This is a genomic window from Paenibacillus xylanexedens (assembly GCF_007680605.1).
Classification (GTDB): Bacteria; Bacillota; Bacilli; order Paenibacillales; family Paenibacillaceae; genus Paenibacillus; species Paenibacillus xylanexedens_B.
Window position 1 is genome coordinate 2,619,332 of record NZ_VEIO01000001.1, and the last position, 115,343, is coordinate 2,734,674.

The 115,343-nt window shown below is 45.8% G+C and carries 108 protein-coding genes, 4 tRNA genes and 2 pseudogenes (2 of these 114 running past the window's edge); 22 read left to right on the plus strand and 92 right to left on the minus strand.

The features are described 5' to 3' along the window. Together dapF and FS818_RS11635 are read right to left on the minus strand one after the other, a co-directional pair. A protein-coding gene (gene dapF / locus FS818_RS11630) for a diaminopimelate epimerase (RefSeq protein ID WP_145331921.1) crosses the window boundary here: on the minus strand, positions 1-509 show its 5' portion. Its footprint begins 325 nt before the window's first position; 509 of the gene's 834 nt are visible here — the first part of the coding sequence; its start codon is at positions 507-509; its stop codon lies beyond the left edge, outside the window. A 176-nt stretch (positions 510-685) separates the two neighbouring features. Further along, entirely contained in the window at positions 686-3,544 is a 2,859-nt protein-coding gene (locus tag FS818_RS11635) for a calcium-translocating P-type ATPase, SERCA-type (RefSeq protein ID WP_145331922.1), read from the minus strand. Between the two features lie 348 nt (positions 3,545-3,892). Between FS818_RS11635 and FS818_RS11640 the strand changes: the two genes are divergently transcribed. After that, complete coding sequence (locus FS818_RS11640; protein WP_145332863.1) at positions 3,893-5,698, plus strand: Rqc2 family fibronectin-binding protein; 1,806 nt, start codon at positions 3,893-3,895, stop codon at positions 5,696-5,698. Between the two features lie 141 nt (positions 5,699-5,839). Here the strand turns inward: FS818_RS11640 and FS818_RS11645 are convergent, their stop codons facing one another. The 8 genes from FS818_RS11645 to FS818_RS11680 all read right to left on the minus strand — a co-directional run bounded on the left by FS818_RS11645 (position 5,840) and on the right by FS818_RS11680 (position 14,155). Continuing rightward, complete coding sequence (locus tag FS818_RS11645; protein WP_145331923.1) at positions 5,840-6,703, minus strand: PHP domain-containing protein; 864 nt, start codon at positions 6,701-6,703, stop codon at positions 5,840-5,842. A 45-nt stretch (positions 6,704-6,748) separates the two neighbouring features. Further along, positions 6,749-7,660, minus strand: coding sequence for a selenium metabolism-associated LysR family transcriptional regulator (locus FS818_RS11650; RefSeq protein ID WP_145331924.1), 912 nt, complete (start codon positions 7,658-7,660; stop codon positions 6,749-6,751). Positions 7,661-7,814: 154 nt separating this feature from the next. After that, a complete protein-coding gene (locus FS818_RS11655; protein ID WP_090923653.1) occupies positions 7,815-8,252 on the minus strand; it encodes a hypothetical protein in 438 nt (145 codons plus the stop codon). A gap of 164 nt (positions 8,253-8,416) precedes the next feature. Further along, a complete protein-coding gene (locus tag FS818_RS11660; protein ID WP_090923781.1) occupies positions 8,417-8,680 on the minus strand; it encodes a YlbG family protein in 264 nt (87 codons plus the stop codon). A 93-nt stretch (positions 8,681-8,773) separates the two neighbouring features. Continuing rightward, on the minus strand, positions 8,774-9,211 hold the full coding sequence (locus FS818_RS11665) for a YlbF/YmcA family competence regulator (protein ID WP_090923654.1): 438 nt from the start codon (positions 9,209-9,211) through the stop codon (positions 8,774-8,776). 96 nt (positions 9,212-9,307) lie between these two features. Continuing rightward, the gene (locus tag FS818_RS11670) at positions 9,308-11,134 is read right to left on the minus strand and encodes a helicase-associated domain-containing protein (protein ID WP_145413895.1); all 1,827 of its coding nucleotides are present in this window, start codon (positions 11,132-11,134) and stop codon (positions 9,308-9,310) included. Further along, complete coding sequence (locus tag FS818_RS11675; protein ID WP_397351739.1) at positions 11,112-12,839, minus strand: DNA repair helicase XPB; 1,728 nt, start codon at positions 12,837-12,839, stop codon at positions 11,112-11,114. Before FS818_RS11675 ends, FS818_RS11670 begins: the two co-directional genes overlap by 23 nt. Positions 12,840-12,982: 143 nt before the next feature. Next, a complete protein-coding gene (locus tag FS818_RS11680; protein WP_145331926.1) occupies positions 12,983-14,155 on the minus strand; it encodes a M20 metallopeptidase family protein in 1,173 nt (390 codons plus the stop codon). A gap of 210 nt (positions 14,156-14,365) precedes the next feature. On the opposite strand from FS818_RS11680, the gene FS818_RS11685 reads away from it, so the two are divergent. Further along, positions 14,366-14,713 (plus strand): YugN family protein, encoded by a 348-nt coding sequence (locus FS818_RS11685; RefSeq protein ID WP_090923657.1) that lies wholly within the window; start codon positions 14,366-14,368, stop codon positions 14,711-14,713. A 12-nt stretch (positions 14,714-14,725) separates the two neighbouring features. Next, positions 14,726-16,012 carry a putative lipid II flippase FtsW gene (gene ftsW / locus FS818_RS11690; protein WP_145331927.1) on the plus strand — a complete coding sequence of 429 codons (1,287 nt, stop codon included), beginning with the start codon at positions 14,726-14,728 and terminating at the stop codon, positions 16,010-16,012. Between the two features lie 115 nt (positions 16,013-16,127). Here the strand turns inward: ftsW and FS818_RS11695 are convergent, their stop codons facing one another. Next, on the minus strand, positions 16,128-16,490 hold the full coding sequence (locus tag FS818_RS11695; RefSeq protein WP_090923659.1) for an Asp23/Gls24 family envelope stress response protein: 363 nt from the start codon (positions 16,488-16,490) through the stop codon (positions 16,128-16,130). Between the two features lie 182 nt (positions 16,491-16,672). Between FS818_RS11695 and cax the strand changes: the two genes are divergently transcribed. Then, positions 16,673-17,743, plus strand: coding sequence for a calcium/proton exchanger (cax, locus tag FS818_RS11700; RefSeq protein ID WP_145331928.1), 1,071 nt, complete (start codon positions 16,673-16,675; stop codon positions 17,741-17,743). A gap of 178 nt (positions 17,744-17,921) precedes the next feature. Here cax and FS818_RS11705 read toward each other — a convergent pair whose 3' ends face one another. The 5 genes from FS818_RS11705 to FS818_RS11725 form a co-directional block, all read right to left on the minus strand. Next, a complete protein-coding gene (locus tag FS818_RS11705; protein WP_090923661.1) occupies positions 17,922-18,215 on the minus strand; it encodes an Fpa/YlaN family protein in 294 nt (97 codons plus the stop codon). A 220-nt stretch (positions 18,216-18,435) separates the two neighbouring features. Beyond that, the gene (locus FS818_RS11710) at positions 18,436-18,681 is read right to left on the minus strand and encodes an HPr family phosphocarrier protein (protein WP_090923662.1); all 246 of its coding nucleotides are present in this window, start codon (positions 18,679-18,681) and stop codon (positions 18,436-18,438) included. A 96-nt stretch (positions 18,682-18,777) separates the two neighbouring features. Then, positions 18,778-19,893, minus strand: a complete 1,116-nt coding sequence (locus FS818_RS11715) for an aminopeptidase (protein WP_145331929.1) — start codon at positions 19,891-19,893, stop codon at positions 18,778-18,780. Between the two features lie 109 nt (positions 19,894-20,002). Beyond that, entirely contained in the window at positions 20,003-20,860 is an 858-nt protein-coding gene (locus FS818_RS11720; RefSeq protein ID WP_145331930.1) for a hypothetical protein, read from the minus strand. A gap of 155 nt (positions 20,861-21,015) precedes the next feature. After that, entirely contained in the window at positions 21,016-23,007 is a 1,992-nt protein-coding gene (locus FS818_RS11725) for a sensor domain-containing diguanylate cyclase (protein ID WP_145331931.1), read from the minus strand. 463 nt (positions 23,008-23,470) lie between these two features. On the opposite strand from FS818_RS11725, the gene rpsD reads away from it, so the two are divergent. From rpsD to FS818_RS11740, 3 genes are all read left to right on the plus strand, one after another. Next, positions 23,471-24,070, plus strand: coding sequence for a 30S ribosomal protein S4 (gene rpsD, locus FS818_RS11730; RefSeq protein WP_145331932.1), 600 nt, complete (start codon positions 23,471-23,473; stop codon positions 24,068-24,070). A gap of 199 nt (positions 24,071-24,269) precedes the next feature. After that, a complete protein-coding gene (locus FS818_RS11735) occupies positions 24,270-26,375 on the plus strand; it encodes a methyl-accepting chemotaxis protein (RefSeq protein ID WP_145331933.1) in 2,106 nt (701 codons plus the stop codon). 247 nt (positions 26,376-26,622) lie between these two features. After that, positions 26,623-29,727: a transglycosylase domain-containing protein gene (locus tag FS818_RS11740; RefSeq protein ID WP_145331934.1), complete on the plus strand. Its 3,105-nt coding sequence runs from the start codon at positions 26,623-26,625 to the stop codon at positions 29,725-29,727. 122 nt (positions 29,728-29,849) lie between these two features. Here FS818_RS11740 and acsA read toward each other — a convergent pair whose 3' ends face one another. Beyond that, complete coding sequence (gene acsA / locus FS818_RS11745) at positions 29,850-31,574, minus strand: acetate--CoA ligase (protein WP_145331935.1); 1,725 nt, start codon at positions 31,572-31,574, stop codon at positions 29,850-29,852. 269 nt (positions 31,575-31,843) lie between these two features. Between acsA and FS818_RS11750 the strand changes: the two genes are divergently transcribed. Next, positions 31,844-32,476, plus strand: a complete 633-nt coding sequence (locus FS818_RS11750; protein ID WP_145331936.1) for a GNAT family N-acetyltransferase — start codon at positions 31,844-31,846, stop codon at positions 32,474-32,476. A gap of 152 nt (positions 32,477-32,628) precedes the next feature. Here FS818_RS11750 and FS818_RS11755 read toward each other — a convergent pair whose 3' ends face one another. The 4 genes from FS818_RS11755 to FS818_RS11770 form a co-directional block, all read right to left on the minus strand. Further along, positions 32,629-33,324, minus strand: coding sequence for a 5'-methylthioadenosine/adenosylhomocysteine nucleosidase (locus FS818_RS11755; protein WP_145331937.1), 696 nt, complete (start codon positions 33,322-33,324; stop codon positions 32,629-32,631). 158 nt (positions 33,325-33,482) lie between these two features. Then, positions 33,483-34,490, minus strand: coding sequence for a catabolite control protein A (gene ccpA / locus FS818_RS11760; RefSeq protein ID WP_090923671.1), 1,008 nt, complete (start codon positions 34,488-34,490; stop codon positions 33,483-33,485). 92 nt (positions 34,491-34,582) lie between these two features. Continuing rightward, complete coding sequence (gene ytxJ / locus FS818_RS11765; RefSeq protein ID WP_145331938.1) at positions 34,583-34,930, minus strand: bacillithiol system redox-active protein YtxJ; 348 nt, start codon at positions 34,928-34,930, stop codon at positions 34,583-34,585. A 122-nt stretch (positions 34,931-35,052) separates the two neighbouring features. Next, a complete protein-coding gene (locus tag FS818_RS11770) occupies positions 35,053-35,466 on the minus strand; it encodes a hypothetical protein (protein WP_145331939.1) in 414 nt (137 codons plus the stop codon). 294 nt (positions 35,467-35,760) lie between these two features. Between FS818_RS11770 and FS818_RS11775 the strand changes: the two genes are divergently transcribed. After that, complete coding sequence (locus tag FS818_RS11775; RefSeq protein WP_145331940.1) at positions 35,761-36,294, plus strand: type 1 glutamine amidotransferase domain-containing protein; 534 nt, start codon at positions 35,761-35,763, stop codon at positions 36,292-36,294. A 141-nt stretch (positions 36,295-36,435) separates the two neighbouring features. On the opposite strand, the gene ptsP is transcribed toward FS818_RS11775, so the two are convergent. The 5 genes from ptsP to aroA all read right to left on the minus strand — a co-directional run bounded on the left by ptsP (position 36,436) and on the right by aroA (position 43,376). Next, entirely contained in the window at positions 36,436-38,196 is a 1,761-nt protein-coding gene (ptsP, locus tag FS818_RS11780) for a phosphoenolpyruvate--protein phosphotransferase (protein ID WP_145331941.1), read from the minus strand. Continuing rightward, positions 38,193-40,073: a glucose PTS transporter subunit IIA gene (locus FS818_RS11785; RefSeq protein ID WP_145331942.1), complete on the minus strand. Its 1,881-nt coding sequence runs from the start codon at positions 40,071-40,073 to the stop codon at positions 38,193-38,195. Before FS818_RS11785 ends, ptsP begins: the two co-directional genes overlap by 4 nt. A gap of 109 nt (positions 40,074-40,182) precedes the next feature. Next, the gene (locus tag FS818_RS11790; RefSeq protein ID WP_145331943.1) at positions 40,183-41,460 is read right to left on the minus strand and encodes a hypothetical protein; all 1,278 of its coding nucleotides are present in this window, start codon (positions 41,458-41,460) and stop codon (positions 40,183-40,185) included. Between the two features lie 149 nt (positions 41,461-41,609). Next, a complete protein-coding gene (locus FS818_RS11795; protein WP_090923677.1) occupies positions 41,610-42,044 on the minus strand; it encodes a CoA-binding protein in 435 nt (144 codons plus the stop codon). 36 nt (positions 42,045-42,080) lie between these two features. After that, positions 42,081-43,376 (minus strand): 3-phosphoshikimate 1-carboxyvinyltransferase, encoded by a 1,296-nt coding sequence (gene aroA / locus FS818_RS11800; protein ID WP_145331944.1) that lies wholly within the window; start codon positions 43,374-43,376, stop codon positions 42,081-42,083. Positions 43,377-43,527: 151 nt separating this feature from the next. Between aroA and FS818_RS11805 the strand changes: the two genes are divergently transcribed. Then, positions 43,528-43,833, plus strand: coding sequence for a rhodanese-like domain-containing protein (locus tag FS818_RS11805; RefSeq protein WP_090923679.1), 306 nt, complete (start codon positions 43,528-43,530; stop codon positions 43,831-43,833). 143 nt (positions 43,834-43,976) lie between these two features. Here FS818_RS11805 and FS818_RS11810 read toward each other — a convergent pair whose 3' ends face one another. Then, positions 43,977-44,486 carry a shikimate kinase gene (locus FS818_RS11810; protein WP_260984666.1) on the minus strand — a complete coding sequence of 170 codons (510 nt, stop codon included), beginning with the start codon at positions 44,484-44,486 and terminating at the stop codon, positions 43,977-43,979. 266 nt (positions 44,487-44,752) lie between these two features. Further along, positions 44,753-46,162: an NADP-dependent phosphogluconate dehydrogenase gene (gene gndA, locus FS818_RS11815; protein WP_145331945.1), complete on the minus strand. Its 1,410-nt coding sequence runs from the start codon at positions 46,160-46,162 to the stop codon at positions 44,753-44,755. A gap of 212 nt (positions 46,163-46,374) precedes the next feature. Between gndA and FS818_RS11820 the strand changes: the two genes are divergently transcribed. Next, positions 46,375-46,980 carry a suppressor of fused domain protein gene (locus FS818_RS11820; protein WP_145331946.1) on the plus strand — a complete coding sequence of 202 codons (606 nt, stop codon included), beginning with the start codon at positions 46,375-46,377 and terminating at the stop codon, positions 46,978-46,980. Between the two features lie 139 nt (positions 46,981-47,119). On the opposite strand, the gene FS818_RS11825 is transcribed toward FS818_RS11820, so the two are convergent. Both FS818_RS11825 and FS818_RS11830 read right to left on the minus strand, forming a co-directional pair. Continuing rightward, positions 47,120-47,719, minus strand: a complete 600-nt coding sequence (locus FS818_RS11825) for a hypothetical protein (RefSeq protein WP_145331947.1) — start codon at positions 47,717-47,719, stop codon at positions 47,120-47,122. A gap of 371 nt (positions 47,720-48,090) precedes the next feature. After that, positions 48,091-49,401 (minus strand): MFS transporter, encoded by a 1,311-nt coding sequence (locus FS818_RS11830; RefSeq protein ID WP_145331948.1) that lies wholly within the window; start codon positions 49,399-49,401, stop codon positions 48,091-48,093. A gap of 177 nt (positions 49,402-49,578) precedes the next feature. Here FS818_RS11830 and FS818_RS11835 point away from each other — a divergent pair, with 177 nt between their 5' ends. After that, complete coding sequence (locus tag FS818_RS11835) at positions 49,579-51,054, plus strand: aminotransferase class I/II-fold pyridoxal phosphate-dependent enzyme (protein ID WP_145332866.1); 1,476 nt, start codon at positions 49,579-49,581, stop codon at positions 51,052-51,054. A 217-nt stretch (positions 51,055-51,271) separates the two neighbouring features. Here the strand turns inward: FS818_RS11835 and FS818_RS11840 are convergent, their stop codons facing one another. The 8 genes from FS818_RS11840 to FS818_RS11875 form a co-directional block, all read right to left on the minus strand. Then, positions 51,272-51,592: a DUF1292 domain-containing protein gene (locus FS818_RS11840; protein ID WP_145331949.1), complete on the minus strand. Its 321-nt coding sequence runs from the start codon at positions 51,590-51,592 to the stop codon at positions 51,272-51,274. A gap of 98 nt (positions 51,593-51,690) precedes the next feature. Next, positions 51,691-52,245: a copper amine oxidase gene (locus FS818_RS11845; RefSeq protein ID WP_145331950.1), complete on the minus strand. Its 555-nt coding sequence runs from the start codon at positions 52,243-52,245 to the stop codon at positions 51,691-51,693. A 201-nt stretch (positions 52,246-52,446) separates the two neighbouring features. Then, positions 52,447-52,647, minus strand: a complete 201-nt coding sequence (locus FS818_RS11850) for a hypothetical protein (RefSeq protein WP_090923786.1) — start codon at positions 52,645-52,647, stop codon at positions 52,447-52,449. A 244-nt stretch (positions 52,648-52,891) separates the two neighbouring features. After that, a complete protein-coding gene (locus FS818_RS11855; protein ID WP_090923686.1) occupies positions 52,892-53,311 on the minus strand; it encodes an organic hydroperoxide resistance protein in 420 nt (139 codons plus the stop codon). Between the two features lie 241 nt (positions 53,312-53,552). Beyond that, complete coding sequence (locus FS818_RS11860; RefSeq protein ID WP_145331951.1) at positions 53,553-55,262, minus strand: CotH kinase family protein; 1,710 nt, start codon at positions 55,260-55,262, stop codon at positions 53,553-53,555. 155 nt (positions 55,263-55,417) lie between these two features. Then, a complete protein-coding gene (locus FS818_RS11865) occupies positions 55,418-57,649 on the minus strand; it encodes a M1 family metallopeptidase (RefSeq protein ID WP_260989832.1) in 2,232 nt (743 codons plus the stop codon). A 159-nt stretch (positions 57,650-57,808) separates the two neighbouring features. Further along, complete coding sequence (locus tag FS818_RS11870) at positions 57,809-59,434, minus strand: recombinase family protein (protein WP_145331952.1); 1,626 nt, start codon at positions 59,432-59,434, stop codon at positions 57,809-57,811. Between the two features lie 250 nt (positions 59,435-59,684). After that, positions 59,685-59,756: transfer RNA gene (locus tag FS818_RS11875), tRNA-Val, on the minus strand. A gap of 196 nt (positions 59,757-59,952) precedes the next feature. Here FS818_RS11875 and FS818_RS11880 point away from each other — a divergent pair. From FS818_RS11880 to FS818_RS11890, 3 genes are all read left to right on the plus strand, one after another. After that, entirely contained in the window at positions 59,953-60,234 is a 282-nt protein-coding gene (locus FS818_RS11880; protein WP_145331953.1) for a hypothetical protein, read from the plus strand. A 350-nt stretch (positions 60,235-60,584) separates the two neighbouring features. Next, on the plus strand, positions 60,585-61,028 hold the full coding sequence (locus FS818_RS11885) for a GNAT family N-acetyltransferase (RefSeq protein WP_145331954.1): 444 nt from the start codon (positions 60,585-60,587) through the stop codon (positions 61,026-61,028). A gap of 152 nt (positions 61,029-61,180) precedes the next feature. Then, positions 61,181-61,417 (plus strand): DUF3892 domain-containing protein, encoded by a 237-nt coding sequence (locus FS818_RS11890; RefSeq protein WP_123062846.1) that lies wholly within the window; start codon positions 61,181-61,183, stop codon positions 61,415-61,417. Between the two features lie 105 nt (positions 61,418-61,522). Here FS818_RS11890 and FS818_RS11895 read toward each other — a convergent pair whose 3' ends face one another. From FS818_RS11895 to FS818_RS11910, 4 genes are all read right to left on the minus strand, one after another. After that, entirely contained in the window at positions 61,523-61,804 is a 282-nt protein-coding gene (locus FS818_RS11895; RefSeq protein WP_145331955.1) for a LexA family transcriptional regulator, read from the minus strand. Then, positions 61,788-62,015: a hypothetical protein gene (locus tag FS818_RS11900; RefSeq protein ID WP_090923691.1), complete on the minus strand. Its 228-nt coding sequence runs from the start codon at positions 62,013-62,015 to the stop codon at positions 61,788-61,790. Before FS818_RS11900 ends, FS818_RS11895 begins: the two co-directional genes overlap by 17 nt. Positions 62,016-62,169: 154 nt before the next feature. Further along, positions 62,170-62,499 (minus strand): DUF3889 domain-containing protein, encoded by a 330-nt coding sequence (locus FS818_RS11905; protein WP_090923692.1) that lies wholly within the window; start codon positions 62,497-62,499, stop codon positions 62,170-62,172. Between the two features lie 57 nt (positions 62,500-62,556). Then, positions 62,557-62,871 (minus strand): hypothetical protein, encoded by a 315-nt coding sequence (locus FS818_RS11910; protein ID WP_145331956.1) that lies wholly within the window; start codon positions 62,869-62,871, stop codon positions 62,557-62,559. A 291-nt stretch (positions 62,872-63,162) separates the two neighbouring features. Here FS818_RS11910 and FS818_RS11915 point away from each other — a divergent pair, with 291 nt between their 5' ends. Then, the gene (locus tag FS818_RS11915; RefSeq protein ID WP_145331957.1) at positions 63,163-64,065 is read left to right on the plus strand and encodes a manganese catalase family protein; all 903 of its coding nucleotides are present in this window, start codon (positions 63,163-63,165) and stop codon (positions 64,063-64,065) included. A 180-nt stretch (positions 64,066-64,245) separates the two neighbouring features. Here FS818_RS11915 and FS818_RS11920 read toward each other — a convergent pair whose 3' ends face one another. The 25 genes and pseudogenes from FS818_RS11920 to FS818_RS12040 form a co-directional block, all read right to left on the minus strand. Beyond that, positions 64,246-64,539, minus strand: coding sequence for a DUF6809 family protein (locus tag FS818_RS11920; protein ID WP_145331958.1), 294 nt, complete (start codon positions 64,537-64,539; stop codon positions 64,246-64,248). Between the two features lie 140 nt (positions 64,540-64,679). Further along, positions 64,680-64,859, minus strand: coding sequence for a ribbon-helix-helix protein, CopG family (locus tag FS818_RS11925; protein ID WP_145331959.1), 180 nt, complete (start codon positions 64,857-64,859; stop codon positions 64,680-64,682). A gap of 346 nt (positions 64,860-65,205) precedes the next feature. Continuing rightward, positions 65,206-65,591: pseudogene (locus FS818_RS29565) on the minus strand (DUF5071 domain-containing protein). A 13-nt stretch (positions 65,592-65,604) separates the two neighbouring features. Next, positions 65,605-65,727 (minus strand): Imm53 family immunity protein, encoded by a 123-nt coding sequence (locus FS818_RS11940; protein ID WP_145331962.1) that lies wholly within the window; start codon positions 65,725-65,727, stop codon positions 65,605-65,607. 124 nt (positions 65,728-65,851) lie between these two features. Further along, complete coding sequence (locus tag FS818_RS11945) at positions 65,852-66,202, minus strand: hypothetical protein (protein WP_145331963.1); 351 nt, start codon at positions 66,200-66,202, stop codon at positions 65,852-65,854. Positions 66,203-66,264: 62 nt separating this feature from the next. Further along, entirely contained in the window at positions 66,265-66,732 is a 468-nt protein-coding gene (locus FS818_RS11950; RefSeq protein WP_222128815.1) for a barstar family protein, read from the minus strand. Positions 66,733-66,750: 18 nt separating this feature from the next. Beyond that, complete coding sequence (locus FS818_RS11955; protein ID WP_145331964.1) at positions 66,751-67,020, minus strand: hypothetical protein; 270 nt, start codon at positions 67,018-67,020, stop codon at positions 66,751-66,753. Then, positions 67,021-67,614 (minus strand): hypothetical protein, encoded by a 594-nt coding sequence (locus FS818_RS11960; protein ID WP_145331965.1) that lies wholly within the window; start codon positions 67,612-67,614, stop codon positions 67,021-67,023. 31 nt (positions 67,615-67,645) lie between these two features. Beyond that, positions 67,646-68,224 (minus strand): hypothetical protein, encoded by a 579-nt coding sequence (locus tag FS818_RS11965; RefSeq protein WP_145331966.1) that lies wholly within the window; start codon positions 68,222-68,224, stop codon positions 67,646-67,648. Between the two features lie 33 nt (positions 68,225-68,257). Further along, on the minus strand, positions 68,258-68,719 hold the full coding sequence (locus FS818_RS11970; protein WP_145331967.1) for a hypothetical protein: 462 nt from the start codon (positions 68,717-68,719) through the stop codon (positions 68,258-68,260). A gap of 295 nt (positions 68,720-69,014) precedes the next feature. Further along, entirely contained in the window at positions 69,015-69,419 is a 405-nt protein-coding gene (locus tag FS818_RS11975) for a hypothetical protein (protein WP_186375469.1), read from the minus strand. Positions 69,420-69,437: 18 nt separating this feature from the next. Then, the gene (locus FS818_RS29265) at positions 69,438-69,926 is read right to left on the minus strand and encodes an HINT domain-containing protein (RefSeq protein ID WP_260989833.1); all 489 of its coding nucleotides are present in this window, start codon (positions 69,924-69,926) and stop codon (positions 69,438-69,440) included. 146 nt (positions 69,927-70,072) lie between these two features. Next, the gene (locus FS818_RS11985; protein ID WP_145331969.1) at positions 70,073-70,276 is read right to left on the minus strand and encodes a hypothetical protein; all 204 of its coding nucleotides are present in this window, start codon (positions 70,274-70,276) and stop codon (positions 70,073-70,075) included. A 367-nt stretch (positions 70,277-70,643) separates the two neighbouring features. Then, positions 70,644-70,985: a hypothetical protein gene (locus FS818_RS11990; RefSeq protein ID WP_145331970.1), complete on the minus strand. Its 342-nt coding sequence runs from the start codon at positions 70,983-70,985 to the stop codon at positions 70,644-70,646. Further along, positions 70,967-71,245, minus strand: a complete 279-nt coding sequence (locus tag FS818_RS11995; RefSeq protein WP_145331971.1) for a hypothetical protein — start codon at positions 71,243-71,245, stop codon at positions 70,967-70,969. The genes FS818_RS11990 and FS818_RS11995 overlap by 19 nt, the downstream gene beginning before the upstream one ends. A 270-nt stretch (positions 71,246-71,515) precedes the next feature. Further along, complete coding sequence (locus FS818_RS12000; RefSeq protein ID WP_260989834.1) at positions 71,516-71,836, minus strand: hypothetical protein; 321 nt, start codon at positions 71,834-71,836, stop codon at positions 71,516-71,518. Between the two features lie 431 nt (positions 71,837-72,267). Then, positions 72,268-73,983, minus strand: coding sequence for an ABC transporter ATP-binding protein (locus FS818_RS12005; protein WP_145331972.1), 1,716 nt, complete (start codon positions 73,981-73,983; stop codon positions 72,268-72,270). Positions 73,984-74,033: 50 nt separating this feature from the next. Next, complete coding sequence (locus tag FS818_RS12010; RefSeq protein WP_145331973.1) at positions 74,034-75,065, minus strand: FecCD family ABC transporter permease; 1,032 nt, start codon at positions 75,063-75,065, stop codon at positions 74,034-74,036. 1 nt (position 75,066) lies between these two features. Then, positions 75,067-76,122 carry a FecCD family ABC transporter permease gene (locus FS818_RS12015; protein WP_145331974.1) on the minus strand — a complete coding sequence of 352 codons (1,056 nt, stop codon included), beginning with the start codon at positions 76,120-76,122 and terminating at the stop codon, positions 75,067-75,069. A 286-nt stretch (positions 76,123-76,408) separates the two neighbouring features. Further along, positions 76,409-76,594 (minus strand): annotated as a pseudogene (locus tag FS818_RS12020) (glycerophosphodiester phosphodiesterase family protein); the annotation flags it as partial. 752 nt (positions 76,595-77,346) lie between these two features. Further along, positions 77,347-77,475 (minus strand): hypothetical protein, encoded by a 129-nt coding sequence (locus tag FS818_RS29270; protein ID WP_260510917.1) that lies wholly within the window; start codon positions 77,473-77,475, stop codon positions 77,347-77,349. Positions 77,476-77,598: 123 nt separating this feature from the next. Further along, complete coding sequence (locus tag FS818_RS12025; RefSeq protein ID WP_145331975.1) at positions 77,599-78,183, minus strand: LOG family protein; 585 nt, start codon at positions 78,181-78,183, stop codon at positions 77,599-77,601. Between the two features lie 260 nt (positions 78,184-78,443). Further along, complete coding sequence (locus FS818_RS12030) at positions 78,444-78,863, minus strand: hypothetical protein (RefSeq protein WP_090923709.1); 420 nt, start codon at positions 78,861-78,863, stop codon at positions 78,444-78,446. A 20-nt stretch (positions 78,864-78,883) separates the two neighbouring features. Then, entirely contained in the window at positions 78,884-79,585 is a 702-nt protein-coding gene (gene ung, locus FS818_RS12035; protein ID WP_260984663.1) for a uracil-DNA glycosylase, read from the minus strand. Positions 79,586-80,158: 573 nt separating this feature from the next. After that, entirely contained in the window at positions 80,159-81,421 is a 1,263-nt protein-coding gene (locus FS818_RS12040) for a MalY/PatB family protein (protein WP_313960465.1), read from the minus strand. Between the two features lie 286 nt (positions 81,422-81,707). On the opposite strand from FS818_RS12040, the gene FS818_RS12045 reads away from it, so the two are divergent. Beyond that, entirely contained in the window at positions 81,708-82,415 is a 708-nt protein-coding gene (locus FS818_RS12045; protein WP_090923711.1) for a helix-turn-helix domain-containing protein, read from the plus strand. Positions 82,416-82,566: 151 nt separating this feature from the next. Here the strand turns inward: FS818_RS12045 and FS818_RS12050 are convergent, their stop codons facing one another. Next, on the minus strand, positions 82,567-85,488 hold the full coding sequence (locus FS818_RS12050; RefSeq protein WP_145331977.1) for an insulinase family protein: 2,922 nt from the start codon (positions 85,486-85,488) through the stop codon (positions 82,567-82,569). 336 nt (positions 85,489-85,824) lie between these two features. Here FS818_RS12050 and FS818_RS12055 point away from each other — a divergent pair, with 336 nt between their 5' ends. Beyond that, the gene (locus FS818_RS12055; protein WP_145331978.1) at positions 85,825-86,292 is read left to right on the plus strand and encodes a hypothetical protein; all 468 of its coding nucleotides are present in this window, start codon (positions 85,825-85,827) and stop codon (positions 86,290-86,292) included. 177 nt (positions 86,293-86,469) lie between these two features. Here FS818_RS12055 and FS818_RS12060 read toward each other — a convergent pair. Together FS818_RS12060 and FS818_RS12065 are read right to left on the minus strand one after the other, a co-directional pair. Next, positions 86,470-86,555, minus strand: a tRNA-Leu gene (locus FS818_RS12060). Between the two features lie 227 nt (positions 86,556-86,782). Continuing rightward, on the minus strand, positions 86,783-87,232 hold the full coding sequence (locus FS818_RS12065) for a general stress protein (protein WP_145331979.1): 450 nt from the start codon (positions 87,230-87,232) through the stop codon (positions 86,783-86,785). A gap of 214 nt (positions 87,233-87,446) precedes the next feature. Here FS818_RS12065 and FS818_RS12070 point away from each other — a divergent pair, with 214 nt between their 5' ends. Continuing rightward, positions 87,447-87,671 carry a hypothetical protein gene (locus FS818_RS12070; RefSeq protein WP_145331980.1) on the plus strand — a complete coding sequence of 75 codons (225 nt, stop codon included), beginning with the start codon at positions 87,447-87,449 and terminating at the stop codon, positions 87,669-87,671. Positions 87,672-87,908: 237 nt separating this feature from the next. Here FS818_RS12070 and FS818_RS12075 read toward each other — a convergent pair whose 3' ends face one another. Together FS818_RS12075 and FS818_RS12080 are read right to left on the minus strand one after the other, a co-directional pair. Next, positions 87,909-88,391 (minus strand): NucA/NucB deoxyribonuclease domain-containing protein, encoded by a 483-nt coding sequence (locus FS818_RS12075; protein WP_145331981.1) that lies wholly within the window; start codon positions 88,389-88,391, stop codon positions 87,909-87,911. A gap of 131 nt (positions 88,392-88,522) precedes the next feature. Beyond that, positions 88,523-89,671: a sensor histidine kinase gene (locus FS818_RS12080; protein WP_145331983.1), complete on the minus strand. Its 1,149-nt coding sequence runs from the start codon at positions 89,669-89,671 to the stop codon at positions 88,523-88,525. A gap of 279 nt (positions 89,672-89,950) precedes the next feature. Here FS818_RS12080 and FS818_RS12085 point away from each other — a divergent pair, with 279 nt between their 5' ends. Then, positions 89,951-90,139 carry a DUF6199 family natural product biosynthesis protein gene (locus FS818_RS12085; protein ID WP_145331986.1) on the plus strand — a complete coding sequence of 63 codons (189 nt, stop codon included), beginning with the start codon at positions 89,951-89,953 and terminating at the stop codon, positions 90,137-90,139. A 156-nt stretch (positions 90,140-90,295) separates the two neighbouring features. Continuing rightward, positions 90,296-90,910 carry a hypothetical protein gene (locus FS818_RS12090; RefSeq protein WP_145331988.1) on the plus strand — a complete coding sequence of 205 codons (615 nt, stop codon included), beginning with the start codon at positions 90,296-90,298 and terminating at the stop codon, positions 90,908-90,910. 120 nt (positions 90,911-91,030) lie between these two features. Here the strand turns inward: FS818_RS12090 and FS818_RS12095 are convergent, their stop codons facing one another. From FS818_RS12095 to pyrR, 20 genes are all read right to left on the minus strand, one after another. Next, positions 91,031-91,360 (minus strand): DUF1904 family protein, encoded by a 330-nt coding sequence (locus FS818_RS12095; protein WP_145331990.1) that lies wholly within the window; start codon positions 91,358-91,360, stop codon positions 91,031-91,033. 155 nt (positions 91,361-91,515) lie between these two features. Continuing rightward, positions 91,516-91,638, minus strand: a complete 123-nt coding sequence (locus FS818_RS12100; protein ID WP_090923721.1) for a sporulation protein YjcZ — start codon at positions 91,636-91,638, stop codon at positions 91,516-91,518. Positions 91,639-91,861: 223 nt separating this feature from the next. Beyond that, positions 91,862-92,047 (minus strand): hypothetical protein, encoded by a 186-nt coding sequence (locus tag FS818_RS12105; protein ID WP_145331992.1) that lies wholly within the window; start codon positions 92,045-92,047, stop codon positions 91,862-91,864. 128 nt (positions 92,048-92,175) lie between these two features. Further along, positions 92,176-93,747 carry an SAM-dependent methyltransferase gene (locus FS818_RS12110; protein ID WP_145331994.1) on the minus strand — a complete coding sequence of 524 codons (1,572 nt, stop codon included), beginning with the start codon at positions 93,745-93,747 and terminating at the stop codon, positions 92,176-92,178. A gap of 272 nt (positions 93,748-94,019) precedes the next feature. Beyond that, positions 94,020-94,445: a hypothetical protein gene (locus FS818_RS12115; protein WP_145331996.1), complete on the minus strand. Its 426-nt coding sequence runs from the start codon at positions 94,443-94,445 to the stop codon at positions 94,020-94,022. A gap of 273 nt (positions 94,446-94,718) precedes the next feature. Next, positions 94,719-94,792: transfer RNA gene (locus tag FS818_RS12120), tRNA-Ile, on the minus strand. Between the two features lie 58 nt (positions 94,793-94,850). Then, positions 94,851-94,924: transfer RNA gene (locus tag FS818_RS12125), tRNA-Met, on the minus strand. A 69-nt stretch (positions 94,925-94,993) separates the two neighbouring features. Continuing rightward, entirely contained in the window at positions 94,994-95,158 is a 165-nt protein-coding gene (locus tag FS818_RS28780) for a hypothetical protein (protein ID WP_186331731.1), read from the minus strand. A gap of 190 nt (positions 95,159-95,348) precedes the next feature. Beyond that, positions 95,349-96,797: an ABC transporter substrate-binding protein gene (locus FS818_RS12130; protein ID WP_145331998.1), complete on the minus strand. Its 1,449-nt coding sequence runs from the start codon at positions 96,795-96,797 to the stop codon at positions 95,349-95,351. Positions 96,798-96,818: 21 nt separating this feature from the next. Beyond that, positions 96,819-97,682, minus strand: a complete 864-nt coding sequence (locus FS818_RS12135; RefSeq protein ID WP_090923725.1) for an ABC transporter ATP-binding protein — start codon at positions 97,680-97,682, stop codon at positions 96,819-96,821. Between the two features lie 2 nt (positions 97,683-97,684). Next, positions 97,685-100,603, minus strand: a complete 2,919-nt coding sequence (locus FS818_RS12140) for an ABC transporter permease (RefSeq protein ID WP_145332000.1) — start codon at positions 100,601-100,603, stop codon at positions 97,685-97,687. After that, positions 100,603-101,718, minus strand: coding sequence for an efflux RND transporter periplasmic adaptor subunit (locus FS818_RS12145; protein ID WP_145332001.1), 1,116 nt, complete (start codon positions 101,716-101,718; stop codon positions 100,603-100,605). The genes FS818_RS12140 and FS818_RS12145 overlap by 1 nt, the downstream gene beginning before the upstream one ends. Beyond that, positions 101,681-102,610, minus strand: coding sequence for an ABC transporter ATP-binding protein (locus FS818_RS12150; protein WP_260989835.1), 930 nt, complete (start codon positions 102,608-102,610; stop codon positions 101,681-101,683). The genes FS818_RS12145 and FS818_RS12150 overlap by 38 nt, the downstream gene beginning before the upstream one ends. Positions 102,611-102,926: 316 nt before the next feature. Beyond that, entirely contained in the window at positions 102,927-103,568 is a 642-nt protein-coding gene (gene pyrE, locus FS818_RS12155) for an orotate phosphoribosyltransferase (RefSeq protein ID WP_145332003.1), read from the minus strand. Further along, positions 103,565-104,305, minus strand: a complete 741-nt coding sequence (gene pyrF, locus FS818_RS12160) for an orotidine-5'-phosphate decarboxylase (protein WP_145332006.1) — start codon at positions 104,303-104,305, stop codon at positions 103,565-103,567. Before pyrF ends, pyrE begins: the two co-directional genes overlap by 4 nt. Positions 104,306-104,411: 106 nt before the next feature. Beyond that, positions 104,412-107,627, minus strand: coding sequence for a carbamoyl-phosphate synthase large subunit (gene carB, locus FS818_RS12165; RefSeq protein WP_145332008.1), 3,216 nt, complete (start codon positions 107,625-107,627; stop codon positions 104,412-104,414). A 1-nt stretch (position 107,628) separates the two neighbouring features. Next, entirely contained in the window at positions 107,629-108,771 is a 1,143-nt protein-coding gene (gene carA / locus FS818_RS12170; protein ID WP_145332010.1) for a glutamine-hydrolyzing carbamoyl-phosphate synthase small subunit, read from the minus strand. 395 nt (positions 108,772-109,166) lie between these two features. After that, entirely contained in the window at positions 109,167-110,471 is a 1,305-nt protein-coding gene (locus FS818_RS12175; RefSeq protein ID WP_145332011.1) for a dihydroorotase, read from the minus strand. Positions 110,472-110,596: 125 nt separating this feature from the next. Further along, on the minus strand, positions 110,597-111,508 hold the full coding sequence (locus tag FS818_RS12180; protein WP_397351740.1) for an aspartate carbamoyltransferase catalytic subunit: 912 nt from the start codon (positions 111,506-111,508) through the stop codon (positions 110,597-110,599). Further along, positions 111,508-112,071 carry a bifunctional pyr operon transcriptional regulator/uracil phosphoribosyltransferase PyrR gene (gene pyrR, locus FS818_RS12185; RefSeq protein ID WP_145332015.1) on the minus strand — a complete coding sequence of 188 codons (564 nt, stop codon included), beginning with the start codon at positions 112,069-112,071 and terminating at the stop codon, positions 111,508-111,510. The genes FS818_RS12180 and pyrR overlap by 1 nt, the downstream gene beginning before the upstream one ends. 688 nt (positions 112,072-112,759) lie before the next feature. Between pyrR and FS818_RS12190 the strand changes: the two genes are divergently transcribed. After that, on the plus strand, positions 112,760-115,343 hold the 5' portion of the coding sequence (locus FS818_RS12190; protein WP_145332017.1) for a YhgE/Pip domain-containing protein. Its footprint extends 92 nt past the window's final position; the window shows 2,584 of its 2,676 coding nt (coding positions 1-2,584); its start codon is at positions 112,760-112,762; its stop codon lies off the right edge, out of view.

Sequence of the window (115,343 nt, forward strand, 5' to 3'; positions counted from 1 at the left end):
TCATCAACGTAAATGACCGCATGAGGGTTGCCCATAGACACCGCTGTGAATTTGAATGCATGTCCATTCGCTTCGATGTTATGATTGACTACCGGATTCGCGTCTACTGTTGTAGGCACTTGAAGACCATCCAGAATCGGCTCGCCCATGTCTACGCGAACGGTCTCCACTTTGCCGTCCCGGATGTTAAGCGTTACAGGCTGAACGCCCGCCCCAATCGTTTCAATCGTAATCTGCTCGCGGTCAACATGCCCATGATCATACACATACTTGGATACACAACGGATGGCATTGCCACATTGCTCTGCTTCCGAACCGTCCGAGTTCATGATACGCATCTGAAAATCCGCCTTCTCCGAAGGCAGTATATAAACCAGACCGTCTGCTCCGATACCGAAGAATCGATTGCACCATTTTACCGCAAGTTCAGCAGCATCTGCTGGAAGTTCCTTTTCACCAAATACAACGATAAAATCGTTGCCTAGTCCGTGCATTTTCGTAAATTCCATATCTTGCCCACTCCTTTTGGCAGTCTGCAGCCAAAGCTTTATAGTTTATTTATAGCTAGTCTTCATGTCATGCGCGCAAAGCATACAAAAAAAGCTATCCTGCAAAATATCAAAGCCTTTGCTTTGAATCATTTTGAGGATAGCATATCGAAACGAGATATTAAAAGGTATTGATTTTATGCTGAAAACTTTGTACTTTTCGGTACGAAGCGCCCAGGACCGCCCATGCGGCGACGATTCCGGCGACCACCCCAGACACTGCCAACCCCCATAAGGAATGTTGGAATGCCTGCGGCTACGATACAAATGGCCCATTCACGCAGACCGAGAGGTACTGTTTTGAAGATGGGTTGCAACGGCTCCACATACATGACCACCAGCATCAGCACAACCGATGAGATAACAGCCAGAACGAGATATTTATTCTGCAACGGATTGCGGTGGAAGATCGAACGCGAACTACGGCAGTCAAACACATGAATCAACTGGGCAAGCACCAATGTAGCAAAAGCGACGGACTGGGCCTTGAGCAGCTGACCAGGATGATCCGGCGCGGCCTGAAGTGTCAACCAGAAGGCACCGAGCGTGCATAGTCCGATCAACACACCGCGGCTAATGATTTTCCAGCCCAGCCTGCGGGCAAAAATATTTTCCTTTGCTCCGCGAGGTTTGTGCTCCATCAAATCTTTTTCCGCCTGATCAACTCCGAGCGCCATCGCTGGCAAACCATCGGTCACCAGGTTTACCCATAGAATCTGGATGGGCACGAGTGGCAACGGCAAACCCATCATCATCGCAAAGAACATCGTTAAAATCTCGCCGACATTCGAAGCCAGCAAATACCGGATGAACTTGCGAATGTTCTCATAGATGTTACGACCTTCTTCAATAGCCGCCACAATAGTGGAGAAATTATCATCACTCAAAATGAGAGATGAAGCTTCCTTCGTCACATCGGTTCCCGTGATGCCCATGGCAATCCCGATATCCGCAGCCTTGATAGCAGGTGCATCGTTAACGCCGTCCCCAGTCATCGCGACAACGTGCCCTTTGCGCTGCAACGATTTGACGATACGCAATTTGTGCTCAGGCGAGACTCTGGAGAACACATAGATATCATTGACTGTTTTATCCAGTTGTTCGTCCGTCATGCCAGCAAGTTGCTGTCCGCTTAACGATGCTCCGCCGCGCGGGAGAATACCCAGCTGATGAGCGATCGCTTCCGCTGTTGTTCCATGATCTCCCGTGATCATCACGGTCCGGATACCCGCTTTGCGGCATGTCGCAATGGCCTCACGAACTTCACGGCGAGGTGGATCGATCATACCAGCAAGCCCTACAAATACAAGCTGGCTTTCAGCTGCATGCTCGTCAGCAACATGTTCCTTCGGCTTGACTTCACGATAGGCCATACCAAGAACTCGCAGGGCATTACCAGCCATACTTTCGTTGGCAGCCATCACTTTCTGGCGCAATGTGCCGGTGAACGGAACCACCTTGCCTTCCCACAAAATGTAACTGCAATGCTCAATCAGTACATCAGGCGCCCCTTTGGTATACACCATACGTCCACCTTGATGTTTGATCATAACAGACATCCGTTTTCTCTCGGAGTCGAACGGGAATTCCTGCTCTCGATCATATAATTCCTTGAGTCCTGCAGGAGTAAGACCCATTTTAGAAGCCATGGCTACCAGTGCACCCTCTGTCGGGTCCCCTTTTAACTCCCAGAGCACTTGGTTAGCACTAACTTGCTCCTCCTCCTGCTGGCCGTTCTTCCGGTCTTTTTTGCTCTCTTTTTTGGACTCTTTACTCTTTTTCTTGCTAGCTGGATCGTTTAAAATCGTCTCGACAATACTGGCATTGTTACAAAGTGTACTGATCTGTAGCATTCTTCGTAAGGACTGGTCATTTTTCAGCTCGATTATGCGATCATTTTCCAACATGTGACCTTCCGGTGCATAACCGTCTCCGGTCACCTTAATGCTACGCCCTTCAAGCCACACGTTCGTTACCGTCATTTTGTTCTGAGTCAGTGTACCTGTCTTATCCGAGCAGATCACCGACGCGCAACCTAACGTCTCTACGGATGGCAGTTTACGTACGATGGCCTTCCGTTTGATCATCCGCTGTACACCTAGCGCCAGCGCAATCGTAACGATAGCCGGTAACCCCTCCGGTATGGCTGCCACGGCGAGACTGACACCTGCCAGGAACATGCCTACTGCGGGTTGTCCATGCAGGATACCTGCGACTACGACCATTACTGTCAATCCCAGTGCAACAAAAATCAGAATTTTGCCTAACTGCTCCAGCCTGTGCTGTAGGGGGGTCTCCTGCTCCTCCGTATTTTGGATCAGATCAGCGATTTTGCCCATTTCGGTGTCCATACCTGTCCGAATGACAACTCCCTTGGCTGTACCGCGTGTGACCATAGTGCCCATAAAACCGATGTTTTTCTGATCCCCTAAAGGAACATCGTCACTAGCTATAGGTCTGCAATGTTTGCTGACAGGCACGGATTCTCCGGTGAGTGCCGACTCCTCGACATCGAGGCTGTTGGTTTCCAGCCAGCGCACATCCGCAGGAATGCGGTCACCACTTTCCACCATGATAACATCTCCCGGTACCAATTGTTTGGCCGCAAGATGTACTTCCTGTCCTGACCTGATTACTTTGGCGGCAGGAGCCGACAACTGCTTCAGTGCCCGAAGAGAACGTTCCGCCCGGAACTCCTGTACAAATCCTAAAATAGCATTTAGAACAATAATAGCTACGATCGTTACCGCATCCAGATACTCTCCAAGCAAACCGGATACCAGCGTTGCTCCCATGAGTACCAGCACCATGAAGTCCTTAAACTGATTCAGTAACAGGGTGATCGGGGATATCCGCTGTCCTTCACTCAGTTCATTAGGACCAGCAATTTTCCGCTTCTCTGCTGCCGCTTCGTCCGTCAACCCTTCCTGCGGGCTCACGCCGAGAGTTTCACGAAGCTCTTCGTCGTTTAATTGATGCCACTTGGTATGTTCCATGCTCCAAAATTCCCTCCCAGTCCTATTTCATCTGCAATGCAAGCTCACATGTTTCACCGGCATGCTGCAAGGGCAGGCTGTACACTGTGCCGGACAAACTACCTGCTCTATATGTATTCGGACAGGTCCGTGAATAGCACCCGGAAGCTGAATCCTTTCCCTCATGGGCAGAATAAGCTAAAATAAAGGTCTGCGAAGATTACTGCGCAACTACGTATTTGGAAAAATGCAGTCAGTCATTCGTTATAACCAATGTTATTACATATGCTGCGGTTGCCCCGTGAACCGTTATAGATGAAGCATGCTGCATGAATCATGCAGATGCTCGATAGAGAGGAAGTGGACAATATGGCACTTGACGGTATTGTAACCCGAGCCATCGTACATGAGTTGCAAGGCTGTATCGGAGGACGTATTAGCAAAATTCATCAGCCTAACGGCCATGATGTGGTGTTTACCCTGCGCGCTCAGCGCGACAACAGCAAACTGCTTGTCTCGGCAAGTCCGACGTATCCGCGTGTACATTTTACAGAGAAAACATTTTTGAATCCCACAGAAGCTCCAATGTTCTGTATGCTCATGCGCAAGCACTGCGAAGGAGCTATCATTGAAAATATCCGTCAGATCGGGATGGAACGGATTATTCATATCGATGTGCGTCAGCGGGATGAGCTTGGCGATGTTTCAGCCAAACGTATCATCATTGAACTGATGGGACGTCACAGTAATATCATTTTGATTGACCCTGCGACAGATACTATTTTGGACGGGATTCACCATGTCACACCATCCATCAGTAGTTATCGCGTAGTTATGCCCGGTTTTTCCTATACTGCACCGCCAGAGCAACATAAAAGCAATCCGTTAGAGGTAACCCAAAACGAGTTTGAGCAGAAGATTGCTACTGCAGCAAATGTAGATGCAGACGAAAATGAAGCCGGATCACAAACCGACACAGCTAAAACGGCTATAGAAACAAAAGCAGACGCCTCGCGCTGGCTCGTCAATGCTTTTAGTGGGATGAGCCCGCTGATTGCAGGCGAGATTACAACTCGAACTGTTACCGATTCAGATCATATGGAGGCAGGAGCACTTTGGACTGCTTTTGAGTCAGTCATCAAAACTGTCAAAGAACATCAATACACCCCTGTAACAGGACTGAACGCCAAAGGCAAAATGATCTTTTCCGCTATTCGGCTAGAGAGCATTCAGGATCAGGAAAAAACGTATGATACGATGAGCAAATGTATGGAGGATTACTACGGGGATAAGGCCGAGCGGGATACCGTTAAACAAAGAGTGAGCGATCTGCTCCGGTTCCTGCAGAACGAGCGTAGCAAAAACATTAAAAAGCTCGATAACCTGAGCAAAGACTTGCTTGAAGCCGACGACGCGGACAAATACAGACTATGGGGCGAGCTGTTATTTGCCTCCCTGCACTTGGTCAACAAGGGTGATAAAAATGTAGAGCTGACTAACTTCTACGATGAGGATCAGAGCAACATTACGATTCAACTTGATCCATTGCTTACACCATCGGATAATGCACAGCGTTACTTCAAGCGTTATAACAAATATAAAAACAGTCTGGCTGTCATTCACGAGCAACTTGGTAAAACGAAGGATGAAATCGCCTATCTGGATAATCTGCTTCAGCAATTGTCCATCGCCTCCATGAACGATATCGAAGAAATTCGAGACGAACTTGTACAGCAAGGTTATCTGCGTTATCGGAACAAAAAAGGCAAGAAAAAGAAGAAAAATGATCGTCCAACTGTGCATCAGTTCACTTCATCAGAGGGAATTGACATTCTGGTCGGCAAAAACAATCTACAGAACGAGTATGTGACCAATCGTCTGGCATCGGCTAATGATACTTGGTTGCATACGAAGGACATCCCGGGTTCCCATGTCGTTATTCGCAGCACTGATTTTGGTGAAGCTACGCTGGAGGAAGCCGCTCAAATCGCCGCTTATTTCAGCCAAGCGAAGGAATCTAGCAGCGTGCCTGTGGATTACACGTATATTCGTCACGTTCGCAAACCAAGTGGTGCAAAACCCGGATTTGTTATATACGACCATCAGAAAACTCTGTTTGTAACACCAAACGATGAATTAATAAAAAGTTTACCATCCACGATAAAAAATGGATAATCTACCACTTATCTTATAGGATAAGATGTAACGACAACCTAAAAAATCCCCTGCCAGCAAAGGCCGAGGGGATTTTTTAGGTTGTCGTATATGTTTAGAAAAGTAACACATGTCACTCCAGTTATTAATTCCCAGAGGATGTCATCTCCTGCTGTGTGCAGCCGCCTGCAGTCTTTCGAGCACATCAAAAGGTACCGTCTTGCTACCCAGATCTCCATGAAAAACAACGCCTTGTCGTTCGCCATGGTAATCTGAACCACCTGTTACAATAAGATCATATTCCCTGGCCATTTCAGCATATCTACGTTCCTCTTCCGGACCATGGTCTGAATGAAATACCTCAATACCATCTGGAAGGGTTTCTACGATAATCCGGCGTACTAATTCATCATCGTTATAGAGACCCGGATGCGCAATTACAGCAGCACCTCCCGCTACTCTGATCCACTCGCAGGCATCCTTAGGCGTAACCCGCGGTACAGATACGAAGCCAGGCTTGCCTTCGGCAAGATACTTATTAAATGCATCTCGCATGTCGGTAGCGTATCCCTTCTTCACCAACACATCAGCCATATGAGGTCTACCAATGCTCTCATCAGGCTCTAGCGGCCGTCCCAGTCCATCCAACACTTCCTGCCAGCTTATATCCAATCCTAGTTGCTGGAGCTTGCCAATAATCAGATGATTCCGTTCTTCCCGCGCTTCTCTCAATCCGCGCAACCGTTGCAGAAATAACTCATCCTCCGTATTCACGTAATAACCGAGCACATGAATATCTTTACCACCAGCCCGCGTGCTGATTTCAACTCCAGCTATAACATCAATATCGTACTCTTTTCCCGCTCGCTTGGCTTCGGCTACGCCAGCTACCGTATCATGATCCGTTAAGGCTACTGCAGCCAGTCCTCTCTGTTTTGCAAGCTTCACGTTATCAGCCGGTGGTTGCATACCATCTGAAGCCTGACTATGCGTATGAAGATCACAGCGTCCTTGATGCTGGTCCATTGGCTCCCATTCCTCTCTGATTGAAATTTTACAGTGCATGCACCCTTAAGCCCGTTCTCCCTGCTCGTGCTCGTGTTGACGCAAATACCCCAAAAAGGCAACAGCGGACAAAGGCAACAAAGACGACTTAAGGTGAATGGCATAAAACTGCCGTTTGAATTCAAGCCCGCGAATATCCACAATATGTACAAGCCCCAGAGCCAGCTCATGTTGCACGGACGAAGGAGACAACATCGTAATACCCACCCCAGCCTCTACAGCCGATTTGACCGCACCTGTACTCCCAAGCTCCATGACCACATTCATGTCACTCGGATCTATTTTTTTCTTTTGCAGTTGACCTTCCATCACTTGGCGAGTACCTGAACCTTCCTCACGTAGCACAAAAGGGTAATTCATTACTTCTTCCAAGTTTACTTTTCCTCGTCCTGCCAGATCATGCCCTGCTGGTACAATTAGCTTCAGTTCATCCTGCATCACAGGTTCGACGATCATATCCGGGTGATTTACCGGTGCTTCGATTAATCCAAAATTCAACTGGTGCTTCAAAATCTCATCCATGATCTGGGTGGTGTTCATCACTTTCATCACAATCGAGATGTCGGGATACTGTTTGGCAAAAGGCCCCAGCATTCGTGGCAACACATATTCACCAATGGTCAGACTTGCTCCAAGTTGTAATCTTCCCTGCAATTTCTGCGTAAAAGCAGACATCGCTTCATCTGTCTGACGGACAAGTTCTACACTTCGCTTGGCGTGAGGCAGTAACGTTCTTCCTGCCTCCGACAATTCTATTTTTTTGGTGGAACGATGCAGCAGTTTAGTTCCGAAATAGTCCTCGAGCGATTGGATCTGCATCGTCACAGCCGGTTGAGTCATATGTAACGCCTGCGCAGCTGCGGAAAAACTCCCCTTTTCCGCTACCGTATAAAAAATGTGCAACTGATGAAAATTCATATCTTCGCCCCTCTTCTATTACACTTACTATATTGTATCCGATTTCCAGCCTGGCAACAAAAAAAAAGCATGCAGCTTGTCTGCATGCGTTGGTACAAATTATTTTTCACATCTCATACATAAATTTTATGATTGCAATCTCAAATCTGTTTCATCATCTATGCTTCCGGCTATTTTTGACCAGTGTCATTCTTCTGGAATGCCTCAGCCAAGAATAATATGACTTCAGATCTCTCAGTTCAATCGTCTCCGACATACGTCCCAAAAACGTCACTACAATCATTTTGTGTAGTGGATTGCCCGTAATGTCATATTCTCCTTCAAGCTCGGAAAACTCGGCAACCACCACCAGATCATCGTCAATCAGATAAACATCCTGCTCATTGCGGTAATATGGCGTTACCCTGTCCTGCTTCAGACACTCCCATAACCAAGCCGCAATATGGTCATCATCACTACGTGCAGGCTCAATACGGTCTGCATACCGCATCTTTGCATGATGGGTAATGACGATGTCAGCCACTTTCTTGTCTCCGAGAGCCACAAAAAACGGCTCGTAGGTGCTCCAACGTTGCATCACCTTATCACGCATGGGAATCACTCTCCACCAGATAGGACTTTCTATCTATTTATTACCCAATATATTACAACATTAGTCCCGTAACAACAAGGCGTAAGTTTAACTTTTTTTCGCAAAAGTCTATTTAAGCTTATTTTAGAAAAGAGCGCCCCAGTGGGCCCCTCCTATGTTTCCTGCTATACTCCGTAAAAACTTGTTTTGTCCGCGGTTTTGCTAGCATACTCGGTTTTGATTTCATTTCGATAGGAGCGCTCGATTTTGCGCACATAGGAAAGCCGCTTTACGTTTTTCATCGTATCGTCAGCCCGTTCTGCATTAACATACATGACAACATAATGCATCCGGCGGGAGATATAATGCACGGTACCATATTTTTCGAGATTGCGGGCCGCTTTCAAATCACTGACCCAAATAATAAATCCTGTTCTTTCCGCAAACACCATCGTTCCCCGCCCTTCTATAAATGGAGACCGGCCCTCGAAAGGCCCGGTCTGTTCAAAGTCTAAAAAACTATAATGTAACTGTCTTCGGGATTAACTGCATCCACATTTGCCGCCGCTACCGCAACCGCCTTTAGGATTAGGATCGTTGCTTGGCACCTTAATCGTGCTCGATACAGCAAAAGCAATGGTTTCGGACATCTGAAACAGCATCTCATCCAATGCTTGCTCAGCCTGTTTGAAACGAGCTACAGCTTCAAAGGATTCCAGTTCCTTCTCGATCGCTTTCACCTGATCCTTCGCTGCGTGAAAGTCGGGATGAAAATGGCCAAAACGCTGTGTTTCTTCAAAAAGCTCTTTCTTGGCATTTAATCTGCGAATGCCCTCTTGAATCTCAGAACTTGTTTCGACTTGCTGCTTCCAATATAAATAATCCGATACTTCGGCAGATTGGTTAATCATGTCGCCCAGTTCATATGCGCCCGTTAACACTTGGGCCATATCGACCGTGTTTATTTCCGCTACGCTCATGAATTATTCATCCTATCTATATATAAAGTTCTACTTAACGTAGACTTCTTCATCATAGCATATCCATGAAAGGTTAAGAAGAGTTTTTCCTCTAAACTAGACATCATCCGGTAGAATAAGACGCATGGTATCCCAGTCTTCCGGGATAAATGTTCGCCATTCCGTTCGCGATGCTGTTTCGTTCGGATCCAGAATACACCAGCCTTCCAGTATCCATTGTTCTTGCTCTTCCACCTGATGCGGAATTAGAACAAACGTATCCGTCCCCTTTTGAATTCCTAATTTCACTTGCCATTCGATGGCTTGCATTGCAATTTGGCGCTCTGTCGACAGGTGATACTTCCTCCATTCCCTGTGCCAATTTTCAGGTATATCAGCCTTTCTCTCGTTCCATGCCGATTTTTCAATCATAAAATAGTCAGACTTATCCTCATCGCAGTCCACGGCTATACCAGATATAGACGGTAATTGCATTAATCCTTGAGTCTCACCGTTGTAAAAGAAAGGGGATTTCTGCGTCGATCTTCTGTTTCTCTCCCTTTTCCACTGCTCAGGGTAATCCGGATTCGTAGTAGCAAACACCAGAATATCTTGCTTATCTTGAACATTCTCCCCGACTGTTGCCCAGTCCTTCAGCGTAACAAATACTTGGTCAGGCAACTCCCCTTGTCCATGTCTCTGTATAAAATCAGCGATGTCTTCCCACTTCACTCCACTCGCAGCAGCGATTTCCATTCGGTCTTTGGTTAAACGATAGATCGACATCTGGTCGCGTGTGATCCGTTCACAGTATTGCTCGAGTCTCCAGCAGACTTCAGGTGGCACATCCGGCGGCACCATGACTTCAAAGTCGGGTTGCACATAAAATTTGCCGTATTGCATCTCTTCCTGCTCGTGTAGCCTATCTACATGATATACACCACAGTCCGCTCCCCTGCTCAAGAATTCCACTGGATGGATCAACCAGCGAAATGCCAACTCTCCATCCTCATTCTCACCGATCTCACCAAACCCCCAGCCAGCTAAAGCATGCAACCAACTATGAAACCCTGAATTACCTCCTCCGCATAGTACACGGCACCATCGATTCACTCCAGGCGCAAGCACCGCGAGCTGATAGCGAAACTGTTGCATCTCTGATCCAGCCCCCCCATATCGCTCCATGCATACTCTAAATACTTCACCATGCATCTCGAACCAGGACAACTTGATCCACTGTTGCAATTTATCTTGCCTGATTTCGAAGCCTCGATCTGTTTGTTGCACCAAGTTTAAGCAAAGCAGTAAATCCAGCAAAATGACTACATGCACCGGGTATAATGCCTTATGATCATACGTAATCTCCATCTGTTGGAAATCCTCTTGAGACATGATCGTTAATGTGCTTAACTTTTGTACCGTTCTCTTATGTATTGTACCTTTGCCAGTGACAGGTAGACCTTCTTTATTAATCCAAGCAAGAAGATGAAGTAATTCCCCTGCGATATGAGGTTTTCCTTCCTTAATGACATACCTGACAGAACCGACCATCGGTTCAACACTGCGTTCAAGACGATCTGTATACGCTAAGGTCAACATCGCCAGATGGCATTCAGGGATATAAAAAGAGCATTCTCCCCAGCTTTTATGTACGGATTTAACCCATTGTTTACGGCGCAGCATGGCAAAAGCAAGCTTCGCTTCTGCTCCACTTAATCCCTCCTTAGCCCAAACCTCCGAAGGCAGAAGAGAAGAGAACGTTTGACCCGCATATTTGCGAAAAAGAGCACCAAGCACCCGTTGCTCCGCTGACGTAAGTTCAGACCACAGTGTCAGATCAGCCAACTTTCTCGATTTCATCGATTTCTCCACTTCAAACTCTAGACCAGACATCAGCATTTCCCTTCCCTTCTGCAACATGTTAATGAACCTTGTCCTGCTCATGCACTATCGCATATTCGTAACCTTGCTCTACCAAAAACATCTGACGATTTAACGCAAAATCCTGTTCTTTGCTATTTTCGGAAACCAGTGCATAGAAATAAGCTTTGTTCTCACCTGCTTTGGGGCGTAAAATCCTTCCAAGCCGCTGGGCTTCTTCTTGCCTTGAACCAAAACTACCAGAAATTTCGAGGGCTACCGCGGCATCCGGCAAGTCAACCGCAAAATTGGCAACTTTGGATACAACAATCGTACGAATTTCGCCCTTTTTAAAAGCAGAAAACCAGCGAATACGCTCCTGTTGAGACATCGATCCAGAGATTAGAGGTGCATCAATTTCCCGGGCAATCATCTCAAGCTGATCGAGATATTGTCCAATGACAAGTGTCGGTAGGTTTTGATGTCGTTCCAGTAAACGCTTTACAACCTTTAATTTCGCCGGATTTTCAGCTGCCAGGCGGAATTGATGTTTTCCCTCCGCCTGCACATAAGTTGATCTTAATTCAGGAGACAAGGGCACCCTCACTTCCTGACACTTTACTTCTGCAATCCAGCCTTGCTGCTCCAGCTCTTTCCATGGCATATCATATAATTTGGGGCCGATCAGTGAGAACACATCCTGTTCGCATCCATCTTCACGAACAAGTGTGGCGGTCAAGCCCAAACGACGAGTGGCCTGAATGTCCGCAGTAGCCCGAAACACCGGAGCAGGCAACAAATGTACTTCATCATAGATGATCAACCCCCACTTTCTCTCATGTAAAAGATGAATGTGTGTGAAATCCGAGGCTTTAGATTTTCGATGAGTCAAAATTTGATATGTTGCCACCGTTACCGGTTTCACCTGCTTTTTCTGCCCCGAATACTCTCCGATCTGTTCCGCATTTAGCGTTGTTTTATCCTGAATTTCCTGTATCCATTGCCGGACAGAGGTTGTATTGGACGTTAAAATAAGGCATTCACATTGCAACCGTTCCAGCACAGCCATGCCAATAATCGTTTTGCCTGCTCCGCAGGGCAGTACCAGAAGTCCGCTACCGCCCACGCCTTCACCGTCTTGAAAAGCATCTACTGCTTTCTGCTGATAAGGGCGCAATGTAAATATAGCTTGTTCTCCCTCTTCGCATCCGCTAGACATACTAGCCGTTAAATCATTAATATTAGGCCTCCAGCCAAATGAAAGTTCGCTCCCTTTCCGATAACCGGCATAATCCAATACAGGGTAACCAAGACGTGTCAGTTCCCTCTTCAACAAACCACGCTTTTCCCCCGAAAACACAAGCTCATGTACGCTCGTTCGTTCCATACGGAAAGCTGATATCGATTTGATGTCGCTCAAATCATCCAGCAATTGCTCGTCTTCGCTAGTTAGGCGCATCGTGGAATGGTCTGGCTCGGCATGCAGCTTTAATTTGCCGTATTGCTCCATTATTCTGCACACATCCTGCGTGAGAGCCGCAGACACATTCCAGCGTGACACTTCCTCAAGACTCTTCATCACCCGTTCTGAATTCCAGCCTAGTGCGGCCGCATTCCACAGCGACAACGGGGTGATCCGGTAGGTATGAAACGTCGCAGGTGTCTTTACCAGTTCGGCGTACATACTGAGCTCCGCTCTGGCTGTTTCAAACCCCGGATGCCCCACTTCAAGCAATACCGTGAAATCACGCTGTACAATGCAAGCTCCCTGCGGATTGAACATCTCCATCTTTCCCACATCCATTCCTAATCTATATCATTCGAACAAAGATTCTGACTCGTATACTCCGACCCGCAAACTTCATTTGATACACGACAAAAAAAGCACCCTGTCCATACCCTTGGTATGTTCAGGATGCCCAACTATAGTTCTCAGCATTCGGTTGCGTAGCCTTTCGCCAATGCCACAAACAGTTTCACGCCCGTCTGCATGGCGTCCTCGTCAAAATCAAACATCGGATGGTGATGAGGATATACCGCATTTTTCTCCGGATTACCCGCACCGACAAATATGAAGCAACCCGGCACCTTTTGCAAATAATACGCAAAGTCCTCTGCAGGCATCAGCATCGGAGAGTTCTGCACCCGGTCAGGGCCAAATAACGCCGTTGCTTCATTAAAAAAACGTTCAGTCTCCTGCGCATCATTAACCACCGGCGGATACCCCATGATGTATTTCACCTGTGTTTCCGCACCATAAGCAGCCCCCGTTTGCGCCACCATGGCTAACACACGCTCTTTCATATTCGTCCGTGTCTCTTCATCAAACGTTCGTACCGTGCCGCTGAGCTTGCACTGCTCTGCAATCACATTCTGCGCAGAACCCGCCTGCATCGTGCCAATCGTTAGTACTGCCGGGCGCAACGGATCAACGGACCGGCTAACGATAGTCTGAAGCTGCATCACAAGCGCGGAGCCCGCAACGACACTATCAACGGTAGCTTGCGGCATGCCGCCGTGACCGCCTTTTCCTTTGATATCAATGTAAAAGTCATCCGCCGCCGCCATCATTGGTCCTGACGTGCTTGCAACGATGCCAACGGGAAGCGGTGTCCATAGATGAATGCCGTAGATCACGTCTACACCTTCCAAAGCTCCGTCTGCAATGACCTGGACAGCACCGCCCGGTAGCAACTCTTCGGCTGGCTGGAACAGAAACCGGATCTCGCCCTGTACTTCCTGCTTATGACGACTGAAATAAAGCGCGGTTCCCAGCAACATCGAGATATGACCATCGTGGCCGCAAGCATGCATCGCCCCGGGTTGCTGTGAAGCGTACTCCACATCCTTCTCGTCCTGCATCGGCAATGCATCCATATCAGCGCGAAGCATGACTACAGGCCCTGATTTGTCCCCGCGAAGTGTTCCAATCACCCCATGGCCACCTATATGACGTTTCACCTCAATGCCAAAGCTCTCCAGCATATCTGCCACAAAAGAGGATGTTTTCTCCTCATGAAAGGAAACTTCAGGATTGCGATGAAGGTGACGCCGCCATTCCACCATATGGATTTGCAGATCTTCCCACCAAATTTGATTTGTCATGTAACCCCATCCTTTCGATCATCAGCAGGGCTTGTTCACAGCCCCAAACCTTCCTCTTCAAACCTATTGCAGTATATTGTAGCAGAATTGAAAGAAAACCGATACGAAAGGCCTTTGGAAAGCTTGCACGGGAAGGGGAAACATACTATCATGAACTAGAGAAACACACGAGAATTATACTCGGAAGCTTATGAGGAGGATCAAACGCTTATGATTTTTGAGAATACAGGCTTGGATGGCTTGAAAAGCGACTTGGCATACCTGGATGAGAGCGCCGAGAAAGTCGGATTTGTCCGGTGGCAATGGGAATATTACCGTGCTACATATGACTACAAAATCGAAGATGAACAAACCAACTCAGAATACTTTGTACGCATTAATACGCGCGCGGTAGAAGGCAAACTGGAGAAACCCGATACGGTTCTGGCCGTTGAAGCCGTTTATCTGGGCAAAGCTACTTTCCCGCATGGACTTGATTACGACTCTTCCGTTCCGCAGCCAGTCGTGAAGCTGGCCACCCAAAAATTGCAGCAGCTCAAAGAACTGCTCGAAGCTTAGGCGGGCCAGATTATGAAACAACAAACGGCCCAGACGAGAACGAAGAGAGGCACGCCGGATTTTCAACTGCTAATCCTCACTTTATTGTTGGTGGGCTTTGGACTGGTGATGGTATTCAGCTCCAGTTCCAGCATCGCAATCGCAAGCGAAAGTTTTAAAAACGATGCCCTTTACTTCACGAAAAAACAACTTATGTGGGCGATTATCGGTCTGGTTGGCATGTTTTTTGCCATGAATATCCGCTTTAATAAGTACAAAAAGCTCTATGCACCCTTTTTCCTGTTTACCACAGCACTGCTCTTACTTGTATTAGTAACGGGTAAAGTGCTAAACGGTGCCAAAAGCTGGATTCATCTCTTTGGATTCAGTCTGCAACCTGCAGAGTTCGCCAAAATTGCAATTATTTTATATCTGTCTGCACTCATCACCAAAAAAGGCGAACGTTTCCGTGACTTCAAGACCGGATATTTCCCTGTTCTGTTCATCGTCGGATTTATTGCAGGATTGATCATGCTGCAGCCAGACTTCGGTACCTGTTTCATTCTGGTATCTACCTGCGGTCTTGTCATTTATGCTGGTGGAGCTAACATGAAGCACATTCTGGGTTCTATTTTATTGGTTGTGCTTGGTGGCGCACTTGCCTTTGGAGCTAGCGCCCTCTTTTCCTCCATGTCTCCGGACACTCCTGCGCTGAACAGCACAACAACGGTGACAGCGGAGCAGAACTACAAAATCGGACGTATTCAAGCCTTCCTTAATCCAGAGTCTGATATCAATGGCGGAAGTCTCAACCTCTACCGTTCTCTGGTTGCCATCGGTGACGGCGGCATTACAGGTTCGGGAATTGGACAAGGCACCATGAAGTTGCATTATTTGCCGAATGCCTATAATGACTTTATTTTTTCCGTCATCGGAGAAGAGCTCGGTTTCATCGGGAGTGCATTGTTCCTGCTCGTTTATCTGTACTTTATCTGGAGAGGCATTATCGTCTCGCTCCGTTGCCCTGATCCTTTTGGAACGCTGGTGGGCATAGGTATCATGGGGCTTATTGCGATCCAGGCCTTCATCAACATTGGTGGGGTAACTCAAACGATACCTGTAACGGGGGTTACACTTCCGTTTATCAGTTATGGGGGGACTTCGCTCTTTGTCATGATGGTGGCGATGGGTATTGTGCTAAGTATTTCACGGACCAATAACCTGGAAGCGATCAAGGAACAAAAAACGAAATCGGTAACGGTGCAGACACGCACCTCCCCGGCACTTCGTTCAAGGGACTCGATTCGCCGAGTTCGTTAATCGAATGAAAAAAGACTTTGCATCTGATGGATGCAAAGTCTTTTTTGTGGTTATTTTGTATAAAGATAAGGAACAAAACATAGATTTGTTCATTCCTTACGTGGAGTCTAAAGATCTACAGATCGTCGCCTTTGAAAGAGACACCTTCAACCTTCACATTCACTTCGACTACACGCAGTCCGGTCATCGTTTCTACCGCTTCTCGTACATTCTGCTGAAGCATACGGGAAACTTCATGAATCGGAGTTTCGTACAGGACGATGATGCGCAGATCAATGGCTGCTTCCAGCTGGCCGACCTCTACGCCTACGCCCTTCTGTACGTTTTTACCGCTGAGACGCTTCGCCCAGCCCTCTGACAAACCTCCAGACATTGCGGCGATTCCAGGTGTTTCCATTGCAGCCATTCCGGCAATTTTCGCAACCACGTCATCGGCAATCCGGATGTTTCCGCTCTCCATTTGAAGTTGTTCTGCCATGCCACATCCTCCTTCACTTCGTTACTCGTATTTTAAATCCTTTCCACCCTAAAAAGCAAATTTAACTGTAAAAGATGCGTTTACAACCTGTCCACCTTTGGTTATATTGAAATATGAAATTAATCGCATAGGTACATAACGTGATTTCAAAACAAAATATGTAAATAACCGAGGTGTTTTTTGTGAAAAACCGGATTTCATCCTTTTTGCTGATTGCTTTTTTTGCGCTCAGTGCCATCGCCCACTTCTTGAAATGGGATTCGATTCTGCAGTTCGTGATATCTGCCATTTCGGTTATTTTTGTGGCCGGTTTTTTAGGTAAAGCGACCGAAAGCGTGGCTCACTACGCCGGTCAACGACTAGGAGGATTCCTAAATGCCACCTTTGGCAATGCAGCCGAACTCATTATTGCGATTTTTCTCGTAAAAGAGGGCTTGTTCGACATGGTCAAAGCCAGTCTGACCGGATCCATTATCGGTAACCTGCTACTCGTGCTGGGACTCAGCATTTTTGCCGGCGGACTAAAGTATAAAACGCAGAATTACAATGTTTCGCTTGCGGGACTGAATGGCTCCCTGATGATCGTTGCCATTATTGCCCTGTTCGTCCCGGCCGTATTCCTGAACACCCACTCTATCACACAGCGGGATACGAATACACTCAGTCTCATTGTGGCTGGTTTGCTTATCCTGGCTTATATTGCTTGGCTTATCTTCTCTATGGTCACGCATAAAAGCTATCTTGCCGATGTAACGGATGACCAGGACGAAGAATTGCCTCATGAACACGCTCCGGCGTGGTCAAAGAAAAAGTCGATCCTCTATCTCGTAATTGCTACAGTTATGGTCGCCTTTGTCAGTGAATGGCTGGTTGGCACACTTGAAGTATTCACTTCAGAGTTTGGATTAAGTGAGCTGTTCGTTGGTGCGTTCCTCGTGGCCATTATCGGTAATGCAGCCGAACACAGTGCAGCCATCATGCTTTCGATGAAAAATAAAATTGGCGCCGCTGTTGAAATTGCCGTAGGTAGCAGTTTACAGATCGCACTATTTGTAGCTCCAGTGCTGATCTTTGTAAGCTATTTTACGGGTCGTACGATGGATATCGTGTTTACCACCATTGAACTGGTCGCCATCGGCGTGTCTGTTTTTATTGCCAAATCGATCACACAGGATGGCTCCACCAACTGGTATGAAGGTCTGCTTCTGCTGGTTGTTTATGTCATTCTAGGTGTCTCATTCTTCCTGGTATAACCAAACTGTTAACTGACGTCATACCAATGCTTCATACATCAAGAGACAGCCGAGGGATTGCTTTCCTGCGACTGTCTTTTTTTACTCCTACTTCACCATCAGACAGTGCATCTTCGAATACAAAAAAAGCATGCAACGGAATGTGCATGCCTTCTATTCTGACCCGCGCGATTGCAGGCTATTGCTCATTCTTTTTGTTCAAAGCTTCATATAAAATCGCCAAGTTCCGCTCAAGCGCGCTAACCATCTGCTTACCTGTACCTTCTGGAAGGAGTCCCGCACGGACAGCAAAATCAACTTCCTTGGAGAACCCATACATCTGTGTATCCAATACTTCCTCATAGAGAGGGCAGTAGCGGGTAGCCAGATTCTCCATCTGTACTTCAATAAGCTTCTGTATTTTATCTGCATCTTCTTGTAGAAGATTGATTGCTTTCAGGTTCAGCTGGTCCTGCAGATCAGATGAAGTCATGCATCATTTCCCCCCTATGTCCCAAAATCGCGTAAAGACGTTCTACCTCTAATATTAGACGAAATGAAGAGCTAATACAAGAACCTGACCAAAATAACCGCACGAGTTGTGAGCTCTGTTACAGCCTTTTCTCCCTTTCTCTAATTCGCTCTAACGGACATTGCGTTCTGCTATGATTAAAAACACCCCTGCCCGAAGACAGAGGTGTTCTTAAATGATGTTATTCAGATGCGATGTTTACATTCAGGCCATGCTTTGCAAATACTTCTGACATCGCTGCCTTCGCTTCATCTGCATCCGGGCCATGAACATGCAGTTCATAACTGTGCGTGCTGATCAGCGTTGTAAACAACCCAAGAATACTTTTTACGTCGATATACTTGTTCTCTGAATGAAGCACGATTGAAGAAGTAAACTTGCCTGCTGTTTGAGCAATTTCCACTACAGCCGCGTTATTACTCGACATAGGAATCCCTCCGTCTTTTCACTTTTGGTATCATCTATTAATTACCACTACATGATACCGTGAATCCGCTTTCCTAGCAACTGCAAAATACAGTTCCTATTTCAACTGGTCCGGATTCAAACATTCCAGCTCAGGAATGACAAAGATGCCGTCTTTACGAATCAGCACATCATCGAAATAGATTTCGCCGCCGCCGTAGTCTGGACGCTGAATCAATACGAGATCCCAGTGAATGGATGAACGGTTTCCGTTATCTGTTTCTTCATATGCCTGACCTGGCGTAAAGTGCAGGCTACCTGCAATTTTTTCATCAAACAAAATATCTTTCATCGGATGCAGAATGTGCGGGTTGAAACCAATCGCAAACTCACCGATATGACGCGCACCTTCATCCGAGTCCAGAATTTCATTCAGGCGTTTCGTATCATTGCTGGATGCTTCTACGATTTTACCGTCTTTGAATGTAAACTTGATATTCTCAAACGTAATTCCGTTATACAGCGTCGGTGTATTATAACTAATTGTTCCATTAACGGAATTGCGTACGGGTGCGCTGTATACTTCACCATCCGGAATATTTTTTTGCCCGGAACACTTCTCTGCACCGATATCTTTGATGGAGAAGCTCAGATCCGTACCTGGTCCCGTAATGCGTACTTTATCTGTGCGTTTCATGAGACTCGCGAGTGAGTCTTGCGCTTTGTCCATTTTCGCATAATCCAGGTTACATACGTCAAAATAGAAGTCTTCAAATGCTTCCGTGCTGGTGTTCGCGAGTTGCGCCATGCTTGCGTTAGGGTAACGAAGCACCACCCATTTTGTATGCTTGACACGCTGTTCGCTATGTACCGGATGGGAATACAGGGAGTTGTACAGTTTCATTTTTTCTTCCGGCACATCGGACAGATCATTCACGTTCTCCCCCGCACGGATGCCGATATAACAATCCATTTGTTTCATACGGTTCAGATCAATCTCTGCCCACGTTTTCATCATCTCTTCCGTAGCATTGCGCAGCATCACACGCTGAACGGTTCGATCCGTCAACTGTACAAAAACGTTACCGCCTTTTTTGCCCACTTCTTCAATAATGGCATTGATCAAATCACGTTCTGATCCAATCATCTCAACCAATACATTTTCGCCAGGCTGTACATCAACAGAATAACCTACCAGGTTCGCTGCAAGCTTCTGAATTCTAGGGTCCTTCATTCGATAAATCCTCCTGTCATCTGCCATTCAATGAATTGAACAACGGTAAATTACGTTACTATTGTAGCACGCACCAGACATCCCGTCAGCAGGCAGTCACAGGTTTTATTTATTGATATGATTTAAAGTTCACATCGGTTACCAGTGCTTCTACATTACTTCGGCTACTGTTATCCGTGTATTTCACCTGACTCTCAGAGGAAAGGCGCATCGGTAAGCTGGTTTTGCGATCGACCGTCAGATGATAGACGGTATGCACCTCAGCCTTTTGAATCAACTTCTGCATCGTGTCCTCGCCCTGCTGCCATACCTTTTGCAATTCCTGCTCAAGTTTCTGCTTACTCGCACCTTTCACTTGACTCGCCTTGTGCATGTACTCTGCCCGAATGGAATTCATCTCATCTGTCAGTTGGTCTGTAGCCCAGGTTTTGGCGTCCTCTGGCGCAAGCTCTATCCGCAATATACGTGTTTGGCGGCCTGAGCCATATTCGGATTGAATTGTTTTTTTCATACTATCGATCTTTTCTAATTGCGCAATGGGGTTAAAACGGGATAAGGAGCCACGTAATGGTTCATGCTGCGCCGTTAAAGCATTCCATTGTCCTTTTTTACGTTGGAAAGAGGCACTGAATCCGCTCGGTTGACCATTATTTTTCACCGCATTCAAACTTATTCCTGAATCCGCCGCAGTCACTGCGCCTGGTAATCGGGTCTGCAACGTCAGCCGGTCATGGTCTTCCAGCTTGCCTTCAAATTTAAATTGATTTTCAAACATTCCACTGTTTTCTCGTCTCAATCCAGCCTGTCCTTCAAACGTCAACGTCTCTTTCCCGGCTATGCCGGATAATGCCAGAGAAAATATTTCTTCCGGCGTCCGATCATGCTGGAGCATCCCGCACCCCGAAACAACGGCTAGCACAAGGCAAAGGGTTAGCGATAAAGAAAACGTAGACTGGCGGTTCAACATGTCTATTCCACCTTTCAGTCATTTTCTCCATAGATTGCCCTCACAATAAGTGCTTATACTTTCTTACTATGCGACCAGACGAACCACACGGACTTTCATCCACATACCCGTTCAAAAAAAAAGAGAGAAACGACTCCGCAACCGGAATGTCTCTCTCATCGTATACCTTCCTGTTCCTCTATGACAATTCGATTCCGGCCCCCGTTCTTTGCACTGTACAGCGCCATATCTGCACGGTAAAACAGGGACTCTACACTTACTTTCTCATCCATCCAGTTCCATTCAGCAATGCCACTTGACACCGTAACAGACGGCCTCGTCTCGGCCTCAACTCGGGTACGGATTCGTTCCGCATACACAAGCGCTTGTTGAATTCCGATCTGAGGCATGTAGATAGCCAGCTCTTCACCGCCCCACCTTGCGCAAATATCCTCGGCCCGAACCGAACTTGTAACAATGTCACTGACTTGTTTTAATACTTGATCTCCGGTTTGATGACCAAAGGTATCATTCACCTGTTTGAACTGATCGATATCAACGACAACCAATGAGCCGCAGTAATCATGAGCCTGACGTTCGTGAATAATATTATCCAGGTAATGCCTTACATACAGTCCGGTCAACATGTCCAGATTAGCCAACCGGCGCACCTCGGCATGCAAGGTGGCATTGGTTAGAGCAAGACCAAGATGAATCGATAACATTTGTAGCAACCTGTAGTTCTCATAGGAAAAAAAATGCTCCCGCACATGGGCAAGCAGAATAGCACTCTTCACCTGTCCATCTACTCGAATTGGTGTTGCAATCAGAGACATCGCGCCTGTTAATTCCATGAAACTGGAAGTTACCTTATCAAACTGCGTATAGTCAGATATGATTAATGGCTCTTCAGTCTGATACATGTAACCCGCAATGCCAGAATCCGCAGGATACGTTCTATTCCGAATCTCTTTTACATTGGTCGCCATCACCTCAAACCTGTTCGTACTGTCGTTTAATTGCAAAATGCAACAATAGTCGGCCTGAAAGATGTTTTTAAATTCTTGCTCGGAAAACTGATAGATTTCCATCAATTGCAAGCTTTTGTTTAGACGCTGAGTCAGATCATTGATTACACGAAGTTCCTGAATCAACATATGGGATTGCTCATGGAGTTTTGCATTTTCGAAAGCTGTCCCTGCTGTATCCGCCATCATCGCAATCAGTTGCAGATCGGAGTCTTCCATCAATTCCTCGTTCATTTCGATATGAAATACTCCGTATATGCCCTGCTTGCCTTTGAGCGGCAACCCCACCTCAATGATTCGTTTGTCCAACTCGTCAGCCCGGGAGACAATCAGCCTGCCCTCCATAAATGAGCGAACACAGATATCTTCTCCACGCTCCTGAATAAGAAGTGGCTTGATACGAGGATTAAAGCTTCTCTGGTCCTGAGACATATAGAGCATAATGTGTGTGGAAGGATAGAGGTAGTCCATACTGACAAATACTTCGTCCAATATTGCCCCGACATCCATCTTGTCATGCATACGCTGTACGATCTGAAAAAGAATGGATCTTCGGTGTTCCTCCCGAGCTGTTTGTTCATGTGAGTGCAACAAGTCCGTCATAAATATGTATTCAAATCTTCGGTAAAAGCAGGTGCGATAATGCAATGCCTCAGATCGAACCACAGCTTCTGACGTTTCGGACCGGTGGGATTCAAAGACCAGCGCAACAAACACAGCAAATATATCTTTATTGATTCTTGAAAACAGCGGCTCAGCAATCAGCAGATACTCCCCATGTTTACTAATTCCGTGTCTAGATAACGTCTGTTCCTTCTCAGCACACTCCAAAACCATCGAACGTACATTGATATCCGAATCGGTAATCTGGCCGGAGTCCTCTCCTATGCACTCTCCTTCCATATTCCAAACACTGTATGCAGCAATTGGCCCACCAGGCACAGAATCTTTCTGGCTTGTCCAATCCTTGAAGGCTTGTCCTAACAAACTGCTTAAATATGAGAAGTCAAAAGGTGTGATATCCATTTTTTGCATCCACAACGCATGGTCATCATGAGATGGAAGCACAGTAAACGATGTGGAATCGCCCGCGCTTCGCAACTTCAGACTGGCAGGTAAACTTCTTAGATGTTCCAACATGTCAGGCGCTCCTTTGCACCGTTTTTGCATCCTGGGGGATGCATTAATCTGCATCAATTATCGCAAATCTGCAAAATATTAGCGAAACCTTGCTACATAAGATGGTTTAAAGTTAAGATACCATCTATTTTACTCTGTTTGAAGCTTTTTTGCACTCATATTTCAGAAAATTGTCCCATTATTTTAGGCCTAATGACCTATCGACAAATTTAGACGTTTTTCTGACTTTATGTATTGCTTGACTTTACTCCTTTCAGAATGTAGAATAAATTGTTGATGAAGACTACTAAAACGGTCTTTAAATTTGGGCATTACCGGTTGTGTCACCCTCATTCTTTTTGTTGCTTTCAGGACAGCGGCTGAACTTTCCTGATCGTTCTATGCGAGGCCAAGCCCGCATCAACAAATTGGAGCGCAAACAGAGCCCTATATGAACTTTAACTAAAAAGGAGCTACTTTAAACATGGCACGTTACACTGGTCCTAAATTTAAATTGAGCCGTCGCCTCGGCATTTCCCTGAGCGGAACAGGCAAAGAATTGAAACGCCCTTTCCCTCCAGGTCAGCACGGAGCTAACCAACGCAGAAAAATGAGCAACTACGGTATGCAGTTGCAAGAAAAACAAAAATTGCGCCACATGTACGGTTTGGGTGAAAAACAATTCCGCACATTGTTCTCCAAAGCGCAAAAAATGCAAGGTATTGCCGGTGAGAACTTCATGTTCTTGCTTGAGTGCCGCCTTGACAACCTCGTTTACCGTCTTGGCTTTGCTAACTCCCGCGCTGGAGCGCGTCAATTGGTAGCACACGGTCACGTAACTGTAAACGGCAAAAAAGTCGATATCGCTTCTTACCAAGTAAGCACTGGCGATGTAATCGGCTTGCGTGAAAGAAGCCGCGGCCTGACTTCCATTAAGGAAGCTTTGGAAAACCGTTCGCATCTTCCAGCATACGTTGAATACAACGATGCAGCTGTAGAAGGTAAATTCATCCGCTTGCCTGAGCGCGCTGAATTGTCCCAAGACATCGATGAAAAACAAATCGTCGAGTTCTACAACCGTTAATCGTTGCATCACAACAAAAAAAGCAACTGTTCGAGTTTTTCTCGGCAGTTGTTTTTTTTGTTTTTGTTTTCCCCTCCCCAAGCACTCTTCATTACTGGCCTCTACATAACGATAATATGATTATCTTCCTTTTTTGGAGAAAAACCATCGGCATAAAGAATCACGCATAAGTAGAAAGACAACTTAAGGGGGGCTACACATGACATTTTTTCGAAATACCAAGCTTGCAGTAAAGCTAGGATTACTGCTCGGATTAGTGCTCCTCTGTTCGATCGGCGCATTAATTGCCTTTAACACCAAAGCCGTATATGACAAAAGTCTACAATATGGTGAAGCAGTAGCGGAACGCTCAGCTAGTGCAGCGACAAGCGAATTCATGACTGACATCAACCAGGTAAAAAATACGCTCGACAGTTTGAGTACCACCCTGCTGGACGCTTCAAAAAATGGGACGTTAACCCGTCAGGATATCGTAAGGCTTCTGGAAGAATACTTGAAGAAGGACGAAAAGGTTTTTGGTTTTTATACCGGATGGGAGCCCAATGCCTTTGACGGCAAGGATGCCGAACATGTGAGTAAGGATAAGTATGATGATGAAACAGGCCGTTTTATCCCTTACGTTATCCGGGATGGAAGCTCCTTGCATTTTGAACCGCTGACTACTTATGAGGGAAACAGTGAAACCAGTAAATACTATCAACAGCCGAAGGCGACCAAGACCATTTATTGGTCCGAGCCCACTACGTACAAGGTCGCCGGTAAAGAGACCTTGCTCGTGTCCATCGTTCTGCCCTTGCTTGACGAAAACAACGCCTTCCTTGGCATCGTTGGCGCCGATTTTACGATTGAAGGTTTCCAGCAAAATATTGCATCACTGAATCCCGATCAAGGCTATGCCATGCTGATCACAAGTGAAGGACACATCGCTGCGCACGGTTCAAGACCAGAACTGACCAAAGAGAATGCAGAGTTCTCTGCCAATACCCAAACACTTATTCACCGCATCCAGTCGAATGATACCAGGTTCTACACTACGGTTGACGATGGCAAGCCAGAATTATTTATTGCCGAACCCGCCAAGCTTCAAGGCTCCGATTCTAGCTGGCATCTAGTATCTGCATTACCCAAAAGCGTGATACTCCAGCCTTTTTACGATAGCTTAAAATGGTCTGTACTCATTGCTATATTAGCGGTGCTGTTGCTCGCAGGAGTAGTCACGTTCACGATTATTTCCATTGTAAAACAGCTGAACAGAGTAAATGTTGTAGCCGGCCAGCTCGCCGAAGGCGATCTAACTCAGACATTACCTGTAAAATCGAAGGATGAATTCGGAGTCATGGCCGCTCACATGAATGACATGATGAATACATTGCGCCATACGATTTCTGTTATATCTGAACATGCCTTATCGGTAGGCTCGACTTCGCAACAATTAACCGCCGGTGCAGAGGATACGAGCAAAGCCGCCGAACGGATGGCACTTACCGGAATGGAAGTGGCAAACAAGGCAGAGAAGCAAGTTCAGGAGTTACTTCATTCCTCCCGTTCGATGAACGAAATATCCACGGGCATCGGAAGAATAGCTGAAGCTGCTGCCGAAGTAAGTAGTACATCCAAATCAGTGACGGAACGAACTTCATACGGAACAGGCAAGATGCAGGAAGCTATCCATATGGTGGAGAGTGCAAACACATCTGTCCAATTCTCCATGGCTGCACTGGAACAATTTAAACAGCGCTCGGAAGAGATTGGTCATATAACGGGTATGATTACCGAAGTAAGCCGCCAAACCAATCTTCTCGCCCTCAACGCTTCTATCGAGGCTTCGCGAGCGGGGGAACACGGACGTGGCTTTGGCGTTGTAGCTACCGAGATTCGCAATTTGGCTGAGCAATCCAGACAATCGGCTGCCGACATTGCCACGTTGATCCAATCGGTTCAACAAGAGGTTCATGCTATCGTTGAAAATATGGAAAAAGGAAGCGCTGAGGTGACTCACATTGCCGATGTGATGAACGAGAGCGGTGAGCTATTCTCATCCATCTCATCACAGATCGCCGACGTGAATCAACAAATTGCACAAGTCTCCACTATTGCCAAACAGATGTCAAATGAGTCGCAACAGGTCGATTCATCACTTGAGCAACTTAAGACGATTGGCCTCGAAACAGCAGCGCACGCAAGCCAGGTTGCATCAGCTTCGGAGAAACAACTTGCATCCATGGAGGAAATCACTGCCGCATCGGCTTCTTTGGCACACCTCACACAGGAACTGTTGGAACTCATCCAGCGTTTCAGAACTTAATGAGTATTAGATACTATATTTTTTTCAAACAATCTTTTTTTATATAGACCTTAAGGCTGGCCTGCTTAGATGCAGTTCCAGCCTTTTTCCTTACTTTTGCAACTCATGAAATGTCGTCCGATATCACATGCTATATATCATAATCCATTCCAGATTGGCAAATTTCGACCATTACTTGTATTTCTCAGGCATGCAAACGGGTCTTTTTATGCTATAATTAGTGCTGTTAAAAGGAGGAAGACACTGAATGGTTGATGTTACTAAGAAAAAGCCTGAAGATCCGCCTGTACGCAAGCGTAGCTTTGCACGCAGACTAGGTAGCTTCGTTATGTGGATGGTTGTCCTTGGATTTATGGGCGTACTATTCGTTGGCGGTGCTTTAATGGGTTACGTCAGTTCGATCGTCAAAGACGAACCCGTCCGGTCAAGGGCCCTGATTGAACAAAAAGTCAGCGAAAACTCCATCACAGGCTTTGCTTACTTTTCTGACGGCAGTCCGATTGGTCAACTTCGCACGGAAGAAGACAGACGTCCGGTCACCTTTGACCAGATTCCCAAAAAGGTTATTGATGCCGTGATCTCGATTGAAGACAATCATTTTTACGAACATAAAGGTGTAGACATGAGCGGAACACTGCGTGCCGTGAAACAAAAAGTGCTGAAAGAATCAGTACAAACGGGCGGCAGTACGCTTACGCAGCAATTAGCTAGACGTGTATTTCTGAATTTGGACCGTACGGAAGATCGTAAAGTAAAGGAAATTTTGCTTTCCCTTCGACTGGAACGTTTTCTGACCAAAGATGAGATTATGACCGCCTACCTGAACAAGGTGCCTTTCGGCAATGGTTCCAGCGGATACAACGTTTATGGAATCAAAGCAGCCGCCAAGGGATTGTTTAATATCAATGATCTCGAAAAAATAAATATAGCTCAGGCCGCTTATTTGGTTGGATTACCTCAGTCTCCCTCTTCCTACTCCGCCTTTAACGGTAAAGGCGATTTTGTAGAGGATAAATTTGATCGCGCCATCAATCGTCAAAAACTGGTTCTGCGCCGCATGCTGGAACTTGGCAAAATCACGCAATCGGAATACAACAATGCACTTGCCTTTGATATCAAAAGCTCGCTTGCTCCGAAAACCGTTAAAGCCTATAACACTTATCCATACCTTATGATGGAAACGGAACGTCAAGCAGCACAGATTATCATGCAGCAGCTGAATGCCGACAAAACGAAGGCGACAGGCAAAAGTACAGACGCTGAGGCATCGAAAAAGGAAAACAGTGCCCTGCTGGAAGAGGCTCAGTCACAGCTTCGCACAGGCGGATATCGCATCTATACAACAATTAACAAGAACATCTATAAAACGATGCGTACGATTGCCGAAGATAACAGCAACTTCTCGGCAGATGATCCCGTTAAGGGAAAAGAGCAGACTGCAGCGATGCTGATCAATCATAAAACAGGAGCAATCCTCGGCATGATTGAAGGCCGAAGCTTCCAGGATGAACAGATGAACTATGCGACTCAAATGATTCGTCAGCCCGGTTCTACGATGAAACCTATTGCGGCTTATCTGCCAGCTCTGGAGGAAGGTCTTATTCAACCGGCCTCCGTCATCGACGATGCGCCAATTATCCTGAAAGACGGCCCTAGCGGATACCATATCGCCAAGAATGCGAACAACCGTTACCAAGGCTTGGTAACCGCTCGTAGAGCACTGAATTACTCATTGAACATACCCGCTCTAAAGCTGTTTAATGAGGAAGTTGGCATCGACAAAGCCTGGACTTTTGCGAAAAAGCTTGGCATTACGACGATCCAGAAGCAGGATTATCAGGCCCAGACCGGTGTTCTCGGCGGACTTCAATATGGTGTAACGGTGGAGGAACTCACAAGCGCTTATGGCGCAATTGCTAACAAAGGGGTCTACAACGATTCTTATATGATCAGCAAAATTGTGGATTCCAAAGGCAACATTGTATACAAACACGACAGCGAGCCTGTACAGGCATTCTCGCAGCAGACCGCCTATCTTATGACGGATATGTTGCGTACCGTTATAACGGAAGGTACTGCAGATAAAGTACGAGAAAACTACAAGTATAGATCAAGTATACCGATTGTTGGTAAAACAGGTTCAACCCAAAACTACGCCGATGTCTGGTTTGAAGGATATACACCGGATGTTACTCTCGGTGTGTGGGTTGGTTATAAACAACCGGTCAATACACTTGAAAACAAATCACAACGCAAACGCGCTCAGCAGCTTTGGGCCAAAATTATGAATGAAGTGATCGAAACACAGAAGGATCTCTTTGTTACTAATTCATTCAAAAAACCTTCTGGTATTGAAACCAGAACAGTCTCAGCATATAGTGGCAAGCTCCCCACTTCCCTGACTGATAAATTCGTTACTGACATTTTCAATAGCAAATTTATTCCGAAGGAACGTGATGATGCTGTCGCTAAAGCGAAGTATATTACCTACAACGGTGTAAATTACATTCCGCGTGATGAGACACCTGCGGATATGTTGAAGGAAAAAACAGTTGTCAAGCGTAAGAAACCAATCTCCGATCTCATTAAAGAATTGCAAAATGCTTTTAAACGGATGAGTCGTCACGAGTCGCTTGCATACTATCTGCCTGAAGATGCAGGTGCTGATCTGCCAACCGAGGTTGATCCACGCACAGATAACGGCAAAGCACCGGATGCACCTGGCAATGTTCGCATCTCCATCTCGGGAGAACGGGCATCCATCACATTCAATGCTACACCCGAAAGTGATGTTGTTGGGTATCGCCTTTATCGTTCAGTCGGTGGTGCCGGATTCCAGAATCAAGGCCAAGTTGTGCTGACAGGTGAGTCCAGATCGTTCTCGGCTTACGCAACAGCTAGTGGCAACTTTGCATTCTATGTTACAGCCGTAGACGTTGCTGGCAAGGAATCTGCGCCAAGTGCGACGGTGAGCAGTGCAGGCCCTGCTACGCCTGATCCGGAAGTGAACCAGCCTATTGAGGTACCTGGTACGGTGGTAACCCCTGGAGAAACCGTCAGTAACAACAATGCACCAACGGTAGCTCCAAGCACACCAGGCCAAGTGAGTATCTCTGCGCTCTCACAAGGGCTTCGTATTCAGTGGGCGCCGAACCCGGAAGCAGACGCCGTACAGAGCTACGCTGTTTTCTATAGCGAGACTGGTTCGGAACCCTTCACCAAGATTGGCACCACTTCGGGTACCAGTATGGTTTATGGTGTACCGTCATCAACGGGAGGCTGGTTCAAGGTATCTGCCAGCAACAGTGTCGGAGAGTCCGCATCCTCGGAAGCGATACACTATCAGCCTTAATACGGGTGACTAACCCGTTGACAAACCAATCTGTAAACGAATGAAAAAGCCGCATGTCCAGTGTGAATACACTGGCATGCGGCTTTGTTTATGTTCATGTCCTTTTTAACTCTACATATTACTCAATCCTCAATGGTGGATAAGTCACCTGTTGGCAGATCAAGTTCCCATGCCTTCAACACTCGGCGCATAATCTTGCCTGAACGAGTCTTCGGCAGCCTTTCTTTGAATTCGATCTCACGAGGTGCTGCGTGAGCGGACAGGCCCTCTTTTACAAACCGATAGATTTCTTCCTTCAGCTCCGGCGTCGCCTCATACCCTTCACGAAGCGCGACAAACGCTTTGATGATCTCGCCGCGTGTAACATCCGGTTTACCGATCACGCCAGCCTCAGCAACCGCTGGGTGCTCTACCAGTTTACTTTCCACTTCAAACGGTCCAATGCGCTCACCAGAAGAGTTGATGACATCGTCGATGCGTCCCTGGAACCAGAAGTATCCGTCTTCGTCCATATACGCCGAATCCCCGGATACATACCAGCCTGTCAGTCTAAAGTACTCCTCATATTTCGCTGGATTATTCCAGATTTTTGCCATCATCGACGGCCAAGGTGTGCGGATCGCCAGATTCCCCATACTGTATGGCGAGAGCTCTTGTCCACGATCATCGATAATAGCTGCTTCAACACCCGGTAAAGGTCGTCCCATGGAACCCGGTTTAATCGGCATACCCGGGTAGTTACAGATTAACTGCGCTCCCGTCTCGGTCATCCACCATGTATCATGTATTCGTTGACCGTACGCTTTCCAGCCCCAACGTACGACCTCCGGATTCAGAGGTTCTCCTACCGACATGACATGGCGCAAGCTACTCAAATCATGCTGGGCAATTGTCTCATCCCCTGCGCCCATGAGCATACGGAATGCCGTAGGGGCACTGTACCATACACTTACCTTGTTTTTTTCAATTGTGCTGTACCAGTCCTGCGGGCTAAAACGTCCCCCACGAATTACATTCGTTACCCCGTTAAGCCAAGGGGCGAAAATGCCATACGACGTGCCTGTTACCCAACCTGGATCGGCAGTGCACCAATATATGTCATCTTCTCGCAGGTCAAGTACAACTTTACCTGTATAATAATGCTGAATCATTGCATTCTGAACATGGTATACACCCTTCGGTTTCCCTGTTGAACCCGAGGTATAATGAATCAACAGTCCATCCTCACGCGTCAGCCATTCCACTTCCATATCATCCGAAGCCGCAGACATCTCTGCATCAAAATCAATCAGTCCATCCTCAGACTGCGGGCCACCGCCGACAACAAAAATATGTTTCAGCTCTGGTAATTCGGATCGTTTAATCCGTCCAAGAAGCTCAGGCGTGGTCACAAGCGCAACAGCACCACTGTCCTCCAGCCGATCCTTCACTGCCGTTTCCATAAAGGCCTCGAATAAAGGACCCGCTACAGCGCCCACTTTCAAAATTCCCAGCAAACTGAAATACAGCTCAGGACTTCGTGGCATAAAAATAAAAACACGATCTCCTTTATCTACGCCATATTTATGCAGCACATTACCAAAACGACTCGACTGCTCGCTCAGATCTGCGAAGGTGTAAGCTTCCTCACGGGAAGCATCGCTGTAGAGCAAAGCCGTCTTCCCACCTCTGCCTTCCAGGACATGGCGATCAATCGCCTCATGTGCCATATTCACTTTGCCGCTGGCGTGCCACGTAAAGTGCCTTTCTACCGTTTCCCAATCGAACCGGCTTCTTGCTTCCGTATAATCGCCCAGATTCGATTCAGACACCACCGTTTGCAGCATCTCATTATGTGCTTGACTCATGCTTGCCAGCCTCCTTCAACTCGACATTTCGATTCCCTTCAGGGTTCATTCGTATTGCCTTTGTGTTGACTGAACTTCCAGTTAGCGCTTACATTAGTAGAGAGAACTTCTCGCCATGTACTTGCCTGACCCAACCGTTGCACTCAAACGGTGTTGAATTGTGAACATTTTTTGTCAACGCAATTATAGCAAATTGGATCAAACATCGTCTACGGCTTTTCATTTTTTTGGTTTTTTGCTATAAGTAGGGGGAGAGAGGGGAATGAACCATGGAGCATATCAAGAAGCATCATATACGTTCCATTTTCAAGTCCGACCACCGAATTACGGTTGAGGGGCCCGTGCCCGCAGAACAGATTATGGAATTGACGTTTCACTCCGATCTGGATGCCTTTCGGCGCCCAACAGAGCAACAAGAAGCCATTGCCGAGATTGCTGCCTTACCCGAAGGGCGAATTATAATTGCCCATGAAAATAATATCATCATCGGATACGTTACTTTTCACTACGCAGATGAGTGTGAACGCTGGTCCGAGGGCAACATGACAGACCTGATCGAGCTTGGAGCCATCGAAGTCGCAGACGAGTATCGCTCTCTTGGTGTAGGCCGTGAAATGCTCCTTACTGCGATGCAAGATACGTATATGGAGAACTATATTATTTTCACGACAGAGTATTACTGGCACTGGGACTTGAAGGGTAGCGGACTATCGGTATGGGATTATCGCAAAATGATGGAGCGGCTTATGCAAAACATTGATATGACCTGGTACGCGACAGATGATCCTGAAATCTGCTCCCATCCTGCGAATTGCCTTATGGTTCGGATCGGCAGTCAAGTACCCATGACCTCGGAGGAACAGTTTGACCGTGTCCGCTTCCGTCATCGGTTTATGTATTAAAGGAACAAGTGCGAATCGCGAAGGAATACATAAAAGAACCGCCTTGCAGATCATTCTCCATCGTCAACGGAAAATGCATCTGCGAGGCGGTTTATTCGTGTCCCATCTCGATTTATTCGTGTCTCATTGCGGGTAAATCACGTGTTGTAGAATCACATATGTTCAAGCATGTGCTCAACGATACGATGGGAACGCTGGGAAGACTGCACCGTAAACTCGGCAAAATTCACATGTGCAGAACCGTCTGCCTTGTCAGACATGCTACGTAGCACAACGAAGGGTACACGGTTCATGTGACACACTTGAGCAACCGCTGCCCCTTCCATCTCCGCACAAGCTCCTTCCATCTCTGTGTAAAGCATGTTTACAGTCTCCTTGCTGGCAATAAACTGATCACCCGACAACACCTTGCCAATCCGATATTGAGCGCCCTGCGCCTTGCACGCTTCTTCAGCGAGCGAAATTAACGCAGGCTCCGCCGGGAATGCCGATGTCTCCTGGTACGGTATCACTCCACGTTCGAATCCCAGTGGTGTTACGTCCATGTCGTGCTGTACACATACGGAAGAGATAACCATGTCGCCAATGTTCAATTCGGGATGAACCGCTCCTGCCACTCCTGTAAAAATCACCCGATTCACCTGAAAACGATCAATCAGAATCTGCGTAGTTACCGCCGCATTTACTTTCCCTACGCCTGACTTGCATACGACAATCTGCTTGCCAAGCCACTCACCGGCGACATACGTGATGCCTGTCTGCTTCACCGTTTCAAGCTGTTTCATGCCCTGAAGCAGAAGCTCAACTTCCTCATCCATAGCACCCATAATTCCTATCGTTTCACGCATTGTTGTATCCTCCCTGTTTCCCCGTTCTGTATGTGAGATCATGTCATTACCCGAGCCGTTTTAAGCACAAAAGCTCCGTTTCCGGAGCTCCTGTACAATCGAAATCTATGTAGAGAGAATTGAATCTCCCTTTCGCTTACTTGATAAAAAATAATCAATTAACCCGCGTGACTTACCGACAAACGAAGAATAGTTTCATGCGGCAAAATCACTCTTGGATTTTCCACATTTTCTTTCTTCATCAGTTTGGTCAGCAAACGCATCGCTACCGCACCCAGATCATACATCGGTTGAGCAACAGTTGTTAACTGCGGACGCACCATGGAAGCCATACGAATGTTATCCACGCTAATGATGGAGAAGTCATCCGGTACTTTCAAGCCATCGTCCTGAATGCTGTGAATTGCACCAATCGCCATTTCATCTGTTGCAGCAAAGATCGCAGTCGGTTTTTTCTTAAGCCCGAGGAAGTATTTCATCGCTTCCACACCGGATTCATATCGATAGTTACCGATGCGTACCAGATCCTCTTGATACTCAATACCTGCTGCTTCCAATGCCTTCTTATACCCTTGGAAACGTGCAAAACCGTTAGCCGGATCCTGCAACGTTCCACTGATCATCGCGATCTCTTTGTGACCGTGACGAATGAGTGTGTTGACAGCATCAAACGCAGCTGCTTCATGATCAATATCAACAGAAGGGAATGTGCCCTTCTCATCACTTGTTGCGCACAATACGATTGGAACTGCTGCAGACTGGAACGCTTGAATGTGTTCATCCGTTACCGTACCGCCCATGAAGAGCAGTCCATCCACTTGTTTCTCCAGCAGGGTGTTGATAACACGAATTTCTTTTTCTTTCTTTTTGTCCGCATTACACAGAATGATATTGTAGTGGTACATATTCGCAATATCTTCGATTCCGCGGGCAATCTCCGCAAAGGTGGAGTTCGAAATGTCCGGAATAACGACTCCAACTGTCGTTGTCTTTTTGCTCGCCAGACCACGGGCTACCGCATTCGGACGATATCCGAGTCTTTCAATTGCTTCGTATACTTTTTTCCGCGTTTGCGGTTTGACATTAGGGTTATTGTTGACTACCCGTGATACCGTTGCCATGGACACTCCAGCTTCACGTGCCACATCATAAATGGTTACCGTCACAGTACTTCGCTCCATTACCAGTAAATTTTCATTCCATTTTCATTAAGATTTATATTACGACAAATTATTGCATTAATCAATTAAAATAGGCTCTAGGACTCACTTAAAGTGTTAGCAAGCATCTTACTGGTAATCTCTGAATGGGAAGTATGCCATACCGGATTTCCCTTTTTGACCAGAATAACTTGGGGAGATTCGTGCTTAACACCCAGTCTCTCGGCTACTTCGTTAGATACCGGGCGATCCTCCACCACATAGATGATGCCGTATTTGACGTTTTCATTCGGAGAGTTATGCAGATAATCATTCATCTCCTGATAAGCATGTGCGCTGATCGGACAGCGGGTACTATGCTTGAACAGAAGCAAGGGTTGATCCTCCGTCGCCTGCACAGCGGAGTTTAGCTGTTCAATACTTGTCATTTTAGTCATGTCAGCCATTCGTTATACATCCCCCTTAATCAGCAATAACGCCATGTGGAGCGTTTTCACTCTTCGATATCTTAACAAAAAGTGAGCAAAAAATCCAATTTTCATGAAAACAAGCATTGCACACGTCAAAACTAGACGGCATTTGAGAAATGCGCCTGCCATACAAAACCCGACAACTGTGCCAATCTGCGCTCCGTATCCTCAATCCACGCTTTGTCTTTCGCTTTGTGTGCGTAGCTCATAATATCTAGCAATAGATTGATTCGTCCCTCTACCGCCTCTTTCATTCGGTATTCCATCTCCTGATCCGCTGCCTCCGGCCAGGCCAGAAGCTGTTCGTGGAGTAGGTCAGCCAGTTCATTCTGTTCCCCAAAAGAGACATCTTGCTTCACAGGCTGTTCACCCAGTTTGCTAATACATTCTGTCAAATCCGGTTTCACCGGCTGCAACACCTCGTATGATACACAGTCTGCACACGCAAAAACAGGTACATTACGAATTTCTACCTTTTTGGCGTATACGACCGTTCTTAATTCCAATTCCATTACATGTCCACATCTGCACGACTTGCGCACAACCATCACCTCATTCGTTCTTTACTCTCTATGTATGTACCATTCGACCTATTTCCGCCTAAATCCTGCTGTAAACTAAAGGTTGCACAAATTACCACTGTCACCAGATGAAGGCTGTCGAATAAAGGCTGGGGTTGAGTTGAAATCGTTCTATCCGGATAAGAACTTGTGCTTAAGCCATGCTTAGATTAGGAAGCCAAGCAGCGAATCTGGTACAATATAAGACACGATCTGCCAAATTCAATATAGAAGGGGAGTTAACATATGAGATTATCAGGTCAAAAAATCATCGCGCTAGTTGATGAAGAATTTGAAGATCTGGAGCTATGGTATCCGGTATACCGCGTGCGCGAAGAAGGTGCCGAAGTGCATCTGGCTGGCGAGCAAAAAGGAAAAACATATGTCGGTAAATATGGTGTTCCTGCTACCGCTGAATACAGTTTCGACGAACTCAGCAGCTCCGATTATGATGGAATTCTGGTCCCGGGAGGATGGGCTCCAGATAAATTACGACGCTACCCCAAAGTGCTGGAGCTTGTAAAAGAGATGCATGCAGACCGCAAGCCGATCGGGCAAATCTGCCATGCAGGCTGGGTACTCATCTCTGCCAAAATTTTGAATGGAATTACCGTAACCTCTACGCCAGGTATTCGGGATGACATGGAGAATGCAGGTGCGATATGGAAAGATGAAGCCGTTGTCGTGGATGGGCATATCATCTCCGCTCGTCGTCCACCGGATCTCCCTCCTTATGGAAAAGCATTCTGTGATGCACTTGCTGCAAAAGCTGCCAAATAAAAGCGAGCGAAAGGAACATGATCAAAGAAAAACCGCTATGCAATCGTATGCACAGCGGTTTTTTATATCTTTTGGAAAAAGTGGTACAAAAGTGAATATATTAATTTAAAGGTATTGGTCGTCTGCTAATGTTCAGATCCCTTAAGATGCGTTTGATCCGCTCTGGTCATCAGGACTGCCGCTCGCATCATTAAATATCTGCAAACGCTGTTCAATATCACTGCTCGTTCTGAGAGTAAAACACTTGCGTGCCTCCTCCTTCGCATCAGCAGCCGTAGTATTCAAAACTCTATGCTTCACGCGTAGCAAGGATTGCGGAGACATGCTGAGATGACGAATCCCGAGTTCCAGCCATAACGGAATGGAGCGCTCGTCCCCTGCCATCTCACCACACACGCTCACGTCAATCCCTGCCGTATGTGCTGCGTCTACGGTCGCTCGTAGCATACGCAGCACAGCCGGATGATACGGATGATACATATGAGCAATCTGTTCATTCATTCGGTCTACCGCTAGCACATACTGTACCAGATCATTTGTTCCGATACTGAAGAAATCTGCTTCTTCCGCAAGAAGATCTGCAATCATCACGGCAGCAGGGACCTCAATCATGATACCTACCTGAATGTTTGAATCGTAGGCCAAGCCCCTTTCATCCAGATCAGCCATCGCTTCCCGAAGGATTTCGTTGGCTTGTTGCAACTCCTCAACCGAGGAGATCATGGGATACATAATTTTCACATTGCCCGCTGCGCTCGCACGTAGAATGGCCGTTAGTTGCGTTTTGAACAGATCCTTGCGATCCAGACTGATCCGAATGGCTCGGTACCCTAGAAACGGATTATCCTCTTCGGGTAATTCAAAATAATCAAGCTCTTTGTCGCCTCCAATGTCGAGTGTTCGTATGACAACGGGCTGACCTGCTGTTTTCTCCGCAACAAGCCGGTATACTTCATACTGCTCCTGCTCCCCCGGGAAGGTCGCACGATCCATATACAGAAATTCGGTTCGGAACAGCCCTACACCTTTGGCACCATGTTTCAATGCCAGATCAAGTTCCTTCACAGAACTGATATTGGAAGCAAGCTGTAATACCGCTCCATCCTTGGTCACCGCATCTACGGTGGCAAGCACCTGCAACTGTTCTTTTTTCTGCATTTCCTTGTTGCGAAGCATCGTGTATCGTTCAATGGTTTTGCGATCTGGCTCTGTGAATACCAGCCCATTATCACCGTCTACGACAAGCATGTCCCCTGTTTCGACCGGCATGCCAAGACTCGCTTCCAATCCGGAAACGAGAGGTATCCCGAGTGCACGTGCCATAATGGCCGAGTGAGATGTCTTACCTCCAATAAGCGTAACAATACCCAAAACATAGCCTGGATTTAAATGCGCCAATTGAGATGGTGACAGCTCTTTAGCAACGAGAATGTAAGGTTGTGTATCTGAAGGCAGCGTAATCTCAGGTGCACCCAGAAGATGTTTAAGCAGGCGGTTACCGACATCCTTGATATCGATTGCCCGCTCCTTCATATACTCATCTTCCAAAAGGTCAAACATGGTGACAAAGTGGTCTATCGCCTCTTTTACCGCCACCTCTGCCGCCTTATACTGACGCTCGATAATGCCGCGTATTTCATTCATGAAGACCGGATCTTCCAGAATGGCCAAATGCGCATCAAAGATGCTGGATTCCTCAGGGCCTACAACTTCTTTAAATTCATTTTTGATATATTCGATCTCATCCTTCGATGTCCGTATCCCCTCGTACAGCCGTTCGAATTCCTGGGCAAGATCCACCGAATCCATCTTCTGGTCCGGTAGATCCCATTCCCAGCTGGGCAGGACAAATGCTTTGCCGATGGCGATGCCTGCAGCTCCATTGATGCCTTGTATCTTCATTCTACCCCTCCAACGTTCCTGTCATAGAGCACCACGGACATGACGGATGCCTGACCTTTCTTCACTTGCTTGAATGGAGCAAAACTCCATGATTTTACACGATCCGGATTCGTAATGACCATCGGAGTCGTGAGTGACGCAGCTTGTTCACGTAATACGGCCAGATCAAACTTGATCAGCAGTTGTCCAGGCTCAACCGTATCCCCTTCTTGCACAAACGCTTCAAAATGCCCTTTCAGCTGCGAGGTGTCGATTCCGATATGAAGCAGAACCTCCAAGCCTTCGCGTGTAGAAATGCCTAGGGCATGCATCGTTGGATACAAATGCATGATCGTTCCAAAGACAGGCGACACCAGTTCTCCTCGCTCCGGTACAAACGCAACCCCGTCTCCAACGAGCTTGGCTGCAAAAATCTGATCTGGCACTTCCTCAATCGGGAGCATTTTTCCCTGCACAGGTGCAGCGAACAGTACCTGTTGCAAATCCCGTTCCAGCAGCTTCGCAATCTCTTCCCGAATTAGTTCGGAATAGGTGCCGAATACAACCTGCACGTTACCTCCGCCGAGCTTGATCAGTCCAGCGGAACCCAGATTCTTCATCGCTCCGGTATCGATCAACCGATCATCGTGAACCGTCAGACGCAGGCGTGTAATACATGCCTCCACCTGCACGATGTTGCTTTTCCCGCCCAATGCTTCGAGAATCAACGGAGCTTGATAAGGGATATTTCCAACCCAATCTTCCAGCATAGACCCTTCTTCTCGCCCTGGTGTCGGGATTTTGAACGTACGAATCGCCCAGCGGAACAGGAAATAATAGACTAGCCCATATAGTATGCCAATCGGAATGAGCTTCCAAGCATTCTCGGACAGATGGAAATTGAGTATGTAATCAATGACACCAGCCGAGTAAGAGAAACCATGCCTTATATCCAGCCAATAACTAAGCCACATGGCCACCCCGGACATCACTGCATGTACGATAAACAGGTACGGCGCCGCGAAAAGAAAAGCAAACTCGATCTGCTCGGACACCCCTGTTAAAAAACAAACCAATGCAGAAGTCAGAAACGTTTTTCTGATTTTGGGTTTTAGATCTTCCCTGGCCTCTTGAATAATGGCAAAAGCAATCGCAGGGATAGCAAACATCATAATCGGGAAAAGTCCAGCCATGAAAAATCCAGCTGACGGATCGCCAGCAAAGAAACGTGGCAAATCCCCTTGCACAATATTGCCACTCGGTGTTTCATAGGTTCCCAACTGGAACCAGAATACGTTATTCAGCAGATGATGAAGCCCAAAAGCAACCAGCACCCTGTATAACACACCATAGATAAACAATCCGAAGCCGCCTAAGCTGTATTCCCATGTTGCAATGGAATTCAGACCATGCTGCAGAACCGGAGCAATCCATAACATAAAGCAGGAAAAAAGAGCCGAACAGAGTCCGACGATAAGCAAAACAAACCTTGATCCGCCGAAAAATTGCAAGATTTCCGGCAGTTTAATGCTTTTGAACCGATTATGCATTCCACCGGCTAATGCACCGAGTATAATTCCAATTAATGATGCTGGCTGCACCGTGCCATCCCCGAAATTACGGGTTACCTGATCATAGATAACGATACCAGCCAGCGCTGCAAGTCCAGCTTGACCGGCCTGGTTGGAGAGCCCCAGTGCCACACCGACAGCGAACAAATACGGCAAAAAATAAAAAATACCGTGTCCGGCCACGGTAGACACTTCACCAATAACTCCCAGTCCCCAGACGTTCCAGGGCAGACTGCCTACGCTGAGCAAAATGGCAGCAGCGGGCAGGACCATTGTAGGCAGCATAACCGCTCTTCCGAGCTGCTGCAAGGATCCGAGCCAATTCATGGCGACCTCTCCTTTCTATCCTAGATGGTAAGCTTTACACAGCATTTTGTCAAAGTAAAAGAGGGGAGTTATATCCCCTTTTTACTGTGCATTTAAGATTAGAGTTTGTTTATCTGATAGCTAGCAGTTTAGTTCCAGTTACATATATAGTTCCATCCCTTGAAACAAGCCATTGATCTTGTAAATCATGATTGATGATCATTTTCCAGTTCACTTTGGCTGTAGCAAGGTTCATGGAAACTAAATAGTTTATATTTTTAGCATAGTTTTTGTAATGATAGATTAGATTGCCGTTACGATCAATAATGGGTTCACTGGTAAAATAGGTTTGATTCTCTTTATTAAACGTGGTTACTTTCTTGCTCAGAGCATGATAGATATTTGTTCCAAATACGACGTCACCTTGCTTGCTGATTGAAGGAGCAAGTGAGTTGCTTGTACTTTGGAAGCCTCCCTTGACGGTTTTCTTCAGCTTGCCCTGGGCGTCAAAAATATGAAGATCATCGTTTCCGACAACATAAATCTGATGATTATCATAAATCGGACTCTGCAGATTCTCCCCGGTATACCGGGTACCTGATATTTTTTTACCCGCTAGGCTGTATTGAATCAATTCACCTGATCTCACTCTGCCTTTCTCTTTAATACTGCTTAAGGAGGACAGTGTCAAAAAAATTCGATCTTTAACAAAGACTGGGTCAGATACAACGAAGAAAGGACTTGAATTGATCTCTGTGCCAAGAAGACTGTTAAACTTCTCACTGCCGTCCATATTAACGCCGAGCAATCTCTTCTCTTCTTTAAAATCTTGTCCCTGACTTATAGGTTTATTGTTATGTATAACTTGTACATAAGAAGCCGTAAAAATAATAACTCCATCCTTGCTGACATCCACATTATAATTAGCTGTGTAATCCTTGTACCTTTTCTCCCAAATCTGTTCTCCGTCTAATGTATAGTTTGATATGCTCGCCGTTCCAAAATTCTCTGACCCCCTGCCTCGTTCGGGAATATCATCACCAAGAATCACAAGAGAACTGTCTTTGTATAAATACATGTCTGATATGCTATTAATATGCTCCATTCGTTTAGCCCACTTCACTTCGCCTTTTGGTGTGACGGCAGTCAATAACGGATGACCAGAGTAATGTGAGATCACGTAAAGTGTTCCTTTGGAATCCACAACCAATTGTCTTACATAATCTTTAAAGTCCAATCCCCATTTCACTTCCGGCTTCTTGGCAGGTGCGACGAAAAGTGATTGACTTGTCCACACATCCGTTGCATGAATCGCTTCATTCGCTGCGTAAACGGGAGCCTCTAGCCGTAAAATTGCTACACATACGGCAACAAGTAGCAGAATAACTGCCTTTCTAAACCATTTCATCTATATTTCATCCTCCTTATATTTTCAATCTCATTTTACTACGCTGAACATAAAATATCCCGTGATTTTGAATAATCACGGGATATTCATTAAAATCCTAAGTTGAATATGCGATGCCATGAACGAATTCATGAGGACAACACGGCCTCTTAGCCGCGGCCAGCGCCGCGCAGAACGATGGAATCTTCTACCTTGATACAACGATTGGTGACTGCCGTCATGCCGTTCTCTGCCGCAATCTGGACAGCCTCATCGTTATGAATGCCGAGTTGAAGCCATAATACATTGGCCTTGATCGCAGCAGCTTCACGAGCGACTTCCGCGCAGAACTCCTCACGCCGAAAAACATTAACAATATCTACAGGCTCGGGAATATCTGCGAGCGTGGCATACACCTTCTCGCCAAGAATCTCTCCCTGTGCTTGCGGATTCACAGGGATAATTCGGTATCCTCTGCTCTGCATCGCTTCCGCGACCATATACGAGGTACGGTCTGATTTGTCCGATAAGCCGACAACTGCGATGTTGCCTGCATTGCGCAAAATGTGTCCAATTTCTTCTCGAGTAGGGTTGTTAAATTCCATGTTCAAGCACCATCCTTTTCTGCTTAACGTGTTAATTTACTCTTTTACCCACTGAATCGAGGCGCCAAGCGCCTGCAAATGATCAAAATATTGCGGATATGACTTGGCTACATGGTGTGCATCCCGAATACGGAGAGGTTGCTTGGCACGCAGACCCACGACAGTAAGCGCCATAATGACACGGTGGTCATAGTGAGCATTAATCTCTACGCCGCCCTCGACACCTTCCGGACGACCGTGTACGATAATCTCAGCCTGACGCTCCTCGACGTTCGCTCCGGCCTTGCGCAGTTCGTTCAAATAATCCGTAATTCGGTCACATTCCTTGTAACGCAGGTTCTCTACATTATAAAACCGTGACGTGCCTTCCGCAAACACAGCTGCCGCTACCATAGCCAATACGGCGTCCGTAGCCGCGTCTCCGTCGAATTCAATCGCCTTCAATCGGCCATTTCCTTGAACGTGAACCACATCATTCTCATGAGTGAGCGGCACTTCCATCATACGCAGCACATCAACGATGGCACGCTCCCCTTGCTTGCTCTGCTCCATCAGCCTGAGAATTTTCACATCAGACTGCGTAACTGCTGCGGCAGCAAGTACGGCAGCCGAGCCAGGGTAATCCCCTTGAACAGTATACGTTGTAGGCTTGTAAGCCTGTCCGCCAGGTACACGGAATGACATATAATCGTCGCTTGCATGGATGATGATCCCTGCTTGTGCGAGAACCTCCAGCGTCTGACCGATGACCACTTTTGATTTCAAATCATTCAGAACCTCAATCGTGCTGTCTTCAGCAAGCAAAGGGGTCACAAACAGCAATGCGCTCAAATATTGCGAGCTTACAGAGCCAGATACACGAATATGTCCACCTTTGGCATGACCGCCTTTAATGGTAATCGGCAGACGCCCTTGCTGATGCTCTACCTGAACCCCCATTTGACCAAGTGCATCAATCAAATCATCATGCGGCCGTTTACCCAGTGAATCGGGGTAAGTGTTCACAAATGTAACTTCAGGACAAAGTGCGGTAACCCCCATCAGGAAACGAAGTACAGCACCGGCATTGCCTACGTTTAATTCACGTACATCACGCGGGCGGCTTCCAAAGCCCTGGATAACGATTTTGCTGTCATCCTCTTCCAACACAGCGCCCAAATCACGAATACATCTGCGCATTGCATCACTGTCCTCACTATGTGCCGGAAAATGAATCGTACTGGTTCCTTCCGCAAGCGCAGCGGCCAGCAGGTAACGGGTAGTATAGTTTTTGGAGGACAAAGCTCCGATTTCCCCGTTCAAATTAGGGGTAGGGTTAACAATAACGTCCATGGATGATATTCTCCTTCATTGATTGTTTTAGGTGTAATGAGTCTTCGATTGTTTTAGGTGAAGTGAGTCTTCGTAAGGCCAAATTGACATCGCCTGGTTGGCTTAGGTATCATTAGAGGCGTTAAGTCCATATAGAAAAGAGGACCTGAATATGACACAAATCGCAGAAATTCAACCATCCGAGCTGCGCCGCCGTTTACAAGCGGGAGAAAAGCTGCAGATGATAGACGTCCGCGAGGACGAAGAGGTCGCGCAAGGCATGATTGCTGGTGCCAAACATATTCCACTGGGACAAATTCCGGATCGCTTGTCGGAGATTGATAAGTCCGGTGAGATCGTGATCATCTGCCGTAGCGGTTATCGCAGTGAGCGAGCTTGTGAATACCTGCAACAGCTTGGATACGACGGCTGTACCAATATGGTCGGCGGTATGCTGGAGTGGCAGCAGGAAGACTAAAAGGTAAGGACACTGTATTCACGGCGATCCTTTCAAAGTGTTAAAGTTGGATGGATCACCCATACAGCCTACCATTCCCAAAGCGGGCCGCATGGCCCGTTTTTTTAACTTCCCTCTCTTGTTCAACTTCGACAATAACAAGCTTAGACGCGGTAATGCGCTAAAATTAAATCAGTCACTTCGGCCGCAGACAACGCAGTAGTATCCACCGTGTAATCCGCAAAACGGTATGCATCTTTACGCTCTTCCATAATCGTTCGAATGCGTTCCTCGGCATTTCCTGCAAGCAGTGGACGGTTATCACACCCGCTTACACGTTCCACTATGACCTCAGGGTCTGCTGTTAGAGCAACAACCCAGCCATTCGCTGACATGGATTTACAGTTATCCGGACGAAGTACGACCCCGCCTCCAGTTGCAATGACCTGCCCTTCGTTCTCAAGTACCGTGCACAGCACCCGGTTCTCTACGTCACGAAAGTACGCTTCTCCTTTGTTTGAAAACAATTCAGGAATGGCACAGCCTTCCTCCTGTTCAACCGCGGCATCAACATCGATTAATCGGTATCCCAGCTCATGAGAAAGCATATTAGCAACAGTTGATTTCCCCGTTCCCATCATGCCAATGAGAATAATATTTTTAGACTTGCTCAAGGTGTACACTCCTTTAATTCAAGCATTTCGTGAGCACTTTTGTCCTATCATAACACAGCCCTGCGAACGGGGGAAGGCCATGCCTGTAGCAAGCTTCCTTTCGAGCCACAACCGTATATACGGTCCCTCCTCTCCCAATGATCATCATTCATTAATGTTACTAAACAGACTTTTAGATTCTCTCGATTTATGAAAAAAGAGGGACCCGATGGTGATCGGTATAATCCGATCCTCCAAGTCCCTCTTTGCATTGTATGATTTGTAGATTACTCCATCCAGTTGTGGTGGAAGCTTCCTTCTTTGTCGACACGTTTGAACGTGTGTGCGCCGAAGTAGTCACGTTGTGCTTGTAGCAAGTTTGCTGGCAAACGTTCTGTGCGGTAGCTGTCATAGTAGGATAACGCGCTGGAGAAACCTGGTACCGGAATACCTTGTTTCACCGCAACAGCAACCACTTCACGCCATGCATCCTGGTAAGTTTCCACGATATTTTGGAAGTACGGATCAAGGAGCAGGTTTTTCAGGGCTGCATCTTTGTCGTATGCTTCCTTGATGTTTTGCAGGAACTGTGAACGGATAATGCAACCGCCGCGGAAGATCATCGCGATGTTGCCGTATTTCAGATCCCAGCCATACTCGTCGGATGCGGCACGCATCTGTGCGAAGCCTTGGGCATAGGATACGATTTTACTTGCGAACAACGCTTTGCGCACGCTCTCGATGAATGCTTTTTTGTCACCGGAGAATGCTTCTGCCTCAGGTCCGTTCAGGATTTTGCTTGCAGCGATACGCTCGTCTTTCATCGCCGACAAGAAACGGGAGAATACGGATTCCGTAATCATGGACAAGGGTACGCCGAGATCCAGCGCGCTCTGGCTTGTCCATTTGCCTGTTCCTTTTTGTCCAGCGGCATCCAGAATGACATCAACCATTGGTTTGCCTGTTTCTGGATCGTATTTGGAGAAGATATCCGCCGTGATCTCGATAAGATAGCTGTCGAGTTCGCCTTGATTCCACTCTGTGAAGATTTCATGCAATTCCTCTACCGATACATTCAGTACCGATTTCAGCAGGTGATAGGCTTCACCGATCAATTGCATGTCACCATACTCAATGCCGTTATGTACCATCTTCACATAGTGTCCGGCACCGTCTGGTCCGATATATGTACAACATGGGTCGTCACCGACTTTAGCTGAAATGGCCGTCAGGATCGGTTCCACCAGTTTATATGCACTTTCTTGTCCGCCTGGCATAATGGAAGGTCCTTTCAGTGCACCTTCTTCGCCGCCGGATACGCCTGTACCGATAAAGCGAATACCTTTGTCTTCCAGTTCTTTGCTACGGCGAACCGTGTCAGGGAAATATGCGTTTCCGCCGTCAATGATAATGTCGCCCTCATCCAGGTGAGGCAACAACTGCTCAATGGTCGCATCTGTAGCTTTACCTGCTTGTACCATAATCAGAATTTTACGCGGGGATTCCAGGGAGGCTACGAATTCTTCAATGGAGAATGTACCTGTCAGGTTTCTGCCCTCGGCTTCTTTCAGCAGGTCATGTGTCTTCTCTGGGGAACGGTTGAATACCGATACTGAAAATCCTCTGCTTTCAATATTAAAGGCCAAATTTTTACCCATGACTGCCAGGCCGATTACGCCGATTTGTTGTTTTGTCATCTGGTCCTCCATCCTTTACTCCAATTAATTTTATTGAAAAAAAATCTCAACAATACACCCATTTTAACGGTTTTATGTATGAAAGTGAACCCCGCTCCCTAGCCAGGCAGCGAGAAAATGCTGTAATCTGCTCAGGTGTTCATCGTATTTTCATAAAATACGTTATTATAGTAGTAGCAACGAATCATCATCAGATTTGGAGGAGTTAGCGAATGAGCTATCAGCAACTTTCAAACGAGGAACGGTTTTCACTGGATATCCGAAGAACTTACCTTTTGGGGATGTATATGAATGAATGGGGCATGCCTGAGAGCAGAATCATACTTTCCAAAACAGAGCGACGCATTCATGTGGAGATCTACTATTTCCCTGCAACGTTGCAGTCTGAGATCTCCCGGTTTGTCACTGTAGGTTTGTCTGAAGCTACCCGCCCTTCAGGGGAACGAGTCTCCGCAGAGTGGATGCTTGCGCTACCTTCCGATTTAGGCGGTGTAAATGTAGAACGTGTCAACACCTACTTGGCAGATATCATTACGCATCATATCGAAAATACTCCGAATTCGGATATCCCGCGTGTGATGAAATCAAGTCCGCTAGCACCCACAGAATGGAATGCGACTGCCTTGTTAATTGACGAGTTGCGGGGAGAAAACGAAGCCCTAGAACTTATTCACATTGGCCAGAAGACAGTCCCTCTGTTGTGGGTCATTCCGATCACTGCTAAAGAAGCAGATTTAATTCTGGAGCAAGGGATTGAGGAATTTGATACTCATATAGAGAGTTCGGACTATTCCATTATTGATCCTCAGCGTCCGTAGACGAGCGGAAGAGTACAAGTCCAGAGATTCAGAATCCAAAACTAACGCTCTCCCTACATATCAAGGGGCTGCCCCTCGTCCGTTAATGACCTTTGGGAACAGCCCTTTCAACAAAAACGATGCTCAAACACGCTTGGTCTCATCCTTCCAGCATCAGCAGATGCCCGGACAATCGCTGCAGCGCTTCACGGCAGGCGTTGGCCTTCTCTGTATTGTCGATCTGCACAGCATTATACAGGCGCTCCAGTTCATCATCGATCTCCATACGAAGCAGCAGTAGCCGTTCTTCGCCTTCGCGCGAGAGGAACATTTCTTCCATCTCTTCCGCCGTAGGCGCAGGTTCTTTTTGAAAAATAACCCGTTGCTTGAATCCCGACACTTCCACCAGACGGATGACTTCACCAAACAGAATATTCTCTACCGTCATCTGCTGATCCTTGAAGCGTTTCACCACAGCATGGCCGCGTGTATCCCCAATCAGTTTCTCCAACCACTCTGCGAGCTTGGCATCCTTGATCAGATAATCTCCTGTCATTTTATAATTCCCACTGCGTGTTTGTTGAAAACGGAGCTTTACCAGCTTACGTCCGGTGCGGACTGACAGGATAAAGAAGGATTCGTCCTCGCTCCAATATAGTGAATACCCCTCACGAATTAGGTCTTTGATTAGATTTTGGATATGCCGACGGTTGAACCGCAGCTCCAGATTGCAATATTCAACTTCATAACTCTTGTTCACGGCACTCCCTCCATCTGTACCGGATCTGCTCCGGCCCTCATGTTTCAAGCGCTTGTGTTACATCGGCTTACCCTATTTTATACTTCATTTTATGTAAGGGTACTTGGTTATTTGACTATTTTTCACGGAATACGAATCCGAATTGAAGCTTTCCGCAGATGCACAGGGGCAAGCCCCCGGTAATTCATCGTGATTCGAATCTTTTCTGCTCCAATATGTACAAGTGACAAAATCATGATCATTGTGTTATACAGCCGAGAAACCCACTTCATTTGCACTAATTGACGACCACCAGGCATTACAACACATCAGAAAAAAGAAGATCCTTAACCCTGATCAGGGTTTATGGATCTCCTTTTTTCTGTCCTTCATTATCCAGCAGGTGCGGTACGGTAAGGCTTGCGCGCCAAAACAAAGTGAACGACGAAAAGTCCTGCCATCACAAGAGCGCTCGCGATAAAGGGAGCAGGATGACTGATGTGATCCCACAACAACCCCGACACAATCGGACCAAAAACCATACCCGAACCTTGCAATGTAAGGAAAAATCCCCATATTGCTCCGCGTTCCCCTTCTGGAATCAGTGTGGCAACAAATGCATTCCAAGCCGGAAGAATCATCGCATAACTGACGCCGACAAGCATGACAATGCCAAAAACAACAGGAATGGCTGTCACTGTCGCGAAAACAAACAAACTTGCTGCCGCCATCAAAAACCCGATATTCAGGAACGGCTTCGTACCGAACTTGTCCACCATTTTCCCAACGGGAAGCAATGCGATGACGGTAATTCCTCCTCCTGCAATGAGCAGCAGGCTGTACAGATTAGGTGAGATATTCAGATCTGTTCGTGTATACAGCGTAATGACAGGGCTGAGCAGACCAATCACAAATGACTGCATAAAGAGAGCGGGATAGACCAGCGGATTAACGTTGAGCGTGCTGCGCACACGATGTAATGTACGCTTTACGCTCTGTTGCAGCCGAATGAACGGGGTAAGAAGATTCGGCTTGGCTGGATATTTCTGATTTGCAGACATCAGGCCTTCTCCAGCATCTCCCGCTTCTGCTGCTTGCCCCCTTTCGACCACAACACGGCCCGGAAGAATCATAGCAACCAGGATGACCAGAATTGCACATCCCATGAGGATGAGAAAAATTGTTCGGTAATCATGATCGGTCCGCTCCAATAGCCAGTTCATACCGACAGGCCCGAGCCCCGTGCCTCCCAAAGCCGCCATTTCCAGCGCACCCATCGCTGTTCCGTTTTTGTTCTGCGGGCCTGACATCGCAGTTACTCCCGTCATTGCGCAGGGCCACAAGGGTGACGTACCGATTCCGAGAATGAGACAAGCCATAGATAGTCCAACGGCACTTTTGAGAAAAAGAATCATGATAACGGCAATCAAAGTACAGATCAGAGCTGTTACCATCGTGGCGCGGAAACCGATTCGTTCCGCTGCCCAGCCTGAAGGGGCTCTAAACAGATTATCTCCCAGATACTGGAGAGCAAATGCTACGCCGATGACGCCAGCAGACAACCCCAAAATATTATCCATATATACGGGAAGAACGGCGACCAGTAGTGCCCCCTTAATGATCTCCACCAGAAAAAGTGTCAGCCACATCGCGATAAAAAAAGGCGATCTCAGGATCTTGGCTGGTTTGATGTCGGTTTGCATTCTTTTTCCCCTTTCAAGGTTCATTTACCCGTCCTCTACACATAGTGTAACCGGGGACATGACAAGCAAATCTCACCAATTCAAAAATTTGTCGTTCATACCGCTTGCATTCAGTGCTTATTTTGCTATACTCATCTTTGTTTACCATTTTACTTAGGAAGGGTTGTGACAGCACTGATGAATCACCACCGTACGCCGCTGTTTACCGCTTTGAAAAATCACGCGGCACTCAATCCCGTACAGTTTCACATTCCGGGACATAAAAAAGGATTGGGAGCGGATACCGAATTCCGTGAATTTATTGGCGATAACGCCTTCTCCATAGATTTAATCAACATCGCACCACTCGATGACCTGCATCAACCGACAGCTGTCATTCGGGAAGCACAGATGCTTGCCGCAGATGCCTTTGGAGCCGATTATACCTATTTTAGTGTACAGGGTACAAGCAGTGCGATTATGACGATGATTCTATCGGTATGCGGACCTGGGGACAAAATTATCGTACCCCGCAACGTACACAAATCTGTCCTGTCCGCCATTATTTTCTCAGGAGCCAAACCCGTATTTGTTTCTCCTGCACAGGATGTTAACCTTGGCATCGATCACGGTGTAACCATCCAATCGATTCGTCGTGCGCTTGAGCGCCACCCGGATGCCAAAGCTTTATTGGTCATTAATCCAACCTATTACGGTGTATGTACAGACCTGAAGTCCATCGTAGAGCTGGCTCACAGCTATCAAGTGCCCGTTCTGGTGGACGAAGCACACGGGGTACTTATTCATTTCCATGAGGACCTGCCGCTGTCTGCAATGGCTGCTGGAGCTGATATGGCTGCTACAAGTGTGCACAAGCTTGGTGGTTCGATGACACAGAGCTCCGTGCTGAATCTGAACACCAAGAACGGGTTCGTCAACCCACAACGTGTACAGACCATCTTGAGTCTGTTGACATCCACGTCCACGTCATACGTATTGCTTGCATCGCTGGACACCTCCAGACGTAATCTGGCGCTCCATGGTCATGAGATTGCGCAAAAGGCCATTGACCTTGCTGAGTTTGCAAGGCGTACGATCAATGACATTGATGGCTTGTACTGTTTCGGCAAAGAACTGTTAGGCACAGAAGCCACTTTCAATTATGACCCAACAAAAGTCACGATTCATGTGCGCCATCTCGGCATTACAGGCTACGAAACCGAGAACTGGCTACGTGAGCATTATAATATCGAAGTAGAGCTTAGCGACATGTACAATATTCTGTGCCTTATCACGCCAGGTGATACAGATGACAGCGTGAATATCTTGCTTAATGCGCTACAGGATTTGTCCCGTACTTATTATCAGGTCAATCCGGCGCATGAACTGGTTGTCAAAGTTCCAGACATCCCTCAGCTGATGTTGACCCCGCGTGATGCTTTTTACGGAGATACTGAGGTCATTCCTTTCAAGGAATCCGCTGGACGCATTATCTCCGAATTCATTTATGTGTACCCGCCAGGTATTCCGATCCTGCTTCCGGGCGAGGTAATCACGCAAGAAAACATTGATTATATCATTGATCATGTCGAGGTCGGACTGCCCGTTAAAGGACCCGAAGACCGTAGCGTTACGAACGTCAAAGTCATTGTGGAAGCTGACGCCATTTTCTAGAACGGGATTCAGGTATGAGATGAGAGCGGGAAAGATACGCGAAACTAAAGAATTTGAACATAAAGCTTGCACTGAAAAGGACCGGGTCTAACACCTGGTCCTTTTTGATTTTCATTTTTTGTGACTCTCTGTCTCCGCACCGGCCCGACAATCCAAACCAACGACAAAAGACCCCCTGAGATTCAAGGAGTCCTTGTGTCCTATTCCAAAAGAATGACTATTCTTGGGAAGCAGCAACCAGTTCGTTGTATGCCGCTTCAACACGGTTCCACTCTGCTTCGTCTTCAATATTGTAGAGCACCATTTCCTCGTCTTCTTCTTCCATACGCAGGATGATGCCGTCAGCTTCAGGATTGTTGCGTTCCAGCAGAAGTGCATAAACGTGATCTTGCACGTCAAACGTTTCTACCAAAACCATCTCCACGTCTTGACCGTTCTCATCAGTCAATGTGAGAAGGATCTCTTCGTGCTCATGATCGTGATCATGGTCGTGACCGCAACCGCAGTTATCTCCATGCTCGTGTTTGTGATCGCTCATTGTAATACCTCGCTTCATCAATAGAAAATGTGTAACCCTGCATATCGTAACATGTTCACAGAGCCAGGTCAATTTAGAGGGATAGCGTTTATTCGCCTTTAGTCATTCAAGGCTGTAATGATTTTTTCGGCGACCAGAACATAGTTGCTGTTTGCATTTTCTTTAATATGAAAACCGACCTGGTATTTGCCAGCACGACTAAAATCATAAGTGAAATCATACGTACGGAACCAGAAGTTATCCTTCTGTGTAGTCAGATCCTGAGCCTGGATATCCTTTACCTGACCGCTCGGGTCCGTTATGGTAACTTTCACGGCAGTCACATCGGTTGTGAGGCTATCGACCTGTGAGAACACATTAAATTTCAATTTGCCCACATTGACGTTCCCAAACACAGTGTCTCCCTTGAAGAGAAAAATATGTACGTTCGGCTTGATCACCGTTACTCGCTTGTTACTATTGTCCCACCGAGCAATGCCTCCAGCCTCTCTTACAGGTACATAAGTCGTTCCATCAATCAAATAACCACCGTCAGACGCTTCCTTGCCGTTAATGAGCACACGAATCTTCTCGTTCACAGAGTCCGCAAATAATAAAGACCCGCCCAGCAAGGAGAATACCATGACACACAGCAGCACTCTTTTCCATTTCATCCCGTCAATATACCCTCCCTTGCTGTTAGCTTGTTTGTAGATTTATACTGCGAACGGCTCCACAAAGTTGCGCTGTTTTTCATCATTTTTCATTTTTTATCCAAAATATTTACCACGCTCTGGTAAACACAAAAAAAGGCTACCCTGTTTTCAGGATAACCTATGGTGTCGCATTTTATATATACGCCATTAGACGAAGTATCATGAAGATACGTGGCGAGTGAGGATACAGGGAACCCCTTTGCCAACCGCCCCGCCTTCTCTCATTCGTGCAGCATATTCCGTCCCTCGTAAGCAAGGTGTCTTGCAGCGTTCACATACATCGGATGTGACCAGCTTCATGGATACACGCATCTTGTCACTTTTTAACGCGGGAGCTTTCTTTCCTTTTGCCTTTGCCATCACGGATTCCCCATTTCCCATAATGCTGACTGAATAGTGCATCATATGGGGAAACGCCCAATTGTGTGCCTACCTTAAAAAACGTATTTAAATACTAAAAAGATAACGAATAAAATACCACCGAGAATCAGCCAATTGCTGATCTAACGCGAAGCAAGTATAAGCCAAAAACCTCCGAGTCTTCGGAGGTCTTTGGCTATTGCATTTATCTAATACTAAATGGAACGTTACGAAACCTGTCTGCTTACGCTTGCTCCACTTTAACGTTAACATTACCTTTGATCGCTTTGGAATAAGGGCAATATTCATGTGCAAGTTTCACAAATTTTTGTGCCGTTTCTTCATCCAGACCGAGAATTTTCACTTCCAGCTCAACATCCAGCTTTACACCACCATCTGCCGGGTCCGCTACCAAGGCAACCGTTGCAGATACTGTGCTGCGTTCAATCGTTACATTGTGCTTTTTCAATTGAAATTCCAACGCAGAGTTAAAACATGCACTGTATCCTGCTGCAAACAGTTGCTCCGGGTTAGTCGCTGTTGTTACTTGACCTCCAAGTTCAGGGGGTGTAGCTACATCCATCATGAATACGTTATCCGGGGATTGTACGATCCCTTGGCGTCCACCTGTATTAATAACTGTCGTTTCATATAGAGTTTTCATATTAAAATTCTCCTCTTCCGATTTAAAGTTTGTTATATGGTTTGAACATGTTTTCTTTTAACTTGTTTACAAATTGATTGTACACAATTAAATTAGGTTTGTAAATAGTTTTTTGAAATAAACAAATGAAATTAAAAAGAGCCACCTTGTAAGGTAGCTCTCTATATACTGATATCAGCCTAAAACATGCATGCGTTCATCCCATTATTTAGCTACGAAGGACAAGTCGGGCAACTGAATCCTATTTGGTTGTTTCGGATTGCTCCGTTTTTTCACTCTGTTGATTTTGATTACCGGAATTACGATTGAACCCTGAGCCTCCGAATCCACCCCTCATTCCGTTTCCTTTGAGACCATCTCCCAATTTGGTTAGATCAACGGAAGATGCATCAATCAGTTTATCCGCACTCGCCTTTTGCCCTTCCGTAGTGGAAGGAATCGTTCCATCAAGCTGTCCTTGAATGCTCTCGGCACGTAACGTGCCTAATTTAGTCAATTCAGTAACAGCTTCTTTATACTTGTCATATGTCACAAACGCTGTAGCATCATTTTTAACGTAATCCGTAATCAGATTGTTTAACGTCTGTACCGTCTGCTGGAATTTTCCGTTTGCAAAATAACCATCAACGATCTCCTGCAAGTATTCATGGTACTTCGCTTTGTACTCAGGAACCTCCAGCAACTTGCTTAGAATCGGCCGTTCTTCCATCGTTACGCCTGATAACGGGGTATCAATGGCAAGATTGACCACATCGGATGCGGAACCTGCCTGGAATCCACCAAAAGCCATATTGTAGTCCCATGGCAACATACTGATCTTGCCGTTATTCTCGTATAAATAATAGTTATGCCCCATATTGGATGTGTAACTATCCATGTTCACAACCACATTATGAGCCGCAAAATATTTGAGCACAGCATCCACATCTACATATTTCTCAAGATCGGTGCCGGCATTTAAGTTTTTGAGTGCCTCAACCACACGTTGTTCATCTTCTTCCGTCGTTTTGGTCTTTGCATTATCAAAAATGCCAGCATAACTGGACACTTTATCATCCGTATACACTAAGGATACGCCGTTCGTGCCGCCATTCATTCCACCGCCTCTTCCGAATCCGCGACCACCCTCCCCGCGAGTGTTGGCAGTCTGAGAGTTAGCATCGCCTGTTCCTGCACCTGTATCACTTGGCGGTTCCATGCCTTCAGGAGGCTGACGGTCTCCCATCCCTCCCACATCCCCTTCTGCTGGCGGGTTCCCCATTCCCATTGGATTTCCCATTCCGCCCGCTCCCATATTGCCATCGTTATTGGGCTTGTAGATTTCTCCTTCACCATTCTTCGCGCGTGCCAGATATCCGCTGTCTATGTCTTCAACAGCCAAATATAAGCCCCACGCCTTACCGTTGACGTTAATGTTGGCAAAAGAAAACAGCGGTGCATCCACTCCGATAAAACTCATGATGTCATAGCTGAGATACTCTTTCATATAACTGGCGTCAGAAATCATATTATTCACGACCATTTTGTCGAGACCATTCCAGGTCTGCCCTTTGACGTATTCGTCAAACTTGATTTTGAAACTATACCGATCCGTTGTATCGTCTCCTGCCACTTGTCTTAAACTTGAGTTTCCTTTAGCTCGAATGCCTACATCTTTAATCGTTGTTCCGTTAATCGTTACATTTGCCTTGATATAGTTCTCCTCTGTTGCCGTATCCAGCATTTCCTGCCATACATCCTCATCTACATCAATGGAGAAAGACATCACTTCCGTTTTATTAAAGTTTTGTGCGTAATTCACCGTTTCCGTCTGAACTTCTGTGGATGGGTTCTCTGTAGTTGTAGTCGTTGTTGTTGTTTGCAGAGCTCCACTCTCATTGCTACAAGCCGCTAATAACATCGAAGCAATCACTGTAGTTGCTATAACATTTCGCCATTGGTTGTTTATCATGCCATTTCCCGCCTTTTGTTCTCTTTTAAATTCCTGCTACAGAGAAGTTTAAAAGAGAAACCTTAAATGGAACTGAACAGGCAAAAAGAGCCACCTTATAGGCGACTCTTTATTAACATTTCTATTTTTATGGTTCTATTTTATTGTAAAATGTATCATTCGACTTTTTTGCTATCTTTCAATTTACCGTTGCCATCCAGCTCATAGGATTGGTAAATGTCATTAGAGAGCGTTAGAGATTCCAGAATCTTCTCCATAAAGGACGCTGAAGCCTTGTCACTGAGATGGTCGCCATTCCAATAGTAATGAATCATAAGACGATTCTGATTGTATGGATGTTTAATGACATATGCTCCCGAATGTCCAGATACGTTCATGGCCTCTTTCCAGTCCAAACCGATATCACTTGCCCGGACCATCATATTTTTTTTCAAAGCTTGAACCAAGCCATTCGACTTCGCATTACCAACAAGAATGAGGTTACTACTGCCAATCTCACGTTTCAGCTTCTGCTTCAACTGTTTTCGATCCCGAACTACATTGTACTTCATGCCAAATACATCGAAAATCTGAGTTAACTGGCTGGCCGCTTGTTCCTGTTGTTTCGCCGCTTCTTTGCTTACTTGATCTCCAAGTACAATGGTTAACGGCTCTCCTCGGAAGGACTTTTCCATTAAACGAATCATCACTTCGTAAGGCAGATCGGGAACGTTGTTCACCACTCCTTCATACTGCGGCTGATAGACATCATGCATATATGCTGCAAGTTCCTTCTCAGACATTTGATATTCTTGCTTAAGCTCAAATCCCGGTTTCCTTAAAGCGTTTTCCATGTCCTGACGCTGTTCTTTACCAAGCACATCCTCAATGGTACCAAGTAATCCATCTATTGTAGCGTTTTGGTAGACAAAGCGATGAAAATATTCCTTCATAAACGCATCAAATTTGGGTTCACCAACAGAACGGTATAATTGATATATGGCCTGACGACCCTTTTGATAAAATACATAATCAGCCATTTCTCCTACTTGTTCATTCGTTGAGGCGATTGGCAGATCAATAGGTGATGGATCAAGCTGAATCGATCTGAAACCTCCCAGCTTATTGCCCTGCTTTTCTAAAAAATACACCGTGGAGAACTCGGCAAAACCTTCATCCAGAAAGGATTCCGTTTCTGAGTTGTTCCCGATCAAAGCATGGAACCACTGATGTGCAATCTCATGCACAAACGTGGTATCGTTTTCTGGTAATAACTCCGCAGCACGCTCCGGCATTTGGATTAATCTTGAGTATTCAACGCCAAAACCATCCACATAAGTTTCAATAATCCGAAATTCGGGATACGGATATTTACCATATTTCTCATTGTAAAAAGCGATGACTTTAAATGCATAATCGATGTATTTGTCCACCGCCGCTTTTTTGGCAGGGTCATCATCCGAATAAAAATATTCCACGGTAAGACCATCACGCGTCTCACGTTCTACCTTTAAATTAGGACCAGCAAAAAAAGCAAATTCTCTGGTGTTCGCAGCATGTGATGTAACCACTTTCCGCCCTTGTTCAGCACTGTCTTGGGAAGTAATATCTCCCGGCATGACCATCTGATATAACTCAGGCACATTGAACTCAACATCGAAATCCGATGAGGTATAGTAATCACTCTCGAATGAAGTGCTGTACGGTGTCTTGTTCCATTGATGCGTGTTCTCGTCATACACAGACATCACCGGAAACCAATGTGCTCCGTTGATCTGATCCTTATAATAAGATACTCGCTGCATACCATAAGGAATATCGAGTAGAAAATCTATCTGGAAGGTAATCGACTGACCCGGTTGCAAAGGTGCCTTCAATTGTACACGTAATGCCTGATTTTTCTTATCGAAGAGGAGCTTCTCCCCTTGTTTCGTCACTTTCACAATATCCATTCCGCCCAAGAAATCTGATGCTTTCTTTTCCGGGTGTTCTTTGGCTATTTGCTCATTCTGGCCTGTATACATGATCGTTTGTGTTGCTTTGGATCGATTAGCATCTGCATAGGTATGCATGACCAACTCTTGAAGGGTATCTTTGCTCGTATTCAGGTAGGTCACGGTCTGGCTACCCTCTATTGTCATGTTTTTTTCGTCCAGACGTGCTTTGATCTGGTACTGAATCGGGGATTGATCTTGAGACATGGCTTGTTGTGAGCGCATGCGAAAAGCCTGTTGCATCTGGAACGTGTTCTGTGTTGTCTCAGCACTGGCAGTTAAACTGTCCCCCTCCGAGGAGGTGGCATACGTAGTATGGATGAATGAGGATGTTGTGAGCGCCAGCACCAGTGTGCTTAGTACGGCCTTTTTAATCACGTTTTTGTTAGTAGATCGGGTTTTGGAAGCGTGCATTTTCTCTCTCCTTCTGTTGTACGTTCTTAACTACAACAATAAGAGATCAACCTTACGTTGAATTTAGGTTTGGTTTAAATTTTGTTTAAAAATAAAAAAAGAAGTCCTGCTATGCAAGACTTCTCACATATGATCAGTAGTGCACTCCACTCCCCTGTGTCAACTCCCTGAATATTTACTTTCACTCGATGAATGTCCCAAGATTTCTTTAATTCTACCCTTAATCTCTACGGAGATTTTCTCTTTGCTGACGTAAATAACATCAATTAGTGTACTTAACATCATTTTCTTCTTTTCCATTGACGCTTCATCAAAAACATCTTGCCAAACCGGAATATACTCCATTAATGTTTCCAGTTCAGACAATTCAATCTTTTTATAGGATAGTATTCTTTCAGTTTCATTCATTTCATTGGTAGTTTGCGTAATCTCCAATTCCTTCTTCTTGATAAGATCATTAAGCATCTTTGGTTTGAAGGCGCTTTTGCCCATAATTGATTTGGGGACTTCGGCGTTAAGAACAGATAGCTCATTATAATGTTCTTCAAGTATACACTGTAGCTTCTTAATTTTTTTCTCTTCCTCATTTGATATTTTCTTTTTGATCAAAACTATCTCCGAACTAAAATCTATTGTTTCGAGTTGATTTAAGTGACTATTTACTTGCTTCATTACTTGTCTCTCAACCATCTTAGTCGAGAAAGTAGCTTGACCGCTACAATCGGTTTTCCCTTGTAATTTTCCGGTGCACCGATAGCTTTTATTTTGATTGTATCTAAGTATTTCTCCATTTGCAGCCTTATATTTATTCACAAATGTTGTTGAAGTTAGCCTTGAGTTACAACACCCGCATCTCGCTATTCCAGTTAAAAGTAAACTTCCTTTTGTGCTCATCGGCACGGAATTATCATTGTTTTGCTTACTTTTGGGATTCTTTTTTTCTCTAATATCTTGAGCTGAATTCCACTCTTCTTCGGATATTATCATTAATTCAGGTATAGGTTCAGAGAATACGGCATCTCCCGATCCTCTCCTGTATCTCATTATTCCTTTATAGATAGGGTTTTTAAGTATGACATTCACAGTAGCCGCACCCCACTGTTTAGCCTTTCTTGTGGGAATATTCTCTTCGTTCAACAATTTAGCTATCCTTAGTTGTCCGTATCCTTCGTCTAGTACCAGTCGGAACATCCTTTGCACAACCAAAGACTCTTCTTCGTGTATTACTAATTTAAGCAACACCTTGCCCTTTTTATTAAATTTGCCGGAATCAACACTTCTATACCCGTATGGTATACCGCCACCTCTAAATATGCCATCTTCCACCATTTGCATATGCTTTTCGTTCACGCGATTAGAAGTTCTTCTACTTTCTCCGCTCGACTGCCAGAATCTAAGATAGTTCATCACCCTATCTGTATTTTCTTCAATTTTTTGCTGCCCTTCTATTACAGACCACATTTCAATTCCTCTGTTTACAAACCACTCAAGTACAAATGGTGTCTCATCATCTTTTCTGCCTAATCTATCAAACATGAATACTAGCAATACATCGAATAATCCATTTTCAGCATCATCTTTAGCCTGTCTAATTACATCTCGGTTGGAAGCAGATACTTTAAAACCTGAGACTCCTCTTTCAGAATATTCTTTTACTAACTTCCATCCCTCCTGCTTTTCAATCATTCTTCTACAAGCTCGCTGCTGCATTGGTATATCATTTCCATCCAACTGTCCTTTTGTAGATACACGATATAGGGTTGCAACGCGTTTAATTTGCTTCAATTAATTCACCACCATATCTTTTTTCTGTTATATATTTTAGAACTCCCTATTGCTACTTTTACAATTAACTAGTACTTCAATTATAGCATTAAATCAATAAGACATATTAAAGACCACCCCATATTTTTGTAGGTAGTCTTCTGGTTCGTACCATATACAGTTATCTTGGATAATTTTTTCATTTCAATTAAGATAAAGCAAAAAACAGCCGTTTAGAGGCTGTCTTGGCTGTGAAATATTGTTTTATGTATAGGACGAGTGGGGATCGAACCCACGACCCTTACCCTGTCAAGATAATGCTCTCCCGCTGAGCTATCGCCCTTCATTAACTAGATTATATACAGTTACAATTAATGACTCATTTTGCCACCTCATATCTAAATCAAACTCGAATGAAGTAACAGTATCATACCAAGTAAACGCGTTCATTGTCAATCATTAAATTGGTTTTAAATCATCCATATTGGAGCACAATAATGGAAAGATTACGATATTCTGCATGAGGAGAATGTATAATGATGATGAATAAAAATACTGACCAATCGCTTAATACACGCCATAACAATAAACAACTTAATAAATACTGGAAGCTCACTGCTACTCATGTTGCTGTTTTGCTCCTTCTCGCCTGTACCTTAACCGGTTGCAGGCTGGAACGGGACGAGCATACGGTACAATTTCAGCAATTGCAACAACCGAATGAACAAAATGAATCGTTGCCTGTCTGGATGGACGTCTACTCCAAATCCGTAAATCAAGAGGTATATTCCCCTCAGGGAAACAATGAGTTTTTGCCTTAAGTAACAGAGTCAGATCAAAAGCCTTGACCAGAATCATTTATCCGCTTGTATCGATATATTTAAGTCAGTTCAAAATCCAATCAACCCTGTCCTTAACCTTACCCATCAGGAGTATATACTCACTCTTCTTCATCCCATTTGCGTGAGTATGCCTTCTTGGTCACATAGTATAACAAAGCGATCATGCCCGCCGACATAAGCAACGTAATGGTCATAATAGCCGCCATTCCCATAACTCTCCCCCTCCTTCAAAGCCCCAATATGTACCAAACTTAACTATACAGGAAAAGCATTTTTTTGTATAATGCAGTCTGAACTTGTGCGCATGGAGCAGAAAGAAGGAATCGAATTTGGCAGCAGAGATAAGTTATGTCACGACAGAAGAAGAATTGAAGCAAGCTCTTGAGATTCGCCGTCAGGTTTTTGTCATTGAGCAACAGGTGCCCGAGGAACTTGAAATAGATCAATACGATGTTATCAGTCCTGATGTGCATCATGTATTGCTTCATACTGATGGGCAGGCTGTCGCAACAGGTCGTCTGATCTATTACAGCAAAGATACGGCCAAAATGCAGCGCATTGCTGTTCTGGAGTCCTACCGTTCGTTCGGGTATGGACGTGTGCTCCTGTTAGCGATGGAGGAGCTTGCTCGTGAGCTTGGATTAACCTATTCGCTCCTGGATGCCCAGTGTCAGGCGCAAAAATTTTACGATAAACTCGGTTATGAAGTGGTTTCGGAGGAACCTTTTTACGATGCCGATATCCTGCATGTCCGTATGAGAAAAAGCTTGTAGGCCAGCACAACTCAACAACACAGGCGCTATATACATTACGTAGCTATTCTCGGAATGTGGAATGTTGCAAAGAATGCATACTTCTCGCGAGTTCGGACAGGCTAACAGGGTAAACCTATTCCCATTTGGTCATAGAAGGAGAGTGTGACATGATGGATCAGACAACACGCGAAACATTCACAGCAGTACAAAAGAATGGTGACGGTGACTTGACCGCCTTCCAGACATCGACAGGCCGTATTCTGGATTATCAGCAAGCGCTGAACGAAGTAAAATCCGGGGCAATCGCTGGTGTGAATGTATTCAAAGGCAAAGACGGAGAAATGTATATTCGCGGCGATGCCGACGGCGACCCGACTAACAACCTTGACCAGCTTCCGAATTTCTGATAAATGTATTCTCGATATAACGCCAATCCTTACGGATTGGCGTTTTTGCTGTAACTTCTGCAGAAGTCTGCTACACCTGGGCGTACTATTCGCTCCTCAACGGAATCAGTAATCCGTGAAATATTTTACTGCATTGCCAGCAGGTTGAGTTTTCCGTACGGGCTTGGGTTCCTGCTCCCAGGCCTGCAAAATCTGTATACTTTCCAGTGTAGATGGTTGAGGCCAGGAGATATATCCTTTCTGTTCAAGCGCTAGCAGTGACTCTCGAATGTGCGCCGGGTTGCGCCCTGTCTTGGTTTCCAGTTCATCCATACGTGGAATTCGCCGCTGCTGACCTGCATAGTTGACCATAATACGAAGTATTTTACGTTCAAAGTCGTTCAGCATACTTCAGTTCTCCCTTCCGATTCCGATCCGTTACAGGGCGCCATGCCAGAATATTTTGCTCCAGAAAAGTCCGGGGTACCCCTTCCATGCCATCAGATGCCCGAATTACTCCGCCTCGCATGCTGTTGATTCGAATCTGCCGCTGTGTAATCTGTCCCGCGCGATCCATGTACACAAGCTCCACCATCTGGCCAACATATTTCCCAAGCATGATCATCCCTCCGATAAGAACATTTGTTTGTATTCATTATTATATGCGAACGTAAGTTCTTTATTCAATAACAAAAAAAGGAATTCCAAAAAAATAAAAACCAGACATACTCCGGGCAAGACGGAAGTCTGGTTCTTCAGGGGAAGATCGAATCTTAGTGACGATCGGATTCAGAAAATTGCACTGTTTTTAACTGTTGCGTATTCGGATTAAAATCGACATTAACATAAACAGCAAATTGCTTGCCGTCTTTGGCTCGAACCCACAGCTTGAACTGCTCTCTGGACTGATTCGCGCTCAGTGAGGAGCGACCGATATGTTTGTAATCCAGAATGTCGACATTGTACTTCGTTTGGGTTTCCTTCACAGCGATGATGCCCCATTTCGCATAATCGGGAATGTTGCTGCTTGCTGCCGAAATGGTCGTTGAGATGCCAGCGAAACCTAGAACAAGCGTCAATATCGTTATCATAAGCACTCTCATGCATTTCACTCCTTGGGAGAATGTGTTTGCTGATATCGTGCCCGTTCGGATTACATTTTACACCCAGATTCGCAAAATCCAGACCGCTGGCAACAGCCAAAATGGAACAACCGGCACCAGTTTAACCAATGGATCAACCTCGGAAGTATTACTGAAGCTCATCCCCCAATCCCCGGAAAGTAAATGCTGCTCTGCGTGGGACTCCTCTGTAGGTTCTAAACCATACTTCTCCATGAGGATTTGCCTTGTTTGTTCATCCACCTGAACATCGTTCCCCACACCGCTTGCTACGACATGTGCAGTGTTTATGTAAGTGAAGAACATCATTAAACTCATCATTGAGCATACGATATGTACCCATCTAAATCTCATATGTCTGTATTCTCCCTTTCTACTTCGAATCCATGATCTAAGATCAGCACAACACTTAGAACAACTTGTCTGATTGTACATAATAATTGTGAAAATGGAAATACCAAACGGTGAACCATTCAACACGTTCTTCAAGCAGGCGTAGCAAATAGTACATGCCCCTTTAGACCCATTTCATAGTTTATATGTTTAAAAAATCCATATCCCGTGTAATGGGCTTTGACTGACCAAGCTAAATCCAACGTCCGCCCGAGTCCATTTTCACCCCATATTCGAGGAGGTTATATCTGTATGTTCAAACGTCTGGATGAGATTTTGATTGAAATTCCCAACGTCGAAAAGCCTGATCCCAATGCAGCAGCAGCTATACAGGAATTGCTTGGTGGTAAATTTGGAGAAATGTCCACACTGAACAACTACCTCTACCAATCCTTTAATTTTCGCTCCAAAGAAAAACTGAAACCATTCTACGACCTCGTCATGAGTATTACGGCCGAAGAATTAGGACATGTTGAGCTGGTATCCCATGGAATTAACCATTGTCTCCGAGGATCAACCGAATATAAAGAACCTGATCAGACACCGCTCGGTTCCGTCAAGGATGCAAGGCTATCGTATCATTTTCTGGCAGGTGCACAAGGCGCGATGCCTTTTGATTCAATGGGCAATCCGTGGACAGGCGCCAATGTCTTCAACAGTGGCAATCTGGTAGAGGATTTGTTGCATAATTTCTTCCTCGAATGTGGAGCCCGTACGCACAAGATGAAAGTATACGAAATGACCGATCATCCCGCAGCTCGCGAAGTTGTCGGTTTCCTGCTCGTACGCGGCGGTGTGCACGTGGTGGCGTATGCTAAAGCGATTGAAATTGCGACAGGTGTCAATGTCACCAAACTGATCCCGATCCCTTCTCTAGATAACAAAGCCTTCAACGAGGCTCATAAATACGAAGAAAAAGGCGTTCACACCAAGCTGTACACTTACAGCGACCAAGACTTCAATGCCATCGACCAGATCTGGAAGGGTACACATCCCGAAGATGGACAACCTCTGGAAGTCATTCAGGGCATCCCTCAAGGTTTTCCGATCCCTGAAGCTCCGGCGGTGGAAGAAGAGTTTGCGCCAGGCATCTCACACGAGGATTTCAAGGAGATTGCGCGTCGTCTGAAGATGGCGGGGAATATTGCGGATTAAGTAGGCAAGTGTTCGGCTGAGGGTGTAGAATGTTGTTTCCCTAGATAAATTGTAAACTCTAATGCTTCTAAGTATAATTAAAGCCCTCACCCCAACTGCTTGAACACAGAGAAGGTTTGAGGGCTTTGTTATAAACAATTTTATGTTCAATTTATGATGCAAAATGAGTATGTTTTAAGTCTAGTTAAACTCCAACACCGATTCCTCACGCTGACTCATGACTTCAATCAGCATGTTAGCGCCTAGACGAAAACCTTGTACAAACGCTGCTTCCGTATGCATCCCCTCACATCTACCACATAAGTCAAATAACTGTTCAAGCTCAAGAAATTCATTCTCGCTTAAACGATTCTTCCACTGCTCTGTCAGAGTTGCAATCTGCCGCCCTAACGCTTGGTATTCAGGATGTGTCGGCATCATCATCTCATCCGGGCGAAGTCGTCCATTATATAATGCTTCTAATATCGAGTTCATGCGTATCCTCCTATATATCTATTCGCACTCGACTTGAATGAGCGTTCTGCACATGGTAGGATATTTATGCAGTCGCTCATTCAAGTGATTGCGGGATATGGAGCAGCGTTGTTCTTCGTGGGACGAGCGCTGCTTCTTTTTTATTTTTGGAGCTCGTCGTAAATCTTTTCAATCCCTTTGCGAACAATAGCAGATCGGTTCGTATTCAACTTCTCAGCCGCAACATCAAGTTTGCTCAGAATTTCCTCATCGACACGGATCTCAATCGTTTTGCTCTTCGGGTTATCAGATTTAGGACGCCCCATCTTTTTGGAGGACATTGCTCCACCTCCTTTTCGTCCTGACAATAATATATTATTGTCAGGACGAAAAGTCAACATAGTTATGAAACATACGTTCGTTTCAACTCAGATCGATCTCTAATGTACATCTTATTGTTTGCAATCCCGCAGATATTGAGGAATTTTTGTCATGTTGACTTGCGAAATTATAAACAACCCATCCAGATAACCAGATGGGCTCACTTAAGTTTCTAGAGAAAGTAAAACAATTTCTTGAGCATTGCAGAGACTATGGGAAGATCATTCTGAGCAACTTCCTCGATAAATGGATTTTCAAGAACTGATCAAAGAAAGTCCTACTTACTGTCCAGAACGGACATGTCCACTACTGTATCTTGTGAAGCAAAGGTACGATGACTCCATCCAGTCCCTCTAACAATTCATCTTCAGTAGGATGTCTTAAAAGTCGGTCTAAATCTTCTTTCAGCATAACCACATGCTTAGAAGGTAATCTACTAATTAATCCTGTCAGCATAAAATATTCCCAAGTAGAATCTCTTGTTTGAAATACATACTGAATGTGAGGAATCAATTCGTTCCGAATCTTAACAGCAAATCCTCCACGGGCTTCGAAATCGGCCAATTCCCATCCTGCAACCACTCCATAAGTTCAGGTAAAATCTCTCTCAGTTCATCGTTACTCCGTTTGGCAAGCTTCTCTACAGATTTAATATCAAATTTATCTTTAGGTAACATCGTTCTGATATTCATTCGTTATTCCTCCTCAGGAAATTCCGGCATACCAGCCCGGATTATCGATCGTTTGAATTATCACACCATACACATGCTCCCACTCTCCATCACAGTTCTGATCATACCTGTGTTGAATCCACGCTAAAGTCTCCATAACTAAGCTCTCCTAATCTTCATATAGCTGTTCCACTCCGTGAATCTGAGTCAATTCCATTGCCAGCTCTTGAAACTGCACTTCTTCCAAACCAGCAATAGAAAATTCGTAGTATTCAACATTCTCAAATAATCCGGAATCCATATTTTATTGCCCGCTCTCCATCTGGGGGAGGATCGAACACAATAACGTTAACAGCACAACCTTCATGTTGAACAAAAAATTCAATCTCATGGACATTTTGAATGATGAAACAATCCACTTGTCCCGTCCGCGTTGTAAGTTCTTTGAAAGGCAACATTCTTGTCTGAAGCACAGTGTCATACTTCCAGCCTAACTTCTGTGTAATTTCATACGAGTCCTGGTATATAACAATTCCGATTGGGAATGGATGCGCATAAAATACACGGATAATCTCAATCGCTTTTTGAGCCCGGCTTTTATCTATGGGGAATGAGAAATAGTAATTATTCATGAACTACCTTCCTATTTATGTACTATCTATTATTGATCAGATTACCCATGATTCTTATAAGATCAACTATAAACTAACGTTACATTTCCATCTGCTAGCACTTCTTTTAACTGTTGAAAATAACCCTCTTTTGAACACCATTCATGATCTACATCTTGAAGAATAATTACGAATGGTGCTATGGCTCCAAATCCACCACAAAAGCAGTCGGACAAACTATCCAAGTTAAATCCATAGTATCCTCCTGGACCGTTAATAGCCTCACCTAAGGCACAATAAAAAGAAGAGGAGTCCTCAATGTTAGTCGCATCCATGTGATATATGCCATTCTGCCGCTCCTGAGAATGAAGCTGGGTTCCTCGATATAATCGGGCTTCTAGCCATCCGATTCGTTGTTCTAGAGATAGTCCTCCCCATTCGTTCGTTTTAGCTAGAGGTTTTCTTCGCATATTCCAAATGAGCATACTCTCTTCTGTTACCACTTGAGACAAATCCCCAACCAGTTCAAACTGTGTTAAAACTTCATTCAATTCTGTAAACCGATCATACTAAAGAGATTCTCTGAGTACAAAATAATATGATCCTATCGGATTTTCTTCGTGATCAAGAATAGTGATCTCTATATTGTTAATACTAATTTTTTTCTCCTTACAATACGCTACAAACTCAACGTTATATCGAAAATGAATTAACATTATTTTATGAAAGTTCTCATCACCGACGGTTCCAATAAGGTTGCCAGTCAACCCAACCAGATCTAAGGATTTTCCAATGGTCAAACCACTCTCATCATCAACTAAAGAATACCGATTGATCATCTAGTTTATAAGCTCCTTTAAATGGTCTGAATATTCCGGAAACATTGAACTCAAGCGAACCTTGTCTAAATTCGCTAAGTTCTCCAAAATACGAAGTGTTTTGAACGATGATGGAGCATTGGCTTTGGTAGCATAGATTACTGGGCTCTCTAAATAACTTAACTCAAAAATTTCCCCTGAATCAAAATTAATACAACGTTTTAATAACCTAACTAGTTTCTCTTGATCTACATTCTGATAAGCTTCGGAAGTAAGTGTTGCTATAATATAATCGAAAGCTACATGCTTACTTCTTGATATGTACATATCATAATCAAAAGCGGCGACCGTAAAGTTCTCAGGTAATGCATATATTTCGAGAGATTCAATATCTCTACCATCCCCGAAAGATTTCAAAAGCTTCATTTCCATCCGAGCTAAAGTTTTAATTTTCTTGCTGGAAAAAAAATCTCCAGAAATTCCAATATAATTTGGCTCAAGATTAAGATTGGTGATTATTTGTTTCGACAAATGATAAAATGCTTGCCATTGTGACATATCATCTGTTTCTATTTTTCCATACAAGACGATTGAAGTCGTTAATCTCCCCTCCATATGCTGCCTCCATACGTAAACTTTAAATACACTATAAATATTCCTTCCAAACATTAAATAAATCATTCAATTGTCTTTCATCACCTCTTTTTCTTACATACGCCAGAGAGGCGTTATAAACAATTGCAATTGGATTCATTTCTACTTTCCCAAACCCTTTAATAACTGGTCGGTTCACATATACATAATTTTTAGGTGTATGAACAACTCCCCAGTCAAGGCTAGAAAATAAATTAATGAAAACAGTACCAAAATATAATCCTATATCAATAATAATTGAACTAGATTCTTCACTGAACTTTTCAGAATTTTTAAGTACCTCATCTCTTAACCATTCAGGTGTCATACTAATTTCTTCTTCCAACTCTGCTGCCGTCTTTGGAACCATCGTAATTCGAGGAATAAACCATTTACACAATATCCCCAAAGATCTTTCTGACAAGTCCAAATCATCTGGAGATGAACCTGTCGTCTCGTGATAAAAAGCTTTCAGTACTTCTATTCTTTTTGGAATCTCAGAAGTAAACCACGCAAGATAAGTCCTAGCTTCTAATTTTGTCATAATCTCAAAGGGTTCAATTTCAAAAGGAGCTATCATTTTATTATACATAAAATCAACTCATTTCAGCCAAGTAATCATCCTTCAACCTTCTAATACATATGCAATATCTTCGAAATATCTCTTTAGTGACAGATTTTTCTCTTTAATCACATTATTCACTAATGTATGAGGCCAACGCTTAAACGCAGGAATACCACCAATGTTAACCACTTTCGGCCCTTTTTCTGCTTCATATATCCATTGCCCACCAAATTGATTCCTGATTATTTCACCAAAACAATAACTAATATAAAAAACTTCATCTTGCGATAGCTCTCCTATAACAAGTCGATCTAATATCTCAATGCTCTCTGGGTTATGTAGATTAAGTTTGTTTTTGTTTACAAAATCTTCAATAGAATTTCTCCAGTTTTCCTCCAAGTAGTTGGGTGCAGGAGGTGGAATGAACTCCGTGTTTTTAGCAAACCATGGTAATGCAAATTGTTCAATAATTTCTAGAACATGTTGAAAAATGCTTCTTAGTTCTTCTTTATCTTGATACACGTACCACTCGCTCGCTGATCAGATGCGTGCCGGTGAACGCCTACTGAAAGCCTTTTACTGTTCCGACCCATGGAATGATGTCGAGCAGGAGATGCCGCCTTGCACCATGTACGACGTATCGCCGTCGCGGCTGGCCGAAAGGATCGACGTACAAAACAGGGTTTCCGTTTACGTATGCATAACGGTTCACAAAACCGAGAATTAATAAGCTTAGCAACCCTTAGTCATGCCGATTTACTTGGCACTAAACGGGTAAAGAAAAACTTTGAGGGTGTTTATCCCAAAGGTTTTAGCGTTAGTTATCAATTTCAGCTTTCATTTTGTAAAATAAATCTAAGTGGTACTCTTCTCTCTCCATTAATCCGACATGATGGTCGAAATTAGACGCGATTTCTTTATAGCCAAGGATCGTTGAAATTTGTTCGCTATTGGGTTCACCTATAAAATTGAAGTACCAAGAATTTGGAATTTTTTGATCAATGACTTCGAACCATTCATACGGAAACCATACCGGGTCAAGATTTAAATCTGGGTCCGGATGATCAACTTTCAATAAGTAAAACATGTAATTATCCCAATGGCCGATCGAATACACATTAAAAGTTGCCCCAATAATTAATGACTCACATTGATAATTTATTGGGTAACCTGCCTTAGTGGATAATGAATCACTTTTATTTGATATACATTTTACTTTCATATAGTACCTCTCTAGGAATTACCTATCCTTAAATTTGAAATCATCATACTGCCTAATTTTAACATTATACACCCAATGAATTTCTACTCCATTAATTTTCCTACTCATCTTAACCCAACCATCCGCATGATTCCATCTCCTATCCTGCATTAACGAAGGCCTTTTAAGTACTGTACCTTTCGTAGGATCAGACATGGCCTTCTGTATTGCCTTTAACTCAGCAGAAGTAGTTCTGCCAGTTGAACCTTTACCTAAAGGTTTAAAACCCGGTACCCAAGTACAATTTGTATTATGCACCCAAATCGCAAGGTCACTAACAAAGTACGTATGGAAATCATTAACCGTCATATTGTAAACCGTAACGTACTTTTGGACCAATTCGATGCTATCTATCTTGAGTGTATTCCCATCGCTCTGAACAAGCAATTCTCCAACCTTGAGATCTTTGACAAACATCCTTCCTTTACCTTTCACATAGAACGGATGATTGAAGGTCGATTCAATCACTTGGTCGCCAATATGATCTCAAGTACCCGTTTATATTTACTGCCTTGTATTGTTTAATGAAACTATTAATTGGTTTGCATTTCGGGGTCAACTTATCCAATAATTCATTAAAGTGCAAAACCTCATCTCATTATTTTCCACGGAGATCATTTGGTTACTTTCAAGGCTTGATTAATTTTGTCCATAGCAAATACTTCCCTACTGTGGTCTGCCACAGCATATATTTTCAGCCAGAATGCATCTTCTTCAGCATAACTTTCGATCGCCTCTCGAATAATCTTTTCTGTTAATTCTTTAACTATAATATCGGGCTGCACTGGAGGAATAAAGGAAACATCCTCTCTCTCCATAAATTCCGATAAACCGAAAGGAGTAGTACATACAAATGTGTGGTGCTTCCATCCTCCAATTGAATAAACACATCACAATTTCCATTGGCAGGATTAAGTTGATCTAGCGGGGTCGGAAAGGTGATGTTGCTGATTTTCATAACTACCACACCTTGACTTTCTTATTTATTATAAATTAATATTCCATATTTCTATAACCGATAATATAATCTTTGCAATTCAGACTGGAAGGTAGTTCCTCTTCCTATTCAGACCTTAAATTATGTATTTCCAAATTTAAAAATAAATTCAATCACTTGATGCATAACTGTTCGACTTACCTACAGTTCTTCCGTTACTTTTTTAGTAACATCCTTTGAAGAATGACTTAATAAACTAACTGTTCTTGCCCATCAATCACTAACAGGTCATCGTAAATCTCCCCTGACATCCTATAAAACAACTCATATCTGCCAATTTCCTTTCCATCGTAAATGATGGGGACTAAGGCAATAATATGAGAATATTCAGGTTCATTCCAATTTATTATGCAATAAACTTTTTCTAATTCTAGCATTAATTTTTCAGAGTAGTACTTTCCAAAATACAGTTTCTCGTCTTCTGGAGACTCTGCCAAGTAGTTGTTTACGCACGATAAGCAATAATTTCGTGCTGTAGATTCTACATTATGGGACTTAGCCCAATCTACTATCACATTTTGATCAAACATTTTACCTCCACTAAAGCAAAATTAAAATTAAACATATCCTTATTCGGAGTCACACCTCTTTTCAGTTCAATTAAACAGGTATCATCGTCAATTGCAGGTTCATAACCAAATTTTACAGGTTCAACATCATAACGTTCCATAAATAGATAAAAATATTTCAATAATCCTAGCCCCTTTTCTTTGTCAGAAATACGATCTTCGATTAATTCTATCTCCGAAAAGTTATTCTCAACACTTCCTGATTCTCCATCAAATGACAATAGAATAAGGAACTGTTCCAAAGTTATACCCAAACGAAGTTTATCTACAGTAATTGTACCCGTCCCCGGGATGGTAAAAAAATCAGAAAAGCTTGATATGTCTTTAAACTCTCTTCCTCGTTATTATCATAGAAATTGAAGATATAATATTATCTGAAATAAGTTTGAAATCATAAAAGAGCATATTATCCAACTATTCCGCCCTTAAGTCAAATACTACTTCAAGAGACCCCACATTTACACCTCTTATATCTTGAAATGTTCTATCCATCACTTTCTTTTCCCACGCCACCAATACCTTCCCCACACGCCCATCACACCACATAACAGCAACGCACAGTATGCCCAAGCAAACAGCATGGCAAGCCCTAACCCGATGTTGGCATCCAAACGTTCATCGGTGATGTAGGTATACAATGCAAACGTAAGAGGTACGGCGCCGATGATAAAAAATCCAATAAACCAGCCAACCAAGTTTCGAGGGGGGTAACCTTTGTCATGCCCCATCAGTTTACGAATTCCCAGCAATAACAACGATAAAATTAAAATAAAACCGAGACAGGTAAGTAGTATTTTAGTCAGATCTGACATGTCAATTGCCTCCCAATGCTCCATTTTCTCCAGATGCTATGCCTGAAAGTCCCTAATCATGTACCTGTTAAACCTATCCTACACTCCAACGATAGCTTTGCCCATCATTACCCATTTCGGTGGTGTGTGACCGTACTTTTCCCCCTCTAAAAAAAAGACCACCGTCCTGACTCCTTCCCAGTCGTGGACGATGGCTAATTTCTAAACTCCAGTGTACTACGTATTACGTATCCCCAACGTTTTACAGCTTTACCTTGTTACAATCCTACATTTCGTTACAAACATAACTCTTGTACCTGTATACCGTCCTGATCCGATACGTTGTACATTACTCTAAACACCAACCTGATTACGTTAAAATTTCACGCCACTTCAATCGAAACTTCTTAGCGTTTTTGCTTGAACTTTAGATCAGTAGCAACGGACTCTGCCTATGCACCAAACTGCGCATGGTGCAGACGGCTGTAAATGCCGCCCGAAGCCAGCAGTTCCTCATGACGTCCCTGTTCCGTGATGCCTTGCTCGGCCACGACCACGATGCGGTCTGCGTTTTTGATCGTCGCCAGCCTGTGGGCAATGACCAGTGTCGTACGTCCTTCGGACAGCTCCGCGAGGGATTGCTGAATCGCTGCTTCCGTTTCCGTGTCGAGCGCAGATGTCGCTTCATCCAGAATGAGAATCGGTGGATTCTTCAGGAACATGCGAGCAATGGATAATCGTTGCTTTTGTCCCCCGGACAGCTTCACGCCGCGTTCACCAATCAGTGTATCAAGCCCTTCCGGCATGGACAGAATCAAGGATTCCATCTGGGCCCGACGAGCCGCCATCCAGATTTCCTCTTCTGAGGCATCCAGTTTGCCGTACGCAATATTTTCCCGAATCGTACCATCGAAGAGGAATACATCCTGCTGCACGATCCCGATCTGGCTGCGCAAGGAATCCAGAGTCATGTGCTGAATATCCTGACCATCAATCGTGATGCGCCCTTCCAGCACATCATAGAATCGTGGCAGTAAACTGCAAAGCGTTGTTTTCCCCGCACCCGACGGACCGACCAGAGCGACCGTTTCACCGGCACGAACACTTAAATCGATACCTTGAAGTACAGGCTCTTGATCCGAATAACCAAAAGTTACTTGCTCGTAACGGATATCTCCGCGCAAATGGGATACCGCAACGGCATTAGCATGGTCTTTGACCTCTGGCTCCATATCGAGCAGGTCCGTATAACGTTTGAAACCTGCAATCCCTTTAGGATAAGTCTCGATAACCGAATTAATCTTCTGGATCGGCGTCAGGAACACATTCGATAACATAATAAAGGCAATAAACTCACCATAGGTCATGCTGCCGTTAATCACAAACCACGTTCCGCATACGAGTACAAACAACGATACCAGCTTCATCAGTACATAACTAATTGATGAGTTCCAGGCCATAATTTTGTACGCGACCAGCTTGGTTTGACGGAAACGACCGTTGTTTACCGCGAATTGCGCTTTTTCATACTCTTCATTGGCAAAAGCCTGAACCACGCGAATACCCGTAATATTGTTTTCTACACGCGCGTTAAAATCGGCAATATCCCCGAACATTCGGCTGAAGGCCTTGGACATTTTGTTCCCGAAATACAAAGAAAGATAGATAATAAGTGGCACAATGATAAACGTCAGAATGGCCAGATTCCCGTTAATACTCATCATGATGCTAAATGCACCCACAAGCGTCATCACGGCGATAAATACGTCCTCGGGACCGTGGTGGGCAATCTCTCCGATATCCATCAGATCATTCGTCATGCGGGATACCAGATGTCCTGTCTTCGTATTGTCAAAATATCGGAAGGACAACTTCTGCACATGATTGAACAGACTTTTACGCATATCCGTCTCGATATTAATCCCTAGCTTGTGTCCCCAATACGTTACAACGTAATTCAGGAATGAATTCAGCAAGTAAATGCCCAACAGTCCTAGACACGCCCATAAAATCCAGTCCCACCGTCCACCTGGTAGCAGATCGTCCACAACCCGGTTCACAGCTAGCGGAAAAGCCAGCTCCAGCAACGCGACCAGAATTGCACAGGTGAAATCGAGAATGAACAGTTTTTTGTACGGCCTATAATAGGCAAAAAAACGACGAAGCATGAACCTAGTTCCCCCTTACGGCAATCCTCCGTCAATATGATGATTACCTTCTATTTCGTCCTGCTTAAAAGATACAGGAAGTATGGTGCACCCAGAATTGCAACCAGAATCCCGGCTGGAATCTCTGAAGGTTGCAAAATGACACGTCCCAGCGTATCCGCGACCAGAACGAGCAATGACCCGACCAGTGCAGATGCAGGTAGCAAAAATTGATGTTTTGGCCCAACCAGACGGCGCGCCAGATGAGGCCCGATCAGACCAACAAAACCGATACCGCCACTTACAGATACACAGGCTCCTGCGAGAATGGCTGCCGAAGCAAGCAAAATCATTCGCTCACGCTCTACGGGAGCACCAAGCCCGCTTGCTGTCTGATCCCCCAGGTTTAATACATTCAACACACGAGCCTTCGCCAGCACCAGAGGTACAAGCACAAGGATAAAGGGCAGCAGTGCAATAACAAATTTCCAGTTGGAGCCCCAAATGCTGCCCGCAAGCCAGGTGGCTACAAATTGGTATTTCTCCGGACTAAGCCGCAGCGTTAACACGATCATAGCTGAACTGATACCGGCTGCAACTCCAATTCCCGTTAGTAGCATACGGGTCGGCAAGATGCCCTCCCCTTTTTTGTAGGAAAGGATATAGATCAGAAATGCTGCAAAGCTCGCCCCAACCAGCGCAAGAATGGGGAGCAGAAAGATCGGTGCGGCTGTTGTCGTTGGGAAAAAAGAAACAAACAGCATGACCATAAGACCCGCTCCTGCATTAATACCAAGAATTCCCGGATCAGCAAGCGCGTTGCGCGATATCCCTTGCAGGATACAACCCGACAATGCCAGTCCCGCTCCAATCAGAACAGCAATCACTATGCGAGGCAACCGGAATTCAAACAGGATCAGTTCCTGCTTCGGTGTGCCGCTGCCAAACAGTGTCCGTAAAACCTCCAGCGGAGAAAGCTTGGTAAATCCGGTATTCATACTGATGATAAAAGCTGTAATAATCAAGAGACCGAGCACAACAAGAACAACGATACCTTTCGTTTTCTTTTTGCGCTCTGCGCCAACCATAGTTGAGGAACCCATCTTACAGCGTCCTCCTTTCTTTCCGCGCCAGATACAGGAAGAACGGCACCCCGATGAGGGCTACCAATGCGCCAATCGGCGTTTCGTAAGGCGGGTTAATCATACGTGCGGCCAGGTCCGAAAATACAAGCAACAGGCTGCCCATCACGGCAGAACAAGGAATAATCCAGCGATAATCGACCCCAACCAGCTTCCGCGTAAGATGGGGAATGATGAGACCGACAAATCCGACCGCCCCCACCACAGATACCGCCGTACCCGCCAGAATAAGTACTACAATCAGTCCGACCAGCTTGATCAGACCGGTACGCTGTCCCAATCCGACTGCGATGTCCTCCCCAAGACTGAGCAGCGTAATTGAACGCGAGATGATCATGCCAACGATCAGTGCAGCGAGCACCCAAGGAAACATCACTTCAAGCTGAGACCACTTCGTTCCGGCCACCCCTCCCGCAGTCCAGAAAGCCAGATCTTGTCCGATTCTGAAATAAAGCGCAATGCCCTCACTCAGTGCAGACAGCATAGCCGATACTGCGGCCCCGGCAAGCACGAGACGCAGCGGCGTCAGACCTGATCGGGATGCTGCACCAAAACCATACACAAGCAGTACCCCAAGTCCTGCTCCTAAGAAGGAATACATAATGATGTACATGTACGGCAAACCCGGGAAAAAAGCAAAACAGATCGCCAGCGCAAATCCGGCACCCGCGTTCAGGCCAAGCAATCCCGAATCGGCGAGTGGATTCCGGGTCATACCTTGCATAATCGCACCGGCAACAGCGAAGCAAGCCCCAACCATCGCTCCGCCCAGAATACGCGGCAACCGAATCTCCCATATGATCTGATGGGGTGTCAAGTCAGGGTTAAAGTTAAATACCGCCTGCCAGACTACGCCGAGCTGAATATCCGCAGCACCAAATGAAATGGACAACGCCATGCCCAGAGCAAGCAACAGAATACCGCCAGTAAGAATGAGAGTGGCTGCCCATGGACGTGTGTGGATTTTCGCTGTAGGTGACTCCTCATTTGATTGCGTGGAAGAACTGTTCAAGTTCATACTTGACCACCTGTGTTATGAGTGAAGCATATTACCCTTATGTACATAACAATCACCTCTCCAAAAATACCGCTTCTATTGATATTGATTCTCATTCCCATAGAACATTGTAAGGGAATCCTTCCAGTCTGGCAATGGACAAAAAGGACAACTTTCTTGCAGATATGAATATTTCCCGCATGAATATGCATAAAAAAGGCCACACCAGAGCTTCATCGCTCCTGTGTGGCGCTCATTTCATAACTTTACATACGATAGCCTATACATATCCTTATTGATTCCAATATTGGCTTCCCGCCGTCCGTTGTAAAGTTTCATCATGAATTAACACCAACCGTCCATCGGCTGATATCTGCACATCCGTCTCGATACCCGTTGCACCCAGCTCTAGCGCTCGCTCAAACGCAATCATCGTGTTTTCCGGGCATGCCGCAAATGCACCTCGGTGGGCAATAATTTCAATGTTGTTCAATTCAGACCCTCCTGCGTTCAAAGTGGATTCTATGAACTTTCACTATATACACCATTTGTCATACACGTATTAAGAGAGCGTTTAATTGTATACTGGCTTGTTCATTCAGCACGGGTCTAACAGTTAAAGGGCTGGGGATTCACTCATTTTTGCGAACTCAATCTAAAATCCAACATAATATAATATCAGTCGTAGACAACTGCACTCCGCTGTAAGGAGGTTGCCCTTTGAAACCGTTGAAATCACGAACAAGGAAGCACTCAATCTCTTCCAGATCTTGCTCTGCCCAAAAATACTCATCGCACCACTTAGCGAAGAATAGATCAGAACCCGGATCGAAAATCAGCAGGTCAAGACCTCCCGGATCACGACAAACAATTCCGCGCGCTTCTGTTCGAGGACTCTCTTTACCTGACAGAACAAGTAATCAGTCCAATGTTATCGAACCCAAACAAAATAAACTGGATCAACTGGCCTTTGTTGCGGCTATCCTTGCACTGATTGCTTCTGCTATTGGACTATACATTGCCTGGAAAACACTTCTTCTGCCCAGCGATACTACGGAAATCGTCGTATAGTTTCCAAGTAGATAGCTCTATCTCATTGCTTATGGGATGGAGGTCTTTTTTTTTAGGCAAAGGCAAAAAACCGTTCCCCTGAAACGCCGGCAGTTGCCGGCGTCTCTTTGGAAAGGCCATTTTCTTCGAATGATGCCATGAGTCAGCATGCACCCTGTTATAGAATGGTCTGAATTACAGTACGAACGTGCGGGAGATGATAACCAGCAGGATAAACAACACCAGGATTGCGCCTGTTGATGTCCATACACCACCACCGAAACCTCCACAGTAGCCGTAACCTGCTCCTTTGAGATCGCTCATGAGTGACACTCCCCTCTTCATCAAAGTACACTATAGACTATGTCCGCAAGCGTTATTTGCTTGGGCAGGTGAGGAAGTTTTTCTCTTGAAGCAACAGGTTACTTCTTTCAATTTCTATAGCCTTTACTTTCCGCTGAGTTCAGACCATTTCTGAGTTAATTCCTTGGGGATGTAGGCGGCCATCTGAGCAAGCAATTCGGCTGGATCAGACTCAAGACTCCACAAACTGAGATGTGAGGTGTTGGAGAAGCCTTCATGCACACTGTGCTCCACCATTTTCATAAGTGGTTCATAATAACCGTTAACATTCAAGAGGCCAACAGGTTTGCGATGAATGCCGATCTGTGCCCAGCACAGTACCTCGAACAATTCTTCGAACGTGCCCATACCGCCCGGAAGTGCAATAAATCCATCGGATAACTGTGCCATGGTTGCCTTCCGTTCATGCATCGTACCCACTTCAATCAGTTGAGTAAGCCCGGCGTGAACCACCTCGCCCCGAAATAACCCCGTAGGCATAACCCCAATCACTTCTCCGCCTGCCGCAAGAGCCGCATCCGCAACTGCCCCCATCAAACCCATACAAGAGCCGCCATAGACCAAGGCATATCCGTTGCCCGCAATCTGTTCCCCCAAAAGGGTAGCGTTCTTCATATAATCGGGATGATTTCCCGGGTTAGACCCTGCAAAAACACATATCCGTTTCAAGTGGTTTCACTCCTTTTTGAGATCTATCTCCTTAGTATACAATATAAGTGTCATCGCTATGTTACAGCACGTTAACAGAACTCATGCACAGCGTTATACGAAGTTTAAAAAAAGAGAAAAAATACCCGGCCGTTTGCAGCCGGCCGGGTTCCCAAATCCATACACATTCATTTAGAAGGGGTTGTTACTACCTACTATAAGGTCGAAACATTAATGCTGTATGATCGCAGTATGAAAACCATATTAAATTTTCAACCAGGCTATCGTATGCCGCGCCGCGAACGTACCACAAACATGTGCTTGTCCTTGCGAAGCAGACGCCCGTCTTCAAGCTCGACCTGATCCTCGTCATGTCTTACAATCGTAGTCGATAACGCTACAATTTTGGCGCGCCGCCAGATCATAATCTGTGACTTGAAATAAATCGCATTTTCAAACTGTACTGCCTTTTTCATCACATATCCGATCTTGTGCACTTCGGAACGTGCTTTCTTCAGAGGCAGGCTTTCGTCCGGAAGAGGTTTGATCATTGCTATATTGTCAAACGATACTTTGATCCGTTTCGGTCCGATTCGAACACATTCCGTTTCTTCATCCCACTCCACCAGCGTTCCCTTCAGAGGCTCGCGAATTCCTGTTGCCCGGTATACTGCTACTTTTCGTCCAATCCAATGTCGCAATGTGCTCGCCTCCAATCTATCTAGTTTTCAGGTATTGTCCAATCGATCGGTTTAATACCTTTGGAGACGAGAAATTCATTAGCTTTGGAAAAAGGCCGGCTGCCAAGAAAGCCGCGATGTGCAGCTAAAGGGCTCGGATGCGTTGATTCCAGCACCAGATGTTTGTCTCTGTTAATAAAAGCACCCTTCTTCTGAGCGTGACTTCCCCATAGCATGTACACCATAGGCTCATTGCGCTCATTCAGCTCACGAATGACGGCATCCGTGAACGTCTGCCAACCCAAGGCCTGATGAGAATTAGGCTGACTCTCCCGAACCGTCAGAACCGCATTTAGCAACAATACACCCTGCTCTGCCCAGTGAATAAGTGAACCATGCTTTGGAACAGGCACACCCAGATCGGCCTGAAGTTCCTTATATATATTTTTCAGTGAAGGCGGTACGCGCACCCCCGGTCTGACCGAGAAACTTAATCCATGCGCCTGGCCCGCCCCGTGATAAGGATCTTGACCAATTATAACGGCTTTCACCCGATGATACGGGGTTAGCTTCAACGCTGAGAACAAATCTTCCTTGGGTGGGTAGACCGTCTGTGTTTTGTATTCCGCTGCGAGCGCATAACGAATATTGTTAAAATACTCCGCTTCGGTTTCTTGCTGTAACACCTCGTCCCAATCATTTCCAAACATAATATTTAGGCTCCTTTCCCCTGATGAATACATATCCGTGTAGCCCGTTTGGAAGGGCTCTTCCCTGCAAGAGTCACATGTCCAGCGACTCATAGACTATCCATCATTTTAACATAACCGCAGTCGACAGACCAGAAGTGTACGATGGAGAGAAAGGAAACCGTCCAGATTAATAAAAGAAACACTCAAAAAAAGACGAAACAGAATACGCTCCGCTTCGTCCCTTTCATATTCATCTATACCCCCGTAGTCCCGTATAAGTCAGCTTAAATGTGTCTTTGATGCATTCTATATAAGTTGAACTAAAGATTTTACACAGTCCACTCCGACGACAGAAGAACCCTCCAATCGCTGTTATCCCCAGATTTTTTGGATTCCCTTTTCCAAAGGGAAAAATCCGGTGATAAGCGTATGCTTCCGATGCAGCTTTCTTGCAGAAAGCTTTTAGGCGAGCGCTTCGCTTTTCCAGGTTTTTTCTGTCCTCTCCGTTAACGTGTAAAAGAATAGTTCAACTTAAATAGTATGATTTTGATACATCGCAGATTCAATAGTCCGATGCTTAACATTACACTTCATACAGACAATCCATCGTAAAACCTACCGATGTTATACGTGTGCGGGCATCTGTTTCACCTGTTTTTGTTCCGTCTGCCGGTCCACCAGCACCCGACTAATTCGACTCAATCCTTCCTTCAGGACAGAACGAGGGCAGGCCAGATTTAACCGAATGCAACCTTCGCCGTTTGCCACAAACATTCCTCCATCCTCCAGCAATACGCCTGCTTGCTCTGCAAAGAACAGAGGCAGGCTGACATTCTTCGGTGCATAAGGCGTAATATCAATCCAGGCCAAGTACGTTGCCTCAGGAATGTGAAAAGCGGCAAGCGGCAGATATGTTTTTAAAAAGTCATCAACATACGCAAAGTTATCATCCAGGTAAAGCTTTAACTGTCTCAGCCATTCATCGCCATGTTCATAAGCTGCTTGAGTTGCCGCAATACTTAGCGGATTTTTGAAGCCGTAATGGCGTGTCTGCCAGATCTCCCTTAGTGCTTTATTGGGAATAATGACATTGGAGAACATCAGACCCGCCATGTTGAACGTTTTGCTGGGAGACATACAAGTTATAATTCGGTCGGTATCCGGGAACAGTTTGGCGAGTGGGGTATGTGTTTTTCCCGTACGTAGCAGATCACAATGAATTTCATCCGATATGATCCATATCTCATTATTCAAACAGATTTCGCCTACCCGCTTCAGTTCCTCCGTGCTCCAGATGCGTCCAGATGGATTATGCGGATTACAGAAAATGCATACCCGAACTTTCTCGTCTCTGGCTTTCGCTTCAAAATCGTCAAAGTCAATCGTATAATGCCCTTCTTCATTTAACATGTCCGAGCACACTAATTCAAGCTGGTTATGATCTGCTGCCGATTGGAAAAATCCATAGGACGGCGTCAGGATCAGTACCTTTTCGTCCGGCTGGCAGATATACTCCACCAGTTCATACAGCGCAGGAATAATGCCATTGGACGTTTCTAGATGTTCCTTCGGGAAGGACCAGTTGTAATATCGTTTCATCCAGCTCGCTACCGCTTCGTAGTAAGCCGGGTCAAAAACTTGCGAATACCCCATAATGCGGCGATCCAGACGATCTTTCACGGCATCCAAAATCTCGGGAGGTGTAGCGAACTCCATATCAGCAATCCACATGCGGATGAACTCCTCATCCTTAAACGGAAATTTCATCTCACTCGTTGCGTTAAAAATATATTGGCGGAAACCATCCGTATTCATAGCGTTGGTTCCGGTGCGGTCAATGATCTCATCAAAATTATAGGATGTGTTCACCTTGTTCATCTTGGTCATGGGGTTAACTCCTCTGTCTTTTCGTTTCATCATTTATGGATGTTGAATCTATCCGTTCTTCGGTTCATCACTTCTAACCCTATTGTTCCATGCCGCCGGAGTTGTATCAAATGCAAGAGAATCTACTCAGAAGAAACAAATTGCTTTTCATGTTTCCTCAGAATAGGCTTTTTACTGAAAAAATGATATATTTCTGATAGGTCTTGGGTTTTAAGAAAGACTTTCAGCCTATTCGTCTATTCTCAGGAAACACTTCCGATCATCCAACTCGATAAGGAGCACCCCAATGAACAACATCAACCAGGAAGTCGGCAAAAAAATACGAAACTTCCGCAAATGGCGCGGGCTCACCGTACAACAACTGGCAGACCAGATTTTCAAGAGTAAAGGTACTCTTTCCAAATATGAGAGCGGTGATATTACGCTGGATCTCGTCACACTACACCAGATTGCAGATGCGCTAAATATTCAGGTCGAGCAGCTGCTCTACCAAGAACCGAGGCATGCGTCTCCGCTGATGAACACGGTCCAGTCCAGCTTCTTCAAAAACTCCACCCGCTTCTATTCGTACTTCTACGACGGCAGGAACAACAGCCTCATTCGTTGCGTGATCGACATGATGGCTCAGTCGGATGCCAACCGCTACCGTACGGTAATGTATATGAATGTGAAGGATTTTGACAATTATCAGGAATGTGAAAATATGTACTGGGGGCACACCGAGCATTATGATACGCTGACTACACTCATTTTGAAAAATCAGGCTACGCCGCTGGAGAATTTGTATATTAATATTTTGGCATCCTTCCAGGAATCGGAGAAAAAATGGGGACTTATGGCTGGCGTTTCATTCAGACCGTTTATGCCTATAGCACTGAAAATGCTTTTCTCCCGCACACCGTTGCCGGAAACGCCAGAGCTTTACAACGAGCTGAAAATCTCCAAGGAAGATCTGCGCACGCTTAAAATTTATAACATGCTTGCGGTAACTTAAACAGGGACCCAAATAAAATGAAAAAGACACTTGCCCAAGCTGTTTTACTTACCAGCCCAAGCAAGTGTCTCTTCTTGTTATCTAAAGATATTTATTCTACAGACGTTTATTGAAGCCTTCTTTTCACAGCCGCAACCCGGGTTACCGCTCCTTAATGTTTAATCAGATCCAACGTTTCATCAAACTGTTGCTTCTGCTCCTCAATCTTGTGCTCGTTACCAATCACACACCGATGCTGTTGCTCCAGAATGGCCGAGACAAATTCGGAAAACCCGATAATATCGCTCTCTTTTGTGCCAAGTACCTCATCGCGCTCTTGTTGCAGATCAGCTTCCGTCACATTGGACAGATAACATTCCAGCGAGAATGCTCCTTCACTGTAAGGCGTTCTTGGCGTATCCAGATCCTGAATCGCACCGATGATATACCGTGTCATCTCCCGTTCATCTGCACGGAAATCGTTCAGATACTGCGGAATTTCCTCGTATACTTTGTAGGTTTTATCCAGATTCGGGTCACGGTAGGAAGCCAGAAAACTGTCGCCATTCCGTCTGAACCCGGACATACAGCCGTAAGCGCCACCTTTGGCACGGATATTGTTCCACAGATAGTCCAGTGACAAGATGCCTTGTAATACACGCAGTGAGCCTGTATAAGCGTACCCTTTGTCGATATAATTCCCGGTTTGCACCACATATTGAACCTCGGATGGAGAACGGAAACCTTCGTTATGTGTTGCAGGCGCAAACGTAAAAGTTTCCTTCGCCACTTCATGTGTGAACAGCTTGGCTTTTAGAGCTGACACCTGCTCTTCCAGACCTTCGTATCCTTTATCGTCTGCCGTGTAGCTGACAAGCAGGTTCTCCGGTCTGAAAATGTAACCCATCAGCTCTTGCAGGCTGGAGGACAGCTCTTCTTTTTTCGCATCAAAGTTTGCCTGTAGATTCTCAAGCCATTGATAATAAGCAATCCCGCTAACCGTCTCCCGGAAATCAGCAACGGCCGAATGTTTAGAGGACGATCTGGCAATTCCTGCGGAATGACCACTGTTGATCAGACTGCGTTGCAAATTACCTTTGACCTGAGAAATAATCTCGAACAGTCTTTTCGAATTGTCAAAACGGGACGTAAACACGATCTCCTTGATCATATCAAAAGCAAATCCCAGTTTGTCATAAAGCACCTTTGCATTGAACTCATACGTTGCTCTGAAATCATGAAGCTGATGCGCATTCGCATACGAACCAACCCCGCTGTTGATGCCGCCGGAATGGATATGAATTTCATTCGATAACTCGTTAAACAAGTAGTTTTGCGTGTCCACGTAACCAAGTACGTTTTTAAGCAATCCCACATAAGGCAACAAGCGGCGCGGTACTTCCTTGATATCAAACAACAGTCTCAGATAACCAATACCGTTCGTATACAAGTTATGATGCAAAATGGTTGTGCCATCCACGTTGTTCAGCGTTTGGTACAGTTTAGACGCCTTCGTATCAATATCCTCAATGGACAACGTCGGGATCACCTGCTGCTGTTCCTTGGTGGATGGGGTATTCTGGTACTCGGCAAGCGCTTCGGTGCGCTTAATCATATCCTGCACCTCTTCTGGACTAAGTCCCGCCTGCACCGACTTCAACCGCTCCTTCAGCGCCTCTTCCTTGCGTGCGTTCAAGCCTTTGTCCGGTGTGAGCGCAACAAATGATGTATGTGTATTTTGTAATAAATACTTCTCAACTAGTTGTTCGAAATAACCGTCTTTCATTTTGGACCGAAGTTCTGCAAATACATCATTCGCCTCAAAATACGTAAAAGGCGCTTCCTTATCGTACAGCCAGCTTTGGAGGGAGGAAAGTCCGTAGATCAGTCCTTTCGGCATCCGGCCAAAGTCCGCTTCCCGGTGGTTAAACTCATAAGAATTGATGCCGGCAAGCAATGCTTTCGGGTCAAAGCCTTCTTTTACAACGCGCTCCAGCACTTCCTTGATCGTGCCGAGAAATTCGTCCTTGCTGGACAAGTTGCTCTTCTTGAGTCCCACCGTGAACACGGGCTGATACAAGCTATCATCATAAGATCCATAAACATCCTTCGCGATGCCTTTATCCAGCAAGGCTTGCTTCAGCACAGCTCCAGGTGCATTGAGCAGTGCGTATAACAAGATTTGAAACGCAATGTTCAGTTCCTTGTCCAGACTTGTGCCAATCACCGCGTTATAGGTCAGAAAGCTGTTGTCTACTTCGGATTCCGTGCTTCCCGCAGCGTACGACTTCACCGTATCCACCCGTTTCGGGAAAGCAGATTGCAGTTTTATCTCGGAGTCAATCTCGATTCGATCATAGTTGTTCAGGTAATGTTCGTCGAGCCATTGCAGTTTCTCTTCCATATCCATATCCCCGTACAGATAGATGTAACTGTTAGACGGATGGTAGTATCGTTTGTGGAAATCAAGCAATCCTTCATAAGTGAGATCCAGAATCGCCTCCGGGAAGCCCCCGGACTCACAGGAATACGTCGTATCCGGGAAAAGAGAATTTAACACCTCGCGTCGAACCAACCGTTCCGGCGAAGAAAAGGCACCCTTCATCTCGTTATACACCACGCCGTTGTATGTCAGCTCGTCATCCGCGGAAGTCAGGTTGTAATTCCAGCCTTCCTGCAAAAATATTTTTTCATTCTCATAAATATTCGTATTTAATACCGCATCCAGATACACATCCATCAAGTTATGGAAGTCATGATCGTTGCGACTCGCAACGGGGTAGACGGTTTTGTCAGGATACGTCATCGCATTGAGGAATGTATTGAGTGAACCTTTGAGCAGCTCCACAAAAGAATCTTTAGCCGGGAACTTTTTCGAGCCACATAGCACGGAGTGTTCCAGAATATGAGCTACCCCTGTATCATCTTCGGGAGGTGTGCGAAAACCGATGTTGAACACCTTGTTATCATCACTATTGGACAACAGTACGATATGAGCACCCGATTTTTGATGTTCCAGCAGGTACGCATCGGATTTCAGTTCTTCTATTCTACGCTCCTGTAATACCTTGTATGGCTTAAGCTGTTTCAACATAAACTTGAGTCCTCCGTCCATAGATTGTTGTGTTGGTTGATGGGAAAGGTAATATATGCCTATCGACTAGTATACACCATTGTGACCTCTCTTCATAAATAGACGCCCGAATCCACTTTCTGATATGTATTATGTTGCTTTTCGGTTTATGAACTACAAAGAAAATACAAAAAACCAACATTTAACATAAAAGGGTTCTCAAAACATTACTTAATATGGTATATTTAACCAAGGTTGGCCAACCTTGTTTATACCTTATCTTTTAATCTATCTACCTAAAGCAATTATAAGTTTTTTTTACTTATGTCAATTCAAGTTGATGAGGGAGGTTTCTATATGAGAAAATTAAGAAATTTAACAGCTTCCGTTGCGTTAGCTGCGGGATTAATGCTATTTGGTTCATCACCAGCATCTGCTGCCATAGGATGGGGTGACTCTTTTGAGACTGCGGAAGTCATGTATTCAAGTGTAGCTCAAAACTCTTCATACAGTGCCACTGTACGACTGGATAGTATGAGTGATAATGACTTTTATGTTGTAGACAATACCAATGGCACATCTGAAATTACTTATAGTGTTATAGCAACGCCACCAGCAAATTTTGATATTGTGATGGGTGTTATTAAAATGAATGCAAGCGGAGCGATTCTGTCCATACAGATGGATAATTGGAATGGACCTGGTTACGCTGAGGCTATCAGTTGGAACGCTAAACCTGGTGAAAAAGTTTACTTCAGAATTATGGATAACGGAATCAATAATTATAACGAACCTTATACGATTACATTTAAAAGAACCAGTTAATTGATTTGACTCTTACATTAAAGACTTCTCCACGGATGCGGAGAAGTCTTTTTTATTCAATATCATTGTCTCTAAAGCTAATAAACTATATTCTTTCTGAATCGTATTTTTGTTTGGACATAAAAAAAGATCACACTCAACTTGTTTAACAAGTTAAATGTGATCTTTTCTTTAATATGCCGAGGACCGGGATCGAACCGGTACGGTAGTCACCTACCGCAGGATTTTAAGTCCTGTGCGTCTGCCAATTCCGCCACCCCGGCGTATGTAATATTTTCTTGGCGACAAGAAATATCTTACCATGAATAAATTAATAATGCAACTCTTTTTCCTAAAAAAAATGAAACAGGCACTGCAAGCGCTAGCTCACAGTGCCTAGAAAGTCCGAGTTGCGGTCCCGGACTTCCGATAAACCATCTATATTAAGGGAGGTGTGAGATAAGAATACCTCCCCAACATTAAAGGAACCTAAAATCAGCCTTAAATTAAACTAAAAAAGCAAAATAGGCTTTACAATCTCGATTTGCTCCTCATTACACTCTACAAAAACCAGAATGTGACCCTGCAGTAGCCAGTCCTCATACTGACGTGCGTCTTCTTGCGGAATGCCTGCTTCTGTCAGCGTTAAGACCAGATCATCCGTCTCACTTCCGATCTCATTGCCAGCTAATCTTCGTACTGCTTTTCCGATAGATGCGGTCTGATCCATTCGTTTTCCGAGCCCGGCTAATATGCCTTTCAACGCTCCAAACGCGCCATCCGTTCCGGCACCTTTTAACGGTTTGGGTAGCCCCGTCTTCTCGCTGATCATCTCCAAATCCAATTGCTCTTTGGCTACAGCCCCCATATATTGATCTTGGATGCCTTCCTTCTTTAAGGAATTTAACATTATAATCGCTTCGTGCTCCGAACGAGCAAGCCCAACAAACAGCTTCGTCATGAATTCCCCTCCTCTTCCTCATACTTTAATATAACCCTGTAGCTTATGATCAGTAACGTATTTCCATCCGCTAAGTCAATTCACCTAGAACAGCTTGATCATTTCTCTACTGGAAATCTATACCTAGTTCTGATAGACTAGATAAAGAAGACAAATTAACCATTGAAAACACAGTCATACGGATGAACATCTTATAAATCAGGAGCAATGACTTATGAAAAAAGAGGTAGAAATTGCCATTCGGCGCAATCAACAGATTATGGTTCGGAATACAAGCGGACAGACCGTAACCGGTTTTCCAGAACGCTCAGCAGACAGCTCTATTCTCTCCTTACGGACTGTACAGGGAAATGTGTGGATTCCGTTTGATGAAGTCGAACAAGTCACTCGCCTGTTAACCCTTCGCTCTCACCATCTGGGTACGATGCAACTCGTGTAGACACTTTTCAGCAAGCATATTCAATCCAGTTACTCTCATTACAAGAGAACTTAGACACACGCTAATAGATAAAGATAGACTGTAGATGAGAAATTTTGATGTCCTATGTCCTACTACAGTCAACTTATAGTTAAAAACCAGACGCCTCCAACGTCTGGTTTTTCTTATGATGCCTTTTTATATCTCCCCTAGGCAAAAAACACTTTGAATCCTTCCATTGCTGCAACATGTATCGGATTACTTCACAACAAATTTGACGCGCGTACCATCCGGATATGTACTTAGTTGATTGCCCACCCATGAGCCTGCACCGCGATTATCTTTTGGCGTAATGTACTGGATATCCGCATTTTTACCGCCTTCTGCACACATTGCCATAGGCCACTCATCCCGATCCTTGCCTTTTTTGACCGGCACACCTTTCAGCGACAGTTCCCTGTTCTCTTCAGCGCCTTTCCGGTCAATCGTACAGACATCGGAATGCCCCGCTTGAATCGCCTTTCGGATATGGTTTGCTGTTTCGGGATACCGCTCTGCGGGAAAAGTAATCGTATGATCTACACTCTTATCGGTTGTTTTGAACGGCGACGGGATGTCCAGCGGCCACTCTCCTCCAGCCAAGGCGTATAAAGCAATCACGATGGCACCTACTAATGTCAATAGTTTGCTTTTGAATCCCCGGCTTCCTCTCTTGCTTCTTCTGCTGCGTCTCTTACTCATGATGTGCCTCCCCCATGTAACACTAACATCCATAGCATTATACCAGAACGCCAGTTCGCAAAACAATCCATTTCACATAATTATTCAACATAAAAAACAGCCGGATTCATCCGGCTGCTCTCTGCACTATCTTATCCTGCGTTAAAAATACTCTGTGTACTTAGAAAAGGCACGGTCACTTGAAACTCGGTTCCTTTTCCTTCAGCACTATCTACAGTAATAGTACCGTTCATTAATTCTAATAGTTCTTTGCAGATTGTTAATCCGAGCCCACTGCCTCCGAACCTTCTTGCATGTGAAATATCAGATTGCGTAAAGGCATCAAACAGTTGGTCCATCTGATGAGCCGGAATGCCGATCCCTGTGTCACGTACAGAGAAAGCCAACATGGTCATCTCATGCGATTGCTGCTTGACATCCACGAGAAGCTGCACTTCTCCTTGCTCCGTAAATTTAATGGCATTGCTCAGCAAATTATCCAGCACCTGTCGTAGCCTCAATGGATCGCCCCAGAGCACATCAGGAACATTCAAATCAGCATGGCAAACGAAACGAATTTGTTTATTGTTGGCTGCCACCTCATGCGTCTTCACAATTTGCTGAATCAGCTTCAATGGCTGGAATTCAATATGCTCCACTCCCATTTTGCCTCTGCCCAGCTTCGCCATATCCAAACTGTTGTTTACGATATTCAGGAGCGCCTCTCCGGATTGACGTGCCAGATCCAGGTATTCTTTTTGCTCTTCGGTAACATCGCCCATTCCCGCAAGCTCGATCATGCCCATGATACCGTTTAACGGTGTACGAAGCTCATGATTCAACTTGCCGATGAACTCCAGCTGCCCTCTGCTTGTTTTCTCAGCCATAGACGCTGCCGTCTTCAGTTGCTGCTCCGCATATTTCCGTTCAGAGATGTCATATTGAATACCGACAAAATAAATACACTCACCGGATTCATTGAAAATGGGATCGATATTCAGCTCATTCCAGAATTTCTGGCCACTTTTGGTATAGTTTAAAATGTCAACCTTAATGGATTGTTGTTGACTTATTGCTTCCCGGATGCGTGAAACGGTTTCGGGATCTGTATCTGTCCCCTGTAAAAATCGGCAATTCCGTCCGATCGACTCTTCGTACGTATAGCCGGTTAACCAGGTAAAATGTTCGTTAACATACATGAGCGGAAGCTCAGGCGAGGTAGCGTCAACTACCGTAACGGAGGATTTTAATTTCGAGATAATAAATTCCCATTGCATGGGAAGTTGATTATATAAACTCATGCCTGTGTCTCCCCCATCTCACATCCTTAACTCCAGATGGTATGTGTTGATATTAAACAATCTATTTTATTGTACCACAGTTATTCAAACAATGTAGTTCTTGGGTAATAGTTCTTAATCATATCAATCTTTATCCATTCACTATAACCTGCCTATACTCAGAAACACATAGATAAAGTTTATTCATCATCGTCCGTATGCCGATTGTCTACATTTTTTCCAGGCGCAGACCTTAAAAGGCGGGGCCGTTAATGGCCCGACGAGGAAGGAAGATCGACGATGAAAACTCTCTTTTTTATATTTATGGTGTTGTGTATCATCAATCTGTGTTTCCCTAAATTTGGCTGGTATCTTCGTTATGGCTGGATTGTGCAAGGTGAGACGGAACCCAGCAAATCTTACATGAATATGGTGCGAATGTCTAGTCTGTTTATGTTGCTTGCTGCATTTACTCTTGCTATGGCGTAATACAACAATAAATTTGTAAAAAGACCAGTTGCCTCCTGCGTAGCTGGTTTTTCGTATTGCACTGACGGGAATATGATAACTTTGTTTGTGGTGTTACTGTAGCATGCACCGTAAGATAAATATATAGATGTATCGTTGCAGAAAGGACACAATGGTATGAACATCGCATTTTATCCATTCTGGGCTGCCAGAACACTGCTCACGCTTATACAAGTGATCTCAATCACAACCTTGACCTGCCTGATCTACAGACAAACGGAATCGATTGGATATGCATTGTTACTCCTGTGCGTTTACCTGATAGCTTATGCGGCAGCAAAATTCACATTCCATAAGTTGGTGAAACACTGTATGTTTTCGAGACTCCTGATCGGTATTCCTGTGACCAAAACCTTGTTGCTCATCGGCATCGCGTCCTCTCTTCCCTACCTGAGATTACTTATTGCAGTTGTGTTTATGGGGGCCGCACTTCTCGCTATATTCAACTGCTGGGAAGCATTGGTTCTGAAGAAACTCCAGTCAAGACTGATGAGAGGCGAAGATATAGCTAAGGCGAGCAGCCTGCTCTCATTTTCAAATTATACGGTGGCTGGTATTGGACTCGTCATGACGATCATCGCGATCCTGTATTTAGGGCGAGCACAGGTACTTTGGGCGGCTGTGGCCCTTTCACTCGCTGCACTCGCTCTTATCGTAACCGTTCATCACTTAACCCATAAACTCTCCAGTACTTCGATAAGTCTGGATACCAGACGACCTTTGCATAAATAAAAAAAGACGAGCATGGTCAAAACTGCTCGTCTTAGGTTACCAGGCTGCTTCTCTTCAAGCAGCTTATTCGTTTTTCTTTTTCCGAAACGGATCCTGAATTTCTCACATCTCACCCGCTGTCTAATCCAATTGGTAATCTGTTAGCGGCTTGCCTTTCTTATAATACAAATTAGGGGATAATATATTGAAAAAAATATGCACATCCGGAAGTTCAGCCTTCTCTAGAATAGACTGCATAGACGCTGCAATTCGATCATGTATTTCCTGATCACGCTGAAACATCAAAATCTCTATGGACGCCGGGGATGGCGTTAGAGCTTGTACATCATGGCGTTCTGCTTTCATTCGTTCCTGCGGAATATGAGTAATTAAGGACATTTGTTCGGTAATTTGAGGCACAACTTCCTCCAGTTTAGAACCCGTAAATCCTTTAAATCGTATAAACGGCATTGCGATCCCTTCAATCTCTGTTAGTAGTCTCCTTATGTGATTTTAAGCACATTGTTTTCACTTGTCAAATGTCATTCAGGTTATAATCTGCACTAGAAACAGGTGCAAAGCCCCACCAAAGTCTTGGTGGAGCTGATGCGCGCCTGACCGTTATCTTACAGCCAGAAAGATTTTGTGATGATGACGAGCAAAATGAAGAGAACAAGGATTGCGCTAGTCGAAGTCCACGCTCCGCCGAATCCACCAACATTGCCACAACCGTATCCAACATGACTCATTTGATTGGCCTCCTTTGAATTTCAAGGTATGCCATAACATATGCGTATTTCCCTCCAGTGACCGGGCGAATGTCCAAGTCTCATGGCCCAATCCTTGGAAGTGTATCATCGTCAATGATAACGGCTTTCCTGTTGGGCATGTGCGTTGACTCTGGAATAAAGGCCGAATCACACTCATAGGTTCAGTTATGGCTTGGCCTATAGTCCTAAATGTCTTATGTAACTAGCCTTTAATTCCTTCGATTTGATCAAAAATGGCTTGTCCATCATAACTAAAGTCTCGATCCCGATCCATATCTTTTTTAATTGAGATAAGATCGCTCATACTGTTGCTATTTCCACTGAGAATGCTAAGAGCCCCTACAAGCCATAACAACGGAAACAACAAAATAGATAGGCCTTTTCTCATTGCTCTCCCTTCCCCTCTCTAATCATTACTTAAATTTGGAATTAATTCCTTTTAGTAATACGTAAACAATTGGATAAGGGTTTCATTTTAATGGAATTCAACTAATATAGTTGGTTGTGAAATGGAATTCATTCTAAACCGTCCAGAAGTGCCGCAGCCTCCTCATGGTCCGGATCTATTTGAATTACACGGCGAGCGTAGACAAGCGCTTCCTGTTCCAGTTCCAACTCATAACAACACACAGCCAAGTCATACAATACCGCTATCTGTTGTGCATCAGATTCAGCAATTAGCGCGTCCGGGTCCCCAGTCAGTAATTCCTCCAGGAATATTTTGGCCTCTTCGTACATGAACATCTCCAACAATAACTGACCTGATACGAGTGCAACCTGATTCCGGTATTCCATGGCATAATAGGAGGACCACATCCGTCTGATGCCTGCTTGAAGGTCGAACATCTCCTCATCGCTCGCATCCGCCAAAAGATCTTTGAAACGAGGGAATGCAACCATCAGAAACTCGGCATCATACCCGCCCAATCGCCAAAAAGCCAGAAGCTGTTTCAGCTCCATCTGTTCTACCTTAAGTTCTGCCCATTCTTTTAAACTAAAGAAATCGTCTGGACCAAATCGTTCCACAAAGCGATGATAAGCCAGCCTTGTATTTACGTAACGGTTTGGCTCTTCCAGCATTAAAATCATGCCAACGTTCAGATCCTTATAATGATGTGCCGTAAAATACGTTGAGGCACCCTGCTGTTCCATTACAACCTTGATTGCATGATAATTGGCAGACAACGAAAAACTGCCATGAAACGCAAATTCAGGCGGCTCTGCATATTTCCAATAATCCAGCCGATGATCCCCTTTATCCGCCGTAATTAACACATAACCCGACCGGGAAAGCTTGCTTAATCGTTCGAGACAGCCTAGTCCTGTAGAGGGAAGCAGAATATGCGAATCTTCTAGCTCAGCACGGTACAGCGAGATCAGCTCGGCGTATGGGTAGGTCTCTTCCATATACTCGGGTGCGGCACGATAGTTATATTTCAATGTCATATTTTCCAGGATCTCGTCAGGTTTCTGTTCCGCTACATGCTGTGGAAGTTCTACAAGCAGATCACACTCAAACACTTGCCCCTCCCCGATGTAAATCAAGTCTTGCGGAATGCTATCGAAGAAGTAATTGGCAATGAGTAGCAACGGTTGTTGCAGATCCCCTTGCCTTATTGTTTTTTCGGACATAACCAGATTCAGTACAGTATCGTGCACCGCATCAAAACGTGCAAAATCCAGTACTCCTTGCTGTATGTATGTTTGCATCGAAGGATGCTCTTTCCAGGCCGACACATTCTCCATAGCCAGGTCTGTCATCACATAACGGAAAGGCGGTAGCTCCGTGCCCGCAATTTCCTTCAATACACACAGCTTGTTGAGCACCTGATGAGCCAGTCTGCCCGCTCCTGCGCCAAGTTCAACGATGGTAACCATCTCATGCTGTTCACCTTTGGTCGCCAAATCCTGCAAAAAGCTAAATATCATTTCAGCATAGGCTGTTGCAATAAACGGATTACTCGTTATATATTGTGGTACCTGGTGATTCTCCCAAGCCTCCAGTCCCATCTGTTCATAATACGATCTCTGCCAATCCCAAACCGGCGCTTCACTAAACCGGACATACCGGCCTTCGTTCTTCATCATCACTTGTATCAAACTCGCTTTCTATCTATTTGTTAGGACCAAGTCATCTGATTCTATGAAAAAAAACTATTATATCATATCCTTCTGATTCTACTTTCTATACTCTGTTCATTCTTCCCCGAATACCTATCCACATTCACACCGCACTTGCAAAAAAGCCTGCTTCACATGGAAACAGGCACAACGCCTATAAGATGAATATCTATAAACTCTGCAACAACTCAAAAAACAGATTAAACTCGCATCTATGTTGCTAACAAGCGAGTAACTGTTTAGTCCGAGTACAAGACACCGTCGAAGTTCTCTGGACCTACACGAACGGTACCCAGCAGGTTCGTGCTGATAAAAGCCGTATACGTTAATTGTGGTGTAATTGGCGGGTTAAAATCGTCCGCAGAGAATGTGATGACTTGTGGTGCCAGAACGCTCAAGTTAAATGTGGACGTTGCAGAATAAATGACAGGATCTGTTGAGACGGTTCCCCGAACTACCGTGATCGTCACACCAACGAGTGCCAAAGGAAGTTGCAACGAAACGGTTCCTTTGAATTGAACCCGGGGGTTCGCACCGATTGTGGCTGTTGTCACCAATCCAATCTGCCCAAACAACTGGGGTGTGTTAATAACAAGAATTGGTATGGCGATGGAGTTAGCCAAACTCGCATTTTGCGAGGTTCTTGCATCAATTAACTGAGTCATGAAATCTACCTCCTATAGGTGGGAATGAGATAGTATATGCGAGAATGATCATCTGGCATGGACATCCATCCCCTTACTTGAAAAAAGTTAAAGTCCACTAGGTGAAAGGTAGAGTTTTCATGTCTTTTTCCGTTATTATGCAAACTATGGGTTGATTACTATAACCTACAAAAAAGGTAGAGACACACCGCCTCTGCCCGTAATATAAACTATGGATTATTGTCTATGAAAATAAACAGAAAAAAACCCTTGCATCGCAAGGGTTCTGAAATATGGGCCCTACAGGACTCGAACCTGTGACCAATCGGTTATGAGCCGACCGCTCTAACCAACTGAGCTAAGGGCCCTGAACAAATAATATATAACAGTGCAGATGATCGCTGTAAACCATCCAGTAAAGCTATATTGCGGGGGCAGGATTTGAACCTGCGGCCTTCGGGTTATGAGCCCGACGAGCTACCGGGCTGCTCCACCCCGCGTCGTTAAAATTAATAAACAGCGACTTAATTAATATACACTATTACTCCATTACAAGTCAAGGGGTAATCTCAGGGAATAAATCGCACACCATACCGACCTTTACGTGAACGATACACTTCAACTTCTTCAGGCTCATTGTGTCCGTAAATCCAGCCATCCTGCTCCAGTCTTTTTGCCAGGCAGCCTGCTTGAAATTTCGTTGTATACAGCTTGCTGAAATATACCCATTTCATCCTGCTCGTCCTTTCCAAAGGGTTCATATACTGCTGTTAATTGTAGAATACCCCAATTTCGTAAAATTAGCCGCGGGAGATCATAAATCTCCAGCGGCCATTTTAAGGTAAAGACGATAAGTCAGTGAATGTTACCGTTGTTGACTGAATTGATTAATGTGTTGAAGTGTTTCTTTCATGGAAAGATAACTTATTGGAATGTCGCTTTAGGGTCTTTTTTCAACTTCGCCAGCATCTCGTTTCCTTTAGCTGCCCATTCACCCAACGCTTCCTTCGGTGTCTTTTTATTGTCCAGCACTTGAGTAAAGTATTCCATCCCTTTATCGCTTACCTGCCACAGTCCAGGCATCTTCTGATACAACTTATCAAGATTGGTGTTCGTTGGCGGTACCGGCTTCAACGTGTAGAACGCCTGAATATTGTAGTCCAGACCGTCTTTTGGTTTAATAAAGCTTTTCCGGGATACCAATTCATAGCTGCTGCGCGCCTTGATCTTCGCCCAATCCTCGCTATTCATATACTTGATTAGTTCCCAGGCATCATCCGGGTTCTGAGCGGAACTGTTGATCGCCATCAAGCTGCTCAGGTAGATGTTACCCCCGATTTCAGGAGCTTCCGGATGAACCGGAGGGGTAACTACATCCCACTCTATTTTCGTAAAATCTTTCATTTTATCTGCATTTTTATTCGCTTCGATTAATTGATTGATGTAATTGTAATCCCCGATCGCCATCGCTGTTTTACCACTCATGAACAAGTCGCCTTGAAACGGATTGTAACGTCCTTCCGTTTGCTGATCCTGCGGCTCGTCACCTTTCGGGATGACTTTGTCAATCGCCAGCTTGCTGACAGTACTCCACACTTTCTCCCACTGCGGAGAGTCTACGGTCATTTTCTCTGCCTTGTCGTCAAAAACTTTCAACTGCAGCGAATTATAATACTGCTGCATGGAGTAATACGGAGAGCCGCCGTTATATGTGCTGAACGCCATTCCAAAGACATGGTCTTTACCTTCGCCTTTCGTAAGGCGAGTGGCCAGATTAAATATATCGTCCCACGTCATGTTATCCGTTGGCGGTTCAACACCCGCTTTTTCAAACAACCCTTTGTTATAGAACAAAGCAGAAGAAGAGAATGTCGGTGTCAGCGCATAAATGTTCTGATCACCCAGATCCTTGATCCCTTCTAGCACACTTGGTACGATATCGCTCGTGTCAAATTTGTCCTCCTGAATCAATGGATCAAGCTGTTTAACCATGTTCTCCTGAATTAACGATTTGATCGTAGAGGTATCCGCTACAACCACGTCCACCGGATTATCTCCCGTCATAATTTTCTTCAAGCTCTCTATGGTATCTGGCGCTTCCTGCTGTTCTTCCGGATTTCCAAAGCCATACATGCTCTGCTCAATCGCAGGCACGATTTCAATCGTCACATTTTTGTGTGTAAGCTCAAAAGCATCCGTAAATTGCTGACGGAAGTAGCTGTCATCCTGTCCCCCCCAGAGTGTCGCTACGCGCAGCACGCGCTGTTCATTATCTGTATTCTCACTAGCTGTACATCCTGCAATGAGTGGCAATGCCAGCGTTGCTGTTGCCATGATGGCCAGCACACGTTTTCCCCATAACCTGTTTTTCATCTCCCATTTCCCCCTCTTAAATTATCTTGGCGGTGTAATGACAATTCGTTCACCGTCGAATTCCAAGGTAGCCCTACTGTCGATGGACAAGGCTTCCAGATACTCTTTCGGCACCTGAAGGCGGCCGGCACGATCAATAATGACAAAAGCTTCATGAACGTCAGGAGCACCTGCTTCAGACAGTCCCTGATCATCATCCAGATTCGGATTTCGTTTCACAAATTCAGTGCTCGTCAGACCATCCCGAATCGCAACGATTCGGTCGACCTTGCCAGCAAGCGTCAAATCATGGGTAACGATGACAATCGTGACACCCAGTTCCTTATTCATTTTGCGAAAAATGTTCATGATCGTATCACAAGTCTCGGAATCGACGGAACCTGTAGGTTCATCCGCCAGCAAAATCTTTGGCCGGTTGGACAAGGAGATCGCAATCGCTACACGTTGCTGCTCCCCGCCCGACAGCTGATGCAGTTTGTTATGCATACGATCCTTCAGACCGACCCATTCCAGTAGCTGCATGGCGTATTTACGATCACGTTTGCCACCCAGAATCATGGGCGTTTCCACATTTTCCAGTGCGGTGAGATAAGGCAGCAAATTACGACCGTTATTTTGCCAGATGAATCCGACGGTATGACGTTTGTATTCCACCAGTTGAGCATCCGTCATTTTAAGCAGATCCCAATCTCCAACCACCGCCGTGCCAGCGGTAGGGCGATCCAGGCCGCCAAGGATGTTAAGCAGCGTTGATTTACCACTACCGCTGTTGCCGATGATCGCCATCATTTCACCTTGATTGACGGTCAGATTGAGACCTTGAAGGGCAACGACTTCCACATCGCTGGATTTAAAAATTTTGACAAGTCCTTCGCATTGGATCACGTTTACCTCTCCTCTCCCATTTTGACCGCCTGATGAACTCTGAGCCTGCGAATCTGCCAGAGCAGCATCGATGCTCCGATGATCAGCATGACTACGGTTACGCCGTACAGTTGCAGCATATCCTGCTGTTCAAAGACGATACGGAATGGCGGAACCTGCGCAGACACGTTATCGGTCGTTTGCAAGAACGGCAGGAAGAGCCTGCTTGAAACCTGACCAATGCTAATCCCCAGCAGGATTGAAAGCCCCGCCGTAAAGATCTGCTCCAGCAATAACATACCGCTGAGCTGTGCTCTGGATAGACCCATTGCCCGCAGGACACCAAACTGCACCACACGTCCCGAGAGGTTAAAGAACCAGTACAGCACGTATCCGATTAACGAGATGATTACCGATACCAGGAAACCCAAGCTCAGAATGCCAAACACCCCGCCCCTGGATGGATGTTTGCCCTGGGTGACCAGTTCGGTTCGCACATCGCGGACAGAGGATAGCTCAATGCCTTCTGCCGCGAGTTTCTCCATTAATGGAGCTACCTTGGCATCCGGTTTCATTTTTAACCATACCTCGTAGGGGATTAGTGGCACCTGATCGTAAATATAATCCAGATTAGCCACGAAAAATGGCATCTGATCCGGATATTGCGAAGGCCAGTATGGAATAATGCCAAAAACAACAAATTCTATCGCTTGACCCTGTACCCCCATGGAGACCATGTCTCCCGTTTTGAGCTTGAACTTGTCGGCAAATTTCGAAGAGATCAGTACAGCCCCTTCATATTTACCAAGCAAATCAAGATATTTGTAAGGATGTGCAGGGAATAGATCGTTACGGAACCAGGCTACTTTGGCAAAGTCTACATTATCGATACCGACGAGCATCCCTTGTCCGCCGGATTTACCCGAGACAATAATGTTGCCTTTCGTTTGCAGTACCCGTGCAGCATGCTCCACACCGTTTAATTGGCGGAACACTTCAAATGGTGGCTCAGAGTATATGATTTTGGTGGGTTGCGATGAACCGCCACCGCCGCCACCTCCCGGAGCTCCTCCACCGCTATTTCCTCCACCAGCGCCACCACCGGCCCCTCCGTTACCTCCACCTTGTTGCCCGCCGCCTGATCCGCCGCCCTGTCCAGAACCTCCCGGTTTCACCTCGGGGGTTCCTTCCCATACCGTTTGCATAATAACATCCGAGCCATAACGGTAAAGCGTGCGTTCCGTCGAATTCAAATCAATGGTTCGCGCTGCGGCCGAGTTATACACCCCAAGGCCGAGCGTCAGCACTAATAGAATCATGAGCGGATAATAGGATGAAGATGAACGGGATAACTGTGTCAACGTCAGATACATTGGAACTGGCAATAACTTGCGTCCGATCAACTGTATCAGTTTCAAAATCCAAGGGAACAAACGCAGGAAAAACAGTCCAAGCGCAAAGATCGCCAGCGCAGGTACAAAGAACAGAAACGGCTGCACCTGTAACTGATCCGTCGTCATCCCCGTCTGGAACGTCAGCATCTGACGTTCATAAAACAGATAGTATCCGTATCCCGCCAGACCGAGCAGTCCCACATCAAGGAACCATCGTTGCCACAGCGGCGCACGATCGGTACGTGCCTGGCGCCTTTTAGCTGATACAATCGTTGCCCGTGCATACGTAATTGCCGGAATCAGTGATGCAATAATGGCAACCAGTACTGCCGCCACGCCAAGCAGAATCGCTTCTTTGGAGACGCCAATCGGAATGGATTTCCGATCTACAAAGGATAAGAATCCACTTGCCGAGCCGATACTCTTCGCCATGAACCATCCGAGTAGCGGCCCAACCACCAATGCAATCGCGCCCAGGAAAATACCTTCAAGCAGATAGAGCGAAAAGATTTGCCGAGCCGAGGCTCCGCGGCTGCGAAGAACAGCGATGTCACTTTCCTGCTTTTGCAAGGATTGTCTGGCATTCATCGCGATAAAATAAAAGACCATTGCAATCATCGGTGCAGCCAGCGTAAACAACATCGTCTGCAGCTGCAGACTCTGGCTACGGAATTGTTTGAGCAGATCACCGAAGGTAATATCAACCTTGGTATCTTTCAGCCGCTGATAGAGATCAATATCCAGCCGTTCCAACACAGAGCTGAGGCCCGATAACTGGCTCGTTTGAACATCTTTCAGATCAAACGCATAGTACCAGCGTGAATTCTGTAGTGGAATCCCCTTTTCTTTGAGCAATACGTCGTTAAAAACCGATTCATTCACATAAAGTCCATTCATCATGCCGTCGAAGCCTTGAACCCAATAAGGATTATTCGGATTGTCGGCCTTGAAGGAACCCGTAATTTTCACACGCAACGTGATATTCAGACCACTGTAGATCGGATATTCCAGAATATCCCCCACATGAAGATCATTTCGGTACATCCCTTCTTCCAGCATCACAGCTTCGATGATGTCGTCCTTGACCTGATTCCCAGGTTTGACACCCGCCGAGTAATTCACCTGATCATCCAGTCCACTCATCGTCCCCAGTGTCATACTCCGCACACGGCTTGCATCCACTTTGGTCGGATCTTCAGGACTGACCTCTGTACTGCGAATGGATCTCGAATTCACATACGTATGAAATGGAAATCCAATGTCGCGAGGAACATCCTCGCGAATGTAGCGATTCACCTCATCCAGTCCTCTGGTATCAGTCTTTGCACCCCCGGGTGCCTGGTAACTCATCAACAGCGATCCTGCTGGTAAACCTTCACTGTTATCCTGCAGCGTCTGCGCGACAACCCGTTTCAACGCACCATCGGCATACATTGGAATACTGACGGTGAACGCTACCGCCACAATCAAGCCGATTAATGTGCTGAAAGTCATCCAGCGTGTGTTCCACATTTTGCGGAACAGCAGCCGAAGCAATGGCAGCCCCATTAGCGTCCCACAACTTTCTGACCAACCGTCAGACCTTTCAGAATCTCGACATCGGTTGATGTCTGCTGTCCAACCTCAACGTCCACTTCACGCTTGCTGCCATCATTCTCGATCACCTGTACATAGGTTCTTGAACCGATGGAGCGCAGAGCAGATACAGGAATGACAATTGCGTTCTCGGTGCGCTGGGTTACGATCGAAACCGTTAAAGGCGTACCGCGTTCTACATTTTTCGGCATCTTTGCCAAGGTAACAAGAACATATTGATCAAGCGTTTCCTTCGTTGGAGGTGTGCCTCCTTGGCCTTGGCCTGATCCATTGCCATTATTGTTACTGGAAGCATCGGCTGTAGGCATTGCTTTGATCTTACCAGCCACTTTGCCAGCACCGTTAATGTCAACTTCAGCCTTCATGCCAGAAGTAAATTTCTCCAGATCCTCCTTGGCAAATGTAGCCGCCACAACCAGGTTGGACGTATCCGCAATGGTCGCAACCGGATCATACGCTTTGACCGATGCGCCCTTCTCTACTTGAACCGCAATCACGGTACCTCCGAATGGAGCCGTCAGCGTGGATTGTCCCAGCTTTTCTTCCAGATCAGCAAGCTCCTGACGAAGTTCTTCAAAAGCAATGGTTGCTTCTTCAAACTCCACGGGATCCATCTCGTCCTTCTTGCGTAGCGTTTCCTTCATCTGTACTTCCGATTTGCGAATCTGAAGCCGCTTGCCGCGAATCTCCTTCTCCACACTGGTTACGTCGAGGACAGCGAGAACCTGTCCTTTCTTCACTTTATCCCCCGTTTTTACATTCAACTCCTGAATGTGCATGCCATCCAGCGTAAAATATACTTTTTCTTCACGCTGACTCATCATTTTGCCACTACCGCTCACCTTTTTCTCCAGCGTCTCCGTACGGACTTCATATTCCGGTTTTTTGGAGATCGTAGGCGGCGTTATTGGTGGAAGCACCTCTTCCTCCGATTCAGATGGCAGCAATGAACAGCCTGACATCGTTGCGGCGAGTATTGCACCAAGTACAATAAGCGCCGTGCGTTTTCCCCTCTTCGGAACGGCACCTTTACGTGAGAAATCTGCCGTCCGCCATTTCATAAACATGGTCCGCAACCTCCAAAATTGTAGGATCGTGTGTAGTCATACATATCGTTACTTGTTCTACTTCAATGATATTGCGGAACACAGCCATAACCTGTGCACCCATTTTGGAATCCAGCTCCGCCGTTGGTTCATCCGCAAGCAGCAACCGAGGCCTGTGTGCAATCGCTTTAGCGATAGCCACCCGTTGCTGCTCCCCCCCGGACATTTCAAAAGGCCGGTGCTTCACCCGTTTGCTTAGTCCGACCAAGTCCAGACAGTGACCTACTCTGTCCTTCCATTCCGATCGCGGTACATCCGCCATACGGAGCGAAAGCTCTACATTTTCCCAAGCAGATAATAACGGCATAAGTGCATACGCTTGAAAAATAAACCCAATCTCTCTGCGCCGCAAAGCGGTTCGCCGTTGATCTCCCCAATCCTGAAGAGGCTGTCCGGAGAATAGAATCTCTCCACTGGAAGGCTGGTCAAGTCCGCCAAGCATGTTCAGCAAAGTTGTTTTACCTGAGCCAGACCGTCCTTTCAGCATAACAAGCTGCTGCGGCTTTACTTCCATATCAATGCCTTTGAGCACATGAATGATACGACTGCCTGTCTGAAAGCTGCGATGAACGTTGCGTACCTCCAACACGGGTCCATCATACGGAGGCAACAATTCCTTTCTTGGCTTCGCTTTGGTCTTCTCCGGTTTGTCCTCTATGGCTATAGCCGTTGCAGACTCCTCCATAGCAGACACCTCATCTGACGTGAGCGTTTCCGCGCTTAGAGACCTGGGCTCCGTTATGTACGAAGGTTCTTCCGATGTAGCCCTTTCCTCCAGCTTAGGTTGTTCCTGCTCGCGTTCATCACCCGATTGGCTCTTGGCAGTTCTTTTCCTTGAAAATAACTTTTTCATGCCAGCAATCACGCTCATCCTCTCTTGTTATACCGCGCATTTCCTTCATGCGCCCTAAAACTAGAAATCTGTTCCATGCTACACTGAATTATAAACGACTGCTCTCCACTAAAAGTTACAAGCTTTTTACAACGTCAGCGTGAAAAAGTTAATATTTTGATGAACATAACAAAAAAGCACCCCAAGTTACGGGATGCCTCTTGATTATTCGATAGTTTTGCTGTCATTACGGGAATCATTACAATTTTGATACCGTTTGCTGCATAGCAGTCTATTGTTGATGGGATGATATTATTTACCAAATGAAGAAGGATCTTCACGCCATAAATGAAGAAGGATTTTCGCGCCATGATCGAAGCAGCGCAAAATCACTCTCTTGAATGGTACCTTGAGCCAACGCAACATCCATCAGCGCTGTGTAATTGGACAGCGTTTGTAGCGGTATGCCTGCTTCCTCGAATGCTTTCACGCCTTTATCCAGCTGATAGCTGAAAATGGCAAGAACTGCGAGTGGTGTCGCTCCTGCTACGCGTACAGCTTCTGCCGCTTTAATCGAACTTCCTCCGGTTGAAATCAAATCCTCGATCACGACTACTTTCTGCCCTTCGCTGATTAAACCTTCAATCAGATTTTCCTTGCCGTGACCTTTCGCTTTATCTCGAATATAGGCCATCGGCAGATTCAGCTTCTGAGCTACCCATGCAGCGTGTGGAATACCCGCGGTTGCTGTACCTGCAATCACCTCAGCATCTGGATATTGATCACGAATGATTGCGGCAAATGCTTCGGCAATATCGTTACGAATCTCAGGATAAGACATCGTCAAACGATTATCACAATAGATTGGTGATTTGATGCCGGATGTCCAGGTGAATGGTTGCTGCGGACGCAGTGCCACCGCTTTGATTTTTAACAACTGAGAAGCAATATGGTTTGGAATTTGGCTAAGTTCGATCATACGTTCAACATCTCCTTCAAAATGGTCTCTGCCGCTTCACGCGGGTTTGGTGCACCGGTAATGGGTCTGCCCACAACGATGTAATGACTGCCTCTGCCAATGGCCTCTCCTGGTGTCAGGACACGTGTCTGGTCACCTAGACCACTGCCTGCTGGACGAATGCCGGGGGTTACCGTGCGAAATTCACTGCCACACGCTACCCGGATTGCTGGCACTTCGAGCGGAGAAGCCACCACACCATCCAGCCCGGCCTCCTGAGCCAGCCCGGCATAACGAACAACCGCTTGCTCTACACTCCCAGGGATACCGATTTCGTTATTCATCGTCTCCAGGCTTGTGCTGGTCAATTGTGTCACAGCGATAATCTCAGGTCTTGTCAGCGAAGGATCGGCAACAAGGGCGGCTTCCGCGCCTTCACGTGCTGCACGCATCATGCTCACGCCGCCCGCCGCATGTACATTAAACATGTCCACTCCAAGACGTGTGATGCTTTCGGCTCCGCCGCGCACGGTATTTGGAATATCATGCATTTTCACGTCAAGAAACACGGAGTAGCCTCTCGCTTTCAGCTCCCGAATAAAGTCCGGACCCGCTGCATAGAACAACTGCATGCCGACCTTGAGATAACAGGGAATACCCTCAAGAGCTTGTACCAGTTTCTGTGCCTCATCTGCCCCCGGGTAATCGAGTGCAACCATCAGGCGTCCAGCCATTTCATTGAAATTCGGGTGATTCATATCCCAGCGCCCCTTCCGCGTGCTCATTTTTTCCGTTTTTGCCCGATATAAAGGACATCCCGCCAACCCGCGGGCTGACTGATGTCCTTCATCAAGTGACTATTCATTATACAAAGGCTGGCATAGCCTCCGAGGAGAAGTTGATCGTTTGCAGCATGATCAATAGCGCACGAATGGTATCCAGCGAAGTCATACATACCACACCGTTCTCAACCGCTTCACGGCGGATACGGAATCCGTCACGTTGTGGCGTTTTACCTTTAGTCAGGGTATTGAACACAAAGTTCGCTTCACCGCTACGGATCATATCGAGAATGTTAGGTGAGCCTTCGCTTAGTTTGTTCACAACGGTTACCGGAATGTTAGCCGCTTGAAGCGCAGCTGCTGTTCCGCCAGTTGCCATGATTTTATAACCCAGTCTGTAGAAGCCTTCGAGCAGAGGTACTGCTTCGTCTTTATCTTTGTCTGCGACAGTAACAACGATTGCACCCGTAGCCGGAATTTTCATTCCTGCTCCGATCAGACCTTTGAACAGGGCTTTCGCATAGTTCGGGTCACGTCCCATAACTTCACCCGTCGATTTCATCTCAGGTCCGAGAGTTGGCTCAACACGACGTAGCTTCGCGAAGGAGAACACAGGCACTTTTACTGACACGTGATCTGTTTCAGGCCACAGACCATCGACATAACCCAGATCTTTCAGCTTCACACCCAAGATCGCTTGTGTTGCCAGGTTCGCCATTGGAATGTTGGTTACTTTACTCAGGAAAGGAACCGTCCGGGAAGAACGCGGGTTAACCTCGATAACATAAACCTGGCCCTCGTGAATAACAAACTGGATGTTTACCAGACCAACCGTTTTCAGTTCTTTAGCTATTTTAATTGTAATCTCTACAATTTTTTCTTTTAGGTCCGCAGACAGATGCTGCGGCGGATATACCGCGATGGAGTCACCGGAGTGTACCCCTGCGCGTTCGATATGCTCCATGATACCCGGAACCAATACCGTTTCACCGTCACAGATGGCGTCTACTTCTACCTCTTTACCCAGCATGTAACGGTCGATCAGAACCGGATGCTCCGGATTGATTTTTACCGCTTGCTCCATGTAAGTCAACAGTTCCGCATCGGAGTATACGATCTCCATCGCACGACCGCCCAGGACATACGAAGGACGAACAAGTACAGGATATCCGAGTGATTGAGCTGTTTCCACAGCATCGTCTACAGAAGTTACTGTTTTACCTTTTGGCTGTGCAATCTCCAGACGGGAGAGCAGACGCTCGAACTTCTTGCGATCCTCTGCTTCATCGATGCTTTCCAGATCCGTACCGAGGATCGTTACTCCCGCATTGCGTAGCGGTGCTGCCAGGTTGATCGCTGTTTGACCACCAAACTGCACGATAACCCCTACCGGTTGCTCTTGCTCGATAACGTTCATGACATCCTCGAAGAACAGTGGTTCGAAGTACAAGCGGTCAGAAGTATTAAAGTCAGTGGAAACCGTCTCCGGGTTGTTATTGATAATAACCGCCTCATATCCAGCTTTCTGCAAAGCCCATACCGCATGTACTGTCGAGTAGTCGAACTCGATCCCTTGACCGATGCGGATTGGACCCGAACCAAGCACCACCACTTTTTTCTTGTCCGAAGGCAATACTTCATTTTCTGTCTCATACGTCGAGTAGTAGTAAGGCGTTGTTGCTTCGAATTCGGCTGCACATGTATCTACCATTTTGTAAACCGGACGAAGGTTCTCCTCTTCACGACGTGCTCTGACTTCTGCTTCGGTCGTCAATGTACCTCCAGGCTGACCTTCGGCACGCAACTCAGCGATAGCACGGTCCGTAAAGCCAAGACGTTTCGCTTGATAGAGGGTTTCGGAAGTCAATTCGGATTCTGCGCGAACGCGGTCTTCGAACTTAATGAGCCCTTCGATTTTATCCAGGAACCACCAGTCGATCTTGGTCAAATCCTGCAGTTGTTGCAACGTATAACCTCTGCGGAAAGCTTCCGCGATCAGGAACATACGCTCATCGTCCGCTTTCATCAGACGTTCGTTCAGCGTCGTTTCATCCAGTGTTTCTGCACCTTTCAGGTACAGACGGTGTACACCAATCTCCAGGGAACGAACCGCTTTGTGAATGGACTCTTCGAACGTACGTCCAATCGCCATAACTTCGCCTGTTGCTTTCATCTGTGTACCCAGTTTGCGGTTCGCGGATGTAAACTTGTCGAACGGCCAGCGTGGAATTTTGCTTACGATATAGTCAAGTGTCGGCTCAAAACAAGCGTAGGTTTGGCCTGTAACCGGGTTAACAATCTCATCCAGCGTGTAACCCATCGCGATTTTGGCAGCCATTTTCGCAATCGGGTAACCTGTAGCTTTGGAAGCTAGTGCGGATGAACGGCTTACACGCGGGTTAACCTCGATAACATAATATTGGAAGCTATGTGGATCAAGTGCGAACTGTACGTTACATCCTCCCTCGATGTTCAGGGCACGGATGATTTTCAGGGAAGCGGAACGAAGCATTTGGTATTCACGGTCAGACAACGTTTGGCTTGGCGCCACAACGATACTGTCACCTGTATGAACGCCTACCGGGTCAAAGTTTTCCATGTTGCAGACTACGATGCAGTTATCGTTCTTGTCACGCATAACCTCGTACTCGACTTCTTTCATGCCGGCGATGCTTTTCTCTACCAGACATTGACCAATCGGACTGTAACGAAGTCCTGCTGCTACGGTTTCGCGTAACTCTTCTTCGTTTGCACAGATTCCGCCGCCTGTTCCGCCAAGGGTGTAGGCCGGACGAACGATGATTGGATAACCGATTTCACCAGCGAATTGCAGGGACTCTTCCAGCGTTGTAACGATAACACTCTCTGGTACGGGCTGTTCCAGTTCACGCATCAGATCACGGAACAGATCACGGTCTTCCGCTTTTTCGATGGAAGTCAGTTGTGTTCCGAGCAATTTCACGTTTTCACGCTCAAGCACTCCCGCTCGTGCGAGTTCTACGGCCATGTTCAGACCTGTTTGGCCGCCCAGTGTTGGCAACAAACCGTCCGGACGTTCCTGACGAATAATTTGGGTTACAAAATCAAGCGTAATTGGCTCAATGTACACTTTGTCAGCCATATTGGTATCCGTCATGATTGTTGCAGGGTTGCTGTTAATGAGTACAACTTCCACGCCTTCTTCTTTGAGAGCCTGGCAAGCTTGCGTACCGGCATAGTCGAACTCGGCCGCTTGACCGATGACGATTGGACCGGAACCAATCACCAGGATTTTTTTGAGATCTTTGTTAATCGGCATGTTATTGCGCTCCTTTCACTGCGGCTGCCAATACGGCTTGACGCGGCTTTTGCGGGTTAGTGATCTTGTACTCACGAATCATCTCGATGAAACGGTCAAACAGATAGCTGTTATCATAAGGTCCTGGCGCTGCTTCCGGGTGATACTGCACGGAGAAGGCAGGATATTTTTTATGTTTCAGACCTTCGATGGTCTTGTCGTTATTGTTGATATGGGTAACTTCAAGATCAGTGCTTTTCACAGACTCTTCGTTTACCGTGTAACCGTGGTTTTGGGATGTGATGAAGCAACGCCCACTCTCCAGTTCTTTAACCGGGTGATTGCCTCCGCGGTGCCCAAACTTGAGTTTTTCCGTGTCTGCGCCTGCTGCCAGGGCGAACAACTGGTGACCCAGGCAGATGCCGAAGATCGGATATTCACCGAGCAACTCGCTGATCATGTTTACGGCATGTGGAACGTCTTTCGGGTCCCCAGGGCCGTTGGACAACTGAATGCCATCCGGGTTCAGTCTTCGAATCTCGTCAGCCGTTACGTCGTGCGGTACGACAACAACGTCACAGTTACGTTTGCTCAGTTCACGCAAAATCCCTGTTTTTGCACCGTAGTCGACCAGAACGATACGTTCTGCTGTTCCCGGGCTGTTGTACACATGCTCTGTTGATGTCATAGGCACCTGATTACGCAACTGCTCAATCGTAGTGTCCCCCATCATTTCCAGCAGTTCTTCGACAGGTTTCGATCCTGTTGTGAGAATTCCCTTCATAGTACCTTGGTGACGAATTCGGCGAGTCAACATCCGTGTATCAATCTCGCTGATCCCTACGATCCCGTATTCTTTCAGCAGATTATCCACGCTGTACTCTGCACGCCAGTTGCTCGGCGTTGGCTCATGGCGTCGTACTACGAAACCGTGTACGTACGGACGAATCGACTCAAAGTCATCCCGGGTAATCCCGTAGTTACCGATCAATGGATACGTCATCGTTACGATCTGGCCACAGTATGAAGGATCTGAAAGTACCTCTTGATAGCCTGTAATTCCCGTATTAAAAACGACCTCTCCTGTCGTTTCACCTTCCGCGCCAAATGCTTTTCCGGTGAACAGCGTGCCGTCTTCCAACAATAATCTTGCCTGTCCCTGCATCCCATTTCACTCCCTCTGTGTTTATCAAAGTTAAATGCTCTTGGGTTGAACGTGGAGTTACGTTAGCGTGGGACTCCGTGGACAGAAAACCCTTCGATCGCTGTTATCCCCGGATTACTTTGGTTCCATTTTTCAAATGGGGTAATCCGGGGATAAAGGCGAGCGCTTCGCTTCTCCGGGTCTTTTCTGTCCACTTCGTAGCTAAGGTCGTGCTCAAAGTTCAAAAAAGTACATTTAACTATGTTTGTTTTGTATGTTGGGCTCTCGGCATCATTTTGCCTTGAGTTTGTTTAAAGAAAAGAAATTACTGATTACTCTGGTATTTCAATGAAAATTTTATGTTATGAGTACTAATGTGCATATTTAACGATGTATTACGTCAGCATAGTGCTGTTTTATTGCTCTAACGTGTTATTCCATACACTTTTGCCATCCACCCATGTTTGTACCGGCCAGCCTTTCAGCTTCCAGCCTGTGAACGGTGTGTTTCTACCTTTTGTTGCGAACGTTGCCGGGTCAACCGCTTTTTCCTGATTCAGATCAATCATCGTCAGGTCGGCAGGTGCTCCTGCTTCCAGCTTGCCCGTATCCAGTCTGAATACGCGAGCCGGATCGGCCGTCATACGTTTGACCAGGAATTCTAACGTCCACAATCCCGTTTCAACAAACTTGGTGTACAGCAACGGAAATGCCGTTTCGAATCCAACAATACCAAATGGTGCGAGCTCCATGCCTTTGGCTTTCTCTTCTTCGCTATGCGGTGCATGGTCAGTCACGATCATGTCGATCGTTCCATCCAGCAAACCTTCGATACAAGCCTGCACATCACGCGGTGAGCGTAGCGGCGGGTTCATCTTCCAATTGGCATCCATGCCTGGAATATCTTCATCGGATAGAACAAGGTGGTGTGGGCATACCTCAGCAGTCACCTTGATGCCGATCGATTTCGCCAGACGAATCAGACGAACCGATTGTTCTGTACTGACATGGCACACATGATAGTGTACACCTGTTGCTTCTGCGAGCAAGATATCACGTCCGACGTGAATCGCTTCAGATTCATTCGGAATACCTTTGATGCCATGGCGCTTAGAGAATTCACCTTCGGTGACATATCCGCCAACTACCAGAGAATCATCCTCACAGTGTGCAATCACTGGCATATCCATGCTTGCCGCGAGGCTCATCGCATCCTTCATCATTTGTGCGTTCTGTACACCAACGCCGTCATCCGTGAAGCCAATCGCACCCGCTGCCTTTAATGCGGCAAAGTCGGTCAATTCGCGGCCGAGTTCGTTTTTGGTAATCGCCGCATAGGGCAAGACTTTAACCAGGTCTGCTTCCTTCGCTTTGTTCAGTACCAGTTCCACAACCTCAGGCGTATCCGTTACCGGTCTTGTGTTAGGCATACAGGCGATAGTTGTAAAACCACCTTGCGCAGCGGAACGAGCTCCTGTTTCGATCGTCTCTTTGTGTTCGAATCCAGGCTCGCGCAGATGCACGTGCATATCGATTAATCCAGGGATCACCAGCTTGCCTGATGCATCCGTCACCTCTTGCGCTGACTTCTCGGCGTTCCGTACGATTTCATCTTCCGGGCCAGCGATCGTTTTAATTTTACCTTCTTCTATAAGAATGGTTTTCCGTTCAAGTTCCCCTTGTTGATTCAAGACGTTTGCGTTTTTTATCACCTGTACCATAATTGCCCTCCGCTTCGGTTCTGTCCAGCAGGGTAAATCCGCTAGATGAATGTTTTATCGTCTACTCTCTTCGTTGGTGTGCAAGAACATCGTCTCGCCAGCCTATGACTCTATGCTAGGCCCTGTTACAGCTTCATCGCACGTTCCATAACCGCCATGCGGATCGGAACTCCGTTTGCCATCTGTGGGAAAATCCGTGATGCTTCACTCTCGACAACCGCATCATCGACTTCAACGTTACGGTTCACAGGAGCAGGGTGCATAATAATCGTGCTTGGCTTCAGGCGTGACGCCCGTTCTTCCGTCAATCCGTAGTGTTCGCGATAATCCTCAGCCGAAGTGATCAGGCCATGTTGATGACGTTCCAATTGAACCCTGAGCATCATGACTACATCAGCATCCAGCGCTTCTTCAAGACCTACATAAGGTGCGTGCTGCGCAAGCTCCGGCGCCTGCATCGTTTGCGGTGCGCAGAAACGTACATCTGCACCAAACTTTTGCAGTGCCCACAAGTTAGAGCGTGCTACCCGGCTATGCATGATATCTCCGATGATCGAGACACGTAAACCTTTCAGTTCACCGAATGCCTTCCTCATCGTGTAGAGATCAAGGAGCGCCTGCGTCGGATGCTCGTTATTGCCATCTCCCGCATTCACTAGCGGTACACTTACCTTCTGAGCCAGTTGCTGCAAGACCCCTGCCGGTTTTAAGCGAATGACCCCTGCATCAATGCCCATGGATTCAAGTGTTCGAACCGTGTCGTAGATCGACTCGCCCTTCTCCACACTGGATGCAGCTGCCGTGAAGTTCAGCACCTGAGCGCCAAGACGTTTCTCTGCCATTTCAAAAGAGAAGCGGGTGCGGGTACTATTCTCGAAGAACATGTTCGCTACAAAGCGGGACTCAAGAATCGGAACGAGTTTCTCCTTCTGTGCTTCCCAGTGGGCTGCGCGGTTCAGAATCGACTCGATCTCATCACGGCTAATGTCTTTCAATCCAAGCAAGCTCCGGTCTCTCAACGCTGTCTGTGTAATCATCATGCCTGCTCCCCTCGGTTCTGTATGATTTTGACCTCATCCTGTCCGTCCGTCTCCATGAGTGCAACCTCGATCTCTTCTGATTTGGACGTCGGCACGTTTTTGCCGATAAAATCAGGTCTGATCGGTAGTTCCCGGTGTCCGCGGTCTGCAAGTACCGCCAGTTGTATGTTCTGTGGTCTTCCGCAGTCCATCAGCGCATCCATCGCGGCTCGTATTGTGCGTCCGGTGTACAACACATCATCGAACAAAATCACTTTTTTGTTATGAATGGAAAGTGATTCAGGTGTCATAATCAACAGTTCCTTGCGATTCGTATGGTTATCTTCCAGTCGGTCATCACGATACAGGGTTACATCAAGGTCTCCCCAGGGAACTTTGGCGCCTTCAATCTCTTCGATCTTGGCGGCGATTCGTTCGGCCAGATACACTCCGCGGGTGCGGATTCCAACCAGCACGCAATCGTCGATGCCTTTGTTCTTCTCCAGTATTTCATGGGCAATCCTTGTCAATGCGCGGCGGATCGCCGTTTCATCCATAATGACATGTGTCTCTGTGCTCATGCGTTCAGCCTCCTCAGGATTTTCCTTCGAAACCATGGCCCCGTGACGAGGAGAACAAAAAAGACTCCTTGCCGTGTTTATTGGCAAGGAGTCTCCGAACTTCAGACGTCGCTGAAGAAAGTTTACTCTCGGGATGCATCATTATATCTGCCGCAGCAAATAAACGATGAATCGTTCACGTTACCTTGCCAGTCTCACGGGACTGATTTAAAGGTGCTATTCATGTCGTGCATATGAGGAACCTCACAGAGTTCTGTCTCATTATGCCCGTTTGTCTTCATGAATTATGACAGAAAGACAACCCTCTGTCAACACCTCACCATCTCAGGTGCAAATCCTCTGCTTCGTCTAATTAGAATCAGCATTTAGGCGAAAAAACATCCATGTCACATCACATGTCATTCGTCGTTTATAATTATACAACAAACCTGCATATTTATCCATAGACAATTACAACCTGTTTCTAATCCAAATAACACCACCTGTCACTATTTTCAAATGCCTATCTTGAATCTATGTAGAATATGAATCAGTCCCCTTTCAATTGGGGAAAGTTTATACACACGCTCATTTTATTAAATCTGCCTTTTTTCCGATATACATATAGCTTAGGGAGTAAACAACGTAAGGAAGGTATTCCTCTTCCCCCAATGTTATAGCTTCCTTCATTATTCTCAAGGAGGACATCATGCGTCACATATGGCATATTTACAAGTCAGACTGGCTACACATTTTCAAAGTACCCACAGGTATATTTCTAATCATCGCAATCATATTATTGCCGGGAGTATACGACTGGGTGAATGTCAAATCCGTCTGGGATCCGTACAGTAATACACAAGGCATCAAAATCGCCGTCACTAGTGAAGACAAGGGTGCCACGGTTACGGGTACTACCATTAATATTGGCGATGAGTTAACGCGTAGTTTAAGTCAAAACCACAAGCTGGGATGGACATTTGTGAATCAGGCCGAGGCTAGCCGCGGTGTTCAAACCGGCGAGTATTACGCCAGTCTGCTCATTCCTGCTGATTTTTCATCGCGGATCACGGGCATAGTCGATGGAAAATTGGATCGGCCGGAGGTCATATATACTGTCAATGAAAAGGTCAATGCTATTGCCCCCAAAATAACCGGTTCGGGCGTATCCGCCATTACAACGCAAATTAATGAAAATTTCACCGAAGCCGTCAGCGAAGCTGTACTTACCAAGCTAAAGGAGGCTGGCGTAGAGATTAATGCACAGTTGCCAACGCTACGCAAAATGGAAAGTGGCATCTTTATGCTGGAGAGAAATCTGCCCGCAATCCAGTCAGCAGGTCAGAAAGTGCTCGAAGTTGACCAAGCCATGCCGGAGATTGTGAAGCAGGCACAAAAAATTGTGGAATTGGAAAAACGACTGCCTGAAATCAACGAAGCTGCTGGATATGTGCTGAAAGTACAGCAGTATTGGCCTCAGATCAAAGCCGCTGCTTCAGAGGTGGTGGCCCTTCAGGATCGAATTCCTGAAATTCAGCAAGCTGTCGCCCGTATTCAAGAGGTTGATGCCAATTTTGGACAAGCTGCCGGAGTGATTCAAGCTGCCCTGGATAAGACGAATAAAGCGCTTGATATCGTATCTTCTGCTGAACAGAACCTTGATAAGGTGTCCGAAATTTCGGATAATGCAGTGCAGTTTGCTGAGGGATTGAATCAATTTGCAGGTGCCACTCGGCAAGCCTTCCAGTCAATTACGCCAACCCTTCGGCAAAATCTGCTGTTAGTTCAGCAAATGACAAACGCAGCTGCCGATGTGTTCGAACAATTAAAAGGAACCGATTGGAATAAGTTTCCTAGTGCTGATGATATCGACCGTCTGACATCTCGCCTTGGCACTGCGGTAAAAATCGTGGACAGTATGTCCGGCCTGTTTGGCAAAATTGATGCTATACTGCCGTCTCATCCCTTGGCTTCAAGGATAGAGCAATTGCAAACGATATCCGGACAGCTTCAGCAACAAATAAAACTGGCCGGAATCATCGGCAAAGCCTTGCGGGAAAACACGGTTCCTCCAGCAGATATTGTTGCCCGATTAAATGAACTGAACAGCAACATTAGCACCGGGATAGATCGCTTTCTAAGCACCTTCGACAGCCAGGTTGTTCCTGCACTCACGGCTGCTGCCGATCAGCTCAATTCGGTTCTATCTACGTCAGTAAATACGCTGCAAGCAGCAAAAGAGCGTCTTCCCGACATTGCAGCCATTCTTGCTACAGCGAAGGAAGGTATTCAATTTGGTCAGACCGAGCTGGAAAAAATCCAGGGGGATCTCCCTATCATTCAGGCTAAGGTACATGAGATCTCACAAACGCTTGACACCAAGAGCGAATCCTTTATTCGTGCTTTGAATGCATTGTCCTCCCTTATTCAGCGCGATCTGCCAAAGCTGGAGGATAAATTAAACGCAGCTGCCGATTTTGTCCGTAATGATCTGCCTCAGGCTGAGAAACAAATTGGCAAGGCATCCAGCTTTGTGCAGCAACAGCTTCCCGATGTGCAACAAGGCGTACATCGCGTAGCTGCTCTTGTTCGTGAGGACTTGCCAGAGCTGGAAAGTGCAATCCGCAAGGCTGCCGAGAAACTAAGAGAAGTCGAAGGCAATAATCAGTTTGCCGAGCTTGCCAAGTTGCTGCGGGGGGATATCGAAGAGGAAAGTGCATTCCTCGCTAGTCCGGTACAGATTAAAGAGCGACACCTGTATCCCATTCCGAATTACGGTTCAGCGATGTCACCGTTCTATGCCGTATTATCACTATGGGTAGGTTCGACATTGTTAATTTCCCTGCTACGTGCGGAAGCAGAAAACCCGGAAGGGACATACCGCGGATATGAACTGTATTTCGGCCGTCTAGCTACTTTCTTAACTGTGGGTGCATTGCAAGCGATATGTGTTACAGCAGGAGACATTTGGATTCTGGGAACGTATGTCGCAGATAAGTGGTGGTTTATTTTATTCGCGATGCTGGTGAGTGCAGTGTTCGTCACGATCACATATACCCTCCTATCTGTATTCGGCAATACTGGCAAAGGCATTGCCATTATCTTCATGGTGTTTCAGTTCTCCAGTTCGGGCGGTACTTTCCCGATCAGCATGACTTCGCCCTTTTTCCAGGCGTTAAATCCATTCATGCCGTTCACTTATGCTATCAGTCTGCTACGGGAAGCGGTCGGCGGTATTCTATGGTCAACAGCCATTAAAGACATTCTGTGGTTGTGTCTGTTCATTGCGCTTA

Bases quoted from the DNA above. Each gene is read 5' to 3' on its own strand.
- FS818_RS11635 (WP_145331922.1), bottom strand. From the start codon at position 3,544: ATGGAACATACCAAGTGGCATCAATTAAACGACGAAGAGCTTCGTGAA.
- FS818_RS11640 (WP_145332863.1), top strand. From the start codon at position 3,893: ATGGCACTTGACGGTATTGTAACCCGAGCCATCGTACATGAGTTGCAA.
- FS818_RS11645 (WP_145331923.1), bottom strand. From the start codon at position 6,703: ATGGACCAGCATCAAGGACGCTGTGATCTTCATACGCATAGTCAGGCT.
- FS818_RS11650 (WP_145331924.1), bottom strand. From the start codon at position 7,660: ATGAATTTTCATCAGTTGCACATTTTTTATACGGTAGCGGAAAAGGGG.
- FS818_RS11655 (WP_090923653.1), bottom strand. From the start codon at position 8,252: ATGCGTGATAAGGTGATGCAACGTTGGAGCACCTACGAGCCGTTTTTT.
- FS818_RS11665 (WP_090923654.1), bottom strand. From the start codon at position 9,211: ATGAGCGTAGCGGAAATAAACACGGTCGATATGGCCCAAGTGTTAACG.
- FS818_RS11670 (WP_145413895.1), bottom strand. From the start codon at position 11,134: ATGAGCAGGACAAGGTTCATTAACATGTTGCAGAAGGGAAGGGAAATG.
- FS818_RS11675 (WP_397351739.1), bottom strand. From the start codon at position 12,839: ATGGAGATGTTCAATCCGCAGGGAGCTTGCATTGTACAGCGTGATTTC.
- FS818_RS11680 (WP_145331926.1), bottom strand. From the start codon at position 14,155: ATGACAAATCAAATTTGGTGGGAAGATCTGCAAATCCATATGGTGGAA.
- FS818_RS11685 (WP_090923657.1), top strand. From the start codon at position 14,366: ATGATTTTTGAGAATACAGGCTTGGATGGCTTGAAAAGCGACTTGGCA.
- ftsW (WP_145331927.1), top strand. From the start codon at position 14,726: ATGAAACAACAAACGGCCCAGACGAGAACGAAGAGAGGCACGCCGGAT.
- FS818_RS11695 (WP_090923659.1), bottom strand. From the start codon at position 16,490: ATGGCAGAACAACTTCAAATGGAGAGCGGAAACATCCGGATTGCCGAT.
- FS818_RS11705 (WP_090923661.1), bottom strand. From the start codon at position 18,215: ATGACTTCATCTGATCTGCAGGACCAGCTGAACCTGAAAGCAATCAAT.
- FS818_RS11710 (WP_090923662.1), bottom strand. From the start codon at position 18,681: ATGTCGAGTAATAACGCGGCTGTAGTGGAAATTGCTCAAACAGCAGGC.
- FS818_RS11715 (WP_145331929.1), bottom strand. From the start codon at position 19,893: ATGAAGGACCCTAGAATTCAGAAGCTTGCAGCGAACCTGGTAGGTTAT.
- FS818_RS11720 (WP_145331930.1), bottom strand. From the start codon at position 20,860: ATGTTGAACCGCCAGTCTACGTTTTCTTTATCGCTAACCCTTTGCCTT.
- FS818_RS11725 (WP_145331931.1), bottom strand. From the start codon at position 23,007: ATGTTGGAACATCTAAGAAGTTTACCTGCCAGTCTGAAGTTGCGAAGC.
- rpsD (WP_145331932.1), top strand. From the start codon at position 23,471: ATGGCACGTTACACTGGTCCTAAATTTAAATTGAGCCGTCGCCTCGGC.
- FS818_RS11735 (WP_145331933.1), top strand. From the start codon at position 24,270: ATGACATTTTTTCGAAATACCAAGCTTGCAGTAAAGCTAGGATTACTG.
- FS818_RS11740 (WP_145331934.1), top strand. From the start codon at position 26,623: ATGGTTGATGTTACTAAGAAAAAGCCTGAAGATCCGCCTGTACGCAAG.
- acsA (WP_145331935.1), bottom strand. From the start codon at position 31,574: ATGAGTCAAGCACATAATGAGATGCTGCAAACGGTGGTGTCTGAATCG.
- FS818_RS11750 (WP_145331936.1), top strand. From the start codon at position 31,844: ATGGAGCATATCAAGAAGCATCATATACGTTCCATTTTCAAGTCCGAC.
- FS818_RS11755 (WP_145331937.1), bottom strand. From the start codon at position 33,324: ATGCGTGAAACGATAGGAATTATGGGTGCTATGGATGAGGAAGTTGAG.
- ytxJ (WP_145331938.1), bottom strand. From the start codon at position 34,930: ATGGCTGACATGACTAAAATGACAAGTATTGAACAGCTAAACTCCGCT.
- FS818_RS11770 (WP_145331939.1), bottom strand. From the start codon at position 35,466: ATGGAATTGGAATTAAGAACGGTCGTATACGCCAAAAAGGTAGAAATT.
- FS818_RS11775 (WP_145331940.1), top strand. From the start codon at position 35,761: ATGAGATTATCAGGTCAAAAAATCATCGCGCTAGTTGATGAAGAATTT.
- ptsP (WP_145331941.1), bottom strand. From the start codon at position 38,196: ATGAAGATACAAGGCATCAATGGAGCTGCAGGCATCGCCATCGGCAAA.
- FS818_RS11785 (WP_145331942.1), bottom strand. From the start codon at position 40,073: ATGAATTGGCTCGGATCCTTGCAGCAGCTCGGAAGAGCGGTTATGCTG.
- FS818_RS11790 (WP_145331943.1), bottom strand. From the start codon at position 41,460: ATGAAATGGTTTAGAAAGGCAGTTATTCTGCTACTTGTTGCCGTATGT.
- FS818_RS11795 (WP_090923677.1), bottom strand. From the start codon at position 42,044: ATGGAATTTAACAACCCTACTCGAGAAGAAATTGGACACATTTTGCGC.
- aroA (WP_145331944.1), bottom strand. From the start codon at position 43,376: ATGGACGTTATTGTTAACCCTACCCCTAATTTGAACGGGGAAATCGGA.
- FS818_RS11805 (WP_090923679.1), top strand. From the start codon at position 43,528: ATGACACAAATCGCAGAAATTCAACCATCCGAGCTGCGCCGCCGTTTA.
- gndA (WP_145331945.1), bottom strand. From the start codon at position 46,162: ATGACAAAACAACAAATCGGCGTAATCGGCCTGGCAGTCATGGGTAAA.
- FS818_RS11820 (WP_145331946.1), top strand. From the start codon at position 46,375: ATGAGCTATCAGCAACTTTCAAACGAGGAACGGTTTTCACTGGATATC.
- FS818_RS11830 (WP_145331948.1), bottom strand. From the start codon at position 49,401: ATGCAAACCGACATCAAACCAGCCAAGATCCTGAGATCGCCTTTTTTT.
- FS818_RS11835 (WP_145332866.1), top strand. From the start codon at position 49,579: ATGAATCACCACCGTACGCCGCTGTTTACCGCTTTGAAAAATCACGCG.
- FS818_RS11840 (WP_145331949.1), bottom strand. From the start codon at position 51,592: ATGAGCGATCACAAACACGAGCATGGAGATAACTGCGGTTGCGGTCAC.
- FS818_RS11845 (WP_145331950.1), bottom strand. From the start codon at position 52,245: ATGAAATGGAAAAGAGTGCTGCTGTGTGTCATGGTATTCTCCTTGCTG.
- FS818_RS11850 (WP_090923786.1), bottom strand. From the start codon at position 52,647: ATGGCAAAGGCAAAAGGAAAGAAAGCTCCCGCGTTAAAAAGTGACAAG.
- FS818_RS11855 (WP_090923686.1), bottom strand. From the start codon at position 53,311: ATGAAAACTCTATATGAAACGACAGTTATTAATACAGGTGGACGCCAA.
- FS818_RS11860 (WP_145331951.1), bottom strand. From the start codon at position 55,262: ATGATAAACAACCAATGGCGAAATGTTATAGCAACTACAGTGATTGCT.
- FS818_RS11865 (WP_260989832.1), bottom strand. From the start codon at position 57,649: ATGCACGCTTCCAAAACCCGATCTACTAACAAAAACGTGATTAAAAAG.
- FS818_RS11880 (WP_145331953.1), top strand. From the start codon at position 59,953: ATGATGAATAAAAATACTGACCAATCGCTTAATACACGCCATAACAAT.
- FS818_RS11890 (WP_123062846.1), top strand. From the start codon at position 61,181: ATGGATCAGACAACACGCGAAACATTCACAGCAGTACAAAAGAATGGT.
- FS818_RS11895 (WP_145331955.1), bottom strand. From the start codon at position 61,804: ATGCTGAACGACTTTGAACGTAAAATACTTCGTATTATGGTCAACTAT.
- FS818_RS11900 (WP_090923691.1), bottom strand. From the start codon at position 62,015: ATGCTTGGGAAATATGTTGGCCAGATGGTGGAGCTTGTGTACATGGAT.
- FS818_RS11905 (WP_090923692.1), bottom strand. From the start codon at position 62,499: ATGAGAGTGCTTATGATAACGATATTGACGCTTGTTCTAGGTTTCGCT.
- FS818_RS11910 (WP_145331956.1), bottom strand. From the start codon at position 62,871: ATGAGATTTAGATGGGTACATATCGTATGCTCAATGATGAGTTTAATG.
- FS818_RS11915 (WP_145331957.1), top strand. From the start codon at position 63,163: ATGTTCAAACGTCTGGATGAGATTTTGATTGAAATTCCCAACGTCGAA.
- FS818_RS11920 (WP_145331958.1), bottom strand. From the start codon at position 64,539: ATGAACTCGATATTAGAAGCATTATATAATGGACGACTTCGCCCGGAT.
- FS818_RS11925 (WP_145331959.1), bottom strand. From the start codon at position 64,859: ATGTCCTCCAAAAAGATGGGGCGTCCTAAATCTGATAACCCGAAGAGC.
- FS818_RS11940 (WP_145331962.1), bottom strand. From the start codon at position 65,727: ATGGAGACTTTAGCGTGGATTCAACACAGGTATGATCAGAACTGTGAT.
- FS818_RS11945 (WP_145331963.1), bottom strand. From the start codon at position 66,202: ATGAATAATTACTATTTCTCATTCCCCATAGATAAAAGCCGGGCTCAA.
- FS818_RS11955 (WP_145331964.1), bottom strand. From the start codon at position 67,020: ATGATCAATCGGTATTCTTTAGTTGATGATGAGAGTGGTTTGACCATT.
- FS818_RS11960 (WP_145331965.1), bottom strand. From the start codon at position 67,614: ATGGAGGGGAGATTAACGACTTCAATCGTCTTGTATGGAAAAATAGAA.
- FS818_RS11965 (WP_145331966.1), bottom strand. From the start codon at position 68,224: ATGTATAATAAAATGATAGCTCCTTTTGAAATTGAACCCTTTGAGATT.
- FS818_RS11975 (WP_186375469.1), bottom strand. From the start codon at position 69,419: ATGAAAGTAAAATGTATATCAAATAAAAGTGATTCATTATCCACTAAG.
- FS818_RS11985 (WP_145331969.1), bottom strand. From the start codon at position 70,276: ATGGAGAGAGAGGATGTTTCCTTTATTCCTCCAGTGCAGCCCGATATT.
- FS818_RS11990 (WP_145331970.1), bottom strand. From the start codon at position 70,985: ATGTTTGATCAAAATGTGATAGTAGATTGGGCTAAGTCCCATAATGTA.
- FS818_RS12000 (WP_260989834.1), bottom strand. From the start codon at position 71,836: ATGTCAGATCTGACTAAAATACTACTTACCTGTCTCGGTTTTATTTTA.
- FS818_RS12005 (WP_145331972.1), bottom strand. From the start codon at position 73,983: ATGCTTCGTCGTTTTTTTGCCTATTATAGGCCGTACAAAAAACTGTTC.
- FS818_RS12010 (WP_145331973.1), bottom strand. From the start codon at position 75,065: ATGGGTTCCTCAACTATGGTTGGCGCAGAGCGCAAAAAGAAAACGAAA.
- FS818_RS12015 (WP_145331974.1), bottom strand. From the start codon at position 76,122: ATGAACTTGAACAGTTCTTCCACGCAATCAAATGAGGAGTCACCTACA.
- FS818_RS29270 (WP_260510917.1), bottom strand. From the start codon at position 77,475: ATGAGCGATCTCAAAGGAGCAGGTTACGGCTACTGTGGAGGTTTCGGT.
- ung (WP_260984663.1), bottom strand. From the start codon at position 79,585: ATGTATTCATCAGGGGAAAGGAGCCTAAATATTATGTTTGGAAATGAT.
- FS818_RS12040 (WP_313960465.1), bottom strand. From the start codon at position 81,421: ATGACCAAGATGAACAAGGTGAACACATCCTATAATTTTGATGAGATC.
- FS818_RS12045 (WP_090923711.1), top strand. From the start codon at position 81,708: ATGAACAACATCAACCAGGAAGTCGGCAAAAAAATACGAAACTTCCGC.
- FS818_RS12050 (WP_145331977.1), bottom strand. From the start codon at position 85,488: ATGTTGAAACAGCTTAAGCCATACAAGGTATTACAGGAGCGTAGAATA.
- FS818_RS12055 (WP_145331978.1), top strand. From the start codon at position 85,825: ATGAGAAAATTAAGAAATTTAACAGCTTCCGTTGCGTTAGCTGCGGGA.
- FS818_RS12065 (WP_145331979.1), bottom strand. From the start codon at position 87,232: ATGACGAAGCTGTTTGTTGGGCTTGCTCGTTCGGAGCACGAAGCGATT.
- FS818_RS12070 (WP_145331980.1), top strand. From the start codon at position 87,447: ATGAAAAAAGAGGTAGAAATTGCCATTCGGCGCAATCAACAGATTATG.
- FS818_RS12075 (WP_145331981.1), bottom strand. From the start codon at position 88,391: ATGAGTAAGAGACGCAGCAGAAGAAGCAAGAGAGGAAGCCGGGGATTC.
- FS818_RS12080 (WP_145331983.1), bottom strand. From the start codon at position 89,671: ATGAGTTTATATAATCAACTTCCCATGCAATGGGAATTTATTATCTCG.
- FS818_RS12085 (WP_145331986.1), top strand. From the start codon at position 89,951: ATGAAAACTCTCTTTTTTATATTTATGGTGTTGTGTATCATCAATCTG.
- FS818_RS12090 (WP_145331988.1), top strand. From the start codon at position 90,296: ATGAACATCGCATTTTATCCATTCTGGGCTGCCAGAACACTGCTCACG.
- FS818_RS12095 (WP_145331990.1), bottom strand. From the start codon at position 91,360: ATGCCGTTTATACGATTTAAAGGATTTACGGGTTCTAAACTGGAGGAA.
- FS818_RS12100 (WP_090923721.1), bottom strand. From the start codon at position 91,638: ATGAGTCATGTTGGATACGGTTGTGGCAATGTTGGTGGATTCGGCGGA.
- FS818_RS12105 (WP_145331992.1), bottom strand. From the start codon at position 92,047: ATGAGAAAAGGCCTATCTATTTTGTTGTTTCCGTTGTTATGGCTTGTA.
- FS818_RS12110 (WP_145331994.1), bottom strand. From the start codon at position 93,747: ATGATGAAGAACGAAGGCCGGTATGTCCGGTTTAGTGAAGCGCCGGTT.
- FS818_RS12115 (WP_145331996.1), bottom strand. From the start codon at position 94,445: ATGACTCAGTTAATTGATGCAAGAACCTCGCAAAATGCGAGTTTGGCT.
- FS818_RS28780 (WP_186331731.1), bottom strand. From the start codon at position 95,158: ATGAAATGGGTATATTTCAGCAAGCTGTATACAACGAAATTTCAAGCA.
- FS818_RS12130 (WP_145331998.1), bottom strand. From the start codon at position 96,797: ATGAAAAACAGGTTATGGGGAAAACGTGTGCTGGCCATCATGGCAACA.
- FS818_RS12140 (WP_145332000.1), bottom strand. From the start codon at position 100,603: ATGGGGCTGCCATTGCTTCGGCTGCTGTTCCGCAAAATGTGGAACACA.
- FS818_RS12145 (WP_145332001.1), bottom strand. From the start codon at position 101,718: ATGTTTATGAAATGGCGGACGGCAGATTTCTCACGTAAAGGTGCCGTT.
- FS818_RS12150 (WP_260989835.1), bottom strand. From the start codon at position 102,610: ATGAAAAAGTTATTTTCAAGGAAAAGAACTGCCAAGAGCCAATCGGGT.
- pyrE (WP_145332003.1), bottom strand. From the start codon at position 103,568: ATGATCGAACTTAGCCAAATTCCAAACCATATTGCTTCTCAGTTGTTA.
- pyrF (WP_145332006.1), bottom strand. From the start codon at position 104,305: ATGAATCACCCGAATTTCAATGAAATGGCTGGACGCCTGATGGTTGCA.
- carB (WP_145332008.1), bottom strand. From the start codon at position 107,627: ATGCCGATTAACAAAGATCTCAAAAAAATCCTGGTGATTGGTTCCGGT.
- carA (WP_145332010.1), bottom strand. From the start codon at position 108,771: ATGCAGGGACAGGCAAGATTATTGTTGGAAGACGGCACGCTGTTCACC.
- FS818_RS12175 (WP_145332011.1), bottom strand. From the start codon at position 110,471: ATGGTACAGGTGATAAAAAACGCAAACGTCTTGAATCAACAAGGGGAA.
- FS818_RS12180 (WP_397351740.1), bottom strand. From the start codon at position 111,508: ATGATTACACAGACAGCGTTGAGAGACCGGAGCTTGCTTGGATTGAAA.
- pyrR (WP_145332015.1), bottom strand. From the start codon at position 112,071: ATGAGCACAGAGACACATGTCATTATGGATGAAACGGCGATCCGCCGC.